This window comes from Pseudovibrio sp. W64 (genome assembly GCF_001623145.1).
GTDB lineage: Bacteria > Pseudomonadota > Alphaproteobacteria > Rhizobiales > Stappiaceae > Pseudovibrio.
In genome coordinates, this window is record NZ_LMCI01000038.1 from 1,131,485 (window position 1) to 1,245,157 (window position 113,673).

Here is a 113,673-nt window from a genome sequence, read left to right on the forward strand (position 1 = left end):
TCTTCTGCCCAACTATCAATGTTGGTCTTGCGCGTCACCTCAAACAGCTCATCCTTGTGATAGCCGGCAAACGTTCCAAATGTCGTGGGCGTATAAGGCGGACGGAACGTGGTCAGGCCAACCTTGGGAGTAGGGCGCCCAAGTTCATTCGCAGCGATCTTCAAACCATTCATGTTTGACATCTTGCCCTGATCGGTCGCCATGCCATTGGTCGTAAAGCGTTTTACGTGCTCGATGGAGAGCATACCTTCGCGCACAGCAAGGCGAATATCCTTGGCTGTCACATCGTTCTGAAAGTCCACAAAAGCCCGGCGTGCCAGCTTATCATCGTTGCTTGGCAGCTCTTCCATAACGATACCGGAACCAGCTCGATCCCCATCAACATCAACGGAAAGACCTGGTGCATTCTGTCCCAATGAAGTCAAAGCTTGCTGAGCTGCATGCACACCATCATCAAAAGCGGCCTGCTGGCTCCATAACCCACGCCCACCACCGGCGATATGACACCGTTCGGTTCGCTCACCAGGCAAGAAGACTTCGTTCTCTTCATCCCAATGCAAACTGCCTTTGGTGTGAGAGAACAGGTGAAGGGATGGCGTCCACCCACCACTCATCAAAACGGCATCGCAAGGGATGGAAATGATGTCAGTAACGTGTTGTTCGCCAGAAATCCTGCCGACTTTCACCCCGGAGACGCGCTTTGTCCCGCTTACTGACGTTACACTGTGGCCAACCTTCGCCGCTATGCCGCGTTTTTGGGCCTCCGATTGCAAGTAGTCATTCACAGTGGTGCGCACATCAACAATCGCGGGGATTTTCGCACCTGCATCAGCAAGGTCAAAGGCGGCGTACCAGGCTGAATCGTGTGAAGTAACCACAACAGCAGCATTGCCAACCTTCACGCCGTAGCGGTTGAGATAGGTCTGCGCCGCACCTGCCATCATCACACCGGGGCGATCATTGCCATCAAACACCAACGGGCGCTCAAGTGCACCTTGAGCAAGAATGACCTCCTGCGCTCGAATACGCCACATCCGTTCTCGTGGAGCATTTGCAGGCGGGTTTTCCATGTGATCTGTGAGCTTTTCAGCAACGCCCACCATGTTCTCATGGTAATAGCCAATAGCAGTCGCACGGGTCATGATACGAACGTTGTCGCAGGCTTCAAGCTCAGCAATAACTGCTGCAAGCCAGCTCTCGGTGTCTTTCCCATCAATGGCAGATGGAGCCTCCGAAAGCAGAGAGCCTCCAAGCTCCCGGTTCTCATCGACGAAAACCACATCAGTTCCATTGTGAGCCGCTGTTAAAGCAGCCGCAAGCCCTGCAGGCCCAGCACCAACAATCAGCAGTTCCGTATGCAGATAGCGCGAGGCATAAGTGTCAGCATCCGGTTCGGTTGGGGAGACGCCCAATCCGGCAGAAGCCCGGATAACAGGCTCATATACCTTGTCCCAGAAGCTCTTTGGCCACATGAAGGTCTTGTAGTAGAACCCGGCTGCAAACAGCTTGTGGAGCTTGTCGTTCACGGCTCCCACATCAAAGTTCAGGCTCGGCCACTTGTTTTGGCTAACAGTGGTCAGCCCTTCGTAAAGCTCCTGGACGGTAGCGCGGGTGTTTGGTTCAAAGCGACCTGCACCAGAGCGGGACGTTCCAATCAACGCGTTAGGTTCTTCTGATCCGGCTGTCACAGGACCACGCGGACGGTGATACTTAAACGAACGCCCCATAAGATGAACGCCGTTGGCAAGCAGGGCAGAGGCAACCGTATCGCCTTCATATCCTTGGTAGGAAACGCCATCAAAAGTGAAGCGAACACGCTTGTCGCGATTGATGCGGCCTTTGCCGTCAACTCTCCAGTTGTTCATTGTTCTCTTCACCTTCTGCGTGGCTAGTCGGGCAGGCCTGTCCAATCTCATAGGTGGCGATGAATTTGTCGCTCACAGTGTTCCGCAGAGCGTTGAAATAACGCCCACAACCATGTGAGTGTCGCCATTGCTCGGCATGATCTCCGCGTACATTGGAGCGAATAAACAGATAGTCGCGCCATTCAGCATCTGTTTGTTCAGCAGGGTTTTCTGGGCGCGCTATATGCGCTTGCCCGGCATATTCAAATTCCAGCTCAGGCAACTTTTCCTTGCAATAAGGACAGTGGATTAAGAGCATCAGGCTGCCTCCTTAGTGCGCCACGGCAGCAGCTGCTGCTTCGTCAATCAAACGACCTGTTTCAAAACGCGAGAGCGTGAACGGCGCATTGATAGGGTGAGGTTCATCTTTTGCAATTGTGTGCGCCAAAACGTGCGCAGAGCCCGGCGTTGCCTTGAAGCCGCCCGTACCCCAACCACAATTGAGGTAGAGGCCTTGCACAGGGGTCTTTCCAAGGATTGGAGAACGGTCAGGCGTCACATCAACCACACCGCCCCATTTGCGCAGCATGCGCATACGGCGGAAAATCGGGAACACTTCGCAGATGGCAGCAAGCGTATGCTCAATCAACGGCAAGCCACCACGTTGAGAGTAAGAAACGTACTGATCTGTTCCAGAACCAATCACCAGCTCGCCCTTGTCAGACTGGCTGATATAGGCGTGCACACTGTTGGACATCACCACTTGAGGAAAGATCGGCTTAACAGGTTCAGACACAAGCGCCTGAAGAGGATAGCTTTCTAGAGGAAGCTGCACACCGGCAGTATCCATCACCACAGAGGTTCCTCCAGCTGCAGAAACCGCGATCTTTTTAGCCTTCACAAAACCGCGTGCGGTTTGAAGGCCTGTGACAGATCCGTCTGGTCCTCGTTCGATTGATAGAACCGGACAGTTCTGAATAATATCAACGCCTCTTGCCGCCGCAGCGCGTGCATAACCCCAAGCCACTGCGTCATGCCGTGCTGTCCCGCCACGCTGCTGAAACGCGGCTCCCATCACAGGATAACGAGCATTGGCCGCGATGTTGAGGGGCGGGCACTTTTCTTTGGCCTGTTCAGGAGTGAGCCAGACATTATCAACGCCGTTCAAACGATTGGAGTGAATGTGACGCTTGAAGCTCTGCACATCATGAACGTTGTGCGCCAACATCATCACACCGCGCTGCGAGAACATGACATTGTAGTTCAGGTCCTGACTAAGCCCATCCCAAAGGTCGACGGCATGGTCGTAAAGGCGCGCACTTTCATCATAAAGGTAGTTTGAGCGAATGATGGTCGTGTTCCGGCCAGTGTTGCCGCCGCCAAGCCATCCCTTGTCAATCACCGCCACATTGGTGATGCCATGTTCTTTTGCCAGATAGTAGGCGGCCCCAAGGCCATGCCCACCGGCACCTACGATGATGACGTCATATTCGCTTTTTAGCTCAGCGTCAGACCATTGCGGCTCAACGTTTTTATAGCCTGTGAGCGCTCCTTTCAGGAGCGTCATTGCGGAAAATTTTGACAAGGCTACCTCCTTGGAATTCAAGAGAGATTGCCTGCTATGTAAAGATGTGTATGGTACCCTTGCGAATATTATGAGGTATTTTTGCGCAGGAGGTGCAGGTGGAGAACACAACACGGACCAAGCGGCAGCCCCGACCAGCGCTCAATGTTGGCTTCATTCTGGCCAACCGGTTCACATTGTCGGCCTTCGCCAGCTTTATTGATGTGCTGCGTCTTTCTGCCGATGAAGGAGACAGCAGCAGGCCAATTCTATGCAGCTGGAGCGTCATCGCACCTGATATGGAGCCCATCCGCGCCAGTTGCGGCGTGCGCATTCATCCTGATACCAATTTGATCGATCCAGCTCATTTTGATTACCTGGTGGTTGTTGGAGGGCTGATCGATCACATCGAACGCCTTGATCTTCGCTATGTGCACTATCTGAAATCTGCTGTGTCGAAGGACGTGCCCTTGATCGGCTTGTGTACTGGTAGCTTTATTCTGCACCGTGCCGGTTTGATGAACGGTTATAAATGCTGTGTGAGCTGGTTTCACCGGACGGACTTCCTTGAGCAATTTGATGGATTGGAGCCAGTCTCAGATCGCATTTTTGTAGTGGACCGGGACCGTATTTCCTGTTCAGGCGGAACAAGTGCGGTGCATGTTGCAGCCCATCTGGTAGAGCGTCATGTCGGCCTGCGGCAAGCCCGCAAGAGCCTTCATATTCTGATGGTGGATGAAGCTCAAGATGACAGCAAAGCCCAACCGTTCCTGCCAACGTCGCTTAAAGCCAAAGATAATCTGGTCCAAAGGGCAGTGCTGATGATGCAGCAGGAAACGGAAAATCTGCGCAGCATAGAGCAGCTTTGTAAGATGTTGGGCGTTGGACGACGCAGTCTTGAAATGAAATTTAAGTCTGACCTTGATAAATCCCCAGCCGAAGCACTCAGTCATATACGAGTAGAAGAAGCCAAACGCTTACTGGGAGAAACAGAGGCAACCATCACAGATGTTGCCATACGGTCCGGCTTCTTTGACGCATCTCACTTTAACAAAGTCTTCCAGAAACACACCGGCATGACCGCAAGTGGATATCGCAATTCCTTACCTGCTTAAGAAGGCTTCTTCTTAAGCAGCGAACCAACAAAGCCAAACAATCCTGCCCAAATAATTGAAGACAGCACTGTGAGGCAAATGCGCAGCAGGCCAGACATTTCTCCAAGAGGCACACCCAGCAGCCAACTGGCCGTAATGAAGGGAAACAGAAGAATATTCGCGAGTATTGGCGAAACCTGAAGGCCGATAAAAAACCCTAGAGGAACAGCAATCAATCCGAATGCGGCCCCAAAAATGATGAAGATGTAAATCATGGCCTCAATGAAGTATGCAGTTTGAACCTATCTCCAAGTTTTGTCAGCTCCACGTTTCTCTGTAAACCAGTATTATTGTGAAACTCGCTATTGAAACCTGTCATAAACTTTAGAACCGTAGTTGGATCAAGCTTTTACGCGCATCATTTTAGGATCATACAGAGGTGATAAGTGTACGTCACAGGGTACCAGTTCTGTTGCAACTTCCAGCTCATACTTGCCACCAAGAACAAACTCACGATCGACACCATCGGTATTGCGGACATAGCCCAAGCCGATGGATTTTTGCAACGTATGACCAAAGCCACCGGATGACAGCCAGCCGACCCTTACACCGTCGCGATAAATCGTTTCTCGGCCTGACAATATGATGTCACCATCAGTTACAAAAGTCGCCAGCATCTTTTTGACACCGTGTGTTCGTTGTTCTTCAATGGCACCACGGCCTTTGAAGGCTATATTCTTCTTGAGCTTCACTGCCCAGCCAAGGCCGGCTTCTTCTGGGGTGTGATCGGGACCTATGTCACTCCCCCAGGCCCTGTATCCTTTCTCCAAACGCAGCGTTTCAATAGCTCTGTATCCAGCGTTACGCAGCCCAAACTCCTGTCCGACTTCATGAAGCGCAGCATAGACGGTTGTCGCATACTCAACCGGCAAATGCAGTTCCCAGCCCAGCTCCCCAACATAGGTCACTCGAAGCGCATGAACAGGACAGCCTGCAATGCCGATTTTGTGAGCTTGGCCAAACCGAAAATGATCATTACTCACGTCATCACGGGTTACGCGTTTCAAGATCTCGCGAGAGTTGGGCCCCATAAGAGAAAGGACCACATAAGCCGAAGTGACATCTACCAGCTGAACATTCATGCCCTCTGGAATATTGCGGGAAATCCAATCGAAATCATGGATGGCAAAACCAGTTCCCGTGACAATGTAGTACTCATCTTCTGCCATTCGCACGCAGGTAAGATCGCATTCAATACCGCCATGATCGTTGAGCATTTGCGTGTAGATCAGTGAGCTGATCGGCTTATCTACGTCATTTGCTGCAATCCAGCTGAGTGCATCGACTGCATCAGGTCCCTTGAGTGTAAATTTTGCAAAGGACGTCTGGTCGAAGAGCACCGCAGAGGAGCGGGCTGCGTTATGTTCGCGGCCAACAGGTTCGTGCCAATTGGGCCTCGCAAAAGTATAGATGTCTTTTTGAGCTTCTCCATTATGAGTATCTGCATACCAGTTGGCGCGTTCCCATCCCAGTTTTTCGCCAAACACCGCGCCATCTGCTTTCAAAAACTCATAGAGCGGTGATTTGCGACAGGGACGACCGCTTTCATGTTCCTCACTCGGCCAAGCCATTGTGTAGTGTTTGGCATAGGCTTCTTTTGTCCGCGTACGTATCCAGTCACTATCAAAGTGCGGACGTCCAAAACGACGAATGTCGACAGGCCACAGGTCGAAGAGTGGTTCGCCTTTTGCGATCCATTCTGCCAGTGCCATTCCAGCGCCACCGCCAGCGGCGATGCCAAACGCATTAAAGCCTGCATTGACGTAAAAGTTTTTGAGTTCAGGAGCTTCACCCATGATGAAATTGCCATCCGGCGTAAAGCTCTCTGGTCCGTTGATGAGTTCTTTGATACCTGCAGTCTCCAAAGCCGGAACTCGGCCAAGAGAAAGCTCCATCAACGGTTCAAAGTGCCCAAAGTCGCTGTCGAGCAATGTGTAGTGGAAGTCTTTTGGAATGCCATCCTCGGCCCAGGAAAGGGGGTTGGCTTCATATCCGCCCATAACAAGGCCGCCGACCTCCTCCTTGTAATAGGTCAGTCGGTCCGGATCTCGAAGCGTTGGCAAATCTCTGGGTACGCCAGGTATCGGCTCGGTGACCATGTACTGATGCTGCATTGGTACCAAAGGCACATTCACACCAACATGCTTTGCAAAGTCTCGCGTCCATTGCCCGCAGCAGGCAACGACAACAGCGCAGTCAATCCGGCCTCGGCTGGTTTCAACGCCTCTGATTACCCCTTTGTCGACATCAACACACAGCACTTTCGTGTCTTCAAAAATCTGTGCGCCTGCCAAACGAGCCCCTTTGGCAAGAGACAGTGTAATATCTGAAGGGTTTGCCTGACCATCACTTGGCAGAAAAGCGGCGCCAATAACATCATCGACTTGCATCAAAGGCCAGAGATCCTGAGCTTCTTTAGGTGTCAGAAGCTGCATATCTAAACCAAAGGAATGCGCAGTCGTTGCCTGACGTTGCACTTCAGTCCATCTCTCATGATTACAGGCAAGGCGAAGACCGCCATTCATCTTCCAACCAGTTGCCTGTCCGGTCTCCTCTTCAAGGCGCTTATAAAGATCAACGGAATACCCAAGGAGTTGAGTGATATTGGCATTTGAACGCAACTGCCCAACCAACCCGGCAGCGTGAAAAGTCGTGCCGGACGTTAGTTTTTTACGTTCCAGCAAAACAACATCCCAGCCCAGTTTTGCAAGGTGATAAGCGGTCGAACACCCGACAATGCCGCCACCTACGATCACAGCCTTCGCCGTTTTTGGCAATTCTCTCATCTCAACCTCACTTCAACTGCAAATCAGCATATGCACGCTCAAACCGGAGCAAGTTTTCTCTGGTATAGCTGGCGTAATCGAACTGTATTTTGGATGTCTGCTCAGACACCATGCTCCACATACTCTCGCGCAGTAAGGATGCGCATTTCATGGCACTGTATTGGGCCCAAAGTGCATCGGAGACCGGCTCGTCAAAGTATGTTTCGAGCAGTATCTTTTGCAAGCCTTCAGACAGACTTGCATTTGTTGCCAAACCTCCCAGGTCGAACAACGGAGAGTTCAGGCCTGCGTACTCCCAGTCGACCAGCCAAAGCCGCTCATTCTCATTTAGGATGTTCGCTGGAAGAAGATCGTTATGGCAAAAAACCAACTGCACCTTCCCAACCGCACGCTCAAGCTTTTCAGCCTTGGCCATCAACGCATTGAGGCTCGGGAGATGATCCGAGTCCATAAGGCGAAGCGTTTCTGCATAATCGCGCAGGATGTGAAAGACCCAGAAAGCGAGGACAGGGCCACGTATCAGTTGCGTTGCTTCCCGGTGAACTTTGGTCAGGACACCGGCGATAGAGCGTAGCCTTTGCGGATCTTGGATATCGGCTTCGCTCAACGGTTCAGCGTCAACGTAATCCTGAACCAGCGCACCTTTTTGGAAGTAACGGACAGCAGGAGCGATGCCTGCGGCATGGGCAGCCCGGCAAGCTGAGAGTTCATTGAACCGCATAACCCCATGTTCTACGATGTCTTCTCCAAGGCGCACCACATAAGTGCGTCCTTCATCAGTGATCTTCACGTTGAAGTTCGTAATGCCACCGCCCAGAATTTCGGCATTCGTTGGTTTTTTCCAAAATGGCAGTTCAAGGGCTCTTGTTACGGCTAATTCCTTTGTCAGTGCTTCGCTCATGTTGCCAACCCCAATCTTGCTCGAGAGGATTTCGCAAGCGCGGACAAAATCCGATCCGCGATGATTGCAATAAAGGCTACAGCCAAGCCTGCGACTATGCCTTGGCCGGTATTTGCTTTCGTAAGTGCAATGTAAACTTCCTGACCCAGATCCCGCGTGCCAACGAGAGCGGTGATCACCAGCATAGACAATGCCAGCATAATCGTTTGGTTCAACCCCAACAGCAGTGAGGGAACAGCCAAAGGAAGTTTTATACGCCAGAGCAACTGCCAGCGTGTACATCCAGATACCTTGCCAGCCTCAATCACTTGCGGACTAATCTCACGGATCCCATGGGCGGCGTAGCGTAGAGCAGGAGCCATTGCATAAAGCACGATAGCAACCATGGCGGAAAACTCACCAACGCGGAAAAGCATGACGACAGGGATCAGATAGACAAAACTTGGGAGCGTCTGCAGAGTGTCAACCAGAGTGCTGAGGACTCTGTCTGCCCGCTCAGATTGTCCGGCCCACACGCCGAGCGGCATCCCAATCACCGCTGCTATTAGAACTGAAACACCGCAGAGGTAGACGGTGATCATTGCATCCCGCCACAATCCATTGGCAGCAACAAAACCTGCCAGTGTGGCGCATAAAAAACCTAGTCGCCACCCGCCAACGCGCCACCCAATAAGCCCGAGCGCTATGATGCCCCAAGCCCAGGGAATGCCTACGAAGAAACGTTTTATTGGAAGAAGAAGGTAGGTCAGCAACGCCGTCTTGATTGCTTCAAAAACCTCAAAGAAATTGATGTTGATCCACTTGATGGCCTCATCCCAGAAAGAGCCAGTGGTGAGAACCATGGCCTCAGGATAACTTTGAATTGCAGGGAACACCTTCCCAAGAAGCGCTAGTAAAACCGTGAGTGCCAATGCAATGACAGAGTACATCAGAGGCGTCATCTGAGTTACGGATGAACCTTGGGGCTGCGAGTGAGCATTCAGCGAAAAAGCCTGACTTAGCCGGTCCAGCGCAATTGCAATCACGACAATTGCCAAGCCAGCTTCAATGCCTCCACCAATGTCTAAACGACGCAGTGCAGCCAAAACATCGTACCCCAGTCCCCCAGCGCCAATGATGGAGGCGATGATCACCATGTTCAGCGAGAGCATGATGACCTGATTAACACCCACCATTAAGGTTGGCAGAGCAGAAGGCAGCAACACCTTCCACATCATCTGGCGCGACGTACAACCCGCCATGCGTCCGGCTTCATACAGCGGCTCTGGTACGGATTGTAATGCAACAAGCACCACACGAACCATGGGAGGCATGGCATAGATAATCGTGGCCACTAATGCAGAGACCGGCCCAAACCCGAACAGAAACAAGATTGGCACAAGATAAGCAAAGATCGGGACTGTCTGCATTAAATCGAGCAAAGGGCGCAGGAACCGCTCAAAGCACTCTGAACGATAAGCGAGAATGCCAAGCATTAATCCGCTAAGCACACCGAAAGGGACAGCAATAGCAATGGACGCCAAAGTCACCATCGCACTTTGCCATTGACCGAAAACAGCCAGATAGAGGAAACAACCACCCACCAAAGCTGCAAGTCTCCAGCCACCTGCTTGCAGTGCTAATAAGACCAGAAGAAGGGTTGCCGCGACCCAGCTCATGGAAGGGAAGATCTCAACGGCTTGTTGACCGAGACCAGAATGAAACCCATCCGCAAGAAAAGCACGCATTGTGTTGTATGGCGCTTCAATTATTGCCGAAAGAAACCGCGTCAACTGGCGAAAAGTGAAAAGACCAAATCCCGCATCTTCCACGAGCCAAGCCATGAAAGTGCTGATTCTTTCATCCAGTTGCCATTGCCAGGCACTTGGAAACTTAATAATCCATCGGGCACCGAGTGCCTTGTAAAGTGGAAAGGAATAGCTTGAGAGAAGCCAGGTTGAAGCAAAAAGCAAAAGCCAAAAGGAACGAGGGTTGCGCAAGCTGTCACGGAGATGGAAGTTCATTCCACCAGCTCCTGCCCAAGCACGACGCTGACAATCTTTTCACGATCGATAGTACCAACGGGTACACCGTCATCGCCCAACACCCGAAATGGGCGACTGGTTTTCCCAACCTCAGAAGCTACATCTGCAACCTTCATGCTATAGCTTAAATCGCCTGCATATGCCCCGGCAGGACAGCCCGTCGTCATAATCGTTTCAAGCTGAATGACTTTGGTTCTGGGAATATGGCGTGTAAATTCCTCGACGTAGTCAGTCGCGGGATTGCTCACCAATTGCTCTGGTGTCGCGATCTGAACAATTTCTCCGTCTTTCATCACGGCAATACGATCAGCCAGCCGAATAGCCTCTTCAAAGTCATGTGTGATGAAGATGATTGTCTTATGAAGTTTGTTTTGGAGTCGCAGGAACTCATTTTGCATTTCTCTGCGAATGAGAGGATCAAGCGCTGAAAAGGGCTCATCCAGAAACCACAGATGCGGATCTCCGACCAATGATCGTGCAATACCAACCCGCTGCTGTTGCCCACCTGAAAGCTCTCGCGGATACGCCGTTTCACGCCCATTAAGGCCAACAAGCTCAATCATCTCATGGGCACGCGCTTCGCGCTCCGGTCGTTGAACGCCCTGAACATCAAGAGGAAATGCAACATTTTGCAAAACAGTCAGATGCGGGAGCAACGCAAATTGTTGGAACACCATGCCCATCTTTTTACGGCGGACGTCAATCAACTCACGTTTAGACATTGCCAGAAGGTCTTGGCCTTCAAAGTGGATTGAACCGGCAGTTGCTTCTATGAGGCGTGATAGACAGCGCACCAGTGTGGACTTTCCTGAGCCAGACAGGCCCATAATAACAAAGATCTCACCTTTCATAATCTGAAGGTTTGCGTCACGAACCGCACCCGTCAGATTTGCCTGCTCTAAGGCTGAGGTGTCCGGAGAGCTGTCCCGATTTTGCAAAAAAGTGTCTGCGTTTGCCCCATAGATCTTCCAGAGGCCTTTACAATCTAAAAGCACTGGCTGGTCCATGAAACATCTCCGTAAAACGCTGATATTGGGCATAAAGCTGAGCTTGCACAGACAAGAAGGAACAGATCCTCGATCTGAAACTACTCATCTTGAACGCTCTATTTTATCCAGCTAACCCATCGATCTTTGTTGGCAGAAAGCCACCCTTCAACAACAACCTCGACGGATTGCCCTTCCAGATCGACTTTGGAGATCATGGCGCTCATCTCGGTATTGCTGACATTGAAGTTGGAAATCGCTTGAGCAGCACCTGGCCACTTTTGACTCAAACCTGCCCAGGCAACTTTCCAGATGGGGCCAGTAGGTTTGCCACAATCATAAGCCGCAGATGGATTTACACCGATTGTCGCGTCTTGATAGCAAGCAGCAGAGTAGGACGGAAATTCGATAAATTTGCCCTCATACTTGGCTGGTGCCCAATGAGGCTCATAAAGCCATAAGATGATTGGCGCTTTTCGTTGATAAGCCGATTCCAGTTCTGCAAACAAAGCCGCATCGGTACCAGCATGGACAACTTCAAAGTCAAGCTCAAGTGCCTCGACACGCTCTTCATCAAAACCGCCCCATGTTACCGGACCGCCAAGGTACCGTCCCAAAGGAGCCGTTTCTGCTGTTGAAAATACATCTGCACAGTCCTTGAGCGCTTCCCAGTTCGGTAGGCCGGGACAAGCCTCTTCCATGTAAGAGGGGTACCACCATTCCTCGATGGCAATCATGCCACTTTCACCAAGACTGACAACATTTCCAGTCTCAATGGCTTCATCCATTGCTTCCCGGCCAGTTGTCTCCCAGATCTCCATTGCAACGTGCAGATCACCAGTCTTTAGGCCCGCAAATTGAGCGATGTAATCCGCTTGAACATACTCGATGTTGTAACCAGCTTGCTTGAGAACCTCACCCATAATGGTGGTTGTGATGATTTGACCGGACCAGTCATGAGTGGTGATTTTGATTGGATCTAGTGACTCAACTTCAGCAATTGCTGAGCTAACTCCCCAAGTCATAACCAAAGCAATTGATGGAATTACTGAGTATTTCATTTGGTCCCCTCCCGCAGATGATCCAATTCATCCATCCGCTGCAAGAATTTGAACCCGACCCCAATCAACTCCAGCAACGACAACTTATCTTACGTTGGGGTATTTGCAGAAATCAACATAATGGCACAATAAAATCTACTAATACCGATTCAAAGTGTGTGAAAATGTGGCTTTATGAGGTGTTTTATGTTTTAGATTGGAGAGCTTAAGCCATGTCTATGCAGGATTAATACGGATTAGATTGAATGGAAAACATCAACAATCAGACACAACGTGAAATCCTGAACGCAATAAAAACAGCAGGTGGCACAAGCCGAATCGTCACACTTGCCAAGAAGCTGAAACTATCTGAAGAGACCATTCGAAGGAACATCAAACCCCTCGCGAAAGAAGGTCTGCTTGAGAAAGTCCATGGTGGTGTTCGCCTATTCGCTGAAGAGGACCAAGAGAGCAGTTTTCATGCGCGGATGCAGGAATGTCCGGAGGCAAAACGGAAAATTGCAGCAACTGTCGCCAGTATGATTGAAGACGGTAGTTCTCTGTTCCTTGATGTGGGAAGTACAACAGCTTTTATTGCCGAAGCGTTGCAAGACCATAAGCGCCTGATGGTTGTAACGAACTCGGTCGCAGTTGCCTATAAGCTTGCTACGCGAAACGACAATCGGGTTTTTATGGCGGGAGGTGAACTCCGGGCTCATGATGGCGGAGCATTCGGGGCAACCGTTACGAGCTTCTTTGATAACTTTGAAACAGATTACGCCATTCTGTCAGCAGCGGCGATAAACGCCAGCAAAGGGTTAATGCTGTTCGATCTGGAAGAAGCCCAGATTTCCCGCACAGTTATGAAGCATGCGAAATGTAAGATTGTGGCAGCTGATACCAGAAAATTCACCAGATCAGCACCCATCACTGTATGTGATCCAACGCTCATTGATGTGATTGTAAGCGAGAAAGAACCCGCACCAGAATTCCACCAAGCCGCAAAAATCTGGCAAGCAAAAATTGTTATCGCAGATTGAGAATGGCCAATACTTTTACAAGGAGCTTAAAGCGACACCAATTTGCTTGTTTCGGGAGTTTTTCTGGACCGTGCTTGACAAGTCAAATTTTCGCTGAGACGAAGGATTATTTTGTAGGATAAGAAAGTGCCCATGAATTGGGTGCTACGCTTTCAACTCTTGATGGCAGTTATCCTCGTTTTGTTGTGAATTCAATTGCTGTTTTAGCGAGGCGATGACTACCTGTTCGTGTTGATCAATAGACGTCAGATGTTGCTCTCTCTTTGAATCTCAGGATACTCATAGAAACTACCTGCGTGACTTTGACAGCGATGCTGGTTTACTGGCTGCAAACCAAGGCAGCGGATTGTGTATCCTCACTAGTTTGGTGTGGTGAGGGCATGTTTGCTGCAATCAGCTCGAACACACAGTCAGTTAAAATGATATTCCAAGTTTTTCCGTGGGTTGGATAACGTACTCTGGAAACTCTATTGGACTAAATCCATTCTTTTGTACTTGTTGTGCATTTTCCTAATACGTTATCAGACGACCAAACAGGCAACACATTGCTAGAGGTCTAACAAAGAGGGTACTCTTAGAAACTTACTGCATTTAGGATGGACTTAAATGGGGGCTCTTGCAAAACTCAATTCCACTACTAATACAATAAATGCGGAAATTGAGACAGTTTTTTCAATATGTGTAGGAGCGCCTAGCGGCCATGCATAAACTACATACTTAGATAGAACCTACACTATAATGATTGGTATGTTCTCTTTTATAAATATTTTTTCGATTATCGAAATTAATAGCGTTTCCCTCAATCACGGCTTGCTGGGCATAATACTAAATAAATGCCAGCTTAAGATTTGAGTTGCGGCGCTTCATTGGTAATTAGTTGATGATAATGGAACTATCTGATTATCGGAAAACTTGGATGATCAGTTTATAAAAATAGGTTGGCGCACGGATCGCAACTTCTGAGTTAAGTATAAGAATTACTTATATTGACATACATCTAATCGATTTGATTTCTGGATCTTATGCATTATGAAACGCCGGTATCAGAAAACAAGTATCCAAGTTTTTTTGACATAGATCTTTGATGGCGTTGGTTTTCTTAATATGGCATCGAGTTTTGTAAATTAGTGGTATTAGCAATATTGGCAGAAGAGACTTATATTTTGGACACGGTCCAGCTCAAATTGACTGCTGAACAAATTGGTCATCTGACAGATGTTCGGCAAACGCTGCATAAAGCGCCGGAAGCTTCTGGTGAAGAAGAACAAACTGGCCGCTTTATTGTTGAGCAACTCGAGCGGATTGGGGCTGATCGTATTGTTTCCGGGCTCGGTGGTTTTGGGGTGATTGCTGAGTATCGTGGTGCTGCAGATGGGCCAACTGTCATGATCCGCTGTGAGCTGGATGGGTTGCCGATTGAGGAGATCTCTGAGGTTCCTTATCGCTCACAAATCCCGGGTCGTGGTCATCTGTGTGGGCATGACGGGCACATGACGATGGTTCTTGGCGTAGCACATTTGCTGTCCGCGCGACGCCCGAAGCAAGGGCGTGTTGTGTTGATGTTCCAGCCAGCTGAAGAGACTGGAGCAGGGGCGGCGGCTGTGATTGAAGATCCGAACTTCGCAGAGTTCCGGCCTGATTTTGCGTTTTCACTGCACAATTTACCGGGACGCCCCATGGGAGAAGTCAGCATCTGCCGGGAGTATGCCAATTGCGCATCCCGCGGAATGCAGATCAACCTGCGCGGAAAGAGCTCTCATGCAGCTGCACCGGAAGATGGTTTTTCTCCGGCCTCGGCAATCTCTGTGTTGATGGAGCAGCTTGCGAAGCTGGGTGTCGGCGGGGAAATGAATGATCAATTTACACTCAGCACACTAACACATGCCCGTTTAGGGGAGCCAACGTTTGGAATTGCACCCGGGTTTGGAGAGCTGCGTGTCACACTGCGGTCCATCAGTGATGCATTGATGGAAGATATGATTGACCGGGCACAAGAAGCTGTCACGCAGGCAACACCTGATCTGGATGTTTCAATCACATGGCACGATATTTTCCTCGCCTGTGTCAATCATCCAGAAAGCCGTGACCAGATTATTCAGGCAGCGAAGCGGGTCGGCACCCCATTGAAGGAACTGGACTATCCGATGCGGTGGTCAGAAGATTTTGGCCGATTTGGATTGGATAGGACAAAGTCTGCCATGTTCTTTTTGGGCTCTGGAGAAGAGCAGCCACAGCTCCACAATCCTGACTATGACTTCCCGGATGAGCTGATCCCGATTGGGGCAGACCTGTTCGTTACGATCATTGATCAGCTTTTGGGTCTTGCTGATTAGAGCTCATCGACGAGCTTGTAGCCCCATCTCTCCCAGAGATGGGGCATTCGTTTTACCCCCAGTGGTCAGGCCTAATTCAGATAACTTCTGTCTTCCAAAGGCACTTTTTTGATTTCATCCCGCAAGATTTCAATAAACGCTGCCTCCGCTGCATTGTGCCGGGTCTTTGAGTTCGTAATGAGTGCAATGTCGTAGACCGGCAGGTCTGCAAAGTCGGTAATGCGCCATAAGCGCTTCGCCTCGACGTAAGGCCGGGCCACATGGACCGGAAATGGGCCGACGCCGACGCCAATCTCGATCAATCGGCGCAACTCTTCCAAATGATAGGACCGACCAACAGGGGAATGCTCAATGCCCAGCTTGTTGCGTGCCATGGCAAACTCACTCATTTCTCCGCCGGGTTCATCAGTGGGGAAAGTCACATAGGGCTCGTGGGCAAGCTCTTCCTTGCGAATATCATCACGCCCAAACAGCGGGCTGAGGCGACCACAATAAAGCGCAAATCTCTCACGGTAGATAACCTCATAGGTCAGGCCAGGTTGACGAGCCGTGGTGAGGCCTATTCCGCAAGACGCCGTTTTGCGCTTCACCTGCGTCACCACATCACCACTTGTTGCAACCTTGATTGAGAGCGTCGCCTTTGGGTGCGTCCTGTGAAAACGAACAAAAGCTGCATCAATCACAGGCGACTCTGCATGGGTTGCTGTTGCGATGGAAACGTGTCCGGTCACGTCCTCGCGCACGTCTTTCAGGACTGCTGCAATGCGCGACACACCGCTATAAATCTCAAGACATTCCTCATAGAGAAGCTGCCCCGCTTTGGTCAGAGTGAACTCACCTGCATTACGGTCTATCAGCATGCAATCAAACTGATTTTCCAATCGTTTCAAGGCATTGGTAATGGCTGGCTGTGTTAGCAAAAGCCGCTTTGCTGCTTTGGTAACCCCTTTCTCTTCAACAATAATGAGAAAGGTATAAAGCAAGTTCCAATCGAGGTTTCGACAGAAGCGTTCAAGAGAGGTTCGATTCATATGATATTACTCAAATTTATATCTACATTAAATATATGAACTTGCTTAATGCGTCTACTCTTGGTCCTATGAATTTATGCGTAGGTTGTTAGTTGCAGCAAAAAGGGGTAGCGCACACAACCAGCACTCGGCATACGCAAAAAACGATTTTCCGGAGGAGAGACACTTGACCAATTTCACAAAATTCGCAGTTGCAACTGCACTGACAATCGGACTGACAAGCGGCGTTTCTGCTGCAACCAACTTGAAGCTTGCCGGTGTTGTACCAGTGGAGCATTACGGCAACACACTGCTTGAGCAGATCAAGACTGATATTGAAGCTGCCAATGTTGATTTGAAAGTAACCGTGTTCCCGGCAGGCCAGCTCGGTGCGGGCGAAGAACTGTTTGAAGCTGCTGCACGTGGAAACGTAGATCTGGTGCATTCAGTGGTGTATGCGCACAGTGATCCGGTCCTTGAAATCAACTCTCTGCCATACCTTGTGAGCAGCTGGGATGAAGCCGAAAAAGTTTATCTGAACAAAGGTTCTGCCTTCAATAAGATCTTTGCGGAGCGTCTTGACGGCTTGGGTCTCAAGCTTCTGGCGAACGCACCAGAAGGGTTCATCGGTGTTGTAGCAAATGATGTGCCTGACAATGCAGGCAACACAGGCGACAAAGGCATGAACATTCGTGTCTGGAGCTCTCAGGTCATCAAAGCGACCGTTGAATCAATCGGGTTTAAAGCCACCACAATGAACTGGGGTGAAGTCTTTCCTGCCATTCAGGCGGGTACGGTTGATGGAGCGATCTGCTGTACAGCGCAGTTGGCTTACAGCGCATTTGCAACCTCTGATGTTGGCAAGGCCTTCATCCCGTATAACGCTGTAGTCGAAAACACCACCTACTACGCCTCCAGCCGCACGTGGGACAAACTCTCCCAAGAGCAGCAGTCAGCTGTCCAGTCAGCTTTTGACAAAGCCGCACGTGATTATGCCGCTTGGGGCCGAAACAACGAGGCACAATACGTCACAAAGCTTCAGGAAAGCGGTTATCAGGTTGTGACTATATCTGATGAAGACCGTGCTGCTATCGCTGAGAAAGTGCGTGCGGACGTATGGCCACAAATCTCTGAAATCGTTGGCAAAGACACCATCGATGCTCTGATGGCAGATAAATAAGCACAAAGACACCTATGCGAACGGGTGGTCTGTTGCTGCCCGTTCCTTTTCCTGAAGTTAAGCCAGAACTATGAGCATTCATGTCTGAACTCTCACAACACCTCTCACCAGGCTGGTCTCGATTTGTCGACCGTCTGGTAACGATCAAATCCTGGTTGCTTGCCATCGGCTGCATCATCATGGCTGGCACGTTCTTCCTCGTGGTGATCTTTCGCTATGGATTTGGCTCAGACCTGTTTGCCTATGAAGAATGGCTGCTGATTATCTGTTTCTGGATGTATTTCGCAGGCGCCGCAATGGGAACCTACGATGGCTCTCATGTGAATGCAGACTTGCTGACCTATGTGATCAAGGATCCACGCAAAGCACATGTACGGGCCGTCGTTATCGGCTCGATTGAGTTCATCATAGCGATGGCACTGGTTTACTGGTCCGCACTCATGATCATTGATGAGATCGACAGCTATCCCCGGTGGCGGGCAACAATTGCCCTTCGAATTCCGTTCTTTGTCCCACGCCTTGCCATGCTGGTCGGCTTTGCAACCATGGCCTTCTACAGCCTGCTGCATCTGATCGTGCTCGTCAAAACCGGCCCAGCCAAATCTGCGGCACAACCAAATGTGCAACAGCAAGATGATGTGTCGCTTCCACCGGTCATGCCAGAGACAACAAAAACAAAAGAGCCAGCACTATGATTATTCTGGGAAGCCTTATTCTTATCTGTCTCATGCTGGTGATTGGCGTCAGCGTCCCAATGTCCTTTGGCGCTGTCCTGCTATTTATCGCGCTCTTTGGCGGGCACGACGTCAGCGGCTTTATGCCAACAGGGCACTGGAAGGTGAGTTCACTGGTCCTGCTTGCAATCCCATTGTTCATCCTGGCTGGCGCAATCATGGAGCGAGGCCGCATCGCGGCGCCCTTGGTGTCTCTTGCCGAGTTAATGGTGGGCAACGTCCGTGGTGGGCTGAGTGCAGCTGCGGTTGTTGCAAGTGGTATCTTTGGAGCCATCTCTGGTTCTGCTGCTGCTACGCTGACCTGTATCGGCTCCATCATGATGCCGCATCTGCGCAAAGCCAACTATCCGGAAGGCATGGCAGCGGCGCTGATCGTGAGCGCTAGTCCCTTGGGCCTGCTTATTCCGCCAAGCTCCTCGCAAATTCTCTATGCCTGGACCACACAGCAATCCGTGCTCAAATGCTTTCTGGCAACCGTTATTCCAGGGGTCATCCTCATCGGGTTCCTCTGCATCGTGAACTTCGTGATGCTGCGGAATGTAAAGGACCTGAAGACCGAACGTGTGGGAGGCAAGTTCGCGTTTGAGCTGCGCACCAGAAGCTTCAAAGCTATGCCTGCGCTCTTGATGCCTGTGATCATTCTGGGTGGCATCTATGGTGGTGTTATGACGCCAACAGAAGCTGCCGGTGTCGCTGTGATCTACGCAATTCCGATCGGCTTCTTTATCTATCGTGGTCTTGATAGGGAGAACTTTTTCCCAACGCTGCGCTATGCCGGCACAACCATCGGCGTTGTTATGATGATGGTACTTATGGTGCTCATTGTCAGCCAGTTTCTGGTGTTTGAGAATATTCCGGCAATGGCAAAGGATCTGATTTACTCAGTTTCTGATAATCCGATCATTATCCTGCTGATGGTCAATCTGGTCATGATCCTCATTGGCATGCTGATGGATGATATCTCCGGCTTGCTGTTGTCCGCGCCGCTCTTGCTGCCAATCGTGCAAAGTGTAGGCATGGAACCGGTTCACTTTGCAGCGGTGCTTGGTGTCAATCTGGGCATGGCAAACATCACGCCTCCAACAGCACCATTGCTTTATCTTGGAGCTCGTGTGACGGACGCTCCGGTCAATAAGATGATGAAGCCGACGCTAATCATGATTGCATTCGCATGGCTGCCAACGCTGGTAATCACGACCTTTATCCCGCAGGTTGCGCTTTGGTTGCCAGAACTGGTGTTCGGCTGATCAGAGTTTGGCCTCAGCTCACTCTAATAAGCTGAGGCAGCTCTCTACTGTTACTTTCACATCGGCATATATGAAGATGGCAACACCAATGTATTCATCTTGGTGCGAGATTTCGTGCACCCAAATTGAAGCGAATTTAAAGATTGCGCTCGGGCTTTTGCCCGACAAAACCAAGTTCTGTGCAGTTGTCAAAGCAGATGCCTATGGACACGGTATCGCGAACGTCATGCCAATCATCCAGCGCAACAACGTTCGTTATGTCGGCATCACGTCAAACGCAGAAGCGCAGGCTGTTCGCGACACCGGTTACAAAGGTAACTTGCTCCGGTTGCGGGCAACAACGCGCGATGAGGCTGAAGCTGCTTTGCCTTTTCAGGTTCAGGAGCAAGTGGGCAGTCTAGAGGGCGCATTGGAACTTGCCAGTGTCCGCAGGAATGACAGCACACCTGCAAACTACCATCTCTCGTTAAATGCAGGCGGAATGTCGCGTGATGGCTTGGAGCTTTCCTCCCTAAAAGGCAAAGAGGTATGCCAGCGTATCGTAGATTTGCTGGGACCGCACATCATAGGCGTGAGCACTCATTTTCCCTCAAATCTACCTGCGGAACTTGAGGCGAGCATCGCGCGCTATCATAAGGACGTGGATTGGGTCGCTGCCAATACGTCTCTGCAGCGTGAGAACCTGCTGGTCCATGCAGGCAGTACGCTGACACTCGTCTCCTCATGCAACCCTTACACAGACATGATGCGCTGTGGTGCGGTGATGTACGGCATTGTAAAGCCAGAGCTTGGCTTTAAGACCACCATGACATTAAAGGCGAGAATAATAAGCCTTGGAGAATTCCCCGCTGGCAGCACGATTGGTTATGACCGTGCGACGGTGCTGAATGAAGACAAGCGACTTGCGACAGTATCATTGGGATACGCCAACGGGTATCTGCGACGCTTTGCAGGACTAAGCAGTGTGCTTGTTCAGGGCAGAAAACAGCCCGTTTTGGGGAAAATTTCCATGAACACCATTGTCGTGGATGTGTCAGATCTCACCAGCGTTGCATTGGGAGAGGAAGTGGTTGTGTTTGGTAGCCAGCAATCTGCTGAAATCACAACTCAAATGGCAGAGGCGTCCTCAGGCACCATCATGGCTGATCTTTATACAGATTGGGGTCAACGCAATCCGCGCGTCGTAAAACACACTCAGGATGTCACGAAGAAAGAAACGTTGCTCATCTGACTTCAGATAATCTCTACAATTGATACAAATACACCCGCCGGAGGGTCTCCGGCGGGCGTATCTCGTTTTGCGAGAATTAGTTGCGCGGGGACAGGTGAAGACCTGCAATTGTACAGCGTACAGAACCGCCAGCCAGCTCAAGCGTTGGGATGGCAAGCGGCACCAATGTTGCTGTCGCTGAGATCCTGTCGCGTTGCTCTTCTGTCAAAATATCATAGGCAGTTTGCGAAAGTGCGAGCAGGGGGCCATCCTTGCCCATCAGTTCGATTGCATTTCCGGCAAATCCTGAGATCTGAGCATTGCTCAGCTCAATCACATCCCGACCTGTGGCTTCAAGACGTGCCACAACTTCTGAGCGCCGCGCCGTATCCGTGATCATGTCTGTACCGATCAGCGCAAAGTTGGTTCCAACACACATCAGCACGTTGGTATGATAGATCGACGTGCCCTTATCGTCTTCAGCTGCAAACACCATCGGCTCAAAGTTGAAGTGCGTGCAAAAGCGTTCCAGCGCGATTGGGTTGGTTCTGTCGCTCTCCACCGCATAGGCAACACGATCAATATGATCGAGCACCATTGCGCCAGTTCCCTCAAGATAAAGCCCGTCCTGCTCAAGGCCGGAATAGTCGATGACATCCTGAACACGGTAATCGGATTTCAGCATTTCAAGGATGTCGTGACGACGCTCCAAACGGCGATTTTCTGCCTTCATCGGAAAAATCGCAACGTGTCCGCCAGCATGGGTGGAGAACCAGTTGTTCGGGAAAACACAATCTGGAAGTCCCGGAGTATCTCCCTCAAACACATGAACGCGCACACCGTGAGATTCAAGCTGCTCCACCATTGCAGTATGCTCATCATAAGCCTGCTTAGCGTGCTCTGAATCTGTTGTGATCTCAGCCTGAAAAGCGTTGTCAGCAGCAGTCTCCGCATTCACTGAAAAGTGGTGCGGGCGAACCATGACGACGGCGCCGGGCGCTTGAACGGATGTACGGTTCATGCAGCGCCTCCGCTTTCCGGTTCTGCACGCATTACCATGCCAAACAGGTCACGCGGATCATCAGGATCGGCCAGCATATCAAGATCATGGTACAAGCCTGTGCCCTTAAGCTGGTCACGAACGTAGCGAAGGGCGGAGAAGTCCTCAGTTGCAAAGCCTACACCGTCAAACAGCGTGATCTGACGCTCGTCTTTGCGGCCCTCTGCCTGACCCGTGATCACTTTCCAGATCTCAGTGACAGGGAAATCCTCAGGCATCTGCTGAATTTCGCCTTCGATGCGCGTCTGAGGTGGATACTCAACGAAGACATCCGAGCGGGTCAGGATGCCACTGGCAAGCTCAGTCTTGCCCGGGCAGTCGCCACCAATCGCGTTGATATGTACGCCAGTTCCAACCATATTGTCGGAAAGCACGGTGGCATTCTGCTTGTCGGCGGTGCAGGTGGTGATGATCTGTGCGCCAAGAGCCGCTTCTTCTGCGCTTTTGCAGGACTGCAAGGTCAAACCGCGACCTTCCAGATTGCGCATGAGTTTTTCGGTCGCTTTGGGATCAACATCATAAAGCCGCAGGGTTTTGATCCCGCAAATTTCCTTCATCGCCAAAGCCTGAAACTCCGACTGCGCACCGTTGCCGATCATCGCCATGGTATGAGCATCTTTAGGAGCAAGGTATTTTGCCACCACTGCTGAGGTCGCTGCTGTGCGAAGCGCTGTCAGCACGGTCATTTCAGTCACAAGGACAGGGTAACCGGTATAAACATCTGCCAGAAGACCAAACGCAGTAACAGTCTGCAGGCCTTCCTTAGTGTTCTTTGGATGCCCGTTGACGTATTTGAAGCCGTATGTCTCGCCATCCGAGGTCGGCATCAGCTCGATAACACCTTCTTTGGAGTGGGAAGCCACCCGGGGTGTCTTGTCAAACAGCTCCCACCGACGAAAATCTTCTTCGACGTAGTCGGCGATGCCCGAGAGCATTTTCTCAATGCCAATGTGATGGACCAGCTTCATCATATTGTCGACACTGACAAATGGAACGAACGCGAGTTCTGACGGGGCAGGGGCTGACATGAGCTTTCCTCAAGTAATTACAGTTTCCCTAGTATCAACTGTGCAAATTGCAAAAAACATATCAATCTTGCTAAGTATGAGAGATAGTTTTTGACAGATTGCTAGGTTAATTTTATATTATTGCTAAACTTATGGGTTGAGAGCACTTATGAAGCAAAACCATACGGCGAAACATATTTATGATGAACTCGACCGGCAATTAATCAGCCTTTTGCGTTTGGATGGCCGTGCTCCAGTCTCCAAACTTTCACAGATTATGGGCGTCTCACGCGCAACAGTACAAACACGCATGGACCGGCTGCTGGAAACAGGCGCTCTGCTTGGTTTTACGGCACGAGTGCGTGAAGATTATGACAGCGGCGAGATCCGTGCTGTCATGATGATTGAAGTGATGGGACGCAACACCACCCAGGTCATCCGCAAACTGCGCGGTCTGCCTGAACTGCAAGTCCTTCACACCACCAGCGGTAAATGGGATCTGGTCACAGACATCCGCGTCGAAAACCTCTCAGAATTCGACCGCGTCCTGCGTGAAGTCCGCCTTATCGAAGGCGTCATGAACAGCGAAACAAGCATCTTGCTGTCCAGTGTTTGACTGCTAGCAACTTGCCTTGTTTGGGTTCCTAATTGATCCGCAACAAGCGTTTAAGCTTAGTTTGGAATCCGCCGCGTTTCTCTTTTCGCGCTAATTCCTCTTCAGAGATGAGAAACGTTACTTGCACCACATAGCGTTCGCCTTTGAACGAAGGATGGCCATGCCAGCTTGTTTCTGAGCGTTTGAATGCGAACACGTTCCCAGCGAGTGGAGAGACTTCCTCTGCATAGTCGCCCATGTCAGTGTCTCCATTAAGGGCACGAATGGCACCGCCTGCGGCGTCATCCCAGTCTTCATTGAGATAGATGAGCATGGTGCATATCTTGGATTTGGAATCGTTGTGAATACGGCCATCACCGTGTTTGGACAAGCGTCGCACAGTGATCATCCGTGGCTTGTCCATAAGATCCAAACTGAGTTTTTCCGAAAGAATTTCAGCCAGTTCCGGTTTATAAAGATCATCTACAAGCTGCTTGAATGCGCCAGTCGCTTCAAGTTTTGACAAGGGCAGATACCCAGTTTGTTTGATGTCCGGATAATCACGACGAACATCAGCAGCTTGCTTCTTGGTCAGTACATTTTCCCCCACCAGATACTGGAAAGGAGTTGTACGAGTATTGGAGTCTCTGAGAGCATCGAAATTGATCATTTTCCAACTTCCCTGACGCAGCAAAAAACAAGTGGTAGCTGTAGCACAGGTTAGAAAAGCCAAAAATTCTCAGTTCTGAGTGCAGAAAATTTGAGACTGTAATTTAAATGGTAAAGGATCAAATCGACCAGAGAGATCTCTTGAGTTGATTTGGCTGTGAAATAATAACTCATTATAAAAAGTCTGTTCTATGCGCCAGATTTCTAAGATCTGGAGAACAAGTGCATAGGGAAATGCCATTTGAAAGAAATCCTCCAGTCAAATGGCATTGCAGTCTTTTTATAGATGCCATTCAGCGAGACCGATGCGTTCTGAGCTGTCTACCCGCAATGTGATGGGTTGGCTGTCCTTGTCGTGCATGAGGACCGTATCCGCCCCCACACATTCAGTGAGCATGATTACGATGTTTCCTCGTGACAAACTGTCTGTGTGAATTGTTCCACCCGGAAGCATTATTGCTTTGCCATCCGGAACTTTAATATTGGCCAGCGCAAACTGGTCGTCTTTGATCTGTTTGCCCACGGTAATAACGATCTCGTCCTGATCTGACGAAGCCATAAAGATATGAGGAAACTCATGTCTTTCGACGAAAAACCCATTGGCTTCTTCGAGAGAATATTGGTGGTTTGCTGGTGTAATTTGATATTCAACGACGTTGAGGTCACACTTATCGAACTTCACCGGAACGGTTTCGCCTTTATCAAAGACTTTCACGCCAAAGGCTTGTGTTACATCTTCGAATGCAGGCGATAATTCCGTTACCATCGGAATTTCCAGTAAGACATCTGCACAGCACAAACACCCAGATGCTCCAAACACGTTTCCAGGCGCGGCGATGCTGACTGTGTTTGCATCATGCCATGTCCCTTCTATGACAGAAAAGGCGCTATCGGGCAGTGAAGACAATGATGTTTTCGTCTCCAAGATACTCTGGTGAGTGCCCGCGACCGTTTGTGAAGGAGAAGCCGGTGTAATGTGAGGGGCACTTCGATTAATAACCACATCACTCCCCGGTGGGATGATACTATGAAGAGCGTTGGTTGTGACAGCAACTTCATTGTTGACCACACGGTGTATCGATACAGCCGTTAAAGAGCTCTCTACTTTCTGACTTGAGAGCTCTGCATTGTACTTGGCTGTGATTCCGACATCATTCAGGCGCCGTTCCTGATAATCTGGCAGCTTTATGCTCTTATCGGTAGAGCTTGAACTCACCGCATTCTGTAGGTTTGCTTGTACCTGCGGCGTTGATGTTGCAAGTGTGACTGGCATCCTGGTTTCTTCTCAGAAATTGCAGGACTGATGAGCCCTTTTCTTGAAAAAGGTACTCATCTTTGTCCTGACTTGATTGAAATGAACATGCTGCATCGTGCGGTCACGTCTGCATCAAACAGACTGTGACCGAGCAATCAGCGGTTTGATGAACTCAGGCGTTATTCAGAAAGCGCCTGCAACTCAGTTTCAAACTGCGTACGTTCTTCTGGTGTGAAACCGCGTAAGTGGTTGCCATCTGTGCGTTGCGCGATCACACTAGCGACGAACTCGTTGGCTTTGTCCGCAGGAATGTCCGGATAGTTTTGAGCCACATAAAGGGCAATGGTCTGCTGATCTTCGTTGAAGTTGATGCCACCTGGTGTCGTGATCTGTTGTGGTTTGAAGCTTTCAGTCTGTGCCGCAATGTTCAGCTGTGCTCCACCAATCAGGCGTGGATCTGCAACTGTTGCTGGCTGTGTGCGGCTCAAGCCTTGCGCCAACAGGTCTGACACGCGGATTGGTTTAGCCGTACCACCCAGATCGTTTGCCGCTTTGCTCCGTAAATCGAAGGTATGCAGCAGCTCATTAACGTCGCTCAGAGATTGCTCAACGTCGGTTGCTTTAAGTGCGCTTAACAGTGCAGCCTTCTGGTCCTCATATTCGCCCGGTTTTTTTAAACCGGAATCAGGCTTCAGAAGCTGTTCAAATGGCTTTGCATCCAACAGAGCTGGGAAATGTTCTGTAGCCAAAGAACGGAACTCAGGATTGTTCTCAAGGACAGCTTCAAGCTGTGAGCTGTAATCTGCATCAAGATAATTGTGTTGGATCCCACGGCTGGACTGCATCGCAGCAGCACCGACCACTTCCAGACCTTCAGTCTTGGTCGTACCTGCAACTTCCAGACCCACCACGTGCTGCCAGGCCCCACCGGAAGAAAGGTCACTGAAACGCTGGTTGACGTCGTAGACTGGCTGCAACTGTGAGGCCAGTTCTCTTTCAAGGATCGGGACTTTCTTAGCTGCGCCCTCAACCACTTCGGTTCTGCTGGTTCCGCCACCGCGCTGACCGACTGCATAGACCAGGTAGTCTGCTTCAAAGTCTCCACCATCTGTGCTGATGGTCAAGGGGCGATTTTCACCAGCAGAGACTTTGTTGATCTGCTGATAACGGAACACAGTGCCGCCATCAGAACGGTCATTACCCGCTTCCTGTGCCGTAAAGGTGGCCTCAATACCAACAGAGCGCACATCCCACGTCAGCGCTACGCCAGGCTTTTGATGAGGCTGCATCATCCAGAAGATGTTTTCCTTATCAACGCCGCGTGTTGAGAGCTCCATAATCGCATCTGTACCCGCATTCGGGCCCATTACCGCCACAACACGTCCGGTCAGGTCTCGTGTGCCTGCTTCGTTACGCTGGAACTGATCCAGATCCAGACAGTTGGCAGCATTGGGGTGACCAGACTTTCTGAAATCAGCCACTTCCGGCGGGACGTGATGGTACTCGTAGTCTGAGCGTTCAATGCCGGCGCCTGTGGCAAGGATGACCTTCTTGGCCAGAAGCGGCTCGCTATCTGCATCAGTCTGCACCTTATAAAGACCAGTCTCGTTGTCTCGGCTGATCTGACGGACCTCAGCATCTAGGATGTTCCCACCAGAAACCTGATCGATGCGTTGCGCATTGAGCTGAGACCACTCCTGTCTGTCAACCGGGTCCAGGCAAGAGGATGCAATTGGTTCATCACCAGGGTTCACCAGTTGCTGTGCCTGGTTGATGCATTGAGTGTAATGGCCTTTTTCATAACCTCGTGCGCCAGCCCATGGATCATTTTTGCCAACTACAAGCACGTTGTTCTTCGTACTGTCCGCAACAATAGAGCAATCACACCGTTTCAGACTGGTGAGGTAGGCTGCTGCCGATGTGCCTCGCCCGACACAAATCAGATCATATAATGATTTGTCAGCACCAGCGTTTCCTTGCGTCGTTGCGAGTTGATCTTTGACAGCGGACTGCGTTTCAACGGCTTTTTGTTGATGCGATTGCAGCGCCGGGTGAGGAGAACTCGGCGCCGGACTGCTTGTTGTGTCAGCCTGTGGTGGGATGTTGGCAGGTGCAATTGTTGGTGTCGTAGAAGTCGCTTGCGGGATGGTCATCGGCGAAGCCCTCGTTCTTATGGGGATCAGATTTTAAGGGAGTTTTGGGGAATTTCTGTTGCGAGCTCCTGTGTAAGGAGAACGCCAGCTTTCAAAAGCTCCCTCCAACCTTGCGCACGTTCTGCAAACTCAGAAAGGGCAGCAAAAAGGTCGTGACGAGCCAACCCATTCATCGGAATATCCCAGAGGAGGGTGATGGTCTTGTCTGTATCTGCCAACATTGCAAACCGCAGGCTACCGGTGCCCGCCCAAGACTGATTGACTTTTAAAAAGTACTCCAGCAGATCAACCCGGTTCTCTTCTGGTATTCCGCCCAACTCCGCACTGATGGCGAGGGCATGTCTGTCTTCTTCCAGCGTCGCAATCACGTCCAAACCTGACGTGAACTGAAACAGCCAACTGTCACGTGCCGGATCCGCAAACACGGATGCATCAACGAATAAGTCACTCACTTCCGTGACGAGTTTCGATACTTCACTCGTACCAACCATAGTTTTCCGCCCTATGTCTTGCCGCCGTCCACGGCCTTATGTCTGCGCAAAACATTAGAACAGGTAGCAAAAGGCGATTGTGCCGATAGGCATAGCTCACAGAGGTGTGATGGAGTTTGAGGGGCCGATGCAACCAATATATATTTGAAGTACATGTTGGTATTTTGCTGCAAATAGACAAGCGTATATTTATCTTCTAAGCATAGTAATATTCTATTTTTTGAGAATAGCTTTACTGTCGTTAATCTGTGTTTCGTGCCATAACATAGTTAATCCAATTAGATTAAAGGTGTTTGAGTGAAAAATTAAATAGAGATTTTAAAAGACTATGCCATTTGTGGGTTTTATACATATCGGGATTTATTTTTGATCAAATAGCACTTCAAGTGGATAAGTTGGATGGTAATGTCAGGTAGAATTTCGGAATAAATGAAAACATATCCGTCTAACGCTTGAAATTTAGTTCAAATCCTTCAACAACCGGCCATGTTTCCTCGTTTGCTTAATGACTTCTCCGAAGGTGTTGAAGCCGTGGGAGGATAGGAGGGGGAGGAGTTTGCAGAGGGCTTGGGCGGTGGCCTGGGCGTCGCCGAGGGCTGTGTGGCGCAAAGCTATGGGGATTTCTATGCCAAGGCGGGTGCAAAGGGCGTCGAGAGTGTGCACCTGATCTGCGCCGAAAACGACCGCAGACAAGAGGACCGTATCAAGGATCGGATGGTCCCAGGCATGGCCGGACAAGTGGCCGTATCGATGTAGGAATGCCATGTCGAACGGAGCATTGTGCGCGACAATGACGGAGTCTTTGGCGAAAGCATGGAACTTAGAAATTGCAGTGATCGGGTCTGGGGCATTTGCCACCATGTCATCTGTGATCCGGTGAACTCCGGTTGAGGCAGCCGGAATGGGTCTGCCTGGATTGACGAGTTGGTCCACTGTTTCACCGGGAATGACACGTCCGTTGACAACCCGCACGGCCCCAATCTGGACAATGTCGTCCTTGTTTGGCATGAGGCCAGTTGTTTCTGTATCGAAAACGACGAAGCTCAGATCACGTAGTGAGCGTTCCTCAATTTCCTTTTCAAAATGGTGCTGGGCCGCTTCAAAATCATAAATCAGAGGTCGCGGGGCCTCTGGTGCGATGCGGGCGGTCGCATCGTCAATCAGGATCATGTAGCCCGACATCCCTCTGAGTTTTTTAAGGCGCAATTGAAAATTGAGGTTGCCACGGGCTCCTTTCACATCAACAGCAATTTCTGTTTTCAATTCGATCAACTGATCGTAGGCAGCGCGCACCTCTTCCTCGATAAAATAATCAAAGATGGATGCACTCAAACGTGGAACATGAACCTGCCCAAGAATGTCTGCGGCTTGACCGTCATAAAGCATGATTTTGTGCGTAGAGCTGACGAGCACGATGGCGACGGGGATCTCAGTTAACAGCAAGGCCAGCTGCTCGCGCTCGCTCGCCAGCTGCGCCGTTGCATCAGAAACCAACTCATCAGTTTCTGCACTGTCATTGGTTAAACGCCAGGCAACCGCATGAGCCGCAGGCGCAAGGTCACCAAGGTATTTCGCTTCTTCAAAATCAATTGAGGCATCAACATTAGCATGAGCTGTCGTGCGGATGGCAGCGGAGAGACGTTGCACTGGTTTGGCAACATTTTCGTCAAACAGAAGCCAGATGCTGACTGAGATCGCAAGAAGACCGAAAATGGATAGAATACCGGCCAACAGGAAGCCTGAGGCCGGTGTTGTTTCTGCAATACGGGTGTATCCAAAATAAAGCGCAGCCCCGACAACGGCACAGCTTGCTGCGGCAACACCCGCGAACAAGAGGAAAATCCGAAATCGTAAACTGAGGCCTGTTAACATTACCCCGCTCCGCATATTGTTGAGGTGATCCTGTCATTTTCGGGCACTGACACCCACTGAGCCCCAGAGATGCTTCCACCTTCCTCAAAAATGATACCGTCAGCCAATGCTGCCCGTCGGCTGGTGGCGCAATCGGTAAGCACAGGAAGCTTGTTCACCGGAGACCAGCGGCCAAAGAAGTAAGCTTGCGCCAGTTTCATGCCCGGCTGCTCTGGATGTGTCTGGATCGTAGCAGTATCAATCGCGACAAATCTTTCCGTGAAGGGAAACAGATAGGTCCATGGACGATAGAAGGCTTTGCTTTCTACAGTTTCAGCAACCACTATGCCATCAGGGAGCGTATCTTTGGTGCGCGAAAACCAGCTGTACTCGCTGGAGATTGTTGCCAGCAACATGGCAGCACCGGCAGCAACCGGGGCAAACCAGCGCGGCAAACGCCCACCAAGAACATGATTGATCAACATCACAAGACCAGCTCCGGCAACGCCTGCAATGAAGGTCCCGATCAATTCAAGAAACATGTTATTCCTCCCAGGTGACTGTGGTCGCTTTTGTCTCGCCACAGCTTTGATTATTATTGGTCTAGAGCGGAGCGAATTCTTGTTGCTTGATTGAATCCAATCAAACAGAACGCCCTCTAGCTTAGCATTCCACGGCCATGCCCAACTGCTGACTGCATGGTTTTAACAACAACAAACGCATCCCGGACATGGGAGCGTTCAAAATCTGACAGGCTAGAAGGCTGCAGAAAATTATCGGGTTGAGCGCCTTGTTTAACCAGATCGGCCTGATGCTGGATTCGCGTCTCGGCGATCAGGTCATAAGCATCCAGAAGATCTCCTGCGCCTGATTTGCTCAGTTGGCCACTCTCACGAGCTTCTTCCAGCCGTGCGCGGGTATTAACCGCCCCGATCTGTCCTTGCAGCGCATAGATCCGAGCCAGATCAACCACTGGCACCACGCCGTTATGCTTCATGTCCAACGTGTTCTTATGCTCACCAGAGCGGATGGTTGCCAATCCGCGCAGCAGGCTGAGTGGCGGCGTATGCTTCAACGAGTTACTGACCATGTGCGCCACGAAAATCGAGTTACGGCTTGAAGCTTCCAGTGTTTGTGTTTGCAGGTCTTCAAAGAGCGAGACTTCGCCGCCAATCGGCCTGAGGTCAAACATGACAGAGCTGAGCATCTGCGCTTCTGGGTCCGGTTTGTTGATCCATCCTTCAAAATAGGTTTTCCAGACAGATAACGGCTGGCTCCAGCGCGGGTTCGTCGCCATCATGTCACCAGGGCAGTAGATGTAACCACTGGTGTTCAGGCCATCACACACAAACTTTGCCAAATCAGCAAAGTACCCAAGCCGTTGCTCGTCGGTAACGTGGTCATCCAAAAACAGACAATTATCCTGATCACTGACCCCGGTCTGTTCGCGGCGCCCTTGCGAGCCACAGGCAAGCCAAAGATACGGGACGGGTGGAGGGCCAAACTTTTCTTCTGCCAGTTTCAGCAAGCGGCGGGTTGCGGCATCAGCAATATCAGAGATCAACCGTGTGACAATTTCGTGCCGACTGCCACCAGCCACCAACTGCACCAGCAGGTTGGGTATCCGGGCCGTCACCCGTGCTATGTCATAGGCATCTTTGGCCCTGGCAACTTCGCTGACCAACTCAGCTGAACTGATGGCCTGAAACCGTGTCAAATCCGTTTGCGTCACCATGCCGACGAGGCGCTCACCCTCCACGATTGGGACATGACCAATACGCCGTTCCATCATCAAATGTAAAAGATCCGACCCAATGGCTGATGGGGCAAGCACGATGGGACTAGCCGTCATGACAGCTTCAACCGGTGTCTCAACTGATAAAGCAGGCGCCAAAACCTTAAAGGAGAGATCCCGCACCGTAATGATCCCGATCAGCCCACCTTTTGCATCTGTCACACACAGCGAAGAAACGCGTGCATCCCTCATCTGCTGAGCAGCATGTTGTACTGTGTCGTCAGGACGGCAGGTAATCGGGTTGGGCGCCATAAATGATTCAATTGGAATGGCGGCCAGATCGTTTTCGCGGGTCCGCGGCTTCTGTGTCCGGTCAAAGAAACGGGCAACGGGTTGATGCGCTGCGATCAGCTCTGTCAATAATGCAGGCGGGAGCACCAAAAGGACGGTTGGCTCACCGGCTTTTGCGGATGTAACCGCGCGTCCGTCCAGAAACAGACCGCGCTCCCCAAACGAATTGCGAATGCCAAGACGGCTTATGACGGCATCATTCTTATCCCGGATTTCGACGCCGCCCTCGTAGATGAGAAAGAGCCCTGGCAGCTGTTCTCCAAGCTCATAAATACCAGCACCGTGGACACGCTCCCACACTGTTATCTGATTGGACAACGCCTCTTGATCTGTTTCTGGAAGAACATCATAGGGATGCACGGATTTCAGAAACTGCAGGACTTGCTCTGATGTAAGAGGCATGGCTCCGCCTTCAGCTGGAAGAAATAAAGTCCTGCCCAGCATAGGCCGGGCAGGACAGGATCGAAAGACAGCGGGTTACTGAGGTTCAGCAACCCGCATGAGTTATCAATGATCCTGAGCTGCACCGGCTCCACGAGGGATGCGAACGCTTTCCACGAGGTCCTTGATCACCTGAGGTGTTTCCTTCGTCATGCCTGCAACAAAGTAGGCAACAGCGAAGTTCACAGCCGCACCAATCGCACCAAACGATGTGGACTTGATCGTACCAAGCAGTGGGTCAGCATCAGAGAAGCTGGCTGTGCCTGGAATAAAGAACCAGCCCTTGTGCAGGAAGATGTAAACAAGGGTCACAACCAGACCAGACAACATACCTGCAACAGCGCCGGTGTTGTTGATGCGGGTTGAGAAGATACCCATCATCAGCGCAGGGAAGATGGATGCCGCCGCAAGACCGAAGGCCAGTGCCACTGTTTGTGCCGCAAAGCCCGGAGGATTGAGCCCCAGATAGGTTGCCACAATAATCGCAACCGCCATGGCTACTCGGGCAGACATCAACTCACTCTTTTCTGAGATTGATGGCCTAATTGCCCCCTTGATCAAATCATGGCTAACCGCTGAGGAGATTGCGAGCAAGAGCCCTGCTGCTGTTGAAAGGGCCGCTGCTAAGCCGCCTGCAGCGACAAGACCAATCACCCAACCTGGAAGGTTTGCAATTTCCGGGTTCGCCAGCACGAGGATGTCGCGGTTGAACTTTGTCAACTCATTTCCAACCCAGCCTTTTTCGCCGGCAAGAGTTTGCATTTTTTCACTCTTGTCGTTGTAGTACTGGATTTTGCCGTCGCCGTTCTTGTCTTCCCAAGCCAGAAGTCCTGTCTTTTCCCAGGTGTGCATCCAGTCATATTTTGGGTCGTTCTTAATTTGTGCAACTTCAACAGCACCACCATTAATGCCGCCGTTTGGCCACATCATATCTGTGATGTTAAGACGTGCCATCGCGCCAACTGCAGGAGCGGTGATGTAAAGCAATGCAATGAACACCAGCGCCCAACCTGCGGACCAGCGTGCATCAGCCACTTTAGGCACGGTGAAGAAGCGCATGATCACGTGCGGCAGACCAGCAGTACCAATCATCAGAGACAGCGTGAACAGCACCATGTTGAAGGTGTCAGCATTGTTTGAGGTATATGAATTGAAGCCAAGCTCGGTCACCACCTGATCCAGTTTGGTCAGAAGCGGTTCACCACTTGCAACATCATTACCGAACAGCCCAAGACCTGGAATTGGGTTGCCAGTCAATTGCAGCGAGATGAAAACTGCTGGAATGGTGTAAGCGGTAATCAGCACCACATACTGAGCGACCTGCGTATAGGTAACGCCCTTCATGCCACCGAACACAGCGTAAGCAAACACAACACAGGCACCGATCAGCAGGCCTGTTGTGTTGTCAACTTCCAGAAAGCGGCCAAACGCGACGCCAACACCGGTCATCTGACCGATCACGTAGGTGGTTGACGCAACAATCAAGCAAACCACAGCAACAATACGAGCGGTCTGACTGTAGAAGCGATCACCGATAAACTCAGAGACGGTGAACTTGCCGAACTTGCGCAGATACGGAGCAAGAAGCAGTGCCAGTAGCACATAGCCACCGGTCCAGCCCATCAGGAAGGATGAGTTGTCATAGCCGGTAAACGCAATAAGGCCGGCCATGGAAATAAAAGAGGCTGCAGACATCCAGTCAGCTGCAGTTGCCATGCCATTGGTGACAGGATGGACGCCGCGGCCCGCAGCGTAAAATTCAGATGTGGAACCCGCACGGGCCCAGATCGCGATGCCGATGTAGAGCGCAAAGGAGCTACCCACAAATAGCAAGTTGATAGTAAACTGATCCATGATCTGAAAAGCCCCTATTCTTCTTCAACGCCGTGTTCACGGTCAAGACGGTTCATACGCCAGGCGTAGAAAAAGATGATCGCCAGGAAGACCAGAATGGAGCCCTGTTGTGCGAACCAAAACCCCAGATCAGTGCCGCCAACACGAATGCCGCTCAGCAGCGGGCGCAGCAAAATGCCAAACCCGAACGAGACCAGAGCCCATATAACGAGGCTTATTTTAATGATACGCATATTGGCAGCCCAATATGCGTTGTTGGATGAGTTATCTGACATGCTCTCCTCCCGTTTGGGCCGGATGAAATTCAACCGGACGGCATATGCCCCCAAATCTCAAACTGGATTTGCTGTTGATGACCAGTACCTCCCACTGGTCAGCTGGCTTGGAGAGTATTCGTTGATCTTGTTTGGCTTAACAAACCCCATCAAGAAAAGCCGCTCAGGTGACGAAGAATCCCATCAAAACATCACCATTTCCAGAAAGCTAAGCTTTACATTTGCGTAGAGTTTCGAGCTTGCAGACTTACACAGCTAGCCGCTTGCTCCCTTAAACCCGCCCCACTTCATCAAGAAAGCGTTGCGTCAGTTCCCAATGCCGGAACTGAGCTATCACAAGATCCTCCAACGACTCCCACACAAGCCACCTTCACCGCCTAGTTTGTTCCCCCAAAGTCAACTTGTACACGCCTACTTACGTAGAGAATACTTATGTATTACAACCAAAGACTTTGAAACTACTTACAGCTTGGTTTCCTTTTTAACTTGTCAAATTGTTGCGACATAAATATAGACACCATGAATTCTCAAGGAACCGAGAACGTTTCCATGAGTGTTGTCAAAACTGGAGTTTGTCCCAGTTTCCGGACAGTTTGATTAAAGTAGTTATGCCGCCATTTTCCGAGCCCTTTGTTCATATGCCTAACAATGTGAATTGTAGTTTATTGCCGAATGTTGGCGTCGGCGGCTGTGGAACAACCTCAATGTATTCAAAGATCGCTGCTTTTGCCTGCTACCTTGACTAGAATATCAAGCGCTGGATGAGACTTTCTTCATAGAGGCAAAAAAGCTCTCCATGAGAGCATTATCAAGTCACTTGCCCACGCTACACATGGATTGTCTGACGCCAGTTTCACGCCGCAGCTTGCGATACTCCTCGGAGCGAGATGGCGACTCGAGGTCGCTATGCTGAATAAGACCGATAGTCACTCTGCGCCTTGCCAGAGCTATGTTGCAGACATCACTGAGCAGGCTTGCCTTCATATACTTGTCCATAGCCCAGCCGACAATTTCCCGTGTTGCTATGTCCTTAATGTCGACCACAGACCGCCAACCTTCCTCGGTGACACAGTAGGTGATCTCAGCAAGTCAGATGGTGTTTGGTACAAAATAATCCAAGTTAGTATACTCAATTGTCCGGAATTCAGGGTGGATTCCAATTGTTGTGGCAACATAAAATAGATAAAGATAATATTAGTCATACTTTCGCTTTTGATGTCTAAAGCAGAGCGCAGGCATCATCGAGCACACTTTGACTATTATTTCTGATAGCACAGAGTTTCTGTGCTTTTTCAAACTTAGTTGTGCGAGTTCAAGATCTGTCAGTGCTGTTGTTTCTTCAGATAATACTATGTGTTTCTGTCTGCAGTGCAATCGGTGCAGGGGCAACGACTTCGCTGATTATCTGAGGCCGGGATGCATATGGCATGCTCTGAGGAAATACGGCTTCCGTCAACTCGGAGTTGTTAAGGCTCAGCCCAGCTTTCGCAATAACTTCCAAATTTAGGGTACATCTGATGTATCCCAGTCCGTCAATAAGGCTTGTGATAGCTGGCAAGGCAAAAAACATCGGGCAACGATCATCGTTCTCTCTATCTCGATTCATACTCGTCTTTATCGCGCGCCTGTTGCCGCTGCCAAGGTCTCATGAAGTGCGTCATCTCCTGTGTTGGGGAAGTAAGGTGATGCCGGTGTTGTGTGTTCCGTTTGCGGAACACACAACACTCTAAGATAGCTTCGAAAACTCAATGTACTTGGAGACATAGATGAGCCTCCAAGTATCAGTTGAGACACATTTTTGATTATAGCTATTTTTTTAAATGTGAACGTATCGATGATCGTTGCATAAACTCCTGCGGATAACCTAACAACCAACAATGGGATCAAAGCAACTCGGATTGTGACAAGTGGAGGTACTGCATGAAGCGTTCGTATTGTGTGACAACGTCCGCTATCAACTGTTCCTCGGTATAGCCGAGTACGTCGTACTCCTGACCGCCTTGGGCAAGGAACACCTCGACGCGGTAGTAATTGGTGCCTTCCTCTTCGGTCTCGTCCTCATTTTCATCTTCGTCAATGAGGTGACCTGGACCGATTGCCAATGCGGTTGTGAAGTAGCGCTTTCGCAGGCCATACACAAAGACCGTTTCTTCAGACTGTTCGATGGTCAATCGATAGTTCTTGGTACCGGTCAGTGTAGCTTTGAAACCGCGTGTCTCAAATTCCGCCTGCACCTTTTCCAGAGCAGGCTTGCCAATAGTACCCATAAAATGTCGTGCGTCTTTTAAGGTCGCGTTCTCAGTCAGCGTTCCGATGCGCTGCCGCCAATCCACAGTGCTTTTAGTGTACTGCACTGTGGTGTGGTGCATTTGCAGGTTTTTGGTGCGCAAAGCATCATCCTGCAAGGCTTTGTAAAGGCCAAAGCACATCAGCAACATAACAATGAGGAAGGGGAGCGCACTCGCAATTGTTGCAGTTTGTAAAGCTCCCAGCCCACCTGCCGATAACAACACAATCGCAACAGCACCTTGCAGCACAGCCCAAAATACACGCTGCCAGACAGGGGAGTTGATGTCGCCGCCAGAGGTCAAGCTGTCAATAACCAAAGACCCGGAGTCGGAGGAAGTTACAAAGAAGACGACCACCAGCACGACACCCAGCATGGAGAGTACAGATGAAAATGGCATATACTCAAAGAACTTGAAGAGAGCCAGAGACACATCAGTAGAAACGGCTTCAGCAAGGCTATCTGCCCCGCCATTGAGGATCAGATCAATACCTGTGTTCCCAAAGATCGTGAACCAGATCAGGCTGAAACCTGTTGGTACAAACAGTAGGCCAACGAGGAATTCACGGATGGAACGACCACGGGAAACGCGTGCGATAAAGGTACCTACAAAAGGTGACCACGAGATCCACCAGCCCCAATAAAGCAGAGTCCAACCGCCCAGCCAGTCATCTTTTCGGTCATAGGCATAAAGGTTGAAGGTCTTATGGATCAGGTCCCCCATATATGCGCCTGCATTTTGCACAACAGTCTGCAGCAAAGTCACAGTTGGCCCAACAATCAGAACCAGCACCATAATGCAAACAGCCAGAATGAGGTTCGTTTCAGAAAGGCGTTTCACACCTCGATCAAGGCCGGAAAAAACCGAAGCCGTTGCCATGCTGGAGATGAGCACGATCAGAATGATTTGTGAGGTTGTCGAAACAGGGACATCAAACAGATAGTTCAGGCCGGCATTCACCTGAAAAGCACCATAGCCAAGCGAGGTGGATACACCGAACAAAGTGCCCAGTACCGCAAATGTATCAACCGCATGGCCGATCGGACCGTAGATCTTCTCCCCAAACAGAGGATAGAGCGCAGACCGCGGCAACAAAGGCAATTGGTGGCGGTAGGTGAAATACGCCAATGAAAGAGCCACCACACCATAGATCGCCCAGGCATGCAGACCCCAGTGGAACATGGTGATCTTCATTGCCTCACGAGCAGCCTCAATGGTCTGCCCTTCCATGTCTGGTGGCGACATGAAATGCATGATCGGCTCTGCTACACCAAAGAAAACCAGTCCAATGCCCATACCTGCTGAAAACAGCATAGCGAACCAGCTTTTGTAGGCGTAATCGGGCTCAGCATGGTCAGGTCCCAGTTTGATATCACCAAACCGGCTCACCATGATGAAAAGGATGAACAGCAGAAAAATCGCAACTGCCAGAATATAGAGCCAACCAGTGTTTGTTTCGATCCAATCCTGAATGTTGCTGTAAAACCTCTGAGAGCCTTCCGGCCAGATGACTGCTGTAATCAGGAGCAGAAAAATCAGCGATATGGAGCTGATAAAAACAGGAGGATTAAACTTGTGCTTTATTCTCATCACGTGCTTCAACAAGCGCCGAAAAATGCAAAAAAAGGACGCACGAGTGACGAGGACTGCATTTTTCAAAGCAAAGCTATCTCAGTTGTGTAGACGGCCTCTTAAAACAATGTGTCCAACTCAGGATGGTTCTAAGCAAAACAAATATATATGCTTCGAATGACCAAAGCTGGGGCCGAGCATTTACTCCTGCCTTCACCAAGTGGCAATAGCTTTTATGTCGCACCTAAAAGTACGTATTCTTTTTTAATTTCAAAGGCTTGTAGATTGAAGTTAAGAATGCTCGTGCTGAGCTGTAGAGCAGCGCTGTCAAACTCAGCGGTTTCGCCTGAGAGCCCAGCTCAAAACAGCATAAAACGAGATATCTGATTACGAGTAGGCTTTGAAATGCTCGGTTCAACTCTGTAGGGAACATCAAAGCCGGATGACTGCCATTTTGTCTTGTGTCATGTCGTGCATGGTGTAGCCGATACCTCCGGTGTTGTAGCCGGACTGGCGACGACCCGCAAAGGGCATCCAGTCCACACGAAAGGCGGTATGGTCGTTGACCATGACAGCAGTGGCATCGAGATGTTGGACGGCTTGGAAGGCTGTTCCTAAGCTTTGAGTGAAAACAGCGGCCTGAAACGCAAAGGGCAGGCTGTTTGCAGTCTCAATAGCCTCTGCAATACTATCAATGCTGTAGACGCAAATCACCGGACCAAAAATTTCCTGTTGCGAAACGCGGACATTGGCGGGCGGATTCAGCAACACGGTGGGCGCATAGGTTGTAGGGCCCAGGCGTTTTCCGCCTGCCAACAACTCGGCTCCTCCACCGATAGCCTCATTCACCCATTCCTCAACCCGGTCCACCTCGCCAGGCCGGATCAACGGACCGCAATCCGTTGACGCATCAGTCGCATCACCCACTTTCAGCAGTTTGGCAGCCTCTGCCAGCTTTTGCGCAATCTCTTGCGCTTTAGAGGGAGGAGCAAATACGCGCTGGACAGAAACACAAACCTGACCAGAGTGATAAAAGCCTCCCTTGATTAAAAGAGGGATCATGTCGTCGATATGGGCATCTTCGCTGACAATAACTGGAGCCGCTCCGCCATGTTCCAAAGCGCAGCGCGCACCTGGTGTCAGTTTTGAGCGAAGCATCCAGCCAACACGTGCAGAACCAATAAACGAGAAGAACCCAACCCGCTGATCAGTGATCATCTGCTCAGCCACTTCGTTATTACAAACAACGGTACGGCACCAGTCCGCTGGCAATCCTGCTTCATGTAACATGCCTACAAAAGCCAGGCAGGACAGTGGTGTATCGGGAGCTGGTTTGATGATAACGGGACAACCTGTAGCCACCGCTGGTGCCACCTGATGGACAATCAGGTTGAGTGGGTGGTTGAAAGCGCTCGCAGCCACGACCACACCAATCGGCTCGCGCTGAGTGAACGCAATGCGACCTGATCCAGCCTCTGTCAAATCCATCGGAATTTCACGGCCAGTCATTTGGCCAACCTCGTGTACGCAAAGTTCCACACCATCAATGGCGCGCATCACTTCCACACGGGCATCAACCAGTGGCTTACCACCTTCGTTGGCGATCTGGAACGCCAACTCTTCAAAACGAGCCTCCATGAGCTGAGCTGTTTTCTTTAAGATGGCAATTCGTTGAAAGGCAAGAAGCCACTCATCACGCTGACGAAAGAGATTGTGTGCAGTCTCCAGAAATGCGTCGACCTGCTCCCATTCACTGGTCTCGACACTGCCGATGCATTTCAGGCTGTACGGGTTGACGACATCCAGTGTCTTGCTCATATCAGACACACCTTGGCTGCAAGCTCGTCAATCAAGACCCGCTGGTTTTCGCTGTAATCAACGGGAATATCAACCAGATGGACCCCGCCAGCAGTAAAGGCCGCTTCAAAGGTCGGCAGCAGGTCTTCTGTGCGGGTAATCCTGTGGCCAGTAGCACCGTAACTGTTCGCATACTCGACAAAGTTAGGGTTGCCAAACTGCAAGCCCCAGTCCTCAAACCCTGCATGAGCCTGCTTCCAGCGGATCATACCGTAAGAGCGATCATCCAAAACAGTGACCACCAAGTTGAGTTTCAACCGAACAGCCGTTTCCAGCTCCTGACTGTTCATCATAAAACCGCCATCACCGCAGATCGCCATGACACGGCGATCTGGATAAAGCTTGGCTGCCATCATAGCCGAAGGCAGGCCAGCGCCCATTGTCGCCAATGCGTTGTCTAAAAGCACCGTATTGGGTTGATGAGCCTTGTAGTTGCGGGCGTACCAGATCTTGTAGATCCCGTTGTCGAGCGCAATAATATCGAAATCACCCATCACCCTGCGTGTATCAGCGACCACCCGTTGTGGGATTACCGGAAAACGCGAAACATCACCACCTTCAGAGGTGTGCAGGTCTGTCTCTTTTTTGATGCGCTGGAAATAACTGCGATCAAAGTCCAGCGGACCGTCCAGGATATCGCCAAGCCGCGCAACGGAGCGGGCAAGATCTCCCACCACCTCAACCTGAGGGAAGTACACCTGATCAACCTGCGCAGCCTTGTAGTTCATATGGATCACTTTGGTGCCGCCATGTTCCATGAAAAACGGCGGTTTTTCGACAACGTCATGCCCCACATTGATGATCAGATCAGCCCGTGCAATTGCGCAGTGCAAATAGTCGCCATCAGAGAGCGCGGCAGTACCAAGGAACAGGTCCGAGCGCTCATCAATGACGCCTTTGCCCATCTGAGTGTTGAAAAACGGAATCTGGGTCTTTTCGGCGAAAGCCTTGAGTATGGAATGAGCGTCCTTACGGTTTGCTCCAGCTCCGAGCAACAGCAATGGCATTTTTGCGTTGCGGATCATCTCAGCTGCTTCATTCAGCACCGTATCATCTGCCACCGCATAGTAACGGGGATGAGGGTGCAAGACAGCTTCATCAGTTTCTTCAACAGCAATATCTTCAGGCAGCTCCAGCAAGACCGCGCCGGGGCGCTCCTCTTCCGCCACGCGGAAAGCCTCACGGATCAGGGCAGGGATGGTGTTACCATGTACAATCGCCTTGGACATCTTACAGATCGGCTCAAACAAACTGACAATATCAATGATCTGAAATTGCCCTTGCTTGGATTTCTTGATCGGCTTTTGCCCGGTGATCATGATCAAAGGCATACCGCCCAGAAAAGCGTAGGCCGCCGGGGTGGCAAAGTTGGTCGCGCCAGGGCCTAATGTCGCCATGCAGACGCCCGCTTTGCCAGTCAAACGCCCATAAGTGGCAGCCATAAAGGCCGCACCTTGCTCATGTCGGTTCAACACCAGTTCAATTGTGGAGGTACGAAGGGATTCAAGAACGTCAAGGTTTTCCTCACCAGGAACAGCAAAGACGTATTCAACACCTTCCGCTTCCAGTGCAGCTACAAGACGATCAGAAGCTTTCATCGGGGCATGAGAGTCAGGCATGGGATCTCCTGTTCAGTCAACGCTTTGCTTTAGAACTTCAGGCTTATGTTCTCTCTATGAGATCAGAAATTAGTAAAGGCAGTATGCTGATGTTTGAAGTTTCCGTGGGGATATCTTTTGGCGGTTGGTTCTCCGTCAAACAAAAGGACTACTAAGTAGCAGGATTTTGGTTCAGGTTCGGTGCATACACTTATGTTTGCTCCAATGTTTTATAATAAGTGAACCTTCAAGTTGAGCATTCTTGAGAGAATGCGTCAGCAGTCACATCAATCCGTAGCTAAAATCATTTGATTGGTATACCGATGAGTAACTATTTATTTTTAGATTATTGAGTGTTATTTAAGTTCTGCTTCTGTCAGCTTCAAGATTGGATACACTGCGAAGATCATTCGCAATATTGGATTAAGGTTATCAACGGACTTTACGGTTATTCGTTCGTAGGTTGCGACCATCTTACTGCGTAGCCTATTTAATGTAGCTTGTTTTCCTAAAGCATGTCTTTGGTGTCAATAGTTAACAGCTGTTTCATTCTGACGATCGTGGTAGGATAAGAGAGGCAAGTACGTCTGTTGCCCTACTTGTTCTCAACGTTTTGGTAAGAGATCCTCATGCGGGTGAAGCTCATGGAGATGTGGGCTTTTTGGATGAGGGAGACGGCTTTCAGGTCTCCCAGCTTTAACGCAGTCAGGATGTCGTCCATTTCCCGGTTGAAGATGATAACTTCGTCTGTCAAATCGATGACGGATGCAAATAGAGACTTGAGCCAGATGCGGGTTGTCTGCATGTAGAGCCTCTCCGAAATCTCGCGCAAAGGGCCGTTATCTGTGAGCTTGAGGATGGTGAGGAAGAAGTCCATGATCAGGATCGAGAACTCGCGGGCACTTGGGTTTGTCTGCAGTTCTTTGGCGCGGGCAGTCAAAGCCTCAAACTCAGACAGTATCTCCTCTGTGGGAGGTGCTGGCGACAATTTTCCGCTGAGTTCCGCCAGTTCCATGCGCAGCAGATAGGTTTGTTCCAGCTCCTTGATATCCACGTCCGTTACAAAGGTACCGACACCATGAACTGAGCGCAGCAGGCCTTCGCTTTCCAGACGAACCAGCACCCGGCGCAATGGTGTCCGGCTCACACCAAATTCTTCCGCCAGTTCTGTTTCAGAAAGTCGTTTTCCGGGCGCGTAATCCAACAGGCAGATACGATCCCTAATTTCATCATACATCCGGTCAAACCGGTCGCGTGCGCTATAGTCGATATTCGCCAGATCCAAGATGTTCACCGATCACTCTTTTCTCGTGTTCTCGTTGTATATACTCATAGTGCCAAGGGCAAAGCTATTGATCCCTTGGCACACTAGTTGTTTGGCCTGACGTGTTTATAAATCAGTCTTTTATGAAGAGTTTGCGCTCAACATTGCAAAGAGCTTGGGCCGGGCCTGCCTCAGTGATGAGGATTGTCTCTGTGGTCTCCAGCCCCCAGTCATCCAGCCAAAGGCCTGGCATGAAATGAAAGGTAGTTCCGGGTAATAATACTGTTTCATCCGTAGGTCGAAGCGAGAGAGTGCGCTCGCCCCAATCAGGTGGATAGCTCAGACCAATCGGGTAACCGCAACGTCCTCCACGATCAATGCCGACTTTGGCGAGTGCATTGTTGAGTGCATTGGCTATATCACAGGCACGGTTTCCTGCTCTGGCCGCCTCCAGGCCAGCTTCCAATCCTTCTGTCAGGGCCATCGAGGCGTCGACCATCGATTGTGGAGGTTTGCCAAGAAAGACTGAGCGGCACAATGGGGCGTGATAACGCCGGTAGCAACCGGAGAGTTCAAAGAAAGTAATCTCTCCAGTTCGCATTTGGTTGCCGTTCCAGGTCAGATGAGGTGCTGTCGCGTCCCTTCCTGATGGTGTCAGAGGCACAATGGCAGGATAGTCTCCCCAGTCATCTCCAACACCAGTAATCCCGGCGTGGCTTATATCCGCAACCAGCTCATTCTTCCTCATCCCAGGTTCAGCTTTATCAAGTGCAATCCTGATAATTTTGTCCGAGATGACTGCTGCTTTTCGAATGAAAACAAGTTCTTCTTCTGATTTAACACCGCGCTGCCAGTTAACCAGCGCCGTTGCATCAACAGGCACTGCATTGGGGAGCTCTGAAAACAAAACCGCATGTGCTTTGGCGGAGTAATAATAGTTTTCCATTTCCACGCCGATACGGGATGTGGAGTAGCCTCTTGCTTCAAGGTGTGATGCCAGATCCTCCATAGGATGGCAGGTTGTTGACTGGATGTAGCGATCTGCATAGCCAAGCACATGGTCGTCATCCATCCAAACAGTTCGCAGCGCCCCATTTGCATCCTGAATCCGGCCCCACCACAACGGATCTCCCTCCAGTGGCAGGATTACGCCTTGATGCACGTAAAATGACCAGCCGTCATAGCCCGTCAACCAAGCCTGGTTCGATGGATCAGTCACAAACAAGACCTCAATCCCGGCCTGCATCATGGCACTGCGGGTCTGAGCAATGCGCCGATCGTATTCTGTTTTGCTGAATGGAGCATTTTCTAGGCCCATGTCGCCCTCCCTTGTCAAAAATATAATTGTACACAACAGCAACTAACGCCAATAAGATCAATCAAAAAAAACAAATTTACCAGCATTAAAATTAGCAAAATATAGCTATTTGGGTAATTTAATTATTGACTATGCCGAAATATCGATCATGTTGTGTACATCAAGTATTTGCACGTAGGTTTGCGGTTGCATAGCAAACCTGCCGACGTGGCAGTTCCTATGAGCAGTCACAGGCATTCACTGGAAACGGCGCGCAAGATGCCGAGTAAAACAGATATTCATCATGATGATTTTGGGGGAGGAATTAATGACAGGTATCTTTAAACGGGCGTTACAATCTTGCGCAGCGGTGGGATTGGTTCTCGCTGCAACCGGAGCGGTGCAGGCTGATACATGGCGATATGCTTTTGAAGAAGCCATGACCGATGTTCAGGGCGTGTATGCTCAAAAGTTCAAAGCAGAAATTGAAGCAAACTCTGATCATGAAATGCAGCTGTTCCCTTATGGAACGCTTGGCGAGTCTGCTGATATCATGGAACAGACGCAAGATGGCATCTTGCAGTTTGTTGATCAGTCTCCAGGCTTCACCGGCGCTTTGATACCGGAAGCACAAGTGTTCTTTGTGCCTTATCTCCTTCCTACAGATCAAAAGCATCTCGCTCGCTTCTACCGGGAAAGCAAGGCGATCAATGACATGTTCAAGCCGCTCTATGCTGAAAAAGGCCTTGAACTGCTGAACATGTTCCCTGAGGGCGAGGTGGCGATGACCACCAAGAAGCCAGTGAAAACATGTGCTGATCTGAATGAAGTCAAGTTTCGCGTAATGACCAACCCACTGCTGGTTGAGAGCTATCGTGCGTTTGGTGCGAGCCCGACACCACTGCCATGGGGCGAGGTTTATGGTGGGTTGCAAACCAACCTTATTCAGGGGCAGGAGAACCCGACTTTCTTCCTCTATTCGACCAAGATCTATGAGGTCACCGATTACATCACGTATGCGGGGCACAACAATTTCACCACCGCGGTGATGGCAAACAAAGATTTCTTTGATGGCTTAAGCGCAGAAGATAAGGACTTGGTGGAAAAGGCAGCAGCTGCTGCGTACGACCATACTGTCGTCTATCAGCAACAAGCCGCTGAAACTGAGCTTGCTAAGATCATGGAAGCCAAGCCTGAGATGAAAGTCACTGTTCTGACCGAAGATGAGCGTGGATGTTTCAAGGCAGCCGCGGCTGAGGTTGAAAAGACCTTCATTGAGATGACAGGTGATAGCGGTGCTGCAATCATTGCACAAATGAAAGCCGATCTGGCCGCGACTGCAGACTAACAGTCAGTTGTTATCGCGCAAGATATGTAGGGCGAGCACTCCTCGCCTTACATGCCTCATGTAATGCAGGACGGTGGAATGAGTGATCAGACACAATCAAACTTGCCAGGCTTTTTGGGTGTTATCGACCAAGCGATCAGTCGGATTGAATCCGCCTTGCTTGCAGTCGGCGTTCTTTTGATGGCAGCAAACACGATCGCCAATGTAATCGGGCGTTTTGTGCTTGGAAATTCCATCTTCTTTTCCGAGGAACTGAATCGTATCTTGATTATTCTGATCACGTTCGCTGGTATCAGTTATGCAGCACGGCATGGGCGCCACATCCGCATGAGCGCTATTTATGACGGCTTGTCTCCTGGCTACCGTAAAATTCTGATGGTCCTGATCTCGCTGGTGACCGCAATTTTTCTGTTCCTGCTTTGTTATTACTCAATCAACTACATTGAGACACAGGCCTCTCGTGGCCGGGTGTTACCTGCACTGCAAATTCCTGTTTGGGTGATATTGGTTTGGGTGCCCGTCGGTTTTTTCATGACGGGAACACAGTACCTGCTCACTGCCATCAAGAACTTGACTGCTCCCGATATCTATCTCTCGACCCACATGCTTGAGGGTTATGAAGAAGATGAAATCGAGGTCTGAAAGATAGTATTATGGCAGCAACAATATTCCTTTCGATGATTACTCTTCTTCTTCTTGGGTTTCCTATGATGATCCCTTTGATCGTCGGGAGCTTCATTGGTTTTTTGATGATGTTCGGTGATTTCGGGCAAATGGAAACCATGATCCAGCAAATGGTTGCAGGTATTCGGCCTGCATCTCTCATTGCTGTGCCTATGTTCATTTTTGCAGCAGATATCATGACACGGGGACAGTCCGCTGGCCGCCTGATTGATTTGGTCATGGCCTTCACGGGCCACGTGCGCGGCGGTCTTGCCATCTCGACAGCAATGGCCTGCACAATGTTTGGCGCAGTCTCAGGGTCCACACAGGCAACCGTTGTGGCTATTGGATCGCCCTTGCGTCCACGTATGCTTAAGGCCGGTTACAAAGACAGCTTCATTCTGGCGCTCATCGTCAATGCCAGTGACATTGCTTTTCTGATCCCACCATCAATTGGAATGATCATTTACGGCGTTGTTTCAAATACATCTATTGCAGAATTGTTTATCGCAGGCATCGGGCCGGGACTGCTCATCCTCGTTCTGTTTTCAATCTACAGCTACATTTACGCCGTCCGAAACCAAGTCCCAACTGAACCAAAAGCCAGCTGGCGCGAACGGTTGACCGCAGTCCGGCAGGCGCTGTGGCCGCTAGGTTTTCCGGTAATCATTATTGGTGGCATTTATGGCGGCATCTTCAGCCCTACAGAAGCCGCCGCAGTGTGTGTGCTTTACGCTTTGGTTCTGGAAGTCTTTGTGTTCCGCTCCATGACTTTGACTGATGTTTACAAGACAGCTCAATCAACCGGTTTAATCACCGCAGTGGTGTTCATTCTGGTCGGCGCAGGCGCAGCATTTTCCTGGATCATTTCTTTCGCTCAGGTCCCGCAGGAAATCCTGACTGCGATTGGCATTTCTGACATGGGCGCAATGGGTATCCTGTTTGTCATCTCAGCGGCATTTTTTGTTGGCTGTATGTTTGTCGACCCAATCGTCGTTATTCTGGTGCTGGTACCCATTTTTGCGCCAGTTGTTAAGGCTGTTGGTTTGGATCCGGTGTTGGTTGGCACGATCATCACATTGCAGGTCGCCATAGGCTCAGCAACGCCGCCATTTGGATGTGACATTTTCACGGCCATCGCAGTGTTCAAGCGACCGTATGCTGAGGTTATCCGCGGGACGCCACCGTTTATCCTGATGTTGGTTGGAGTCGCCATTGCTCTGATCTTTTTCCCACAAATTGCGCTCTTTCTGCGCGACTTAGCTTTTGCCAAGTAACAAGGAGTACCCGATGTTCAAATCTATCCTTGTTCCATTTGATGGGTCTAAAGGGGCGGAGCGAGCACTGCTCAAGGCCGTTGAATTGGCGACTGTTTGCGGCAACATCCCGCTCTCTCTTCTGACCGTTTACAAACATCATTCAATGTTGGAAGCATCCTTCGCAATCGTGCGCCCGGATGAAAATGAGAGCGTGGATGATGTGATGCGCAATCACGCTTGTGAAGTGGCAGAGCAGGGGAAGCAACTTGCCCTGAATGCCGGGTGTGCAAACATCCGCGCTTTTGCCAAATCCGGCCCAACAGCCCGCACGATTGTGGGCTTTGCAAGAGAACACCAAAACGATGTGATTGTTTTGGGGAGCAGAGGGTTGGGTTCAATCGAAGGATATTTGCTTGGCAGTGTCTCTCACAAGGTAACAGGCCTGGCGGAATGCCCGGTCCTTGTTGTTTAGGAGGGCACATGGTTTTTGATTGTCGTCCTAAGGCCTCTCTGGTTGAAGCCAACTTTGACGCCCGTTCAGTCAATAAACGGATAGGTCTGATTGTTTTGGCAACAGATCACACCAGCGAAGGGGATTTCGCACGCATGTGCGATCCTGATCAGATCGGCATTTACGCAAACCGGATCACCTATCAAAACCCAGGTACACGAGCGAATTTGCTGGCAACAGGTCCACGCCTGACAGAAGCTGCTTCGCAGATATTACCTGGAGATGCGTTGGACGTAATCGCTTACAGCTGTACGGCTGCTTCAGTTGTTTTGGGAAACGCAGTTGTTGGGGATTACTTGAAAGCTGGCAAACCTGATACCCCATTTGTGACGCCCAGCTCTGCAGCATTTGATGCGCTCGAAGCTTTAGATGCAAAGCGGATCAGCGTGTTAACTCCATACTCTGCCAGTATTTCGCAGGAAGTGTTTCAGTACTTCGCCGATAATGGCCTTCAAATCGCCAGTGCAAACTATCTCGGTGTCGATGATGACCGTGAGATTGCGCGGCTTTCCGAGTCTACGATTATTGAGGCTGCCTGTGCAGCTATGGAGCCGAGTGCAGATGCATTGTTCATCTCGTGTACCGGGTTGAGGGCCGCAGTGTGCATTCAGAGGATTGAAGATCGGATTGGCAAGCCAGTGGTGACTTCAAATCAGGCAATGATCTGGCGTTGCCTCCAGCATCTGGGCTCCGAGCAAGTCATACATGGTTTTGGCCATCTGTTCCAACACCCAATCAAAGATCGGATGAGCGCATAATGATGCAAAAAATAACCGTTCATGACAGTTTTTCTGCACGCCAAAAGATAATGGGGCACGTTAGAACGACTCCCTTGGTCAGCTCACCCGGCTTGAGCCAGATCTGCTCTGCAGAAGTGTTGTTGAAGCTTGAGCAAACGCAGATCACGGGAAGCTTTAAACTGCGCGGTGCGACAAATGCAATTTTGTCACTCAACGCAGCTCAAAAAGAAGCTGGTGTCGTCGGTGTCTCAACTGGAAACCATGGTCGCGGTCTGGCTTATGCTGCCTCAAAAGCAGGGGTGCGTTGCATCATCTGTATGTCAAAACTTGTTCCGCAGAACAAGGTAGAGGCAATTCAATCGCTGGGTGCTGAAGTTCGAATAACCGGAAGTTCTCAGGACGATGCTCAAGCTGAAGTAGATCGGTTGGTAGAAGACGGAATGACGATGATCCCGCCATTCGACCACCGGGATATCATTGCAGGGCAAAGCACTGTTGCACTGGAAATTCTGGAGCAAACGCCTGATCTGGATACGGTACTCGTACCAGTCTCGGGCGGTGGCTTAATTTCTGGAGTGGCTTTGGTGATGAAAACCATCAGTCCCTCAATTCGTGTTGTTGGCGTTTCAATGGAGCGCGGTGCTGCCATGTATAGCTGCCAGCGTGCAGGCAAACCGATCCTTGTTGAAGAAGTGCCAACACTCGCAGATTCATTGGGTGGTGGGATTGGGCTGAACAATGCCTATACCTTCGAGATGACACGGGATCTGGTAGATGACTTGATCTTGGTCAGCGAAGAAGAAATCGCAGAAGCCATTCGACACGCTTACTGGCAGGAACGTCTGGTGATTGAAGGCTCAGGCAGTGTCGGTATTGCTGCCTTACTCGCTGGAAAGATCAAAACACCCGGAAAGTGTGCGAGCCTCATCAGCGGACAAAATATTGATATGGCGCTGCATAAACGATTGATCGACGGCGAGAACGTCGATGTTGCTGCGCCGACCTCTGTGAATGGAAGCCTTTATGCCTGAGATTAATATCCTGACGGAGGCAGATCTGCGCTCTGCTGTTTCTTTGGATCTGGATGCTGTTGCATGTGTAGAAAATGCATTTCGATTGCTTGCAACAAAAGACGTTGAAATGCCGCCTATACTGAGCTTCCATGTACCTGAGCACAATGGGGAAGTGGATGTGAAGACTGCCTATGTTCCCGGCATAGACAGTTTTGCGATCAAGATGAGCCCGGGTTTCTTCGACAATCCCAAACTGGGTCTGCCAAGCCTGAACGGATTGATGGTGTTGTTTGATGCAAAGACCGGCATCGTCAAGGCGTTACTGCTCGATAACGGGTATCTGACCGATGTGCGCACAGCTGCCGCTGGAGCCGTCGCAGCCAAGCATCTGTCACGAGAGAGCAGCAAGATTGCCGGTATTCTTGGAAGTGGCATTCAGGCCCGCCTCCAACTGCAAGCATTGACGCTTGTTCGTAATATTGAACGAGCTGTTATCTGGGGGCGCAACAGAGAAAAAGCTGCTGCTTGTGCTCGGGAGTGTTCAACTCAATTGGGAATTGAAGTCGTTGCTGGCAGCATCGCTGAGGTTATGGCTCAATCCGATATCGTCGTAACAACAACCCCCTCCAAAGAGCCCTTGATCAAGGCGGATATGATGCGACCTGGGCAGCATATCACCGCCATGGGATCAGATGCCGACTATAAATCGGAACTCGCGCCCTGCGTTATTCCAGGCGCCTCTGTTTTCGTTTGTGACCGCTTATCTCAATCCATCAAACAAGGCGAACTCCATGCAGCGATAGCAGCTGGCACGATCAACAGTACTGAGATGTACGCGGAACTTGGACAAGTAATTTCTGGCCAAAAGCCCGGGCGGCAGTCGGACAAAGACATTACGGTTTGCGATCTGACAGGAACTGGGGTGCAAGACACCGCCATTGCCACCTTGGCCGGAGCCCGAGCTGAAGCCGTAAAAGCAGGCACAGCGATCAATAGTTGATCCGTGTGTATTAGGACGAAAATTATGCAGGCAAATCCCATCACGCCCACAATCCCATTGGATCAGGACGGCATTCATCATGGGTTTTTACGGTTACCCTATAGCCGTGATGACAGTGCGTGGGGCTCTGTTATGATCCCCATTACGGTCATCAAAAACGGGGAAGGGCCGACAGCGCTCTTAACAGGCGCAAATCACGGCGATGAATACGAAGGGCCAGTTGTCCTCCAGGAACTGACAGTTGCGTTGAAACCAGAGGACGTAACTGGTCGAATTATCATAGTTCCGGCCTTCAACTTTCCGGCATTTATGGCGGGAACGCGGACGTCACCCATTGATAGGGGAAACCTGAACCGTTCATTTCCCGGTCGTCCTGACGGAACACCAACCGAGAAAATTGCCGACTATTTTCAACGTTACCTGCTTCCTCTGACAGATGTCGCTGTCGACTTCCATAGCGGAGGTAAGACCCTTGATTTCGTGCCGTTCGCAGCAGCTCATATTCTGGAAGATAAGAGCAATGAGAAGGCCTGCTTTGAAGCAATGGCTGCGTTTAACGCACCTTATTCTGTTCAGCTCCTCGAAATCGATAATATAGGCATGTACGACACAGCAGTCGAAAGCATGGGCAAGGTTCTTGTGACAACAGAACTGGGCGGTGGTGGAACTGCGACGGCAAAAACCATCGGAATCGCACGCAAAGGATTGCGTAACGTCTTGATCCAGTTCGGTATCCTGCAAGGAGAAAAACAACTGGAGTCCTCCGTAAATTTGGGGATGCCAGGCGCAGATTGCTTTACATTTTGCGAGCAGGGCGGGCTATACGAACCTATGGTCGATCTGGGAGATCCCGTTGGAGAAGGTGACATTGTTGCCCGTGTTTGGCCAATGGACAGAACCGGTGTTGAACCAACCAGATACCACGCAAAGCGCAGCGGCATCCTCATCAGTCGTCATTTCCCCGGGCTGATCAAATCCGGTGATTGTGCGGCGGTGATTGGCGTTCCTGAAGTGTGAGAGATATCAAAAGATGAGCATGCAACTTGATCAGCGTGATCTGGATATCCTGCGAATACTCTCAAATGAGGGCCGCATCACCAAAGCCGCTTTGGCGGACCGCATCGGATTGTCTCCAACACCTTGCTGGGACCGGCTGAAGAAGCTGGAGAAATCTGGTCTGATCGAAAGTTATGGTGCAAGGATTAATCTCAAAAAACTGGGGCCTCACGTCACTGTTTTCGTCGCTGCTGAACTGGTGGACCACACGGCTGCGAGCTTTTACGCCTTTGAAACAGCCATGCAGAACTACGAGGAAGTCGTGGCTTGCTGGGCATTAGGGGGCGGATTTGACTATCTGATACAGATCGTGACCAGAGACGTAGACGCTTATCAGAGGCTGATCGACACCATGCTGGATGCACGCATCGGGTTATCCCGCTACTTCACGTACATTGTGACAAAGCCTGTAAAGGGAAATGCGGCACCTCCGTTGAATCTTCTTTTCGCGGCCGATTAGCAGACGATTATTCTGTAACGAACACTTCATTCGGTTACATCCTCCGCCAAAAACAGGCAAATTCTGTTGTAGAGCAAGGAGGATGCGCCATGTCAGAAACAGCCTTGTCTGCACGGACGGACATTCAAGACAAAGCGCTAGTGCGTTCCTTTTCCTACATAAATGGAAAGTGGTGTGCTGCAAGAACAGATGAGACATTTGCGGTTATTGATCCAGCAAACGGGGATTACCTAGGGGATGTTGCAGGCCTTTCATCAGATGAATCGTCTGCTGCGGTAACTGCAGCTTCAGATGCCTTTCCCAAATGGTCGGGATTACTACCGCAAGAACGAGCGTCTATTTTGCGACGCTGGTTTGAGCTTCAGCTTACGCACAAAGAAGATCTCGCACGGATCATGGTTCTGGAACAGGGCAAACCCTTGTCAGAAGCCCGTGGTGAAATAGAGTATGGTGCAGCGTTTGTTGAGTTCTATGCCGAGGAAGCCAAGCGTCCCAACATTGAAGGTGTCACCAGTCATCTAGCAGATGCAGAAGTGGAGCTTTGGCGAGAACCCGTTGGGGTTGCTGCCCTGATCACACCCTGGAACTTTCCAAGTGCGATGTTAACACGGAAAGCTGCCGCTGCCTTGGCTGCAGGTTGTACGATCGTTGCCCACCCATCAGCAGAAACGCCCTACAGCGCACTTGCCCTAGCGGAATTGGCTGAGCGAGCTGGAGTGCCCGAAGGTGTGTTTAATGTGGTGACTGGCTCAGCTCCAGAAATTGTCGAGCCCTGGACCAGCGATAGCCGCGTGCGGGCGCTGTCCTTTACGGGGTCTACCCCTGTCGGCAAACTGCTTTATAGCCAATCCGCCTCCACCATAAAACGCCTTATCCTGGAACTTGGCGGACATGCTCCGGTTATTGTTTTTAAAGGGGCAGATCTGAAGAACGCGGTTGCTGAGGCCATAAAATCCAAGTTCGCAACATCCGGTCAGGATTGTCTGGGGGCGAACCGAATATTTGTTGAGCGTCCGATCTACGAAGAGTTCTGCAGGAATTTTACCAAAGCCGCTCAATCTCTTTCCATAGGCCCTGGATTGGATGATCCGGACATTGGTCCGTTGATGAACGAAAAAGCTGTTCTGAAACAAGAAGAACATGTCGCCGATGCGGTTGCCAAAGGCGCAAAGATTGCCTGTGGAGGCACCCGACATTCATTGGGACCACTGTTTTTTAAACCGACGGTGCTCATTGATGTGCCCGCAGAGGCTCTCATTATGCGTGAAGAGACCTTTGGGCCAGTTGCTGCGATAGCTCCTTTTGACAGTGAAGAGGAAGTCATCGCCCGCGCCAATGACAGTGAATATGGGCTGGTTGCTTATCTGCACAGCGATGATCCGCGCAGGATTTATAGGGTTAGCCGTGCTCTTCAATTCGGAATGGTTGCAGTCAATCGCACAAAGGTAACTGGCGCACCCATTCCATTTGGAGGCACCAAACAATCTGGTCTGGGCCGGGAAGGCGCACGACTGGGCATGGAAGAGTTTACTGAAGTTAAATACGTTTGCCGCGACTGGGCATAAGGGAGGAAAGTTATGTTACGAAACGATCAGCTGGCACAATGGGATCGGGAGAATTTCTTCCACCCTTCAACTCATCTGGCTCAGCACGCCCGAGGTGAAACGTCTACTCGAGTGATCAAGACCGCCTCAGGTTCTTACATAGAGGACCGTGAAGGGCGCCGAATGCTGGATGCGTTCGCCGGATTGTACTGTGTTAATGTAGGATATGGCCGTCAGGAAATTGCTGAGGCAATCGCCGAACAGGCCAAAGAGTTGGCCTATTATCACTCCTATGTCGGACATGGCACAGAAGCCTCGATCACACTTTCCAAGATGATTTTGGATCGTGCGCCGAGTAATATGTCTAAGGTTTACTTCGGGTTGAGCGGCTCAGATGCCAATGAAACCAACATCAAACTGATCTGGTATTACAACAATATTTTAGGTCGGCCGGAGAAAAAGCGAATTATCTCCCGCTGGCGTGGCTACCACGGTTCGGGTCTGGTTACTGGTTCGCTGACAGGCCTTGAGCTGTTTCATAAGAAGTTTGATCTGCCCGTCGAACAGGTCATTCATACAGAGGCTCCCTATTATTTCCGCCGTGACAATTTGGAGCAAAGTGAAGAGCAATTTGTCGCCCATTGTGTTGCTGAGTTGGAGGCTCTGATTGAGCGAGAAGGGGCCGACACGATTGCAGCGTTTATTGGCGAGCCGGTACTGGGAACCGGCGGGATCGTCCCACCACCAGCTGGTTATTGGGCGGCCATTCAAGCCGTTTTGAAAAAACACGATATTCTGCTGATTGCTGATGAAGTGGTGACGGGTTTTGGGCGCCTCGGATCCATGTTTGGTTCTGATCATTATGGATTGGAAGCCGACATCATCACCATTGCCAAAGGCCTGACATCCGCCTACGCACCGCTCTCCGGTTCTATTGTCTCAGACAAGGTCTGGAAGGTTCTTGAACAGGGTACTGATGAAAATGGGCCAATAGGCCATGGCTGGACGTATTCAGCTCATCCCATTGGCGCCGCAGCCGGTGTCGCAAACCTCAAATTGCTTGACGATCTGAACCTTGTTGAGAAGGCCGGTACCACTGGTGCATATCTCAACAAATCCATGAAGGAAGCTTTGGGGGATCATGCGAATGTGGGAGATGTGCGCGGCGAAGGATTACTCTGCGCCGTAGAGTTTGTCAAAGACCGCGACGACCGTAGTTTCTTCGAGGCATCCGACAAAATCGGGGCTCAAATCTCCGCAGCCTTGCTATCTCAGGACGCAGTCATCGCACGCGCAATGCCCCAAGGCGACATCCTCGGCTTCGCCCCCCCATTCTGCTTAACACACGAAGAAGCAGACACAGTCGTTGCCGCAACAGTAAGAGCGGTGAAAGCTGTATTAGGTTGATACTGATTTAGTGTAGGCTGGTGTCTCAATCAGCTTGCTCTAGCAATGTGCCATTCATTCTTTTCTAAAACGAAAACAGGCCCCAAAGCTTTGCTTTGGGGCCTGTTTTTATAAGCTTTTAATGAGTAATCAGCTGCAGCCGCTGGTGGAGCCGCAGGTGTCGCATTTTAGGCAGGTGCCGTTGCGGACCATGGTGAAGTTGCCGCATTCTGCGCAGCTTTCACCTTCATACCCCTTCATGCGGGCCTGAGCGACCTGACTGGCGACAGATGGCTGTGCAGCTGCAGGTGTTGCAGTGCCAACACTCGCTGTTGCCGTCGCTTCACCACCGCGCTGGAAGGCTGTTGCAATCGCATCAGACTGAGCTGTAATCGCACCGGCCAGCTGAACAGCTGGATCACCACCTGGGACCAGACGGAACTTTTCGGTCTGACCGCGAACAAGGCCGTGAGAAACAATCGCAGGGCTGCTCTCTTCTTCCTGTCCTTCAGCGGAAGAACGGGAGGTAGACGTCGTGCTGTCCAATGCTTCCGGTGGCACGTGTGCCAGATCGTTACGACCGAGATAGGACACAGCCAGCTCACGGAAGATGTAGTCAAGAATGGATGTCGCATTCTTGATTGCGTCATTGCCCATCACCATGCCAGCAGGCTCAAATCGGGTGAACGTGAACGCGTCAACATATTCCTCAAGCGGAACGCCGTATTGCAGACCAAGAGAGATCGCAATCGCGAAGTTGTTCATCAATGAGCGGAAGGCAGCGCCTTCTTTGTGCATGTCGATGAAGATTTCGCCGATACGGCCATCCTGATATTCACCGGTTGTCAGGTACACTTTGTGGCCGCCAACGGAAGCTTTCTGAGTGTAACCTTTGCGGCGGTTAGGCAGCTTTTCACGGTTGCGAACAGTACGCTCGATGATTCGTTCAACAACACGCTCTGCAACAGCTTCAGCGCGAGCTGCCTGTGGCTGTGCAAGGATGTCATCAACTGTGTCTTCTGCATCATCGTCTTCATCTTCCAGCAGCTGAGCGTTCAGCGGCTGAGACAGCTTGGAGCCATCACGATAAAGAGCGTTTGCTTTCAGACCCAGCTTCCAGGAGAGCATGTAAGCTTCTTTACAGTCCTCAACACTGGCAGTGTTTGCCATGTTGATGGTCTTGGAAATCGCACCGGAGATAAAAGGCTGCGCAGCGGCCATCATCTTGATGTGACTGTCAACGGACAGGAAGCGCTCACCAATGCGGCCACAAGGGTTCGCACAGTCAAATACCGGGTAATGCTCTTCTTTCAGGTGCGGTGCACCTTCCAAAGTCATAGCACCACACACATGGGTGTTCGCAGCTTCAATCTCTGCCTTGCTGAAGCCCATGTGGCTCAGAAGGTCAAAGTCCATGTCTTCCAGCTGCTCTGCAGAAACGCCAAGCTTACTGGTCAGCAGCTCATCACCAAGGGTCCAGCGGTTGAAGACAAACTTGATGTCGAACGCAGACCCAAGTGCTCCGGCTAGTTTCTCAAGCGCAGCATCATCAAAGCCTTTGGCTGTCAGGCTGGCACTGTTGATCGCAGGGGACTGAGAGATAGAACCATGACCAACCGCATAAGCTTCGATTTCGGCAATTTCAGCTTCTGAGTATCCAAGCGTACGCAGCGCTTCAGGAACAGCACGGTTGATGATCTTGAAGTAACCGCCACCTGCGAGCTTCTTGAACTTCACCAGCGCAAAGTCAGGCTCAATACCGGTTGTGTCACAATCCATAACCAGACCAATGGTGCCGGTTGGTGCAATTACAGTGGTCTGGGCGTTGCGGTAACCGTGTGCCTCTCCAAGCTCCAGAGCTTTATCCCATGCAAGACGGGCACGCTCAACAAGCTCAGCCTGTGGGCAGTTGGAAGCATCCAGAGGAACGGGCAGGGTGCTGAGGTTCTCATAACCCTTGCTCTCGCTGTGGGCAGCACGGCGATGGTTGCGGATCACGCGCAGCATGTCCTTGGCGTTTTCCTCATAGCGAGGGAAAGTGCCAAGCTCACCAGCCATCTCAGCAGATGTAGCGTAACAAACACCGGTCATGATCGCGGTGATCGCACCACAAAGCGCACGGCCTTCGTCACTGTCATAAGCAATACCGGAGATCATCAGCAGGCCGCCAATGTTGGCATAGCCCAGACCAGTGGTGCGGTATTCGTAGGATAGTTTTGCAATCTGCTTGGATGGGAACTGCGCCATCATGACGGAGATCTCAAGCACGATCTGCCAGAGGCGCGTCGCATGCTCAAACTTGTCAAAGTCGAACTGCTGGTCTTCCTTGCGGAATTGCAGCAGGTTTAAAGAGGCCAGGTTACACGCGGTGTCATCCAGGAACATGTATTCTGAACATGGGTTGGATGCGCGGATCTCGCCGCCCTGCGGGCAGGTGTGCCATTCATTGATGGTGGTGTGGTATTGCAGGCCCGGATCAGCAGACGCCCAGGCCGCATAACCAATCTGTTCCCAAAGCTCAGCTGCTTTGATGGTCTTCTTGGTACCACCATCGATACGGCCAATCAGATCCCAGTCTCCATCTGCAGCAACAGCTTTCAGGAAGCCATCAGTCACACGAACGGAGTTATTGGAGTTCTGGCCGGAAACAGTCAGGTAAGCCTCAGAATCCCAGTCTGTGTTGTAGATTGGGAACTCAATGGTCTTGTAGCCCTGACGTGCGAACTGAACCACACGCTGAATGTAGTTATCAGGAACCATAGCCTTCTTGGCAGCGCGCATTTCGCGCTTGAGGGCAGGGTTCTTTTTAGGATCAAAGCAATCGTCGCCGCTGCCTTCGCAGTTGACGCAAGCTTTCATCACAGCCTGAAGATGCTTCTGACACACTTTGGAACCGGTTACGATGGCCGCAACCTTCTGTTCTTCATGCACCTTCCAGGTCACGAATTCTTCGATATCCGGATGGTCGATATCAACCACAACCATCTTAGCTGCACGGCGTGTTGTGCCGCCGGACTTGATTGCACCAGCTGCACGGTCACCAATCTTCAGGAAGCTCATGAGGCCAGAGGACTTACCACCGCCTGCCAGACGCTCACCGCTTGCACGCAGCGAGGAGAAGTTGGTGCCGGTGCCGGAGCCGTATTTGAACAGACGCGCTTCACGAACCCACAGGTCCATGATGCCGTTTTCATTCACCAGATCATCGTCAACAGACTGAATGAAGCAAGCATGCGGCTGCGGATGCTCATAAGCAGTCGCAGAGCGGGTCAGCTCGCCAGTTTCAAAGTCTACGTAATGATGACCCTGGCTTGGGCCATCAATGCCATACGCCCAATGCAGGCCGGTGTTGAACCACTGTGGGGAGTTCGGAGCAACCTTCTGGGTCGCGAGCATGTACCGCAGTTCGTCATAAAACGCTTGCGCATCAGCTTCGCTGTCGAAGTATCCGCCTTTCCAGCCCCAGTACGTCCATGTACCTGCCAGACGATCAAACACCTGTCGGCTGTCGATCTCGGAGCCAAAGCGCTTGTCTTTCGCCATCTTGGAAAGAGCTTTGTCGTCTGGAGCTTTGCGCCACAGCCAGGATGGAACGGTGTTTTCTTCTACCGCTTTCAGCTTGGCCGGAACGCCCGCTTTGCGGAAGTATTTCTGTGCCAGAATATCAGAGGCAACCTGAGAGAATTGCTTAGGAACCTGAATGTTCTCCAAGCGAAACACAACGGAACCGTCTGGGTTACGGATCTCGCTCGTTGCGTTGCAAAACTCAATATCTGCGTAGGGGGATTGTCCTTCCGCAGTATATCGCCGCTCAATTCTCATGTTTAGCCCCTTATCGCACCCGGTGACGGTCACCGCGGTGCATCTCGGTTTTAAGAGTGCCGATAGCTAAGGTTTTAACCAAAAGTCCGCCGCCGGTTTTGATTAATCCGCTAACTGGCATTTATCCTAGTAAACGCAGGTAAAGTGGCACGCAATTCGATGCTATCACAATATCTAGTGTGCTGATAATATATTAACACAATATTTAGGCTGCAATTGGCAAAAAAAAGCGACCGCTGGAAGTGAATGTTAATCCAACTCCTAGCACTCGAAGCTACTTAAATGTGGTGAACTCCCGGCCGAGGCCGCACTATCCTGAACACGTCTTGATTTCGACCTCAAATTAGATTGAATCGGAAAGCATCGTCAAGCGCGATCTGTCCACTGGTTGTGTGCATAAGAGGGATCGGAACACCAAATATTGTAATCTGTGTGGATTGTGGGGAGACCCAGACCTGTTCCAAACCGGGCACAGGCAGCAGAACCCCGCCATTTCCGCAAAGCCAAGCGAAAATGCAAATTCAAGCTCATTTTTTCTGGGGGATATTTTTAGGAAAAATTATTCAGTGGATCAGAAAATTTCACGGGTAAAAAAGTCTGTGTACCCCACGCAATTTTACGCAGTAGTTGTAGGGAGAGATCATATATAGTTTCTCAATTACCTTCGGTATCTGGTTAGGTTAAATTAGCGAGCAGATATGCATCACACCTCCTTCGGCAAGGACATTTCTCAGTTAGATGTGGTTCTTGTGGAACAGTCAAAACCCACCCAAGCAATCCTAAGGGGTATCTTAGGCACCCTGAAGCTTGGGCGCGTGCGTGTCTATGATAGTCCCAAAGATGCATTACCAATGCTCATCTCGGACCCACCAGATCTGGTGTTATCCGGTTGGGAGATGAAACCCGTCAGCGGTTTCCAGCTCTTAAAGCTTATGCGTTCAGGCCGAATCCCCGAGCTTATCAATGTTCCACTCGTCTTTATTACGGCCTATGGCACCCGTGCTTTGGTGACGCGCGCCTTGGAAGCAGGGGCCCATCATTTGCTGGTGACGCCGATTTCATCCTCTGTTTTGAAGAAATCGCTAGAATCAATCAGCAAGGATCGCCGTCAGTTCGTTCGCAACAACGACGGTGGTTTCATTATTGATGGAACGGCAAAGCGGCTGGAACAGAATCAGGCCAAGTTCGCGGCGCTCAACAAAGCGCGCGAATACCAGAAGGACGAGAACGCACCATCACCCGAATCTGAAATGGTGCCAAGGCCGCGCAGATCGTCGAAAAGAGATGAGAACGAACCTCTCTCACTCAAAGATCTGGAGGTTGGCAATGTTTCACCAGCAGACAAGTTCAGTCAAAACCCGTACTTGTCGCGCCGTGCCAAGAAATAACGCATAAAATAGGCGTCAGAATTGTGAAAATAATAACTGACCCTAGGATATTTAAAGCGACTTCCGGTGAATAGTTGAAACTACGGTACTCTAAGACTGGACAGGCACCCAAACACTCGTCATATTCTGGGAAAATTTACAAAGCCACCGATCTGGAAAGGCCAGACACATGAAACACCTTCTGCTTACGTTCTTCACATGGTGGAACAGTGACACGTGGGGCACTCGCTTCTTCACATGGAGAAAGGGTGAGTTCGTCGGGACCGATGACTTTGGTAACAAGTATTATAAAGAGCGCGACGGCAAGCGTCGTTGGGTGATTTATAAAAACCTTGCTGAAGCCTCCCAGATCCCTGCCGGTTGGCACGGTTGGATGCATTACCGCACAGACACTCCGCCAACAGAGAGTGGTTATGTCGCCCGTGAGTGGGAAATCGCTCACTCTCCAAACCTGACAGGCACACCAAATGCATATCGTCCAAAAGGGTCCATCCTGACACCGGAAAAACGTCCGGAAGTGACTGGAGACTACCACGCCTGGACACCTGGCGAATAAGCCAGACACGAGTTACGAAAAAAGCCCGGTCAATCGACCGGGCTTTTTTAATGCAAAAATCATCGCTGATTAACCAGCATCTTCTCCGATCAGGCCAAGACGGCGATCGAGATAGTTAGCACAATTACCAATCAGACCATCTACATGGTTTTCAAAGAAGTGGTTTGCACCTGGCATTTCCTGATGGTCGATAATGATACCCTTTTGGGTTTTCAGCTTATCAACCAGAGCCTGAACATCCTTCTGTGGAACTACTTTGTCCTGCTCACCATGAATGATCAGGCCAGAAGACGGGCAGGGTGCCAGGAAGGAGAAGTCATGCAAGTTGGCTGGTGGGGCGATAGAGATAAAGCCCTCAACTTCAGGACGACGCATCAAGAGCTGCATGCCAATCCATGCACCAAATGAGAAGCCCGCAATCCAGCAAGCACGTGCATCCGGATGGATGGTTTGTACCCAGTCCAACGCCGCAGCAGCATCTGAAAGCTCACCTTGACCATGGTCGAACTGACCCTGGGAACGACCCACGCCGCGGAAGTTGAAACGCAAAACTGCGAAGCCGCGTTTCGCAAACATGTAATAGGTCTGATAGATAATCTGGTTGTTCATCGTGCCGCCAAACTGCGGGTGCAAATGAAGAACCAGTGCTATCGGAGCATTACGTTTTTTTGCTGGATGGAAACGGCCTTCTAGCCGCCCTGCAGGGCCATTGAAGATCACCTCAGGCATATACTGCAAAATCCTCTTGTTTTAGTCGGCAGCAACTGTCTGCCGGCTTTTTGGTATACCGGATCATTGTCGATTAAACTTGACTGCGAGACGCAAGTTTATTAGAACCAGTTTAGAATTATTCTACGATGAACCTCAAGGGCTACACTGAAAATCGGCCTCTATTGGAGAAAGGTATATCCAACTCGGCGCATGCACGTTATAGACCTCAACGAACTCAAAGGGAACTCTTTACCCCTTATCGTAAGCACCGTGGAAAATATCAAGGTTTCCATTTCCATAGAGACCCAATTAGGGCACTAAAGAACCCCATTTTCTGTGTTAAACTATGACAATAAACCGCGAACTGACATATTTAGACTATAACGCCAGCGCTCCACTGAGGGAAGAATCTCTTTTAGCTCTTCAGGAAGCCTATAAAGCAGCTGGCAATGCGTCCTCTATTCACAGCAGCGGTCGGCGCGCTCGATCCATCATCGAAGATGCAAGGCACAAAATTGCAGATCTGGTAGATGGCAACCCGGCGAATATCATTTTTACGAGTGGAGCGTCAGAGGCAAACGTCACAGCATTATCGCCCACTTGGCTAAAAAATGGCGAGCCCTATATTCTGACCCAGGTTTTTGTGAGCGCAATCGAACACCCATCCATTATAGCTGGTGGTCGGTTTGCAGCCCAAAATGTTCAAAGCATTCCCGTTGATGAAGACGGGCGCGTGGTAGTGAGTGAACTGCGCAGATTGCTTGAGAAGCTGGGAGAAGATGAAACCGCGTTGGTATCTGTTATGGCTGCCAATAGTGAGACCGGTGTTTTGCAGCCCCTGCAGGAAATCGGTGTTCTCACAGAAGATTTAGGTCATCTCTACCATGTGGATGCAGTCCAGATGGCAGGGAAAGAGCCACTTTCAATGGCCATGATTGGCTGCAACTCCATGTCGATCTCCTCCCATAAAATCGGAGGTCCGCAAGGGGTTGGTGCTCTTATCCTCGGGAAAGGCGATTTTCGCCCCATTCCGCTGCTGACAGGTGGCGGACAAGAATCGTGGAGAAGAGCGGGAACAGAGAATACGGCAGGCATTGCAGGATTTGCGGTTGCGGCAGCGCAATCAACTAATCCTGATGAACATGCTAGGATTTCGCGCCTGCGAGACCATATGGAAGAGAGACTGAATGAACTCTCTTCAGATGCGATTATCTTCGGTAAAGATGTCGCGCGTCTTGGCAACACGACGTGTTTCGCAGTTGAAGGGATTTCAGCTGAAACCGCACTGATCAACTTTGACTTGTTTGGTGTCGCTGTTTCATCTGGGTCTGCTTGTTCATCCGGCAAAGTAGGTGCATCCCATGTGCTTCTTGCAATGGGAGTATCGGAATCATTGGCGCGTGGCGCAATCCGGGTCAGTCTCGGTTGGGCGACAACCCATGAAGATGTTGAGCGTTTTTTAGGCGCTTGGACGAAAATTTATAAACGAATGAAGCCCACATAGAAGGGGTGAACGCCGTATATAAAAATAAACGAGGACAAACCCTCGTATAAATAAGGATGCACTGTGTTGCGACAGAGCATCTGTTAAGTAAGGGCAAACGGGTCCAATAATCGTACCCAATGCGGCTTTGAACCGCGTATGGAGACAAAGCATGGCGGCAGTCCAGGAAACAATTGATCAGGTCAAAGCAATTGATGTTGATCAGTATAAATATGGCTTCGTAACCGATATCGAAAGTGAGCTTGCTCCCAAAGGGCTCAATGAAGATATCGTTGCATACATTTCGGCTAAAAAAGACGAACCGGAATGGATGCTCAATTGGCGCTTGGAAGCGTTCCGTCGTTGGAAGACGATGGAAGAGCCAACATGGGCGCGAGTTGATTACCCGAAGATCGACTTCGAAGACCTTCATTATTATGCAGCACCTAAAAAACGTGAGGGACCCAAGTCTCTTGACGAGGTGGATCCAGAGATTCTGGAAACCTACAAGAAGCTGGGCATTCCATTGTCCGAGCAGGAAATCTTGGCAGGTGTTGCACCAGAAAACCGCGTCGCAGTTGATGCTGTTTTCGATAGTGTTTCAGTAGCAACAACCTTTAAGGAAGAACTGGCCAAGGCAGGCGTTATTTTCTGCCCGATCTCCGAAGCAATTCGTGAGCATCCAGAGCTGGTTCAAAAGTACCTTGGGTCTGTTGTTCCGGTCTCCGACAACTTCTACGCAACATTGAACTCAGCTGTGTTCTCTGATGGGTCGTTTGTGTACATTCCACCAGGCGTACGTTGCCCAATGGAACTGTCCACCTACTTCCGCATCAACGAGCCGAACACAGGCCAGTTTGAGCGTACGCTGATCATCGCAGATAAAGGCTCTTATGTGTCTTATCTGGAAGGGTGTACTGCCCCTCAGCGCGATGAAAACCAGCTGCACGCTGCTGTGGTTGAGCTTGTTGCTCTGGAAGATGCACAGATCAAGTATTCTACCGTTCAGAACTGGTACCCAGGCGACTCTGAAGGCAAAGGCGGTATCTACAACTTCGTGACCAAGCGTGGCGACTGCCGCGAAAAGAACTCCAAAATCTCTTGGACACAGGTTGAAACCGGTTCTGCCATCACTTGGAAATACCCAAGCTGCATTCTGCGCGGAGATAACTCACAAGGTGAGTTTTACTCCATTGCGATCTCTAATGGTCACCAGCAGATCGACAGCGGCACCAAGATGATCCATCTGGGCAAAAATACTGCCAGCCGGATTATCTCCAAGGGTATCTCCGCAGGTGTCTCTCAAAACACCTATCGCGGGCAGGTTTCCGCGCATCGCAAGGCATCTAACGCACGTAACTTCACCCAGTGTGACTCGCTTCTCATTGGCGATAAGTGCGGTGCCCACACCGTCCCTTACATCGAAAGCAAGAACTCCTCAGCGGTGTTCGAGCACGAGGCGACAACCTCCAAGATCTCCGACGACCAGATGTTCTACTGTCAGGCCCGTGGCCTTGATGAGGAAGAAGCTGTCGCATTGATCGTGAATGGTTTTGTCCGGGACGTAATCCAGCAACTGCCGATGGAATTCGCAGTTGAGGCACAAAAACTGATTTCGATCAGCCTTGAAGGAAGTGTGGGCTAAAACGCGGATCACCGCGTTTGCCTCGTACCTGTTGAAGAATTGAAAAGACGAGAACGATAGATGCTTGAGATCAAAAACCTGCACGCCGAAGTTGATGGCAACAAAATCCTTCGCGGCATCGACCTGACCGTTCGCCCGGGCGAAGTCCACGCGATCATGGGACCAAACGGGTCTGGTAAGTCCACCCTGTCATACGTATTGGCAGGCAAAGACGATTACGAGATCACCGAGGGCTCCATCTCCTACAATGGCGTTGACTGGGCTGAGCTTGGCGCCGATGAGCGCGCAACTGCCGGCATGTTCCTTGCGTTCCAGTACCCGATCGAAATCCCGGGTGTTGCAACCATGACCTTCCTGAAGACAGCGTTGAATGCACAGCGCAAAGCACGCGGTGAAGATGAAATCTCCACCCCTGACTTCATGAAGCTCGTACGTGAGAAGTCCAAAGAGTTGAAAGTGACGCCAGACATGCTCAAGCGTCCACTCAACGTTGGTTTCTCCGGCGGTGAAAAGAAGCGCGCTGAGATCCTGCAGATGTCTCTGTTGGAACCAACTCTGTGCGTTTTGGATGAAACAGATTCAGGTCTGGACATCGATGCACTGCGCGTTGTTTCTGAAGGCGTCAACCAGCTTCGCTCCCCTGAGCGCTCCATGATCGTGATCACGCACTACCAGCGTCTGCTGGACCACATTGTACCGGACGTCGTGCACGTTCTGTCCAAAGGTAAGATCGTGAAAACCGGTGGCAAAGAGCTTGCTCTTGAACTGGAGAAAAACGGTTACGCTGATTACGTCGGCGAAGAAGCTGCTTGAGCTGGAGGGTAACCGATGAATGCTCCGGCAAAGATTCAAGAGACTAAAGCAGAGCAGAGCCTGAACGCTCAGTTCGACGCAATTTTCGCGCAAACAACGCAGGAAAACGCAAATCAACGCAAACAGGCGTGGGATGCTTTCAAAGCGAAAGGTATTCCACATCGCCGCGTTGAAGAGTGGCACTACACAGACCTGCGCACCAAGATGAACGATGCATTTGCATTGGCTTCAAAAACCGCTCCCAAAGCTGAGGCTTTGAAGGGTGCTGGTGACCTGAAGACCCATCGCATTGCTATCGTCAACGGCCGCTACGCGCCAGAACTGTCGTCAGATCAGGATGTTGCAGGCTTGAGCATCGCTCAGACCAACGGCTTCCTGGCAGCACAGCTCGGCACCGATGATGCTATGGCGCACCTCAATCAGGCTCTTGTTCAGGGCGGCATCAGCATTAAGATCGATGCAACTGCAAAGATTGAGCTGCCGATTGAAATCGTTCGTTACACCGACGGTTCCCAGGTCAGCTCCTATGCAGGCACCACGGTTGAGATCGGTTCGGGCGCAAAAGCGCTCATTATCGAGAGCTATGAAGGCGATGCCGACGCTGCTTACCAGTCCAACGCCCTCACAGAGGTCAAGGTTGGCGATAAAGCAGATGTGCACTGGCTGAAGCTTCAGGTGGAAAGCGCAAAAGCGCAGCATATCGAAACGCTTAGCATTGAGCTGGGTGCGGAAACTAATTTCCAGCACTTCATCTACAATGAAGGCGCATCGCTGTCTCGTGCCCAACTCTTCCTTGAGTTCAAGGGCGAGGGCACCCATGCTGGCCTGCGCGGAACATCTCTGCTCAAAGACAACCAACATGCTGATATCACACTGTTTGTGAAGCATGCCGTTCCAGGATGTGAAAGCCGCGAATACTACCGCTCTGTCGTCGACGACAAAGCCCGCGCAGTGTTCCAGGGCAAGATCATTGTGGAACAAGCTGCTCAGAAGACTGATGGTCAGATGATGATCAAAACGCTTCTGCTGAGCGATACCGCTGAAATCAATGCCAAACCTGAGTTGGAAATCTTTGCGGACGACGTTCAGTGCGCCCATGGTTCCACTACCGGCGACATTGATGAAGACCTGCTATTCTACCTCATGGCACGCGGTATTCCAGAAGCTCAGGCACGCAAAATCCTCGTTCTCGCATTCCTTTCTGAAGCTATTGAGGAATTTGAAGAGGAACAGTGTATAGAATTGCTGGAAGCAATGACACGCAGTTGGCTTCATGCCGATGATATGGTGAGCGAATGACCAAGGTCGACAACACGGCTTTCACAGCTCCATACGATGTTGAGAAGGTTCGGAAAGATTTTCCGATCCTTTCAACTCAGGTCTATGGCAAGCCGTTGGTCTACCTGGATAATGGTGCGTCAGCCCAAAAGCCGACAGCGGTGATTGATGCTATCACCAAAGCCTACACCCAGGAATATGCCAATGTGCACCGTGGCTTACACTATCTGTCGAACACAGCCACCGAAAACTTTGAAGCGGCACGCGAAACCGTGCGCCGCTTCCTGAATGCTCCAAGCGTTGACGAAATTGTTTTCACAAAATCAACGACTGAAGCAATCAACCTTGTGTCCTACGGCTTGGAAGATGACATCCAGGAAGGCGATGAAATCATCATCTCCATCATGGAGCACCATTCCAACATCGTGCCTTGGAACTTCCTTCGGGAGCGCAAAGGCGCTGTCATCAAATGGGCACCCATTGCAGAAGATGGTACGTTTCTGCTGGATGAGTTTGAAAAACTCCTGACAGATCGCACCAAAATCGTCGCAATGACCCATATGTCCAACGTCACCGGAACTGTGGTTCCAGTGAAAGAAGTCACGCGCCTTGCACACGAACGTGGTGCAAAAGTGCTGATCGACGGCTCGCAAAGTGCAGTGCACATGCCTGTCGACGTTCAGGATATTGGCTGTGACTTCTATGCGATCACCGGGCATAAGCTCTACGGTCCAAGTGGCATCGGCGTGCTCTACGGCAAGAAAGAGATTCTCAACAAGATGCGCCCATTTCAGGGTGGTGGTGAGATGATCAAGGACGTGACCGAGTGTCTCGTCACCTATGCTGAAGCTCCGCATCGTTTCGAGGCCGGCACCCCGCCAATCGTTCAGGCTATTGGATTAGGGGCCGCCCTTGACTATATGGAGAGTCTGGGGCGCGAAAACATCGCATTGCATGAAGCGTCCCTACGTGATTATGCAGAGCAGCGCTTAAAGGAAGTCAATTCCCTGAAGATCTTTGGCAACGCCAAGGATAAGGGATCGATCTTCTCCTTTGAGATTGAGGGGGTTCACGCCCACGATATCTCGATGGTGATTGACAGAGCGGGCGTTGCAGTTCGGGCCGGTACGCATTGCGCGCAACCTTTGCTGGCGCGCTACGGCGTGACCAGTACATGCCGTGCAAGTTTTGGCCTGTACAACACCCATGATGAAGTCGACCGCCTGGTAGAAGCCTTGCGTAAAGCGCAGATGATGTTTGGTTAGGACCTATGACAGACAACACACAAACAAGCGAGTTCTCTGACGGACCTTTGACAACTCCGGAAATCAACCAGAGCTCCGCAATCCCTGCGGAAGAGCTGGAGCGTTTGACCGGCGATATCATTGCTGCGATGAAAACCGTATTCGACCCAGAAATTCCGGTCGATATCTACGAGCTTGGCTTGATCTACAAGGTTGATATCGAAGACGACCGCGCGGTCAAAATCGACATGACTTTGACCGCTCCAGGCTGCCCGGTTGCTGGCGAAATGCCAATTTGGGTAGAAAACGCAGTAAGCTCTGTACCAGGCGTTGGCACCGTGCAAGTGGATATGACCTTTGATCCTCCATGGGATCCTAGCCGCATGTCTGACGAAGCTCGCGTTGCGTTGAACTTCTTCTAAGGTTCGAATAGCGCTTACAATGTATGGCACCTCGACAGTGTTGAGGTGCCCATGGAGGGTGCAAAATGGCCTCAGGATTTCAGGTACTATCGCTGACGGACGAAGCAGCTGATTACATTCGTACTTTGCTTGAAGCAAGTGATGCCGATCCACTCGGTTTGCGTGTCGCCATAAAAACAGGTGGCTGTGCGGGCATGGAGTACGAACTGGATTTGGTAACAGAAGCAAAGTCCGGCGATGATGTTGTTGAAGATAAAGGCGTAAAAGTCTTTGTTGATCCAGCAGCTACGCTTTATCTGCTTGGAACGGAAATGGGTTTTGAAACGACGAAATTCCGCTCTGGTTTTACGTTCAAAAATCCAAATGAAGTCTCTGCATGCGGTTGCGGTGAATCCGTAGAGCTGCTGCCAGCTGATCTTTCAAAGTTCGCTCAGAAAAACTAGTAGCGCTCAAGTCTGAGCAGCTACGGCAATAGGTGGGATGCCGTGTCTCTTTTTAATTCATTGAAAAACGATAATCTCGAGACGTGGCATTCCTACACCAAACATGAATTTGTCCAGGGCCTTGGCGATGGAACTCTGCCAATTGCAGCGTTTAAGAAGTACCTCGTCCAAGACTATCTCTTCCTGATTGAGTTCGCCCGCGCCTATGCGCTTGGCATGTACAAGTCCACTGACCTTGCTCAGATGCGAAAATGTCTTTCCTCCGCAAAGGGCATCCTTGAAGTAGAGATGAGCCTTCATATCCGCCTTTGCGAAAGTTGGGGCCTGTCTGAAAACGAGATTGTCGCAACTCCGGAAGAGCCAGCAAATCTTGCATACACTCGGTATGTTCTCGACACCGCAATGAAGGGCGATATGCTCGACCTGAAAGTTGCACTCGCACCTTGCGCTATTGGTTATGGTGAAATTGGTGCCGAGCTGGCAAAGCAAGATGGGGCACTCGATCCAAGCAATCCATATGCAGAATGGATCAAAGAATACTCCAGTGATGAGTATCAGGAACTCGCCGCTGATGCGGTGAAGGAAATCGATGATCTCGGCGCGCTCTATGCGACTGACGCACGCTACGCCAAATTGTCTAGAATATTTAGAGAGGCCACTAGACTTGAGGCCAATTTCTGGCAGATGGGTCTCGAGCTATAATCATTCAAAAGAACACATCACATTTCTGTGAGTGGATGAAACAGGCAATAATCTTGTCGATCTTCGACTGAATATTGCAAGCTTTCAATATATTTATATCTTTTGGTGATTGCTTATGTCTTTATCCTCATTCTTTCTATCTGATAAACGCCCGGTATTCCTGAAGAATATCCGTTGCCGCCCCATGTTTGGTGGTCACGGATATTATATGAATGGCAAAATGTTTGCCCTCGTTCGTGAAAAGTCACTCTATCTCAAAGCGGGATCCAATAACGTGGCCGACTTTTTGCTGACTGGGCAGCTGCCTTACATTCATCAGTGTTTCGGAGAGTATTTCCCGACGAACTTCTATTCGGTTCCGCTGAATATTGTCGAGGATGAAGTCCAGCTGACACGATGGATTGCAAAGGCAATACGCCAACTTGCTCAAGCCAAGGAGAGTGCGAAAGCCTCTTCGGCCTTGGATAGCCGACAAAAAAAGACGGCAATCATACGATCTGCCGTCTCGAATACGTTTCTATTTTAAAAATTAGCGCTGCTTAAGCAACCTGTGTCACGCTGGGAATCTTCTTCTCTTCCTCAGCTTTCACGAGGTTGCGGCCAGCTTTCTTGGCAGCATAAAGCGCAAGGTCCGCACGAGACACCATGCTTTCTGCACTGTCGCCAGGCCGGAAAGTTGAAATGCCAATAGAGATTGTGATGCGACCAAGGTTTTCACCGGTAGAACGCTTCACGAGTTCTTTCGCCACAACGTTCTTACGGATCTTCTCCGCAATCACCTTTGCATCTTCAATGGTGGTTCTTGGTAGAATGATGCCAAACTCTTCACCACCATAACGACACGCAATATCGTTGTTCTTGACATTCTGCTTCACCGCCAGCGCCACAAGACGAAGAACCTGGTCGCCGGTCTGGTGTCCGTAGTTGTCATTGAACTGCTTGAAGTGGTCGATATCTGAAATCAACAAGGAGAGGGGAGCATGGCTCTCTTCTGTCTCCTTAACCGCACGCACAAGACTCTGATCGAAATGCTTGCGATTGTTCAGTGTGGTCAGTTCATCGGTGAGCGATTCATAACGGATCGCCTCCAATCCTTCCTGCAAGACGCCGATCTGACGGCGAGAATCAACCAGCTGCTCGCGAAGCTCTTGATTGCTTTCAGCGGTTTCAGTGGTCAGTTTTGCAAGATGAATGACAAGTTGGGAAAGCTGAGAACGATCACTGACGTTCTCAAGAGCGCTCAACGTACGGGCCAGCTCTTCACCGTATTCGGTGGTTTTGAGTGTTCCTTTATCAAGCGCAGAAATCAATTCCCGAACTTCCTCGGAGATCTTGTCGCCAACTTCGTCAATGCGCTCACCCAAACGGTTCGGCGACAAAAAGCGGTTATAGATCTTCTGAGTCTCTTCAGGAGAAATTTTGCCATCACGGGCAAGAATCTTATTGATGGTCCGGTTCAGGGCACGGTTAAACCCGGAAGCGTAAGAATACCACAGCTCATAGTTGCGTGGAAACGCTGGAAGCTTATTCGTCTTGATGTAATCGAGCGCACTGTCTGCATAAACAATCGTACGCTTGAACTCGTCTTCTTGACTCATGATTGCATCACCGCGTCACGGAAAGGGCTACCCCATAATTAATAAGCTAATTTAACATTAGCTTATTTAATGGGATATACCTAACCAGTGGTTAACCTCAGGAAAATGGGCTATCGGCTTTGAACTTTGGAACGAGTTTCCCGCAGCAGGAAGGCCGGAACGTGGCTTGCATTACGGAAAATCGCATCATCTTTAGGTTGATTAGCGCGACGACCGCCTCTTGGACGAGGTGGAGCAGCACGACGCTCAGCGTGCATTGGAACCACAGGTTGCTCTTCAAGGCCAGCTGGTACAGATTCGGTTTCCTGTACGGCTGCTTCTTGAACTTCAGCCTTAGGCTTACGTGAGCGGCCTTTTTCTTTTGGAGTGCGGGTAGAACGGCGGCGAGACTTTTTGTCATCGGCAGGCTTGGAGAAATCAACCGGCTCTCCGACCCACTCGAGCTCTTTACCAATCACGTCGTTAATCGCTTGCAATGCTTTCTGGTCCTTGCCCGTCACAATAGAAATCGCAGTGCCTTCACGGCCCGCACGCCCGGTACGTCCAATACGGTGGACGTAATCTTCTGCATGAATAGGAAGATCAAAGTTAAAGACGTGGCTCACAGTTGGAATGTCAAGACCACGTGCAGCAACATCACTGGCCACCAGAACCTTGATGTGACCCTTTTTGAAGTTGTCCAGCATGGTCATGCGAGAGCGCTGGTCCATGTCACCGTGAAGTGCACCGACAGAAAACTCATGACGCACAAGCGAACGGAAGAGGGTAGCTACATCGCGTTTGCGGTTACAGAACACGATCGCATTCTGCAGATCTTCAGCACCTTCGATCAGCTCGCGCAATTTCGCGCGCTTCTCGTAGTCTTCCGCATCAGCCGCCGCAATGCGCTGCGTCACAGTATCCGCTGTTGTCGAAGCTTTCGCCACTTCCACCTTTGCTGGGTTCTGCAAGAATGTGTCAGTCAAACGCTGAATCTCAGTCGGCATAGTTGCAGAGAAGAACAGGGTCTGACGCGTAAACGGGATAAGCTTGCAGATGCGCTCGATGTCTGGAATGAAGCCCATGTCTAGCATGCGGTCAGCTTCATCGATCACGAGGATATCAACGCCCTGCAACAGCAGCTTACCGCGCTCGAAATGATCAAGCAGGCGGCCAGGTGTTGCAATCAGAACATCAGCGCCACGCTCAAGCTTGCGGTCTTGCTCAGCAAAGGAAACGCCGCCGATCAGCAGTGCGACGTTCAGCTTGTGATTGACGCCATATCGATTGAAGTTGTCTTCCACCTGCGCTGCAAGCTCACGGGTCGGCTCAAGAATAAGAGTTCTTGGCATCCGGGCGCGCGCACGGCCTTTTTCCAGAAGAGTAATCATCGGCAGCGTAAAGCTTGCCGTTTTCCCGGTTCCAGTTTGAGCAATCCCGAGGACATCTCTACGTTCGAGAACGTAAGGGATGGCGCCTGCCTGAATGGCAGTCGGTTCTGTATAGCCAGAGGCTTCTACAGCGGCGAGAACTTTCTCACTAAGTCCGAGAGTGGAAAACGACATATTTCATGTTCTTTACGATAATTGAGGAGAGAAGCTGGAAGCCGTATGAGTTACAGGTTTCTCCAACCAGTTTGGCGGAACACTACATTTCTAAGCAGCGTTGTCAATAAATTCTGCGGTATAACCGATATATTCCTTCAAGTTATGCCAAGGTTGCCGAGTTATAACCTACGCAAAACTCAGCAACTATTCAGAATTAAGGGTCTTTTAAATATCCAGATCAGTCGCGAACTCTGCTCGCTCCTGAATAAAGTTGAAGCGTGCCTCAGGTTTATTGCCCATCAGCTGCTCAACCGCATTGCGGGTTTCACTCACTTCATCCTCGCCAACAACCACTTTAAGCAGCGTCCGGCGTTTCGGATCCATGGTGGTTTCCTTCAGCTGAGCTGGCAACATCTCACCAAGGCCCTTAAAGCGGCCAATTTCGATCTTGCCATTCTTCTTGAAGCTGGTTTTCAAAAGCTGCTCACGATGCTCGTCATCCCGGGCATAAAGCGTCTTACCACCCTGACTGATCCGGTACAGCGGAGGAACAGCAAGGTAGAGGTGACCGTTATTGACCAGATCCGGCATCTCTTTATAAAAGAATGTGATGAGAAGGGCTGCGATATGCGCCCCATCAACGTCCGCATCAGTCATAATGACAATGCGCTCATAGCGCAGATCTTTGTCATCGTAGTTAGATCGCGTCCCACACCCAAGGGCTTGAATGAGATCAGACAGCAGCTGGTTTGCGACCAGCTTATCCCGGCCAGCGTTCGCAACGTTCAAGATCTTACCACGCAATGGCAAAACGGCCTGTGTTGCACGATTACGAGCTTGTTTTGCTGAGCCACCCGCAGAATCACCCTCCACGATAAACAGTTCAGTGCCATCAGATTTGCTTGTTGAGCAATCTGCGAGCTTGCCCGGCAGACGAAGGCGACGAACTGCAGTTTTACGCGCGACGTCCTTCTCCTGGCGACGCTTCAAGCGCTCTTCAGCACGATCAACCACCCACTCAAGCAGTTTGTTTGCCTGATTAGGAGAAGCGGTCAGCCAGTGGTCAAACGCATCGCGGACGGCGTTTTCAGCAATACGGGTTGCTTCATTCGTGGCCAGCTTGTCTTTTGTCTGACCAACAAACTCAGGCTCGCGCACGAACACAGAAAGCATACCAGCTGCTGACGTTAAAACGTCGTCACCGGTAATAATGGAAGCCTTCTTGTTGCCAATCAGCTCGCCATAGGCCTTCAGGCCGCGGAGCAGGGCGTAGCGCAGGCCCGTTTCATGCGTGCCACCTTCAGGTGTCGGAACAGTGTTACAGTAAGAGTTGACAAACCCGTCGCCAGCAAACCAGGCAACAGCCCATTCAACTGAGCCATGCTTACCTGTCGCCTGTGTCCGGCCTGCAAAAACTTCGTCAGTAACACGGCGCTCTTTACCAAGAGCCTCTTCCAGGTAATCCTTCAGGCCGCCAGGGAAATGGAAAGTCGCAGTCTCAGGCACTCCATTGGCTTCATCAGCAAGAGCCTTGGCACAGCGCCAACGAATCTCCACACCGCCAAACAGGTAGGCCTTAGAACGCGCCATCTTCATCAAACGGGCAGGTTTAAACTTGAGCGTCTTGCCGAATATTTCCGCATCCGGCTTAAACCGCACCATGGTGCCACGGCGGTTGTGAACATCACCAACCAGCTCAAGGCCGCCATCAGCAAGGCCACGACGGAACGTCTGGCGATACAGCTTGCGGTTACGCGCAACCTCAACAACCAGCTCCTCAGAAAGCGCGTTGACAACGGAAATCCCCACACCATGCAGACCACCAGAGGTCTCATAGACTTTACTGTCAAACTTACCGCCGGCATGCAGGGTCGTCATAATGACTTCCAGCGCGGACTTGTCTTTATATTTAGGATGCGGATCAATCGGGATACCGCGGCCATTATCAGTAATGGTCAGGTAGCCATCATCGCCCAGAGAGACATCAATCCAGCTGGCGTGGCCTGCAACGGCCTCATCCATGGAGTTGTCAATCACTTCAGCGAACAGGTGGTGCAGCGCCTTTTCATCCGTGCCGCCAATATACATTCCCGGGCGGCGACGCACAGGCTCCAGACCTTCAAGCACTTCAATGTCAGCTGCTGTGTAATCACCCTCAGCGCCGATAGGAGCGGCCTTGCCTGCGGATGATGGCTTTGCAGGTGAGGACGGTGCGCTTGCGGCTGGTGCTTGTTTCTTCTCAGTGCTGCCAGAAGAGGATGTCAGCTCATCCATGCTTTTGGTAACATCTGCAAACAGATCATCAGGCGTGCTCATCGTACCTCTTTGGTCTTGCGCTTAAATAGTCTCGAATCAAACGGCAGTCTTGCAGGACTGAGAGAAAAGGGCAAAGATCTGCCGGAGTTCTACTCTTGTTCCTTGTGGGTAAGCGCCAGACATACGCCTTTTCGCTTACCTGAATGTGCCGAACCCCACCAAAAGCGGGCATCTGATGCCATATGCGCCATTCGCGGCGAAAATACAAATAGCATTTGTGATTGCCCCAAGGCCTGTGATCAAAACTTTACACCGGACATACACACGGCAGTTACGTCATCTGCTGCAGATTGTTGCGAGCATGCAACAGCATTTTGCGCTGACCCGAATGGTGGAAACTGACACTGGTTCATCAATGGCAAATTGGATAGTTTGCCTTGTCCATGTTTGAGAGATGGTCGAACTGTGTAGGATTTTTGTCAATCAGATAGAAAGCTAGGCATTTGTAAGATCATTTGTGACAATTTGAAGGTATGTCACCTTTGGAAACAAAATTGACATTTTTTCCTTTCATAGCCTGATCACACAGCGACGGTATGAAAAGATAAGAAGTCAGAACCACTGACAAGTAGGCAGTGGTCAAGTGAGGCACTTTGATAAAAGCTCTGTTTAAAGATGAAATGGGAACGCACCACAATGCGTTGACGCGTCTTGTAACAAGCTTGAGCTTCGCCTCGGTTCTTACTCTTCTCGCACTCAACAGTGCACATGCTCTGGATACCAACAAAAGTGCAAGTGCAATGGCTGCCGTCAATCAGATGGCAAATGTCACACCTCAGCAAGCCTTGAGGGAAGGGGCCCGCGCTTACTATTCCGGTGAAAAAGACAAGGCACTCTCTCCACTTCGCTACGCTGCTGAAAACGGACAGGCTATGGCAGCCTGGAAGCTCGGCAGGATGTACGCGCAAGGAGACGGTGTGCCAGAAGATGATCTTCAGGCGTTCCAGTATTTTTCCCAGGTCGTGCGCGAATATTCTTCCGATGGCCCCAAAGCACGCTCAGCCCCATTTGTCGCAAGCGCTCTTGTTGAACTGGGCCGCTACTTCCTGACAGGTATTGGCGACAGCCCGGTTAAACAGAACACGCACAAAGCACGTGAGGTGTTCACCTACGCTGCCTCCTACTTTGGCGATGCGGATGCGCAGTACAATCTCGGCATCATGTATCTCAACGATAAGCTGCCAGATTATGACCGCCGATTGGCTGCCCGTTGGTTGAAGCTCGCAGCCGTAAAAGGCCATGTCGGAGCGCAGGCCAAATTTGGTGAACTGCTGTACTTTACAGAAGAACTGACAACCGCACGCATGACAGGCCTCAAATGGATGACCCTGGCACGCCGGCAAGTGGTTGGCGGTGATAATGATGCATGGATCGTCTCTCTCCACGAGAAGGCATTTTCTCTCGCCTCAGAAAAAGAGCGTCGCAATTCTGCTGAATGGGCAGATGCATGGCTGGTTAAGCGCGGCCACGTGATTGCTTCAAGCAACTAATCCACTCTCTTCTGATTTTCTTTTAAAATATGACTTGACCGCTCAGGTTATTTCTGCGATTTAAAACATGAGTTCAATATTCAAGTTTTGTTATTGACCTCTGTTTGGCGATTGTAGACCCCGATTGCGGGTCTCTGGAATGTACTTGGGGTGAGCCTTTTGCGCTCACCCTCTTTTTTTGCCTGCATGTCGCAGAAAAGCTAAAATTTTCACAGTCTTCACGCACATTGTTTAAGCCTCTGAAATTTCAGTCTTTTCAACAGCAGGATGCAGTTTTTGAAATTTTCTCGCATGATTTGGGAAAAACTATAAAACACGCTTGCCAAGCTTTAAAACTCTGCCTATATACCTGCCTCAACAAGACGCCGCGGGGCGTCACGTTGATGAGATCGGAGCATAGCGCAGCCTGGTAGCGCATCTGGTTTGGGACCAGAGGGTCGCAGGTTCGAATCCTGCTGCTCCGACCATTCATCAACACGAAGATAGATCGGAGCATAGCGCAGCCTGGTAGCGCATCTGGTTTGGGACCAGAGGGTCGCAGGTTCGAATCCTGCTGCTCCGACCATCTTCCCTTCTTCTTCCCCTAAATTTCATAATTTAAGTAGTCAGCATCGCAGCCTTTTATGCTTTTGTGCCCTCAAATCTGCACAAAGTAGCGCTCCATTTGCATCTACTGTCGCACGTCTCATTCAGCAGCACCGCTCTTTGATTAAAACGAGCAAGGAAGGTTGCTGACAGCGCTCCTCATTCAATCTCGACATAGGCCACCCTAAGTGCAAGCTAGCGCTCTACGACCCCTTTAAAATGCTCTACTGAGACGCTGCAATCCTCACCATAAAACTACAGCCAATGCGCACATAGAAAAAGCCCGAAGGCGAGGGCCTCCGGGCTTCTTAAATCGTACAACTGTGAAACCTGCTTAGAACACGAAGAGATCCAGCACGTAGAACAGAGCGGCTGACAGGATTGCGGCCAAGGGAACCGTAATTACCCAAGCCGCAATGATGGTCATGAAGTGCGAGCGACGCACCAGCATGCGGCGCTTTTCGTCTTCTTTCACAGTGTTTTGCTTATAGCTTTCCATGCCGGTGCTTTCTTTCACGAAAGCAATACGACGCTTGGACTTCATTGTGTACCACTCACGGAAGAAGCCAACGCCGAAGATTGCGCCAACGGCAATGTGAGTAGAGCTCACCGGTAGTCCCAGCCAGCTCGCGAAGATCACTGTGATCGCAGCAGAAAGGGAGACGCAGTAAGCGCGCATCGGGTTCAGCTTAGTAATCTTCTCTCCGACCATACGGATCAGCTTAGGACCAAACAGCATCAGACCGAAAGAAATACCAAACGCACCGATCAGCATAACCCAGAGAGGAATTGTCACAGCTTTCGCAATGCCACCTTCCTGAACGGTGTGCACGATCGCAGCAAGAGGACCAATCGCATTCGCAACATCGTTCGCACCGTGGGCGAAGGAAAGAAGCGCTGCGGAGAAAATCAAAGGCCAGCGGAACAGGATACGCAGGGACTGGTTCCGGTTTTCCATACCTTCAGACTGCTTGCGGATTAACGGACGACAAATAGCCAGTGCAGCAACAAAGGCAATTGCGCCAAGCAGCAGAGCGACCTCAATGTCGATCTTTACGATCTTCTTCAGGCCCTTCATTGCCAGATAAGTAGCAAACGCAGCGGCCATAATCGCGATCAACAGCGGCACCCAGCGACGGGCAGCAGCAATCTTGTCTTGTTGGTAGATAATAAAGGATTTGATGAAGGCCAGGAACAGGGACGCAATAATACCGCCAAGAACCGGGGAGATGACCCAGCTTGCTGCAATGCCCGACATGGTCCCCCAGCTGACAGAGCCAAAGCCAGCAGCAGCAATACCGCCGCCCATCACGCCACCAACGATAGAGTGGGTGGTGGAGACGGGAGCGCCGATCCATGTTGCAAGGTTCAGCCAGACAGCCGCAGAGATCAGCGCCGCGAGCATCAGCTTCACAAAGTCTGTGTAATCTGTCACTTGCGTTGCGTCGATAATGCCCTTGGAGACCGTCTTTACGACGTCACCACCGGCAATCAAAGCGCCAGCGCTCTCAAAAATGGCAGCAAGCAGCAAGGCGCCGCCAATGGTAAGAGCTTTAGAGCCAACAGATGGGCCCACATTGTTGGCTACATCATTTGCACCGATATTGATCGCCAGATAGGCACCAATACCTGCAGCAGCAACAATAATAATAGCGTTTGGATGGTCAGAGACATAAAAACCAGCCATCGCCATAGCGAACATTAGAAAAACAAATGCGACCGCAGGAGCAACCAATGGACGTGCCATTGCGTTGCCGGCCAGCTCTAGCCTGGAAAACTTATCTAAGTCTTTGTCTAGAGTAGGCTTTTTTCTAAGGTTAGACATGCTGTATACTTTTTTCGCCGCGTCTTCTTCGCGTAGTTTCTCATGCACCTGGCAGCAGGCATAACACCTGACTACAATTTTGCACCCACCCTTCATCACAGGACAAAGGCAGGCGAGCGCACATCATTGAATGTGGCAGTGTTGCCCTCAAATGAGCGGGCACCAGAAAAGCACTCGAGGAACTTTGTGTATTAAAGCTACCTTCAAGCGCTTTTATTTCCAGTGAACGCTCAGTTCGCGCGCAAACTAGTTTTGTCTCCGGTATATTTCAAGTTAAAATTACCTATAAACTTTGGAGAAGTAACTAGTCACAGAAATATCACGAAAGCTTCGCAATTTCTTAATTAAAAATCGCCCAACGTCAAGTCCGGTAATACTGGAAATAAAACCGCAATTATTGCACCGGTTAGCGCAATTATTGCACTTAAGGCCGCAATGAGTGCATCTATAGCTATTTACTAAGAGAAATCGGTATAGCTTGACCAAGTGCATTGACACCAATGGCATAATTGGAGAAGAAACAGGAAAACTGGTATATCGCGTTGGAGAGAGTGTTTCCGAATCCAATGCGAAAAAGAGAGGTTACATGGTAGCTCGCATTTACAATCCAGCCAAAACTGCAATGCAGTCCGGAACAGCCAAAACCAACAACTGGGTGCTGGAGTTCGATCCACAGTCCCCAAAATCCATTGATCCGCTGATGGGCTATACGTCATCAGGTGATATGAAGCAGCAGGTAAAGCTGAAGTTCCCGACCAAGGAAGAAGCGGTCGCCTACGCAACACGCAACAATGTTGCTTACCGTGTTGATGAAGAGAGCAAACGCAAGCACCGCCGCGCATCCTATTCAGATAATTTCCGTTTTGACAGATTATCTCCGTGGACACATTAAGTTTCAGCATTGAGATTATTCTCTAACGGCCTTATGAAACATCCCACGCAACGGGCGATCCACTCGCCCTTGCAAAAGCGGTCCCTTAGCTCAGCTGGATAGAGCACCGGCCTTCTAAGCCGACGGTCGCAGGTTCGAATCCTGCAGGGATCGCCACTTTTTCTCCCCGAAAATCGCAAAACAGAAATCAACGCTCTCAAAAGCGAACGGTTTTCCTGCATTCTCGCCCCTTTTGAGCAAATTTATCTCATCATTTGAGTGGTGCAGCTTTTTATTCCAATGTGACATAACCAAATAAATTCTGCAGTTTTAAAATGCTCAAAATCCCGGCAAAACTGAAGGGTTATAAGGTGTTCAATCAGCGGCAGTTTTAATAAATTCCTCTAATAGATCATTGTGCACGCCACATTTTTACTGTAATTGACGGCAAAACACGCCCTAGGGGAAATCAACGAGTTGAACTGCGTGCAAAAATCATCTGACATCCGTACGGACTGGACGCGTGAAGAGGCTGAGTCTCTTTACAACCTGCCGTTTAATGACCTGCTGTTTAAAGCTCACTGCGTTCATCGCGAGCATTTTGACCCCAATGAGGTCCAGCAAAGCCAGCTCTTAAGCATCAAGACAGGCGGTTGCCCGGAAGATTGTGCTTACTGCAGCCAGTCCGCTCGCAACAACACCGAGCTGTCCGCCTCAAAGCTTCTTGAAGTCCAAATGGTGCTGGAAGAAGCCAAAAAGGCGAAGGAAGGCGGCGCAACCCGGTATTGCATGGGCGCAGCCTGGCGCTCTCCTAAAGATCGCGACATGCGCGCCATTGAAATGATGGTGGAAGGCGTCAAAGAGCTCGGCATGGAAAGCTGCATGACGCTTGGCATGCTGACACCTGAGCAAATTTTGCGCCTCAAAGATGCTGGGTTGGATTATTACAATCACAACATCGACACTTCAGAGCGCTACTACAGCGAGGTTATTACAACCCGCAAGTTCTCTGATCGTATCGACACCCTGAATCTGGTCAAGGAATCCGGTATCAAAGTCTGTTCTGGCGGCATCGTCGGCATGGGCGAAAAAGATATGGACCGCCTCGACATGCTGGTTTCTCTGGCGACACTGGAAGAGCATCCGGACAGCGTGCCGATCAACATGCTTATCCCAATTGAAGGCACGCCGCTTCAGGATGCTGAACCGGTTGATCCGATTGACTTCGTTCGTCTGATTGCCGTTGCACGCATCATGATGCCGAAATCTCATGTTCGCCTGTCAGCAGGCCGGACAGAAATGTCTGATGAGACGCAGGCAATGTGTTTCTTTGCTGGAGCAAACTCCATCTTCAAAGGCGAAACACTGCTCACCACAGACAACCCGGAAGACTCCAAGGACGCAGCTTTGTTCAAACGCCTTGGTATCCGCCCTATGGGGCTGAAAAGCTGTGCGGCTGAGCATGAGCCTGCTGAATAAGCACCAAGGAGCGCTCGAGCGTCTGGCAGAGCGGGGCAGATCCCGTTCATTGCTCAAAGCGCATGGCTGCGATTTTTCGTCCAATGACTATCTGGCGCTGACAACAGCGCCAGAATTGCGTTTAGCGGCAGAAAACGCTCTTGCCCGTGGTGTCAGTCTCGGCGCAGGCGGCTCGCGCCTCTTGCGCGGCAATGATCCTGAGCATGAAGCGCTTGAGCTTGAAGCAGCAAACCTGTTCAACACAGAGCGATCCCTTTTCTTTGGTGGGGGATACAACGCCAACATGGCGCTGTTCTCAACCCTGCCGCAGCAGGGCGACCTTGTCCTGCATGACAGCCTCATCCACGCCAGTGCACATGACGGCATGAAGTTGGGTGCAGCCCAGTCCATGGCCTTTAAGCACAATCAGGTTGAGGATGCGCAAGTACGCATTGCCCAGTGGCGCCAACAAGGCGAAACCGGGCGGATCTGGATCGCTTGCGAAAGCCTTTACAGCATGGACGGAGATCAGGCACCGATCAGGGACCTGATAGAACTCGCTGATACGCACGATGCGTTTTTACTGGTCGATGAAGCCCACGCAACAGGCGTGCTGGGTGAGGGCGGCAAAGGCCTGGCAGCGGAGTTTGAAGGCCGGGAGAACGTTATTTCGCTCCATACTTGTGGCAAAGCTCTTGGAGCCTCCGGCGCACTTGTCTGCGGGCCAGCTGTTCTGATCGACTACCTCATCAACCGCGCGCGCGGGTTCATCTACGCGACCGCGCCATCACCTCTGGTCGCAGCCATCGTGCGCGCTTCGCTAAAACTGGTACAGGATCAACCGGAACGACGGGACCAGCTTGCTGACCTTGTAAAACATGCAAATGCTGAGATGAACCGTCTGTGCGGACAAAAGGGCAGCGGAACGCATATTCTTCCGTTCCTCATTGGCGATGACAAGCGCACCATGTTGATTGCAAAAGCACTGCAGGAACGCGGCTATGACATCCGCGGCATTCGCCCACCAACCGTTCCACGGGGCACATCCCGCCTGCGCATTGCGTTGACCTTGCATGCCAGCAAGTCCGATGTATCCAACATGTTTGAAGTGCTTGCAGAAGAAGTGGGGCTGGTTCGCTCATGACAAAACCAATCGTAGTTACAGGCACCGACACCGGTATTGGCAAAACAATTTTCTCTGCAGCGCTGACGCAAGCTTTAGCTGCCACCTACTGGAAGCCTGTTCAATCTGGACTGGAAGAAGAAACCGACACACAAGCAGTAATACGTCTGACAGGTTGTAAAACACTGCCAGAGACTTACCGTTTGCAGGTTCCCGCATCTCCGCATTTCTCAGCGGAAGCAGAAGATGTCCTGATCGATACGGAGAGCCTGGCATTACCTCAGGTCGATGGACCGCTGGTCGTTGAAGGGGCAGGTGGCGTCATGGTTCCGCTCACGCGTGAGACGCTTTACATCGACCTCTTCAAAAAGTGGCAGGCACCGATTGTGCTGTGCGCCCGCACCGGCCTTGGCACCATCAATCACAGCCTGCTTTCCATTGAAGCACTGCGTACCCGTGGCTGCAATCTGCTCGGCATTGTATTTGTCGGTGAGGAAGTGGCAGATTCAGAACGCACGATCGCAGAGTACGCAGGTGTCAAGAAGCTTGGTCGCTTGCCACTGCTGCAACAAATCACCCCAGAAACAATAAGAACAGCGTTTGCAGAGAATTTCCGTCTGGAAGACTTCTGCCTGCAAACCGGGGAGAACGCATAATGTCTAAGCACTCACCAATCTGGCATCCATTCACCCAGCACGCTGTGCTGACGGAAATGACCAAGATTACGGGCGGTTCTGGCGCATACCTGACAAAGGATGACGGCGACAAACTGCTTGATGCCATTGCTTCCTGGTGGGTCGTAACCCACGGCCACTGCCATCCGCACGTCATCGGCGCAATCAAGGAGCAGGCGGAAAAGCTGGATCAGGTGATCTTTGCAGGTCACACCCATGAGCCTGCAGAGCGACTTGCGCAGCAGCTGCTCAAATGCACGCCTGATGGACTGGATTATGTCTTCTTTTCAGACAGTGGTTCCACCAGTGTGGAAGTGGCGCTCAAGATGGCGCTCGGCTATTGGCATCATCTGGGCGAGAAACGCCAGCGCATTGTCGTTATGGAAAACAGCTATCACGGCGACACAATCGGCACCATGTCCGTTGGCGAGCGTTGCGTCTTCAACCAGCCTTACAATCCGCTGTTGTTTGATGTGGCCAAAGTGCCGTTCCCAACCGCTGCCAATGAGCAGAACACGTTAGATGAACTGGATAAGCTCTGCGCCCAAGGCGATGTAGCAGCGTTTATCGTAGAACCGCTCGTTCTGGGTGCTGGTGGCATGCTCATGTATTCCGCTGAAACACTGCGGGCGCTCCATGAGATCTGCCAGAAGCACAATGTACTGTTCATCGCTGATGAGGTGATGACGGGCTGGGGCCGTACAGGCAAGATGTTCGCCTGTGAACATGCACAGATTACGCCGGATATCGCATGCTATTCCAAAGGCCTGACTGGTGGTTCTTTGCCGCTTGCCGTCACCATGTGCTCTTCGGCAATTTATGATGAGCATTATTCCATGGACAGAAGCAAAACCTTCTTCCATTCCAGCTCTTACACAGCAAACCCAATCGCCTGCGCCACTGCAGTCGCCAATCTGGAAATTTGGGAGAATGAGCCGGTCTATGACCGCATAGCAAAGCTCATGCAAATGCAATCCGCTGGCCTTGCGCGTTTCAAAGACGATGATCGTTTCACCAACATCCGTCAGACGGGCACAATCGCGGCCATGGATATCAACGTGAAGGATCACGGATATCTGTCTGACGTTGGCCCGCGCCTCTATGAGTTCTTCAAGTCAAAGAACCTGCTGCTGCGCCCACTGGGCAACACGCTCTATTCTATGCCGCCATACTGCGTCACTCAGGGCGATATTGACCAGATCTACGATGCGATAGCTGAGGCTGCTGATGAACTCCTCTAAGGACCGTGGCGGGCTGATCGGCTTCGGACATTACGCACCAGAACGCCGCGTGCTCAATGCGGAGATTGAACAGGATCTGGGACTGGAAGAGGGCTGGATCGAACGCCGCACCGGCATTCGGGAGCGCCGCTATGTCTCCTCTGATCAGGCTCTCACAGACATCGCACTGCCAGCAGCTCAAATGGCGATTGAGGACGCTGGTATCGATCCGGCTAAAATCGGCCTGACACTGCTGGCAACCAGCACACCTGACCACCTGTTACCGCCCTCAGCACCTCTGCTGGTGCACAAACTTGGCCTGCCAAACTCCGGCGGCATCGATATGGCAGGAGCGTGCGCAGGGTTCCTTTACGCACTGGCCATGGCCGATGCCTATGCCAAAGCGCAAGGCATTGCAGTTCTCGTCGTCGCAGCCAATATCCTGAGCCGCCGTATCAACCCGGCAGAACGCGCCAGCCGCGTGCTATTTGCCGATGCTGCAGGTGCCGTTGTGGTTCTGCCACCAGCACATAAAGAGCAGGGCATCCTTGCTGCTGATCTGGCATCTGATGGTGCTTATTACGACCTCATCAAAATCCCTGGAGGTGGCAGTCGCAATCCGTACAGACCGGATATGGACCCCAATGAGTACCTGATGAGCCTGCAAGGTGGGCAGACGGTCTTCGCCAAAGCGGTCAACACGCTCACGGACTCAGCAATGAAAATTCTGGGGCAAGCCGACATCAAACCGTCAGAGGTGGACCACTGGGCACCCCATCAGGCCAACTCCAGGATCATTCAGGCTGTCGGAACCAATCTTGGAATAAACGCCGATAAGACACTGATGACACTGGGGGAATACGGCAACAGTTCAGCAACCACCATCCCATTCAGCCTCTCCAAGTGTCGGGAAAACCGAAGCTATAAGGCGGGTGACAAAATTCTATTGTCTGCCATAGGCGCGGGCTTCGTCAGCGGGTCCTTGTTGATCGGCATGTAGCAAAAGCGCCCACTCGTGGTGGAAAGACGAGCGGGCGCGTGCGCATCAAACCGCAGTTATTTTGATGCGCTGTCCAGATAAGCCAGCAGGTTCTCGATATCTGCTGGCTTCTTCAAACCGGCAAATGCCATACGGTTTTTTGGCAAGAATTTCTTCGGCTTAGTGAGAAACTCTGTCAGAGATTCTGTATCCCAGGCCACATCAGCGTTTGCCATGACCTTGGAATATTTGAAGCCCTCAACAGCAGCGGCCTGACGGCCAATCACACCGTGCAAGCTTGGGCCAACTTTGTTCTGCCCTTCCTTCACGCTGTGGCATGCCTTGCACTTCTTAAAAACCTTCTTGCCCGCCTTCACATCACCCGCAAACGCCACCTGAACCGGTGCCGGAGCCGGTTGAGCCGCTGCCTGCTTCCCATCTGTTGTCAGCACAAGGCGAAGAGTAACCGGTACCGTCCGTGTAATCCCGTTCAGCTTGGCAAGTGTTTTCAGCTGATCCACGCCCGCGTTCACGCCCGCTTCCTCAGTTCCTAAAAACACCATGTCATTGGTCGTCGCCAAAACTTTGCTGTCGGAAATGCGCGCCACAAAAACTTCCGTTTCCACCGGGATCTCAGTGCCCAGCAAATTGAGCGTGGCTTCCAGATCAACAACAGTGGTTGCGCCAACCGCAAGCTGGCTCAGCTCAGCAGCGTCCAGCTGTGCAGTCAGATCAGCAGACCCGATGCTTTGGAACACGATCTGGCGCATACGCTCATTGCGAATATCGATGTTGGTCTCAACAGAACCCAGATCAATTGTCAGCTGCAGCTTGCCATCTTCCGAGACAGAGCCGGAGAGTTTCTCAAAGCTGTTCACTTCCCCCACGGAGTTTTTCTTGATGGTGCCATATGAAAGGCGTGAGCTGTCGCTGTCCACGCTCCAGGTTTGTGCAAGGGCACTGCCAGACAACAGTAAAAGCATCGCAGAGGTGCGGAAAAGGGTTTTTACCATAGGTATGTCGCCTTCGTGATTTGATGTGATTGACGATTTTTGGTTGCTATCAATTGAGGAACACACGACAGCTGGCTTTTATTCGATGTATTTTGGAAAAAAATATCAGAAACGTTTTCAAAGTGACCTAATCACCATCATGCCCCGGCTCTGGCGCTTTGCACTTTCGCTTGCAGGGCAAAAGGATCTGGCGGACGATTTGGTGCAGGCCACATGTCTGCGGGCATTGGAACGGGAAAGCCAGTTTCAGGCAGGTTCAAACTTTGCCGCCTGGACCATGACCATTTGTCGGTCCATCTGGTTAAACGAGATGCGCAGCCAGCACCTGAGGAAAACCGGCCAGCTCGACACCGCCATCGAATCCAGCCTCATCGACCCGTCTCCATCTCCTGAAACGAATATTTTCGCCGCTGAAGTGTTTAAACAAGTGATGCGACTGCCAGAAGGTCAGCGCTCTGTGGTGGAACTTGTCTTTGTTGAGCAATTCACCTATCGCGAAGCAGCCGCAATTTTAGGTATTCCTATTGGAACGGTCATGAGCCGTTTATCTGCAGCCCGTAAAACGCTTGCGCCTTTACAACAGGAACAAGCCAACCAGATGAAGAAGGGAGAGCTGGCATGACGTACACCGACGAACACCTACGGTCTTATCTGGCTGGCTCTCTGGACCCTGAAACGGCGCAGCAAATAGAAGCGGATCTGGAGAGCGATCCGATCCTGGAACAACGCCTGCTGGCACTTGAAGGCCTGCTCCCCGTCGTTCAGCAAGGCTTTGCAGAGTTCCCTGACGCAGATCACCTCAAACAGCTGGAAGACAAGATCTTCGCACAACCAACCCCTGCAAACGATCATGCAACCGCCCCAACCCTTGTCCGCACATGGAGCACCCGCGCAGCAACGCTTGTGATTGGCTTGGCCATCGGAACAAGCCTCATGTACTGGACAGATGACGCAACTGACTGGCGGCAGGAAGTTGCAAGCTATCAGGCGCTATACGTCAAAGAGACAATCGCATCCCTGAACAGGTCCGAGGATGAGCTGAAACAAGAGCTGGCTGAAGCCTCAACCGCCGTAGGCCAGCAGCTGAACCTTTCAGACCTCAATGATCTGGAAGGCTTGAAACTACTGCGAACCCAGGTTCTGGGCCATGAAGGCGCACCACTCATCCAGATAGTCTTTGCAGACCCCAACGGTGCCCCGGTTGCATTCTGCATCCTCAAAGACACAGATGCCGCCGGAACTATCATGCAATCCACCAGCCTCAAAGGCATGGCCTCCGCAGACTGGACCGGCAACGGCTATCGTTACCTCGTTATTGGAGGCCAAAACCAAAGCCGCATCGACACCGTCGCCGAGCAAATCCACTCCCGCGTTTTGTAGGCAAGGAGAGCCTTACGCAAATCTTTCTGTCAGTATCTGTCAGAGTGAGCGCCGCAGGGAGGATCAGTATGCTAGGTCTGTCGGATTGCTGACTGGGACTTTGCGTTGATGAAAACATACGACGAGATTGAAACGGAGACTGAAGATAAGCTTGCAAGCCGTGTCTGGTTTCACCTGATGCGGGCCCACCGCTATCTTTACCCACGCTTTGAGCGCAGTTTGCGAACGCATGGCATTGATAACCCGGTCTGGTATGAAATTCTGCTGGAGGTTGAACGTGCCGGAGAGCAGGGGGCAAAGGCCTCTGACTTGCAAGACCATCTGCATATGGCGCAGTTCAGCATGTCACGCCACATCGCCCGTATGGAAAAGAAGGGGCTGATTGAGCGTCGTCCAGATAAAGAGGACGGACGCGCCCAGCTGATCTTCCTGACACCTCAAGCGGCCCATGCCCACGAGGAAATTTGGCCGCATTATTTCAAGATCATCCAGCAGGAAGTCGGAGAACGTCTCACCAAGAAAGAGGCGTTTGAGCTTTTCAAACTGCTGACCAAGCTCTACGAATAAAAAAGGGCCGCTAAACAGCGACCCTCACGTTTCCTAGAACCGGTAGTTTGCCGTAAGGCTAAAGGAACGGCCCGGTTCCTTCAGGGTGCCAATAACGTTGTAATCGCCCCCATAGGTTCCCCGGTCTGAGTAGTCCTCATCAAAAATGTTGTTCGCTTCAACACGAAGTTTCAAACCATTAATCTGCTCTGGTTCATATTCCGCAAACAGCCCGACAACTGCATAGCCTTCCAGTGTTCGATCTGAATCTCCAGATCCGGTGCTATAGTCAAATGCTCCTTGCACATCTCCGCCGATTATCAGACCGTAGTCTTCCAATTCATGAGAAACGTTGAAAGCAATGACTTGTCCCAGTGGGGCAGCAAAGTCCTGAGCAACATAGGAATCGGCGGCATCACCATCAACTTCCACACGCGTGTTGGAATAGGTGATTTTTGCCGAACCTGAGGTCCACTTGTAGCCCGCAGCCAAGTTGAAGCCTTCGGTAAGAACATCCACATTTGCGTCACGCGAGCGAGCATCGCTAATGTCAGTTCTGAAGATTTCACCGGAGAGCAAAAAGCCGGAACGTTCAAACTCGAGCCCAGCAGTCACGTTGTGAGAACGAGATGACTTGATATCGGAGTAATCCCATGAGGAGCTGAAGGTATAATTGTCCTCAAGCGCAATCCCACCAAAAACAGTAGCATAACCGGCTTTAAGTTTGAGGCCTTCCAAGACCTCATAGGATGCCGAGCTGTTGCCACTCAGACCAGTGACAGAAGTATCGAAATCTCCAAGACCTTCAAAGCGCTGATGATCAAGGCGTAAGCCCGCGGACAGTTTCAACGTTGACGATGGTGTCCAACGTACCTGTCCAAAACCGCCGAAGTTATGAGCAACCTCTTCCAAATCAGAGGATGGGTCATCGTAGTTTGCGGTCTTCCTGTAAAAATCAAATCCGGTAGTGAAGCCAATATTCTCAGTTAACCGGAAAGTGTTTGCAACTTTGCCGTTCAAGGTATTGGAAGTCCCGTTACTTCCATATGGCACAGGCACGTCAATATTGTTTTCGCTGAAGCCGAGCACCACTTCAGGATCAAAAAGATCTGTTGGCTCGAGGTGCTCATAGCGGAATGAGAAGCTCTTTCGCAGGGTATCATACAGCCGCGTTGTATCATTTGGTTTTGAGGTCAATGAACCAATGTTAGCACGATAAGGCCGCTCTTCTTTATCCTTCAGCATCATGCCCGAAACCTCAAAGCGATGTCCGGTCTCAGATGTGTAACCCGCTTTGAGTAGGCCGGTCTGCAAGTTTGCTCCGGTTCCCGGGATTTCCCAATCGCCGCCAGAGGTGTAGTCCTGCCCCTTGGCGTTTTTGGTGAAGGCCAGAATATCAAAGCCATTATGCTCGGCAAAACCAGTCAGAGCTTGGGAGAATGTATTGCCGTTTGTATCAAAGCTCAGTGTTGCTTTGCCGCCCATGGTCTCGCCATCTTCCAGCAGGTCCAGAGCATCAATCAGCTGAAAGGCGATCGAACCGCCCAGAGCGTTCGGGCCGGAATCAGCTGCTGCAACACCCGCATCCACACGCACCGCACGCAACAATGCTGGATCAATGGCATTGGCTGTTACATGGTGGAACGCACGGTTGTTCTGCATCGCGCCTTCAATAGTCATGTTCAGGTTGAGAGCATCCACACCATTGACGAAGATTTTCTGGGCAATTGGGATGCCGCCACCAACCGTTACTGAGGCATCTTCAGCAAACACATCACGAAGATCACCCATCTCAGCGGCTTCAATCGCTTGAGTTGAAACGTAGATTGAGGTGTTTCTGTCAGCAGCCACTGCAAAGCGGTCATTGTTGAAACTATAAACAACAACAGGGTCCAGCTCCTCGCTGGCATCCATACTATCCTGCGCTGCAGCCCCGGTAGAAAAATAAGCTCCGTTTAAAACACAAACGGAAACAAGCAAGCGCCACCGAAGTTTCTTCATTAGGATCCCCACCCACATATTGGCCGTATTACCTACGGCGAATCAAATATGAGATAATTACTCATGTTTATGTGCGAGGGTATATGAGAGTGTAATTATAGATGCAAGTGCATCTATATACATAAACGTGTGCGACACGATCAATGAATTGAAATCACCATAAAATGCAATGCGTTATGTGATTTTTATCAAAATCTGATCTGTGTGTATCTGCTGAATTTGACAGGAAGTGTTCAAAGATCACCGGGCGCAAAACAAAAAAAGCCCCCGCTAAAAGCATAGCGGGGGCTTTACAATAACAAGAGATTTAAGCTTGGCGCTGGCCCATCTGATCATCAAGTGTCAGCAGGTGCCAACGGTCATCACCAGCAGCTTTCACTTGGTCCAGAACACGGCGGAACAGGTCTTCTTCTTCAATCTGCTCTTCCAGGAACCAGTGCAGCATGTTCTGCGTCCCATATTCCTTTTCATCATGGGCGAGATCAAACAAAGCATGGATTTGTGACGTGACCTTCACTTCCATCTTCATGGCCAGTTCAATAGCTTCCTGTGCTGAATCAAATTCAACAGTAGGAGCAGATATGCCTTCCAGAGTAACGCGGGAGTCCCGCTTCACGATGAAGTCATAAATACGCATTGCATGGTCAGTCTCTTCTTTTGAATGAAGACGGAACCACTTTGCAAAACCTGGCAGCTCAATGGAATCAAAGTAGGCAGCCACAGCGAGATAAACGTAAGAGGCACTCAGCTCAGCATTGATTTGCTGGTTAAGAGCTTCTGCGACTTTGGTGTTGAGCTTCATCGGATTCTCCAATCAGTAATTTTGTGGAGACAGATTTGAAGAGCTACAAACTATTCGCTTTGACCAAAGTCAATTTGAGAATAATTATCTTAGCAATTGCAAGTGATTAGCAGTTTCACAAATGACCATTTTGCGAGCTAAGATGCTATGTTCGCCAGGTCTTTGGTGCCGATCCGTAGATCCGCTTAAAGGCATTGCTAAAGCTGGACGGGCTGTTATATCCCGCCATATAGGCAGCTTCAGAAACAGTAATGCCACCTTTGTTGATGGCTTGTCGTGCCTTCTCCAAACGCTGTTTACGAATGAAATCAGAGACAGTCAGATTGTACTTTTCCTTGAAGTGGCGCTGAATGCTTCGTTTGCTAAGGCCTGTTTCTTTAGAGATCCGCTCGATGGAAAGGTCTTCCTCCAGATGCTCCAGCAGAAATTCCCGCACCTTCAATCCTTTGATCCGTAACTGACTGTCCGCTTCCCGCTTCTCGGCCTGGACGGCCCCTTGCAAGTGAGCACAGCTCTGAGACATCAGGCTTAACGCCTCAGCTTGACGTTGAAGGCCACCGATTTCATCAGCCCCATCATTGGTCATAGCCAAAATCCGCGCAGCGCAATCTACCATGCGTTCATCCGGCTGCCAGATGAAGTAATTCAGGTGGCCATTCATAAAACTCCGCACTTCCGCAGAAAGAGCAGAGGCCTGAAACCCAATTGCACCGTACCAGTCCGGTTGAGCTGCAATGCCAACCTTGCGCAGCGAGTGCCCGGCCTCACTCGGCTTCAGGCGCAAATTGGCAGGTTTTCGCAGGTTGAACAGCAGAGCCTGAGGCTTAGGTGCTTCGCGATCCCCGGCATCCAGATCAAAATAAACATCATCAATGTAAAACTGCTGCTGACCTTCCAGATAAATGAAAATTTGGAAAATAGGGGAGAGCTCCACCAAACTTTCATTTTCATGATGGCCCATCGTCTCATCCAGGACTTTGACTCGGATCTGCTGCTCAATCTGCACAAAAAGTGCTCCCTGACTTTTCACTGGCGCGAATGGATATGTTTTTGGCGCACACGCCAATGCATTTCCAATCGACGAACGCCCCCTCATAAATATATTATGAGTTTTGAAGTCAAGTTTAAAACTTCGTATAAATGAAGTAAGTCCAGCGCGACCTTCCAGCTCACGAACATCTCGGTAAAGAGGTGCCCAAAGTGCTCGCCACACACTGCGAGCGCTCATGGTGCTGTGCTGTCGTGCGGATACGATTGGAGAATGTTTCGATGTCTAGCCGCGACGTTGATAGAGCACTTAAGAACGCCCGTTTCACGCAAAAAACGCAAATGAACGCACTAAACCTCTTATTGGTTTCAACCGCGCTGACTTGCGCATCAGCGGCGTCCGCTCAGGAGAATAAACTGCTGGATGAAGTGGTCGTCACAGCCTCAGCTTCTGAAGTGACCTACAAGAACGCGCCTGCAAGTATCTCCGTTATCATCGCAGAAGACTTGGAAAATCAGGGGGCTCGCGACGTTCGTTCCCTTCTGGAAAGTGTAGAAGGCCTCACGTTCAACAGAGCTGGTAATCAAAGCAAAGTGCAAATCCGCGGCCTGAACGAGAATTACACGTTGTTCCTGATAGACGGAAAACGCGTCACCTCCGCTCCAAACGCCTTCCGCGGAAACGACTACGATTCCGGTTGGGTTCCTCTTGAAGCCGTCGAACGTATTGAAATCGTTCGCGGTCCCATGTCCTCACTCTACGGTTCAGATGCAATTGGCGGTGTTGTCAACATCATCACCAAGAAGGAAACCGAAGAGTGGCACGGCTCACTTACCAACGAATATACCCTTCAGGAAAACCGCAAATCCGGTGATTATGGCCGTACGGGTTTCAATCTTTCAGGTCCAATCCTCAAAGACAAACTCTTCATGCGAACCTACGGCAGTTGGGATTTTCGCCGCAAAGATTCAAGCACTCTGAACCCCGACAGCGCAAGCGGGCGCGCCAATGCAGGCTTTGCCAAGAGTGATAACAAGCACGTTGATACGACTGTGACCTGGGATGTGAACCAAGAAAATTCTGTCGATTTCAACGCAGGTTACAGTAAGCGCACGCACGATAAGACAACATTGGACAGATACTCAGCGGGCATAACTCATCACGGCTCCTACGAGTTTGGTGAGACTGAGCTGCGTGTCTTTGGTGACAGTATCGACAACTCCTACGGCCACGGAAACGCCGCTGGCGATGACATGCCGAACACAGCCTATAACTTCAATGGCGATGGCAAAGTCAGCTTTGACGCAGATCTTCTGGTCCCGAACTTCATCACCGTCGGCGCGACTTACCAACATCAATCCCTCGAAGACAAGTATGTGCTTGTCGGCGAGGGCGGATCAGATAGTTCCCTCTGGCAAGCCGCAGCCTTCATTGAGGACCGCCTTGAAATCACAGAGGATTTCGAGGTCACACTCGGAGGCCGTCTGGACAAACACGAAAAATTCGGCTGGAACGCCAGCCCCCGCGTTTACGGCGTTTATCACCTCACGCAAGCCCTGACATTCAAAGGCGGCTGGTCCTCATCCTTCAAAGCCCCAACACTTCTGCAGCTGTCCCCCAATTGGAAACAGGTCTCATGCGGAGGGGATTGTTTCTTAGAAGGCGCTGAAGATTTGAACCCGGAACTGGGCAGTAGCTTTGAGGTTGGCTTCAAATATGACGAAGCAAAATGGAGTGTTGGGCTAACCAGTTTCCATAATACGATCAAAGACATGATCCAGTTTCCACCCGCCAGAACAGCTGATGTTGCGGTTGCTCAGACCTATTCCAACTATGTTGGTCTCACTGCAGATGGCAAACCGATCTTCAAGTTTGAAAACATTGAAGAAGCTCGCACAATGGGGATAGAAGCCAACCTGACCTTGCGTCCAACAGATGAGCTGACTGTCTCTGCCAACTACACCTATCTGGATGCAAAAAACACAAGCGCCAACGATGCACCGCTTGCCTTCCAGCCAGAGCATACTGCAAACGTTAAACTGGATTACAATTTCAGTGAAAAACTCAGTTTCGCGTTATCTGCCAACTACGTAGGCGAACAATACACCTCTGTTCCCGCCAACGGAGACATGGCCTTTGCCCGCAAAGTAGACGGTTACATCACAGCAGATTTCACAGGTCGCTATGACGTCAATGAGAACTTCACGTTGCGCGCTGGCGTTCTAAACATTGCGGACAATCAGATCCTGAAAACGGATTGGGATGAGTTCAATGTTGACGGTCGCCGCTACTTCATCTCAGGCACCACTCGTTTCTGATCTCTAATAATGAAGGAGCAAGGAGGTGGGCCCACGCTCACCTTCAATGCGTAGAGGTGTATCACTATGTTTTCATTTAAGAAAACGATAATCAGCTTAGTGGTTTTTATGATGTCTCAAACTGTGTCTTCAGGGTCAGCACTCGACCTTTCAAAAACGGAAAGTACGACTGAAACACGGTTTCTTCAGCAAGGCCGGGAGGAAGTCTTTGAGCTGCGGGCGGAAACCGGAGACTACATAGAACTTGGCTGGCAAGTGAATTCTGGCCGTTTTAACCTGGACAGCATCAACCGATTGACTGGTGCTCACATCCGCAGGTTTGTTTCTTCAAACGCTGGCCGTTCACCATTCTTACTCGTCGTAGAGGATGCACCAATCAATCTTAAAGTCTCTGCAATTGAAACCGGGCACTACACGCTGTCTACCATCAAGCAAGTTGGCGCTGAGCATCAGAATATCAAACAAACCGAATACCTTAGCCCGCGTATTGCCAACCTTGCAAATCACCTGAAATTAGGCAACTCAACAGATGTCTTCTGGACTGAGATTGAACAAAAAGGCACGCCGCTCATTGAAGACAACGGGAACAACAAGAGCGTCCTGACATTTCTTGCCAGAGGCGCCAGAACTGGTGTCCGCCTCCTTGGTGCCCCAACAAGCAATCATGAAGAGCTTGAGCAGCTTGCAGGCAGTGACGTCTGGTTTAAATCATTTATCGTTCCCAACACCACGCGGCTTTCTTATCAACTTGCTGTTGATGTGCCGGTGATTTCTGGCACTTGGATGGAACGCCGGAGAGCGATTCTGGCAACTCTGGCAGCAGATCCGCTCAACAAGCACCCTTGGCCAGCAAACGCAATTGATCCTTACAATCAACACTCTACGGTGCTTTTGCCAGCGGCTGAAGCAGGCCATTTTCTCAGCAATCAGACAGTCGCAAAAGGTCAGGTCACACATTCTGAGATTGAGAGCAAAGGCCTTGGGAACAAACGCGATATCTGGCTATACCGTTCCGCCGGCTATGAAGCATCAAAAGCAACCGCTCCGCTGCTCATCATGTTTGATGCAGAACACTATAAAGGCCGTATCTCGGTTCCGGACATTCTGGATAACATGGTCGCAGACGGCGCAATTCCGCCATTAGCAGCCGTATTTATATCTCATATAGATTCAAAAACACGAACTCAGGAGCTGCCTAACAACGCTCGGTTCGCTGCGTTTGTGGCGGAAGAACTATTGCCATTTGCAGAGGCAGAGTTTGGCATATCCGCGACACCAGAAAGAACCATTTTGGCAGGCTCCAGCTTTGGTGGCCTTGCGTCCAGCACCATCGCTCTGCGCTATCCGCAACACTTCGGAAATGTGCTCTCCATCTCCGGATCCTACTGGTACTCAGAGGAGAATGACGAGAATTACGTCGCGAACCTCATTGCAAATACTCCCCGTCAAGATATCCGTTTTTTCCTCAGCGCGGGGCTCTTTGAAAAGAGTGTAGGTGGCGGAGATCGCGGGATACTACAGTCCAATCAGCACCTTAGAGATGTTCTGATTGCCAGGAATTATGAGGTAAAGCTGGAAGCCTATGCCGCAGGTCACGACTTATTCTCATGGCAAACCATTCTTAGTGATGGCCTTGTTTTTTTGATCGGGAAGGGTGCTACATGACGGGTTGAAATCCCGTTTAGATGCAATTGCATAAAAATCTGAGTGTAAACTTCAGGTATTATTGGACATCCTTATTTTTTGATTTTAGATAGAAACAAAGCTCAACAGCCAGGCTCTGATGCCAAGCCATGAGACATCTATCCAACGGAGTTAGAAATGTTTCATCGTGTAACGAGATCGGTTGCCGCTTTCGCCTGCCTCGCCCTCGCAGCTTCTCCAGCCCTTTCAGATCAGGTCGAAATCAACACCGCCAATGGCAAAGCCAGCGTCGTTGTTGAGCCCAAAAATCTGATTGTGTTTGACATCGGAGCGGTCGACAACCTGAATGCACTTGGTGTTCAACCAGCAGGCGTCGTCAACAAAATGTATGTCGATTACCTTGATGGCGTTCAGTCTGAGGCAGACGTCATCGGAACTCTGTTTGAGCCCGATTTCGAGGCAATCAATGCGCTTGAGCCAGAACTGATCATCGTTGGAGGTCGTTCCAGTAAACAGGCAAAGCCATTGTCTGAACTCGCGCCAACCATCGATATGACGCCAAGTTCTTCAGAGATTTCAGCAACGTTGCTCGCGCATCTGGAAGCCTACGGAAAGGTCTTTAATAAGCAAAATGAAGCAGCGCAACTTACTAGCAATTACAACAGGTTGCTAGAGCAAGTGAAAGCTTCAGTTAAGGGCAAGGGCAAGGCGCTTTTCGTTCTCACCAACGGCCCCAAAGTCTCCGTATTCGGCCCGGGCTCACGGTTCGGCTGGTTCCATGATGAACTGAAAATTGAACCGGCAATGGCTGAGGTTGCCGTTGCATCTCATGGAGAAGCGGTGTCCTTCGAATACATTCAGAAGGCCAATCCTGACTGGCTTCTTGTGATGGATCGCGCAACAGCAATCGGCAGTGATGCTGAAAATGCCCGTCAGGTTCTGGACAATGAACTGGTAGCCAGCACGACTGCGTGGAAGAAGGGGCAGGTGATCTATCTTGATCCGGCTGCAACTTACATTGCCCAAGGTGGCTATCAGGCAACCACACGCATCTTCAAACAGCTGATTGAAGCCTTCAATAAACAATAGTTCTCGCCAAGAGCTGGGCACGTGCTGCTCAGCTCTAGCCATTTCCTTGGTGTCCCATGAAAAACATCGGCGTTGCTATCGTCGCTCTGTTCGCGCTTTCCTGCTTCAGCTTATTCGTTGGTGTCAAAGAGATCTCCATCTCTGACTGGTGGCAAACCCCTCAGAACATTGACCTCTTTTTTATCAGTAGAATCCCGCGCACATTGGCAGTTGTTTTGACAGGTGCATCCCTTGCTGTTTCAGGTGCTGTCATGCAAATGCTCGCCCGAAACAGCTTTGTGGAGCCTTCCAGCGTTGGCACAGCCCAAAGTGCAGCACTGGGTATTTTGCTTGTGACACTGCTTTATCCGGGTAGCCCATTGATTGTGAAGATGATTGTCGCGTCCATAACAGCGATGATCGGTATGGCTGTCTTCCTGGCTATGATCTCCAAATTGCCCGTAACATCTCCATTGCTCGTGCCACTCGTTGGTTTGATCTTCAGCGGCATCGTGGAAGCCTTGACCATCTTCATCGCTTTTCAAACAGAAATGCTGCAGTTTCAGGGAACATGGATGAGCGGAGAGTTCTCCGGCATCTTACGTGGCCGCTATGAGCTCTTGTGGCTTTGTGGCGTACTGGCAATCCTCACCTATGTTGTGGCTGATCAGTTCACCATCATTGGCATGGGCAAAGATGCCAGCATCAATCTGGGCCTCAATTACAAGCAAGTCGTGATTGTCGGCCTGTTTATATTGGCACTTTCAACGTCTTTGGTTGTTGTCACAGTGGGCATGATCCCGTTTGTAGGTCTGGTCGTGCCAAATATAGCCCGCAGATTGATGGGGGATAACCTGCGGGCCAGCTTGCCGTGGGTCGCAGTGCTCGGCGCGCTTCTGGTGCTTGTATGCGATCTTATCGGGCGTCTGGTTCATTTCCCCTATGAGATACCCGTTGGTACGGTACTCGGCGTCATCGGATCTTTCGTTTTCCTCTATCTGTTGTATGCGAGACCAGCTCATGCACGCTAAAAAGCTCATTATCCTGAGCGTTTTGCTGGCACTTGCTTGCATTGCTTTCATGACTCTTGGCGCTAAAGGCAGCTGGAGTTTCCTGCTTGTTTTCCGGGGGACAAAACTACTCGCACTTTTGCTGGTGTCAGTCTCAATTTCTGTTGCAACACTTCTGTTCCAAACCATCAGCGGGAACCGCATCTTAACGCCCTCCATCATGGGCTTTGATGCCTTGTACCTGCTGGTTCAAACGCTGCTGGTGTTTATGCTCGGAGGGTTCACCTACGTCGCTCTTGATGGACAAATCAAGTTTCTCGCAGAAGTAGGTGTTATGTTGCTTGCAGCCGTATTGCTCTTCTCAACAGTGATGGGAAAAGGCAGGCAGGACCTTCATCGTATGGTTCTGGTGGGTATCATTTTCGGGGTATTGTTTCGAAGTCTGACAGGCTTCTTGCAAAGGATTATAGATCCAAACGACTTCGCCATTTTGCAAGGTGCAAGTTTCGCTCAATTTTCCAGCGTAGACAAAGACCTGCTCGGCCTCAGCATCCTGCTCGTTTCAGCGTGTTGCCTTATCATTTGGCGGCTTAGATACAGCCTCGATGTTATCGCACTGGGACGCAGCAATGCGATCAATTTGGGCGTAAACTATGAGAGGGCAAGCTTCGCTGTTCTGGTCCTCGTCGCCACTCTGGTTTCTGTCTCAACAGCGCTGGTCGGTCCTGTCGCTTTCTTTGGCTTATTGGTGACTAGTCTTGCCCATTTTATCATGAACACCCACCGTCACAGCATTTTGCTGCCGGCCTCTATTCTGATCGCAGCACTCATTCTCGTCAGCGGCCAGACGGTCTTTGAGCGCATTTTAAAAAGCCAGTCTACCCTGAGTGTTACCGTAGAATTCTTCGGCGGACTTCTCTTCCTGCTGCTTCTCTTTCGAGGAAAAATGAGATGATTGAAATTAATGGTGTTTCTCATAGTTACGGGAAGAGCAAAATCCTTCAAAACATCTCGCTTTCCATAAAAGAAAGCGGAATCACAGCCTTGATCGGGCCAAACGGGGCAGGGAAGTCCACGCTCTTGTCCCTCATGGCCCGCTTGCAGCCACTCCAGACAGGTTCCATCTCGTTTGATGGCAAGTCAGTGTCTCAAACACCCACCAGAGAACTCGCAAAGACCCTTGCTATCTTAAGACAAGATAATGCACTCAGCAGTCGTATGTCTCTGCGGGATCTTGTTGGATTTGGCCGCTACCCGCACCACAAAGGTCGCCCAACAGCCAAAGATCATAGAGCGGTAGATGAAGCTTTAGATTATTTTGATCTGCAAACTATGTCTGACCGGTTCATTGATGAAGTCTCTGGCGGCCAAAAACAACGAGCACTGGTCGCAATGGCATTTTGTCAGGAGACAAAGTACCTCCTACTGGATGAACCTCTTAACAATCTTGATATGTACTACGCTCGCAGCCTCATGAAGCGCCTGCGCGAGATAGCAGACACAGGCAAACGCTCCTTTGTCATCGTCCTCCACGACATCAACTACGCCGGCGCCTACGCCAACGAAATCATCGCCCTAAAAGACGGCACCCTCGCCATCCACGGAACACCGCAGGATGTCCTAGAAACAAAAGCCCTGCAGTCCCTCTACTCAATGGAAATCAAAGTAACCCAACACCAGGGACAACTCGTGGCCTTACATCATTTGTAGGCAGTACTCTTTAGGACTTAACGAATTGTTTCGGCTTTGAGAATGGTGAAATACACAGTTGGCTGGGATATGTAATGTAGTCATAAATCCATATAACATATTGATTTTTTGAATAATTATAAAACATGAATATTTAAATCATATTTGACTTTTGTCATTTGCGAAAGATGTTCTGTTTTCTATTTCTCGGATTGCAAATCATTCTCAATTGCGAGAAGGCGCCAGTTTTGCCCTGGTGATCCTATTGCATTGGAGGGGGATAGGGGAAGTTTGCTCATGTTGGGCTATCCCCTCAAAAGAGATTCCGAGTTTAAGCATGTTGAATAAAACGGCACTTCTATCATTCGTATCAGCAGTGGCAATCAGCTCTACAGCTCTTGCAGGTTCTACTGAAGTTAAAGTCGAGGTTTTAGACAAAACTTTTGATCCAGCGGGTGGTTTCCTAGCTTACACAGAGTTTGAGCTTTCTGGCGAACCTTTAGCGGAAGGTCTGGGGCTGGATCTGGATGTTCTGGACCCAAACCTCGTCAATCAGCCAACCGCTTTTGATTACGCAGCCGGCATTGAGAGTTATGAGTACTCTGAGGAGGCTATGTATGCGGTCAATTATCAGTCCAAGATGGGCCCGCATATCGTAAACGGTCCACTAAACAAAGCACGTGGCGGTTCACTTGAAAGCCTTGGTAAGCGCGTGATTGAACTGGCCGGATCTGTTGCCTTCCCAGTGGAAGAAATTCCGCTCAATATGTACCCGATCACCTTCCCATACATCTCAGCGCTTCCTGAATTTGGTCAGGCAATTGACAGTTCTGTCGTCTCCAGCAATGAGGCGGATATTCTGACCGCTCACGGAAAATCTAAAACCGTTAAGGTCGATATTCCGGCGTATTTCCGCGATTATGCTTCGCTCTCCTGGAAAGAGGAAGGCATGGACAAGTCTTTCAATCCGGGAGCTGCGGCAGGCATCATGCTGAAGGATGTCATGTGGGCACAGGATTTCCTCGGCGGTATGCACACAATAGCAGAGGATCTGGAAGTTGAGGCTGAAAATTCTGTCATGGATCAGGATGGCGTACACGCGCTCGGGGTATCCACGGCAGATGGTTTCAACGGCGTTATTCTAACTGAAATGCTCAATGACCGTCTGATAACACTACGTGATCAGTTTGGTTATGACGGTAAGATGCTTGGCGCAAAGCTGACCGCGTCTTATGATCCTGCACAGGGCCCGATCTGGTTCCCGCGCAAGGTCGCTGTGACTGAAAAGACCGAGAACACCGTGAAAGCCATCCGGTCTTTAGAAGTCATTGACGGAGCATCCACTCTGCGTGACACATGGTTGTTGCTATGGCCACTTTCAGAGATTTATGCATATAGCGACCAACGTACTGCAAACACAAACCAGAACCCGGCTTTTATCGCCGTGTTTGACGGTGCACCATTTGCTGCAGCTGCTGACCTGAACAAAGACAATGATCTGGTGAATGACATTGCTTCTGATGATGTCTTCTCCGCTGCAAGTGTTCTCACAAACGCTACTTTCAAAAACCTTGATGCGCTGCACTTCAACAAAGAAGCGGGCACTCTGGTTGATCGTTATGATGGCAAGCAGGGCTCCAAAGTTACCACTTATGATGCAGCCTATGCTCTTCAGGCACTAAACATTTTCCAACGCTCTCAGGATGCGCTGGCAGTTGGTTATGCCTCTGCTGATGCGGGTGAAAGTCTGGAAACTGCACGCGGCAAGCGGGCGCTTGAGCTGATTAAAGCGCAAGCAGACTTTATTCTGAAGAACTTGATTGCTGAGAACGGTCTTGCGGTCGATGGGTTTGATATTGCTAAGGGGGCAAACGCGGAGCAAAGCCTTGGTACGCAGTTCGCTGTTGTCCATGGATTGACCTCGGCATTCCTTGCAACAAAGGATGAGAGCTACAAAGAAGCCGCGCGCATGCTGTTTCTGACTATTGAAGCGAAGATGTATGACAAGGCGATTGGCACCTACGCCGCTGTGCCAGGTCAACCAACTGAGCACACACCATATACCGCCGCTGCAATCAGTGCTGGACTGCGCAGTGCGATGCTTATTCTGCGCAACAGTGAAGGCGAGAATGAACCTTTGTTGGATATGGTAAGCCTGACACAGCGATATGAAAGCTGGTTCCGTACTGTCATTAATGGCCGCAATGTGAATGAAGGCATGCAGCTTGCTGAATGGCTGGGCGACAGTGGTGAGAATGTTGTTGTTGGCAGCGAAGATTTCGACACAGATGCAGATGGCGTGCCACAGATCACACATGCAGGCATAGCTATGGTGATGGCCGGTAAGGTCAAAGTGTTTGCCGCAAAATAAGTAGTTTGCCGCACTTGAAACAGCCGGGGTGTAAAACATCCCGGCTTCTTCTGCTTGTTAACCTAAGTCAAATGCGAGGCATTCGCATTTAGCTATAGAGACAACAATCATAATAATCTGACCAAGAATCGATCCGCACTCATGGATGATGCAAGCAAGAATAGCGTACCAGTCAATGGACCTAAGCCAGCACAACCCAGCGCAATAGAAATGTTCTGGAAGCGTCTTGGTTACAAGAGCAAGCATGCTGAGTTTGTGCTCTACTTCCTCACGATCAGCGGATTGATGCTGTGGGATGTTGTCGGGCTTCCCTGGCAACTCATCCAACCTTCGCTTGCCATACACTTCGTCGTCTCACTAATTCTTTTTCCCTTGTTCGTTCTTCCATTCTGGCTTTCTCATCGTGATCTGATCAAGAAGAACGGTCGTCCGTTCCTGCGCAGAACGGGTCAGATGATTGAGATTGCGCTGGTACTGCTGGTTCTCAGTGGCATTTATCTCGCGTTTTTTGGCAATCGCGGCAACATGATGGGGCTGGTGGCATATTGGCTTCATTTGGTTCCAGCATTACCGGTTTCGGTATTGGTATTCCACCATGCCAAACGCTATTCGATGGTTAAAGTTGCAGCCTGGATCTTCCCATTTCTTCTGGCACTAGTGGCACTCATGGTGCCAGCCTATGCTGCCGTTGAAAGTGGCTCCCTTGTTCTCAATGATGAGGGCACAAAACTTATCTCAGCAAATTTTGATGCAGGTAGTGTCACGATTGTTGACCGCGGCTCGAACAAAGTGCTGCAAGAGATCAAGATTGGTGGAGAGGCACGCCGCATCGCATTGGATGAAAACCAGAATATCCTAGGTGTAACGGACTACACGGGTGACCGCGTGGTTTTCATTGATCTGAACACAAACAAAGTTCTCTCTGAGTTCAAGACTAACTATCGTCCATTTGGCATTATCTATGACAAGATCAACAACCTGTTCTGGGTTTCATTGTTTGAAGCGCACAAGATCATTGCAGTTAATCCGAGACAAGGCATCACTCAGGAAATCGACAGCGAAGAAACCCCGCGTGGTCTTGCTTTGCTCAGTGATGGTCGTCTGATCGTAACGCATGCCATGGTTGGCAAGGTCTCCATTTGGGATACCTCAGGGGCTAAGCTTACATTTCTGAAGATGATCAGTTTGGCTGAAACTCAGGACAACGACGAAACTGTTTCGCAGGGTGTCCCGCGCATTCTGGATGATATTGCAGTAAGCCCAGATGAGAGCGAGGCCTGGTTGCCACACGTTCTTTGGAACTTTGATCATCCTTTCCAGTTTCAATCCACCGTGTTTCCGAGTGTCTCATTGTTGAGGCTTGAACAAGGGCAAGAGAAAGAAGTTGCTGAGCGCCGCAAGCACCTCTTCAAGCAAATCAATATTATCGATACCAACAATCGCACTCGCATTGTTTCAAACCCTCATGATGCAGAATTCTCCGAGGACGGTAAAAAAGTTTACGTTACATTGGCTGGAAGCGAAGACTTGATGGTCTTTGATCTGACTCGCAGAACAGCCCTGACCAGCAAGAAGAAGCGCCGAGCGCGCCGCAAGGGCAAACTGAACCAAGGTGGGGCAAAGGTCATGCAGATCTTTCGCCACATTCCGGGCAACAATCCGCGTGGGTTGGTCGTTTCCGGGCAGGACATCTTCGTGCAAAACGCAATGACACTTGATTTCGTAGCGCTGAAGAGAGGTGGGGACGGCCCGTTTGCGCGCGTGACTCTGAGTGGGCAAGCTCCAGCTCCACTAGTGCAGAGCGATCCGGTTGAGGCCAAGCTACGCCGAGGTAAAACCCTTTTCAACAGCGGCAACAAGGATGATTCCAAACTAACGCCGACCACTGGTGACTTTTGGATGAGCTGTCAGAGTTGCCACGTGGATGGCTTCAACTTCACCAATGGCTATCTTTACCGATCCACACCAACCAAGAAGTTTGACCGTGCCACAATTGGCCACGACAATTTAAACAATATGATCTCCGGTAACTTCATTGGTGACTACTTGCGCATCATGCAGAAGACGCAAGGTGGTATGGGCCATGATGACCGTGATGGAGCCTTGCAGATTAATCCGGATGAACCGTCAGAACCGGTCAAACGCGATATGGAGGCTCTGCAAGCTTTCATCACATCACGTGGAAACCTACCGCTGAATGCAAGTTGGATACGCCTTGATGATGATCGTAAGGTTCTACATGAGAAGGATTGGGTGAACTCAGCCGCCTGTGCGTCCTGCCATTCTGACATGTTTGAGCAATGGGCAGATTCAAACCATCGTCTGATGGGAGAATCTAACCCATACTTCATGGTCGTGAAGTCCGTTGCAGAACAGACGGAAGGTAAGGACTTCGGCAAATGGTGCCTTGGCTGTCATGAGCCGCAAGAACAGTTCACCGAGCCAAAGGCGGTTCCGCAAGAAGGACATATGTTTGAGAAAGGCGGCGCCAGTCTCTTTGAAGCCCTTGAGACGGGCGTACCGGATTCAGATGAAGGCACGGGCTGCTTATTCTGCCATCGTATCACTCGTATTGAAGCAGCCATGGGGCAGACAGCAGGTACCAACGCCAGCTTTACCGTCAATGTGAAAGATAGAGAAAAGTATATCTTTGAAGACAACGACAATGCACTGCTGCACTGGGTGGGTAACCGTCAGATCAACGCCAAGCCCGAAGTGCATGCAAAGTCGTACTCTCAGCCATTTTACAAGGATTCTGCTTTGTGTAGCACCTGCCATAATGAGGTGGCTCCAGGTACAGGTAGTGTCATCGTGAACACCTACGGTGAGTGGAAAAAATCCTCCTACAACAATCCAGCAGATCCCTCCAAGAACCGCACTTGTATCAGCTGTCACATGATGGCTGACGTGCGAAAGATCGGTGAGAATGTCCCGGGCATTTCTACAGATGGAGGCAAGGTGAAAGAGAATGTGGTGACACACCAGTTCACGGGTGCCAATCACCATCTTGTCGGCCTGCGCAATAAGAAGCTCTCAGACATGAGCATTGAGCTTTTGCGAACTGCTGCTGAGTTGGAAAGCTACATCGACGAAAACGGAAAACTGATCGTTCGTGTCAAAAATGTTGGAGCAGGGCATGCCTTGCCAACCGGCGTTGCTGACTTCCGTCAGCTTTGGCTGGATGTGACCGTAAAAGACGCAAGTGGCAAGGTTATCCTGGAAGATGGCAAGATGGATGATAAGGGCGTCGTACCAACCGATGCTCGTATGTTCCAAAAGGTCTTTGGCGACAAGGATGGTAAGCCTGTCGGCCTGCTCTTCTGGCGTTATGAAAAAATGCTGAAAGATACCAAGATCCCAGCGAATGGTTATCGGGATGAAGCCTTTGCATTGCCAAAGGAAGTTACTTATCCGCTCAGCGTTGATGTGAAGATGATGTTCCGCATCTATCCGCAGTGGGTGACCGATGCAGTACTCCAATCCTACCCAGATCTACCAAATCCAGAAGCTGTTGTTATGGCTGAACTTACTCAAACACTGGAGCGGCCATAATGTTTGCCAGTTTTCTGATCACATTTCGCGAAGGGCTGGAAGCCTTTCTGTTGGTTGGCATCATCCTGTCTTACATGCACAAACTTGGCGTGCGGCATTTCAACAAATACGTCTATCTTGGTGTTGTACTTGGGTTGATCGTATCACTGGCATTGGCCTTTGTTTTCCAGGTGGTGATTGACCAATTTTCCAACCAACACTATCAGCACCTGCTTATGATCTTCATTCTGCTCTTTGCAACGCTGGTACTGAGCTACATGGCGATCTGGATGCACAAGCAGGCCAAGGCGCAGGTCGACAATGTCAAAAAGAAGCTGGAGTTCCACATCTCCTCGGGCAACCTGTGGGGTATGGTGTTCCTTGCATTCATTGCGGTATTGCGAGAAGGGTTTGAGACCGTACTGTTTTTCTCTGCTCTCATGTATTCAGGGCAGGGCGTGACATTGGAGAATGGTCTGATTGGGGCAACTATCGGTCTTGTTGCATCCACCCTGCTGGTGTGGATCATGATGCGCGGTACCCGAGAAGTTCCGATTGCTCCATTCTTTAAGTACACCAGCTTGCTGATCATTATCATCGCAGCCGGATTGTTCTCCTCTGCCATCAATATGCTGCAGGCGATTGATGTTGTTCCGATTTTGATGGAGCAGATCTTCAACATCTCGTTTATTTTGGATGATCAGGGCACCTTTGGCACTTTCATGCGGGCGCTGTTTGGTTACAACGCGTCGCCAACGCTGATGCAGTTTACGAGCTGGGTACTTTATCTTGGACTATTCCTGAGTTTCTGGAGCCGCGGCTATGCTCAAAAAGCCTGAACATGTTTTGGTGTTGGGGGCGGGGCCTGCTGGTCTGACAGCAGCAATCCGCTTGCTGGAAGCTGGTATTCAGGTCACCGTGCTTGAAAAGGCTTCAAAAGAGGGGGGCCAAAGCGGTACAACAACGTTTGAAGGTCGCCATGGGACCTATCGCTTTGACTACGGCGGCCACCGCTTTATCACTCACAACGCGCAATTGCTAAAACTGGTTGAAGAGCTGGTTGGCGATGACCTGTTGACCAGCCAACGCAAAAGCGTCATTCGCTTTCAGGATCGTACCTACGATTATCCATTAGCCATGGGCAACATCCTGAAAACGGCGCCAGCCTCATTATTGGTTGGTGCGGTAAAAGATTTGGCACTTCTGCCATTCGGTAAGCCCAATGACGATAACTTCGCAACTTGGATTACCAGTCGGTTTGGAAAGACGCTCTACAAAAATTTCTTTGAAGGATACACAGCTAAACTCTGGGGTATTGATCCGGTCAACCTATCCGCAGACTGGGCTGGTCAGCGCATAAGTCTGTTGGACTTGAAAGATGTTGCCAAACGCCTTTTGCCAATCGGGAGCGACACTCCGCGCACTTACGCCAGAAACTATCGCTACCCTAAGCATGGATTTGGTACCATTTTTGAGCGCATGGCCCAAAAGGTTGAAGCGCTTGGGGGCGAGATTGTCTTTGATGCAGCTGTCGATGGTTTTGACTTCGCGGCAAATAGAATTAGTGCCGTGAAAGCAGGGGGCTCTTCCTACCCGGCAGATGCTGTGCTCTCTACGCTCTCTTTGCCTTACATGGTGAACATGACAGGTGGCGAGAGTGCGTTAGCATTCAGAGGATTGCGGTTCTTTAATATGCCTCTTGAAATGGACAACCTCTCAGAGTGCACATGGCAGTATCTGTCAGATCCCGACATAATAGCAACGCGATTGCAGGAGCCAAAACGACGCTCACCGTTCATGGCTCCCAAGGGGCACACCTCTGCAATGTTAGAGATCCCATGCGACTCGGGGAGCGAACTGTGGGAGATGGACAACCAGCAGATGTTTGCTCAAGCGTGTGGTGTCTTGAATAAGCTTGGCATCAATAGCGCAGCAGCCACAGGTGAATACTTCTCTACTTATCAGCGGCAGGCCTATCCGCTGATGACAGTGGGATATGAGAAGAACCGTGCTAACGCAATTGCCCATCTCAATCAGTTTGAAAATCTGATCCAGTGTGGGCGGCAAGGTACCTTCCGCTACATCTTCACAGACACCTCTATGGAGATGGGGCAGATGGCTGCTGATGCGTTGATTAGCGAAAGGGATCAGCGCTCTACCATCTATGAGCATCGTAGTGAAAGAACCGTTATTGAAACGGAAAGTGTGGCTTAGGAGACCAGTCGTGGTGAGAATATTTTATGCATTGCTTATGTCTTTGCTTATTACTGGTCAGGCGCATGCTTACTCTTATGCTGCTGCTGGCAAGGAGCCACTGATAGATGCGCGGGAAGCCATCTATAAAGCAGTAAACGCCGGAGACTTTGAAGCTGCGAAGTTAGCTGCCAACGAGATCTCCGAGGAACTTGCCTATTTGACGACTGATTATGACAGCGGGCTCACTGAAGCATTTGAAAAGGCCTTAGCCTCTCAAGATACAGCGACAATCGCAGCTGCTATCAATCGCGTTTTTGTTGCGGAGATTACTCGTCGTTTGCAAGCAGGTTCCGAAAACTTGAAAGACTATCAGACCGCTAAAGTTCTTGTTGTCAAATCAAAACGCTTCTTCGATGCCATGGCCGGGGAGTTACCAGGCAAGCGACGTCAAGCTGTAGATGAAAGCCTTCGCCAAGCACTTGAAGCCATTGGGAATCCTGGCGTGTTTGGAGTTGGTAAACGAGAGGCAGATCCTGCCGCTTACAATGCAGCTGTTGAGGACGTCTTAAAGGCGTTGGCAAACTAGTATGTTGCGACTTGGCTGGGGCGCAGCTCTCTTTTGCTACGTGACTTTATCTACTTGGTTGCTTCGCCACACACCAAGCATCCCAAGTGATGATGCCTATTTCTTTGTTAATGGCACAATTCGCTTCAGTGTGCTTGAGTTCAGACCGCATTTTCCGGGGTATCCGGGATTTATAGTGCTGAGCAAACTGCTTGTTTTGATGGGCTTGAGTGCGAAGCAAGCAGTCTTCTACCTGAGCCTATTTTCTGCACTGTCTTTACCTCCTCTTGCAGCATGGACTACCCAAGCCTGGGGAGCATCTCATAGAGGTGTGCTGCTGGCCTTTTTCGCAGTTTTGACGCAGCCTTTCCTTCCGCTTGTCGCATTAAGTATGATGAGTGATGCAACAGGTATTGCATTCTTTCTTGCAGCCTTGGCTTTTATGGGTAGAGGCAAACCCATCAGGGCAGGGTGCTTTGCAGGGTTTGCCCTAGCCTGCCGGCCATCTTTCATTGTTCCAGTTGCTCTGGCCTTAATCACTGAGTGGTATTTGAAAAAAGAGGCTCGCACAAAACTCTTTATCGCAAGTGCCGGCACGCTGCTCGTGTTCTTCGGAGGAGTATTCCTGCTGGAAGGCGAGGCTTACCTGATTGAAGCGCTGCGGTTCACCGAAGGTCATTTCACCGTCTGGGGTAACACGTCGTTTGAGCCAACCTTCGAACGTGAAGGCTGGTTGGATGCCTTTGAAAAAGAACCCATAACTCTTACAAGCTTGCTCTCTCTTCTCCTCATAGCTGCCCTTGCTTTCCTAACCCGCCCCAAGCTCACCCCCTTGCTGATAGCAGCAGCTGCTGCCGTACTCTGGACACTACTTGCCCAAAACCCCGAAAACCTCCGCCACGTGCTCCTACCTGCAATTCTGTTGGTGATTTGGTTGGTGTATTCTTCTGGCAAGTGGGCAAAACCTGCTTTGGTTCTTGTCATCGTTTTGCAGCTTGGCATCTGGCCGCAATTTCTAATAAAACCTGTAATCAACTCACCTCTCAAGCAAGCCGCAGACTTTCTAGGACAACAACCAACCGGAACTCTCGTTACAAATAGAGGCGTTTTCTATCTTAGGGCCTCATTGCCACAACATAAGATTCATGATGCATTCTTTTCTGACAGTGTGGAAGCTGGTTTGCAAAGCCAAAGGCATAGACCAATCTGGAAATTGGTCGGGTCTAAGGCTATGAGCAATGTGTGGTGCAACTCAGAAACGATGTTTGCGGCAAGAGTGCCCGGTGAGAAAGTTTTTAGTTTACAAACGCAGTGCCGTTGATGTCGCATGAACTTTCGAAAGCAGCTCTAGTACGTATCTGTCGACATGATTGGTGACGTCAGTCAGATCTTCTCCAGAATCAATTGGAAGATATGGCTTGGAACAAGCAAGGTCAGAACTTGTTTTCAAATGCTCACATAGTGCTGACACGATGCCTAAATGCAAAAGCTCCCAAATGGGAGCTTTGTTTAACCTCTTTATATACCATGAGGTTAAATGGTGAGCCCACACGGGCTCAAACCGTGGACCTACGGATTAAGAAGCGCTTCAGAGGGATGCGCTCTTTTGCGTTGAAGATCGATTCATTACTATGAATCAAAGAGTTGTCGAAAAATATTTGCGCCTGCCTACCTTGCTTTTCACGCTCAATCTCATACATTTGCTTACATAGTGCTGACACAGAACGGTAAGCAGATAGGTTTTGACCGATAACGATTTAGATTCTGTTTTACACAGGTCCTAAAAGAAAACCTTAAAGGTCGTCAGAAACAGCGACAATCGGGAACGTACTTCAACTGATATTTTTGTATGTTTGGTGGCTCCTGTCAGGAGCCGTCAGCGGGAGAGGTTTGTCTATGCCGAACATAACGAAGCGAACGGTGGATGCGGTAAGGCCGACAAGCAAAAAGCAAATCTTCTAGGACAGCAAACTCAAAGGCTTTGACCTTCAAGTGATGCAGAGCGGTGCAAAAACACTCCTTGTGCAATATCGCACAGATGAAGGCCGCTCTCGTCGTATGAGTCTTGGCAGATATGGTGAGCTAACACCGGATCAAGCCAGGGACTTGGCGACCGACGTGCTAGCAACGGTCCGTAACGGAGATGATCCTCTCTTAAAGCGGGAGAACAAACGAGCTGCTCCCACAGTGAATGTGCTTCTTGATGTTTACATGAGCAAACATGTGCGGGTTCAAAACAAACCCAAGACAATGAGCGTCTCCTTAAACGGTGTGTTCGCTCACGATTGGGATACATGAAACTCAGCTCTGTCAGACAACAAGATATTGCAAAGCTGAATCACTCGTTGAGAGCAACACCACGTCAAGCCAATCAAGTTCTGGCGGTCTTATCAAAGGCGTTCAATCTTGCTGAAGTATGGGGCCTAAGGCCAGAGCACGGCAACCCGGTTCGGTTGGTCAAGACTTGGTGCGACCTCTTGTCTGTCATGAGAGCGTGTGGCATGCTCCAACGCCTGAAAATTTATAAAGCGAACTTTTGTCGCGACACGCTTGCAAAAGGATATCAAGATTATCGCCATTCCCGTCTAAAGCCCGCTCCAAATAGTCTCAGAGCTAAGCACTATTCCCCGCGCCGACAGAAGATCTTCAACATCGCGCTGACTTATGGCGAACCGATGATAGACCCAAACTGCTTAGCGAATGATACTGCGTGGGAAACGATAGCCTTTGAGACGAGGAAAAGTGTCAAAATCGAGCATAGTTATCAACTACCCGAGGCAGTTAGAAGCAAAAAGTTGGCAGTGCCTAGCATGAATCTGAAGGGTAAGCTTCGGCATTCATCAAGCTCACCACCTAACGGCCTTGCACTTTTGAGTGTTCTTCAGGTTAAGCGTCTTTGTTGGGTTTGGAACTACAACGTATGACCGCCATCAACAGGTTCCAACAGTTCGATCATGTTTCCAAATGGGTCATGGACCTTCTTGCGGTAATGACCGAAGAGGATTGTGTCATCCGTTACCGTGACAGACGCTGCCCATAGCTTCTTCGCCAAAGCTGCGAGATCATCGACAACAAGTTGCAATTTGCAACTCACGTCCACTTACACTCTACTACGATTCAGTACTATGATTCAATGAGTTGTAGAAAATTATTTGCTCCTGCCTGCCTTGCATTTCGCTGCGAAACTCGTACATTTGCTTACAATATGCTGACAAGAAACGGTAGGCATAGCGCAAGCGATCTGTAAGGGGATGAGGCCGTGTTTTGCACAGGGCCATTAGAGAAGCCCAAAAGGTCGTCACAAGCTGTCAGGCCGTCAGAAACAGCAGCATTCGGGGAATACTTTTAACTTCTATTTTCGCATGTGGGGCGGCTCTTGTCATGGGCCGTCAGCGGGAGAGTTTTGTCTGATGCCCAATGTCACGAAACGGACGGTCGATGCAGCCAAGCCAACAGCGAAGAAGTACTTCGTCTGGGACGGTAAGCTCTCAGGATTTGGGCTGCAGGTGGCGCCAACCGGGCGTAAAACCTTCATTGTCCAATATCGCACACTAGAAGGGCGCTCCCGCCGTCTGACACTCGGGAAATACGGAGAGCTGACACCAGATCAGGCACGAGGACTGGCAGTCGATGTTCTGGCCAAGGTGCGGAATGGGGAAGACCCAACCGTTAACCGCAAGATCATCCGCAATGCACCGACGGTTGACGATTTACTGGATATGTATCTGAGTGAACATGTGGAGGTGCACAACAAGCCAAAGTCTCTTATCGAGATACGGCGTATTCTTGAACGGTGTGTGCGTAAGCCTTTAGGCAAAGCGAAACTAGCCTCTGTTACACGGCAGGATATCTCCAAGCTTCATCGTTCTATGCGTAGGACACCACGACAAGCCAACCATGTGTTGGCGATCATCTCTAAAGCGTTCAATCTGGCTGAAGTGTGGGGTTTGAGACCTGAGCACAGCAACCCGGTGAGATTGGTGATGAGTTACAGCGCTTGGGTAAGACGCTGGAGCTTGCAGAGAAAGAGGGGCTTCCATGGATCATCAAGGCTAGCCCAGAGAACCGCAAGCACTTGTGCCACGATATTGAAAAGCGCCGGACACCTGTGAACCCCATGGCGCTTTTTTGTCTCAAATTGCTGCTCTATACGGGGGCACGGCTAATGGAGATCGCTTCTCTTGAATGGAAGCATGTAGACTTTGAAGAAGGGGCTATTGCCTTGCCTTCAAAGAAAGGGGATGGCCGCAAGCCTCATCCGGTCAGTGGGAATGTGCTCGACATCCTCTCCGATATACCGCGCTTGGATGGCTCGCCTTATGTGCTTGCCCGCATCAATGATCCCACTCGGCATATTACCAAGGAGCTGGTGGAGAACGCATGGCAACGCGTGCGCCATCATGCCGACATCCCAGATGTGCGCATCCACGATCTGCGCCATACGGTTGGCACCTTCGCCGCGCAATCGGGAAGCAACGCTTTCCTCATCAGCCACCTTCTACGCCATCGCAACGTGACCATCACCAACCGCTATGTGAACCACGATGCACATCCTATACGGGTGTTGTCAGAGACGGTTGGGGAGAGGATTGAGGCGGGGTTGAAAGGAGGGGGGTAAGAACTGACGGCATGAATGTGGAGGTATTGGCTTGAATATTCGCGAACACCGTATGTCGTAGTGTGACGGTGGATTCAACTGGTCGCGGCAACACACTGTGAGAACTTCTCAGCTG

General features: G+C 50.5%; 94 protein-coding genes, 3 tRNA genes and 1 pseudogene (1 of these 98 running past the window's edge). 59 read left to right on the forward strand and 39 right to left on the reverse strand.

Annotated features, from left to right (window positions below; genetic code table 11):
* The 3 genes in view from PsW64_RS21565 to PsW64_RS21575 are tightly spaced (at most 12 nt apart) and all read right to left on the reverse strand, a layout consistent with a single transcriptional unit that may run on beyond the window.
* Positions 1 to 1,865, reverse strand: partial view of a sarcosine oxidase subunit alpha gene (locus PsW64_RS21565; protein ID WP_063304898.1) — the 5' portion only. 1,138 nt of this gene lie to the left of the window's left edge; 1,865 of the gene's 3,003 nt are visible here — the first part of the coding sequence; it begins with the start codon at positions 1,863 to 1,865; its stop codon lies beyond the left edge, outside the window.
* A complete protein-coding gene (locus PsW64_RS21570; protein ID WP_057465189.1) occupies positions 1,846 to 2,163 on the reverse strand; it encodes a sarcosine oxidase subunit delta in 318 nt (105 codons plus the stop codon). Before PsW64_RS21570 ends, PsW64_RS21565 begins: the two co-directional genes overlap by 20 nt.
* 12 nt (positions 2,164 to 2,175) lie before the next feature.
* On the reverse strand, positions 2,176 to 3,411 hold the full coding sequence (locus tag PsW64_RS21575) for a sarcosine oxidase subunit beta family protein (RefSeq protein WP_446737473.1): 1,236 nt from the start codon (positions 3,409 to 3,411) through the stop codon (positions 2,176 to 2,178).
* 116 nt (positions 3,412 to 3,527) lie between these two features.
* On the opposite strand from PsW64_RS21575, the gene PsW64_RS21580 reads away from it, so the two are divergent.
* A complete protein-coding gene (locus PsW64_RS21580; RefSeq protein WP_153040749.1) occupies positions 3,528 to 4,523 on the forward strand; it encodes a GlxA family transcriptional regulator in 996 nt (331 codons plus the stop codon).
* On the opposite strand, the gene PsW64_RS21585 is transcribed toward PsW64_RS21580, so the two are convergent.
* The 6 genes from PsW64_RS21585 to PsW64_RS21610 all read right to left on the reverse strand — a co-directional run bounded on the left by PsW64_RS21585 (position 4,520) and on the right by PsW64_RS21610 (position 12,320).
* Positions 4,520 to 4,777 (reverse strand): hypothetical protein, encoded by a 258-nt coding sequence (locus PsW64_RS21585; RefSeq protein WP_063304900.1) that lies wholly within the window; start codon positions 4,775 to 4,777, stop codon positions 4,520 to 4,522. The genes PsW64_RS21580 and PsW64_RS21585 overlap by 4 nt on opposite strands.
* A gap of 126 nt (positions 4,778 to 4,903) precedes the next feature.
* Positions 4,904 to 7,348: a GcvT family protein gene (locus PsW64_RS21590; protein WP_063304901.1), complete on the reverse strand. Its 2,445-nt coding sequence runs from the start codon at positions 7,346 to 7,348 to the stop codon at positions 4,904 to 4,906.
* Between the two features lie 7 nt (positions 7,349 to 7,355).
* The gene (locus PsW64_RS21595; RefSeq protein WP_063304902.1) at positions 7,356 to 8,249 is read right to left on the reverse strand and encodes a phosphotransferase; all 894 of its coding nucleotides are present in this window, start codon (positions 8,247 to 8,249) and stop codon (positions 7,356 to 7,358) included.
* Positions 8,246 to 10,252, reverse strand: a complete 2,007-nt coding sequence (locus PsW64_RS21600; protein WP_063304903.1) for an ABC transporter permease — start codon at positions 10,250 to 10,252, stop codon at positions 8,246 to 8,248. Before PsW64_RS21600 ends, PsW64_RS21595 begins: the two co-directional genes overlap by 4 nt.
* Positions 10,249 to 11,280, reverse strand: coding sequence for a quaternary amine ABC transporter ATP-binding protein (locus PsW64_RS21605; protein WP_063304904.1), 1,032 nt, complete (start codon positions 11,278 to 11,280; stop codon positions 10,249 to 10,251). The genes PsW64_RS21600 and PsW64_RS21605 overlap by 4 nt, the downstream gene beginning before the upstream one ends.
* Positions 11,281 to 11,378: 98 nt before the next feature.
* On the reverse strand, positions 11,379 to 12,320 hold the full coding sequence (locus tag PsW64_RS21610) for an ABC transporter substrate-binding protein (protein ID WP_063304905.1): 942 nt from the start codon (positions 12,318 to 12,320) through the stop codon (positions 11,379 to 11,381).
* 245 nt (positions 12,321 to 12,565) lie between these two features.
* Between PsW64_RS21610 and PsW64_RS21615 the strand changes: the two genes are divergently transcribed.
* Positions 12,566 to 13,339 (forward strand): DeoR/GlpR family DNA-binding transcription regulator, encoded by a 774-nt coding sequence (locus PsW64_RS21615; protein WP_063304906.1) that lies wholly within the window; start codon positions 12,566 to 12,568, stop codon positions 13,337 to 13,339.
* Between the two features lie 1,163 nt (positions 13,340 to 14,502).
* Positions 14,503 to 15,672, forward strand: a complete 1,170-nt coding sequence (locus PsW64_RS21620) for an amidohydrolase (protein WP_244277322.1) — start codon at positions 14,503 to 14,505, stop codon at positions 15,670 to 15,672.
* A 71-nt stretch (positions 15,673 to 15,743) separates the two neighbouring features.
* Here PsW64_RS21620 and PsW64_RS21625 read toward each other — a convergent pair whose 3' ends face one another.
* Positions 15,744 to 16,703, reverse strand: coding sequence for a LysR family transcriptional regulator (locus PsW64_RS21625; protein WP_063304907.1), 960 nt, complete (start codon positions 16,701 to 16,703; stop codon positions 15,744 to 15,746).
* A 166-nt stretch (positions 16,704 to 16,869) separates the two neighbouring features.
* Between PsW64_RS21625 and dctP the strand changes: the two genes are divergently transcribed.
* The 4 genes from dctP (at position 16,870) to alr (ending at position 21,074) form a co-directional block, all read left to right on the forward strand.
* The gene (gene dctP / locus PsW64_RS21630; RefSeq protein ID WP_063304908.1) at positions 16,870 to 17,862 is read left to right on the forward strand and encodes a TRAP transporter substrate-binding protein DctP; all 993 of its coding nucleotides are present in this window, start codon (positions 16,870 to 16,872) and stop codon (positions 17,860 to 17,862) included.
* A gap of 80 nt (positions 17,863 to 17,942) precedes the next feature.
* On the forward strand, positions 17,943 to 18,557 hold the full coding sequence (locus PsW64_RS21635; protein WP_063292004.1) for a TRAP transporter small permease: 615 nt from the start codon (positions 17,943 to 17,945) through the stop codon (positions 18,555 to 18,557).
* Positions 18,554 to 19,843: a TRAP transporter large permease gene (locus tag PsW64_RS21640; RefSeq protein WP_057465183.1), complete on the forward strand. Its 1,290-nt coding sequence runs from the start codon at positions 18,554 to 18,556 to the stop codon at positions 19,841 to 19,843. The genes PsW64_RS21635 and PsW64_RS21640 overlap by 4 nt, the downstream gene beginning before the upstream one ends.
* An 88-nt stretch (positions 19,844 to 19,931) precedes the next feature.
* A complete protein-coding gene (gene alr / locus PsW64_RS21645; RefSeq protein WP_208980918.1) occupies positions 19,932 to 21,074 on the forward strand; it encodes an alanine racemase in 1,143 nt (380 codons plus the stop codon).
* Between the two features lie 76 nt (positions 21,075 to 21,150).
* Here the strand turns inward: alr and ctlX are convergent, their stop codons facing one another.
* Entirely contained in the window at positions 21,151 to 22,074 is a 924-nt protein-coding gene (gene ctlX, locus PsW64_RS21650; RefSeq protein WP_063292007.1) for a citrulline utilization hydrolase CtlX, read from the reverse strand.
* The gene (locus tag PsW64_RS21655) at positions 22,071 to 23,141 is read right to left on the reverse strand and encodes an ornithine cyclodeaminase (protein ID WP_063304910.1); all 1,071 of its coding nucleotides are present in this window, start codon (positions 23,139 to 23,141) and stop codon (positions 22,071 to 22,073) included. The genes ctlX and PsW64_RS21655 overlap by 4 nt, the downstream gene beginning before the upstream one ends.
* Positions 23,142 to 23,289: 148 nt before the next feature.
* Between PsW64_RS21655 and PsW64_RS21660 the strand changes: the two genes are divergently transcribed.
* Positions 23,290 to 23,736, forward strand: a complete 447-nt coding sequence (locus PsW64_RS21660) for an Lrp/AsnC family transcriptional regulator (RefSeq protein WP_057465180.1) — start codon at positions 23,290 to 23,292, stop codon at positions 23,734 to 23,736.
* A gap of 28 nt (positions 23,737 to 23,764) precedes the next feature.
* On the opposite strand, the gene PsW64_RS21665 is transcribed toward PsW64_RS21660, so the two are convergent.
* From PsW64_RS21665 to PsW64_RS21705, 9 genes are all read right to left on the reverse strand, one after another.
* A complete protein-coding gene (locus PsW64_RS21665) occupies positions 23,765 to 24,385 on the reverse strand; it encodes a 2OG-Fe(II) oxygenase (RefSeq protein ID WP_208980919.1) in 621 nt (206 codons plus the stop codon).
* 279 nt (positions 24,386 to 24,664) lie between these two features.
* Positions 24,665 to 25,657, reverse strand: a complete 993-nt coding sequence (locus PsW64_RS21670; RefSeq protein WP_063304911.1) for a hypothetical protein — start codon at positions 25,655 to 25,657, stop codon at positions 24,665 to 24,667.
* A gap of 161 nt (positions 25,658 to 25,818) precedes the next feature.
* The gene (locus tag PsW64_RS21675; protein WP_063304912.1) at positions 25,819 to 27,792 is read right to left on the reverse strand and encodes a hypothetical protein; all 1,974 of its coding nucleotides are present in this window, start codon (positions 27,790 to 27,792) and stop codon (positions 25,819 to 25,821) included.
* 26 nt (positions 27,793 to 27,818) lie between these two features.
* Positions 27,819 to 28,283: a type III secretion system chaperone gene (locus PsW64_RS21680; RefSeq protein WP_063304913.1), complete on the reverse strand. Its 465-nt coding sequence runs from the start codon at positions 28,281 to 28,283 to the stop codon at positions 27,819 to 27,821.
* Between the two features lie 459 nt (positions 28,284 to 28,742).
* A complete protein-coding gene (locus PsW64_RS21685) occupies positions 28,743 to 30,155 on the reverse strand; it encodes a 3'-5' exonuclease (RefSeq protein WP_063304914.1) in 1,413 nt (470 codons plus the stop codon).
* Positions 30,155 to 30,676, reverse strand: a complete 522-nt coding sequence (locus PsW64_RS21690) for a hypothetical protein (protein WP_057462084.1) — start codon at positions 30,674 to 30,676, stop codon at positions 30,155 to 30,157. Before PsW64_RS21690 ends, PsW64_RS21685 begins: the two co-directional genes overlap by 1 nt.
* Before the next feature lie 116 nt (positions 30,677 to 30,792).
* Positions 30,793 to 32,622 (reverse strand): DUF294 nucleotidyltransferase-like domain-containing protein, encoded by a 1,830-nt coding sequence (locus tag PsW64_RS21695; protein WP_063304915.1) that lies wholly within the window; start codon positions 32,620 to 32,622, stop codon positions 30,793 to 30,795.
* A 105-nt stretch (positions 32,623 to 32,727) separates the two neighbouring features.
* A complete protein-coding gene (locus tag PsW64_RS21700; protein WP_063292108.1) occupies positions 32,728 to 34,515 on the reverse strand; it encodes a sodium:solute symporter family protein in 1,788 nt (595 codons plus the stop codon).
* Between the two features lie 14 nt (positions 34,516 to 34,529).
* The gene (locus PsW64_RS21705) at positions 34,530 to 34,790 is read right to left on the reverse strand and encodes a DUF4212 domain-containing protein (protein WP_057462081.1); all 261 of its coding nucleotides are present in this window, start codon (positions 34,788 to 34,790) and stop codon (positions 34,530 to 34,532) included.
* Here PsW64_RS21705 and PsW64_RS21710 point away from each other — a divergent pair.
* Complete coding sequence (locus PsW64_RS21710) at positions 34,789 to 35,019, forward strand: hypothetical protein (RefSeq protein WP_063304916.1); 231 nt, start codon at positions 34,789 to 34,791, stop codon at positions 35,017 to 35,019. The two genes, PsW64_RS21705 and PsW64_RS21710, sit on opposite strands and share 2 nt — an antisense overlap.
* 584 nt (positions 35,020 to 35,603) lie before the next feature.
* Here PsW64_RS21710 and PsW64_RS28480 read toward each other — a convergent pair.
* The 6 genes from PsW64_RS28480 to PsW64_RS21745 form a co-directional block, all read right to left on the reverse strand.
* Entirely contained in the window at positions 35,604 to 35,870 is a 267-nt protein-coding gene (locus PsW64_RS28480; RefSeq protein ID WP_153042411.1) for a DDE-type integrase/transposase/recombinase, read from the reverse strand.
* An 803-nt stretch (positions 35,871 to 36,673) separates the two neighbouring features.
* Positions 36,674 to 38,668 (reverse strand): BCCT family transporter, encoded by a 1,995-nt coding sequence (locus PsW64_RS21725; RefSeq protein WP_063288630.1) that lies wholly within the window; start codon positions 38,666 to 38,668, stop codon positions 36,674 to 36,676.
* Between the two features lie 414 nt (positions 38,669 to 39,082).
* Entirely contained in the window at positions 39,083 to 40,468 is a 1,386-nt protein-coding gene (locus PsW64_RS21730; RefSeq protein ID WP_063304919.1) for an aldehyde dehydrogenase family protein, read from the reverse strand.
* Positions 40,465 to 42,126, reverse strand: coding sequence for an acetolactate synthase large subunit (locus tag PsW64_RS21735; protein ID WP_063292034.1), 1,662 nt, complete (start codon positions 42,124 to 42,126; stop codon positions 40,465 to 40,467). Before PsW64_RS21735 ends, PsW64_RS21730 begins: the two co-directional genes overlap by 4 nt.
* Before the next feature lie 574 nt (positions 42,127 to 42,700).
* Positions 42,701 to 43,399 (reverse strand): GntR family transcriptional regulator, encoded by a 699-nt coding sequence (locus tag PsW64_RS21740; RefSeq protein WP_244277324.1) that lies wholly within the window; start codon positions 43,397 to 43,399, stop codon positions 42,701 to 42,703.
* A gap of 103 nt (positions 43,400 to 43,502) precedes the next feature.
* Positions 43,503 to 44,687 carry a M24 family metallopeptidase gene (locus PsW64_RS21745; protein ID WP_063304920.1) on the reverse strand — a complete coding sequence of 395 codons (1,185 nt, stop codon included), beginning with the start codon at positions 44,685 to 44,687 and terminating at the stop codon, positions 43,503 to 43,505.
* Positions 44,688 to 44,994: 307 nt separating this feature from the next.
* Here PsW64_RS21745 and PsW64_RS21750 point away from each other — a divergent pair, with 307 nt between their 5' ends.
* From PsW64_RS21750 to PsW64_RS21800, 11 genes are all read left to right on the forward strand, one after another.
* Positions 44,995 to 46,014 (forward strand): TRAP transporter substrate-binding protein, encoded by a 1,020-nt coding sequence (locus tag PsW64_RS21750; protein WP_063304921.1) that lies wholly within the window; start codon positions 44,995 to 44,997, stop codon positions 46,012 to 46,014.
* A gap of 78 nt (positions 46,015 to 46,092) precedes the next feature.
* Positions 46,093 to 46,656 (forward strand): TRAP transporter small permease, encoded by a 564-nt coding sequence (locus PsW64_RS21755; protein WP_057464135.1) that lies wholly within the window; start codon positions 46,093 to 46,095, stop codon positions 46,654 to 46,656.
* Between the two features lie 11 nt (positions 46,657 to 46,667).
* Positions 46,668 to 47,954 (forward strand): TRAP transporter large permease, encoded by a 1,287-nt coding sequence (locus PsW64_RS21760; RefSeq protein WP_063289781.1) that lies wholly within the window; start codon positions 46,668 to 46,670, stop codon positions 47,952 to 47,954.
* Positions 47,955 to 47,967: 13 nt separating this feature from the next.
* A complete protein-coding gene (locus PsW64_RS21765) occupies positions 47,968 to 48,408 on the forward strand; it encodes a universal stress protein (RefSeq protein WP_057464133.1) in 441 nt (146 codons plus the stop codon).
* Between the two features lie 8 nt (positions 48,409 to 48,416).
* Positions 48,417 to 49,205 (forward strand): ectoine utilization protein EutA, encoded by a 789-nt coding sequence (gene eutA / locus PsW64_RS21770; protein WP_063304922.1) that lies wholly within the window; start codon positions 48,417 to 48,419, stop codon positions 49,203 to 49,205.
* 2 nt (positions 49,206 to 49,207) lie between these two features.
* Positions 49,208 to 50,218 carry a hydroxyectoine utilization dehydratase EutB gene (gene eutB, locus PsW64_RS21775; protein WP_208980955.1) on the forward strand — a complete coding sequence of 337 codons (1,011 nt, stop codon included), beginning with the start codon at positions 49,208 to 49,210 and terminating at the stop codon, positions 50,216 to 50,218.
* Positions 50,211 to 51,200, forward strand: a complete 990-nt coding sequence (locus tag PsW64_RS21780) for a cyclodeaminase (RefSeq protein WP_063304924.1) — start codon at positions 50,211 to 50,213, stop codon at positions 51,198 to 51,200. The genes eutB and PsW64_RS21780 overlap by 8 nt, the downstream gene beginning before the upstream one ends.
* A 9-nt stretch (positions 51,201 to 51,209) precedes the next feature.
* Positions 51,210 to 52,217 (forward strand): N(2)-acetyl-L-2,4-diaminobutanoate deacetylase DoeB, encoded by a 1,008-nt coding sequence (doeB, locus tag PsW64_RS21785; RefSeq protein WP_208980956.1) that lies wholly within the window; start codon positions 51,210 to 51,212, stop codon positions 52,215 to 52,217.
* 13 nt (positions 52,218 to 52,230) lie between these two features.
* Positions 52,231 to 52,716 carry an Lrp/AsnC family transcriptional regulator gene (locus PsW64_RS21790; protein WP_244271778.1) on the forward strand — a complete coding sequence of 162 codons (486 nt, stop codon included), beginning with the start codon at positions 52,231 to 52,233 and terminating at the stop codon, positions 52,714 to 52,716.
* Between the two features lie 89 nt (positions 52,717 to 52,805).
* Positions 52,806 to 54,281, forward strand: coding sequence for an NAD-dependent succinate-semialdehyde dehydrogenase (locus tag PsW64_RS21795; RefSeq protein ID WP_063304925.1), 1,476 nt, complete (start codon positions 52,806 to 52,808; stop codon positions 54,279 to 54,281).
* Positions 54,282 to 54,293: 12 nt separating this feature from the next.
* Positions 54,294 to 55,667, forward strand: coding sequence for an aspartate aminotransferase family protein (locus PsW64_RS21800; RefSeq protein ID WP_063304926.1), 1,374 nt, complete (start codon positions 54,294 to 54,296; stop codon positions 55,665 to 55,667).
* Between the two features lie 129 nt (positions 55,668 to 55,796).
* Here the strand turns inward: PsW64_RS21800 and PsW64_RS21805 are convergent, their stop codons facing one another.
* Positions 55,797 to 59,468, reverse strand: coding sequence for a vitamin B12-dependent ribonucleotide reductase (locus tag PsW64_RS21805; RefSeq protein WP_063304927.1), 3,672 nt, complete (start codon positions 59,466 to 59,468; stop codon positions 55,797 to 55,799).
* A 698-nt stretch (positions 59,469 to 60,166) separates the two neighbouring features.
* Between PsW64_RS21805 and PsW64_RS21810 the strand changes: the two genes are divergently transcribed.
* The gene (locus PsW64_RS21810; protein WP_063304928.1) at positions 60,167 to 60,856 is read left to right on the forward strand and encodes a response regulator; all 690 of its coding nucleotides are present in this window, start codon (positions 60,167 to 60,169) and stop codon (positions 60,854 to 60,856) included.
* 169 nt (positions 60,857 to 61,025) lie between these two features.
* Positions 61,026 to 61,412 (forward strand): NADH:ubiquinone oxidoreductase subunit NDUFA12, encoded by a 387-nt coding sequence (locus PsW64_RS21815; protein ID WP_063288635.1) that lies wholly within the window; start codon positions 61,026 to 61,028, stop codon positions 61,410 to 61,412.
* Between the two features lie 69 nt (positions 61,413 to 61,481).
* Here the strand turns inward: PsW64_RS21815 and PsW64_RS21820 are convergent, their stop codons facing one another.
* On the reverse strand, positions 61,482 to 62,141 hold the full coding sequence (locus PsW64_RS21820; RefSeq protein ID WP_063288636.1) for an alpha/beta hydrolase: 660 nt from the start codon (positions 62,139 to 62,141) through the stop codon (positions 61,482 to 61,484).
* A 328-nt stretch (positions 62,142 to 62,469) separates the two neighbouring features.
* On the opposite strand from PsW64_RS21820, the gene PsW64_RS21825 reads away from it, so the two are divergent.
* From PsW64_RS21825 to PsW64_RS21865, 9 genes are all read left to right on the forward strand, one after another.
* Positions 62,470 to 63,627 (forward strand): cysteine desulfurase family protein, encoded by a 1,158-nt coding sequence (locus PsW64_RS21825; RefSeq protein ID WP_063304929.1) that lies wholly within the window; start codon positions 62,470 to 62,472, stop codon positions 63,625 to 63,627.
* Between the two features lie 151 nt (positions 63,628 to 63,778).
* Positions 63,779 to 65,251 (forward strand): Fe-S cluster assembly protein SufB, encoded by a 1,473-nt coding sequence (gene sufB / locus PsW64_RS21830; RefSeq protein WP_057465165.1) that lies wholly within the window; start codon positions 63,779 to 63,781, stop codon positions 65,249 to 65,251.
* A gap of 60 nt (positions 65,252 to 65,311) precedes the next feature.
* Complete coding sequence (sufC, locus tag PsW64_RS21835; protein WP_063304930.1) at positions 65,312 to 66,064, forward strand: Fe-S cluster assembly ATPase SufC; 753 nt, start codon at positions 65,312 to 65,314, stop codon at positions 66,062 to 66,064.
* Between the two features lie 15 nt (positions 66,065 to 66,079).
* Positions 66,080 to 67,363, forward strand: a complete 1,284-nt coding sequence (gene sufD / locus PsW64_RS21840) for a Fe-S cluster assembly protein SufD (RefSeq protein WP_063304931.1) — start codon at positions 66,080 to 66,082, stop codon at positions 67,361 to 67,363.
* Positions 67,360 to 68,607 carry a cysteine desulfurase gene (locus tag PsW64_RS21845; RefSeq protein ID WP_063288639.1) on the forward strand — a complete coding sequence of 416 codons (1,248 nt, stop codon included), beginning with the start codon at positions 67,360 to 67,362 and terminating at the stop codon, positions 68,605 to 68,607. Before sufD ends, PsW64_RS21845 begins: the two co-directional genes overlap by 4 nt.
* A gap of 5 nt (positions 68,608 to 68,612) precedes the next feature.
* A complete protein-coding gene (locus PsW64_RS21850; protein WP_063288640.1) occupies positions 68,613 to 69,008 on the forward strand; it encodes an SUF system Fe-S cluster assembly protein in 396 nt (131 codons plus the stop codon).
* Between the two features lie 65 nt (positions 69,009 to 69,073).
* Positions 69,074 to 69,451 (forward strand): HesB/IscA family protein, encoded by a 378-nt coding sequence (locus PsW64_RS21855; protein ID WP_057465160.1) that lies wholly within the window; start codon positions 69,074 to 69,076, stop codon positions 69,449 to 69,451.
* A gap of 42 nt (positions 69,452 to 69,493) precedes the next feature.
* Positions 69,494 to 70,153: a thiaminase II gene (gene tenA, locus PsW64_RS21860; RefSeq protein WP_063304932.1), complete on the forward strand. Its 660-nt coding sequence runs from the start codon at positions 69,494 to 69,496 to the stop codon at positions 70,151 to 70,153.
* Between the two features lie 115 nt (positions 70,154 to 70,268).
* Positions 70,269 to 70,679, forward strand: a complete 411-nt coding sequence (locus PsW64_RS21865; protein WP_082831175.1) for a TfoX/Sxy family protein — start codon at positions 70,269 to 70,271, stop codon at positions 70,677 to 70,679.
* 13 nt (positions 70,680 to 70,692) lie between these two features.
* On the opposite strand, the gene PsW64_RS21870 is transcribed toward PsW64_RS21865, so the two are convergent.
* The 3 genes from PsW64_RS21870 to parE form a co-directional block, all read right to left on the reverse strand.
* Positions 70,693 to 71,751 carry a GGDEF domain-containing protein gene (locus PsW64_RS21870; RefSeq protein WP_063288643.1) on the reverse strand — a complete coding sequence of 353 codons (1,059 nt, stop codon included), beginning with the start codon at positions 71,749 to 71,751 and terminating at the stop codon, positions 70,693 to 70,695.
* A 110-nt stretch (positions 71,752 to 71,861) separates the two neighbouring features.
* Positions 71,862 to 73,295, reverse strand: coding sequence for a DEAD/DEAH box helicase (locus PsW64_RS21875; protein WP_063304934.1), 1,434 nt, complete (start codon positions 73,293 to 73,295; stop codon positions 71,862 to 71,864).
* 207 nt (positions 73,296 to 73,502) lie between these two features.
* Positions 73,503 to 75,593, reverse strand: coding sequence for a DNA topoisomerase IV subunit B (gene parE, locus PsW64_RS21880; RefSeq protein WP_063304935.1), 2,091 nt, complete (start codon positions 75,591 to 75,593; stop codon positions 73,503 to 73,505).
* A 593-nt stretch (positions 75,594 to 76,186) separates the two neighbouring features.
* Here parE and PsW64_RS21885 point away from each other — a divergent pair.
* From PsW64_RS21885 to PsW64_RS21895, 3 genes are all read left to right on the forward strand, one after another.
* Positions 76,187 to 77,083, forward strand: a complete 897-nt coding sequence (locus PsW64_RS21885) for a tetratricopeptide repeat protein (RefSeq protein ID WP_208980920.1) — start codon at positions 76,187 to 76,189, stop codon at positions 77,081 to 77,083.
* Positions 77,084 to 77,473: 390 nt separating this feature from the next.
* Positions 77,474 to 77,550: transfer RNA gene (locus PsW64_RS21890), tRNA-Pro, on the forward strand.
* Positions 77,551 to 77,571: 21 nt separating this feature from the next.
* A tRNA-Pro gene (locus PsW64_RS21895) sits at positions 77,572 to 77,648 on the forward strand.
* Between the two features lie 354 nt (positions 77,649 to 78,002).
* Here PsW64_RS21895 and PsW64_RS21900 read toward each other — a convergent pair.
* On the reverse strand, positions 78,003 to 79,493 hold the full coding sequence (locus PsW64_RS21900; RefSeq protein WP_193757835.1) for an inorganic phosphate transporter: 1,491 nt from the start codon (positions 79,491 to 79,493) through the stop codon (positions 78,003 to 78,005).
* 586 nt (positions 79,494 to 80,079) lie between these two features.
* Between PsW64_RS21900 and PsW64_RS21905 the strand changes: the two genes are divergently transcribed.
* The 7 genes from PsW64_RS21905 to PsW64_RS21935 all read left to right on the forward strand — a co-directional run bounded on the left by PsW64_RS21905 (position 80,080) and on the right by PsW64_RS21935 (position 85,839).
* The gene (locus PsW64_RS21905; protein WP_057465385.1) at positions 80,080 to 80,385 is read left to right on the forward strand and encodes an ETC complex I subunit; all 306 of its coding nucleotides are present in this window, start codon (positions 80,080 to 80,082) and stop codon (positions 80,383 to 80,385) included.
* Positions 80,386 to 80,464: 79 nt separating this feature from the next.
* Positions 80,465 to 80,541: transfer RNA gene (locus PsW64_RS21910), tRNA-Arg, on the forward strand.
* A gap of 309 nt (positions 80,542 to 80,850) precedes the next feature.
* Positions 80,851 to 81,843, forward strand: a complete 993-nt coding sequence (bioB, locus tag PsW64_RS21915; RefSeq protein WP_063304937.1) for a biotin synthase BioB — start codon at positions 80,851 to 80,853, stop codon at positions 81,841 to 81,843.
* The gene (locus PsW64_RS21920) at positions 81,827 to 82,966 is read left to right on the forward strand and encodes an 8-amino-7-oxononanoate synthase (RefSeq protein ID WP_063292096.1); all 1,140 of its coding nucleotides are present in this window, start codon (positions 81,827 to 81,829) and stop codon (positions 82,964 to 82,966) included. Before bioB ends, PsW64_RS21920 begins: the two co-directional genes overlap by 17 nt.
* A complete protein-coding gene (bioD, locus tag PsW64_RS21925) occupies positions 82,963 to 83,601 on the forward strand; it encodes a dethiobiotin synthase (protein ID WP_063304938.1) in 639 nt (212 codons plus the stop codon). Before PsW64_RS21920 ends, bioD begins: the two co-directional genes overlap by 4 nt.
* Positions 83,601 to 84,860, forward strand: a complete 1,260-nt coding sequence (locus PsW64_RS21930; protein WP_063304939.1) for an adenosylmethionine--8-amino-7-oxononanoate transaminase — start codon at positions 83,601 to 83,603, stop codon at positions 84,858 to 84,860. Before bioD ends, PsW64_RS21930 begins: the two co-directional genes overlap by 1 nt.
* Positions 84,847 to 85,839 (forward strand): beta-ketoacyl-ACP synthase III, encoded by a 993-nt coding sequence (locus PsW64_RS21935; protein ID WP_063302246.1) that lies wholly within the window; start codon positions 84,847 to 84,849, stop codon positions 85,837 to 85,839. The genes PsW64_RS21930 and PsW64_RS21935 overlap by 14 nt, the downstream gene beginning before the upstream one ends.
* Positions 85,840 to 85,895: 56 nt before the next feature.
* Here PsW64_RS21935 and PsW64_RS21940 read toward each other — a convergent pair whose 3' ends face one another.
* Positions 85,896 to 86,831, reverse strand: coding sequence for a c-type cytochrome (locus PsW64_RS21940; RefSeq protein ID WP_063304940.1), 936 nt, complete (start codon positions 86,829 to 86,831; stop codon positions 85,896 to 85,898).
* 25 nt (positions 86,832 to 86,856) lie between these two features.
* Between PsW64_RS21940 and PsW64_RS21945 the strand changes: the two genes are divergently transcribed.
* From PsW64_RS21945 to PsW64_RS21955, 3 genes are all read left to right on the forward strand, one after another.
* Complete coding sequence (locus PsW64_RS21945; RefSeq protein ID WP_244271755.1) at positions 86,857 to 87,453, forward strand: RNA polymerase sigma factor; 597 nt, start codon at positions 86,857 to 86,859, stop codon at positions 87,451 to 87,453.
* Positions 87,450 to 88,211 carry a hypothetical protein gene (locus PsW64_RS21950; protein WP_063288703.1) on the forward strand — a complete coding sequence of 254 codons (762 nt, stop codon included), beginning with the start codon at positions 87,450 to 87,452 and terminating at the stop codon, positions 88,209 to 88,211. Before PsW64_RS21945 ends, PsW64_RS21950 begins: the two co-directional genes overlap by 4 nt.
* A gap of 108 nt (positions 88,212 to 88,319) precedes the next feature.
* Entirely contained in the window at positions 88,320 to 88,778 is a 459-nt protein-coding gene (locus tag PsW64_RS21955; protein WP_063302242.1) for a MarR family winged helix-turn-helix transcriptional regulator, read from the forward strand.
* Between the two features lie 33 nt (positions 88,779 to 88,811).
* Here the strand turns inward: PsW64_RS21955 and PsW64_RS21960 are convergent, their stop codons facing one another.
* From PsW64_RS21960 to PsW64_RS21970, 3 genes are all read right to left on the reverse strand, one after another.
* Positions 88,812 to 90,758, reverse strand: a complete 1,947-nt coding sequence (locus PsW64_RS21960; RefSeq protein WP_063304941.1) for a TonB-dependent receptor plug domain-containing protein — start codon at positions 90,756 to 90,758, stop codon at positions 88,812 to 88,814.
* Between the two features lie 307 nt (positions 90,759 to 91,065).
* The gene (locus tag PsW64_RS21965) at positions 91,066 to 91,560 is read right to left on the reverse strand and encodes a ferritin (protein WP_057465144.1); all 495 of its coding nucleotides are present in this window, start codon (positions 91,558 to 91,560) and stop codon (positions 91,066 to 91,068) included.
* Between the two features lie 145 nt (positions 91,561 to 91,705).
* Positions 91,706 to 92,566: a helix-turn-helix domain-containing protein gene (locus PsW64_RS21970; protein ID WP_208980921.1), complete on the reverse strand. Its 861-nt coding sequence runs from the start codon at positions 92,564 to 92,566 to the stop codon at positions 91,706 to 91,708.
* 263 nt (positions 92,567 to 92,829) lie between these two features.
* Here PsW64_RS21970 and PsW64_RS21975 point away from each other — a divergent pair, with 263 nt between their 5' ends.
* From PsW64_RS21975 to PsW64_RS28015, 13 genes are all read left to right on the forward strand, one after another.
* Positions 92,830 to 94,866, forward strand: a complete 2,037-nt coding sequence (locus PsW64_RS21975; RefSeq protein WP_063304942.1) for a TonB-dependent receptor domain-containing protein — start codon at positions 92,830 to 92,832, stop codon at positions 94,864 to 94,866.
* Positions 94,867 to 94,974: 108 nt separating this feature from the next.
* On the forward strand, positions 94,975 to 96,531 hold the full coding sequence (locus tag PsW64_RS21980; RefSeq protein ID WP_208980922.1) for an alpha/beta hydrolase-fold protein: 1,557 nt from the start codon (positions 94,975 to 94,977) through the stop codon (positions 96,529 to 96,531).
* 156 nt (positions 96,532 to 96,687) lie between these two features.
* Complete coding sequence (locus PsW64_RS21985) at positions 96,688 to 97,599, forward strand: siderophore ABC transporter substrate-binding protein (protein ID WP_063304944.1); 912 nt, start codon at positions 96,688 to 96,690, stop codon at positions 97,597 to 97,599.
* Between the two features lie 56 nt (positions 97,600 to 97,655).
* A complete protein-coding gene (locus tag PsW64_RS21990) occupies positions 97,656 to 98,609 on the forward strand; it encodes an ABC transporter permease (RefSeq protein WP_063304945.1) in 954 nt (317 codons plus the stop codon).
* A complete protein-coding gene (locus PsW64_RS21995) occupies positions 98,584 to 99,543 on the forward strand; it encodes an iron chelate uptake ABC transporter family permease subunit (protein ID WP_063304946.1) in 960 nt (319 codons plus the stop codon). The genes PsW64_RS21990 and PsW64_RS21995 overlap by 26 nt, the downstream gene beginning before the upstream one ends.
* Positions 99,540 to 100,298 (forward strand): iron ABC transporter ATP-binding protein, encoded by a 759-nt coding sequence (locus PsW64_RS22000; protein ID WP_063304947.1) that lies wholly within the window; start codon positions 99,540 to 99,542, stop codon positions 100,296 to 100,298. The genes PsW64_RS21995 and PsW64_RS22000 overlap by 4 nt, the downstream gene beginning before the upstream one ends.
* A gap of 316 nt (positions 100,299 to 100,614) precedes the next feature.
* Positions 100,615 to 102,648: a hypothetical protein gene (locus tag PsW64_RS22005; protein ID WP_063304948.1), complete on the forward strand. Its 2,034-nt coding sequence runs from the start codon at positions 100,615 to 100,617 to the stop codon at positions 102,646 to 102,648.
* 141 nt (positions 102,649 to 102,789) lie between these two features.
* Positions 102,790 to 106,200, forward strand: coding sequence for a multiheme c-type cytochrome (locus tag PsW64_RS22010; protein ID WP_082831176.1), 3,411 nt, complete (start codon positions 102,790 to 102,792; stop codon positions 106,198 to 106,200).
* Positions 106,200 to 107,018: an FTR1 family iron permease gene (locus PsW64_RS22015; RefSeq protein WP_063304949.1), complete on the forward strand. Its 819-nt coding sequence runs from the start codon at positions 106,200 to 106,202 to the stop codon at positions 107,016 to 107,018. The genes PsW64_RS22010 and PsW64_RS22015 overlap by 1 nt, the downstream gene beginning before the upstream one ends.
* On the forward strand, positions 107,002 to 108,393 hold the full coding sequence (locus PsW64_RS22020; RefSeq protein ID WP_063304950.1) for an FAD-dependent oxidoreductase: 1,392 nt from the start codon (positions 107,002 to 107,004) through the stop codon (positions 108,391 to 108,393). The genes PsW64_RS22015 and PsW64_RS22020 overlap by 17 nt, the downstream gene beginning before the upstream one ends.
* A gap of 10 nt (positions 108,394 to 108,403) precedes the next feature.
* The gene (locus PsW64_RS22025) at positions 108,404 to 108,961 is read left to right on the forward strand and encodes a hypothetical protein (RefSeq protein WP_063304951.1); all 558 of its coding nucleotides are present in this window, start codon (positions 108,404 to 108,406) and stop codon (positions 108,959 to 108,961) included.
* A gap of 199 nt (positions 108,962 to 109,160) precedes the next feature.
* Positions 109,161 to 110,261 (forward strand): hypothetical protein, encoded by a 1,101-nt coding sequence (locus PsW64_RS22030; RefSeq protein WP_244277340.1) that lies wholly within the window; start codon positions 109,161 to 109,163, stop codon positions 110,259 to 110,261.
* Positions 110,262 to 110,935: 674 nt separating this feature from the next.
* Positions 110,936 to 111,238, forward strand: coding sequence for an Arm DNA-binding domain-containing protein (locus PsW64_RS28015; protein WP_244277342.1), 303 nt, complete (start codon positions 110,936 to 110,938; stop codon positions 111,236 to 111,238).
* 302 nt (positions 111,239 to 111,540) lie between these two features.
* Here the strand turns inward: PsW64_RS28015 and PsW64_RS28265 are convergent.
* Positions 111,541 to 111,699, reverse strand: a pseudogene (locus PsW64_RS28265) (IS6 family transposase); the annotation flags it as partial.
* 152 nt (positions 111,700 to 111,851) lie between these two features.
* On the reverse strand, positions 111,852 to 112,022 hold the full coding sequence (locus PsW64_RS27685; RefSeq protein WP_193757836.1) for a hypothetical protein: 171 nt from the start codon (positions 112,020 to 112,022) through the stop codon (positions 111,852 to 111,854).
* A 328-nt stretch (positions 112,023 to 112,350) separates the two neighbouring features.
* Here PsW64_RS27685 and PsW64_RS28020 point away from each other — a divergent pair, with 328 nt between their 5' ends.
* Together PsW64_RS28020 and PsW64_RS28025 are read left to right on the forward strand one after the other, a co-directional pair.
* On the forward strand, positions 112,351 to 113,052 hold the full coding sequence (locus PsW64_RS28020) for an Arm DNA-binding domain-containing protein (RefSeq protein WP_208980926.1): 702 nt from the start codon (positions 112,351 to 112,353) through the stop codon (positions 113,050 to 113,052).
* A 53-nt stretch (positions 113,053 to 113,105) separates the two neighbouring features.
* Entirely contained in the window at positions 113,106 to 113,558 is a 453-nt protein-coding gene (locus PsW64_RS28025) for a site-specific integrase (protein WP_244277326.1), read from the forward strand.
* Positions 113,559 to 113,673 lie beyond the last annotated feature (115 nt).

Coding starts and splice junctions, on each gene's coding strand:
- PsW64_RS21570 (WP_057465189.1), bottom strand. CDS start 2,163: ATGCTCTTAATCCACTGTCCTTATTGCAAGGAAAAGTTGCCTGAGCTG.
- PsW64_RS21575 (WP_446737473.1), bottom strand. CDS start 3,411: ATGACGCTCCTGAAAGGAGCGCTCACAGGCTATAAAAACGTTGAGCCG.
- PsW64_RS21585 (WP_063304900.1), bottom strand. CDS start 4,777: ATGATTTACATCTTCATCATTTTTGGGGCCGCATTCGGATTGATTGCT.
- PsW64_RS21590 (WP_063304901.1), bottom strand. CDS start 7,348: ATGAGAGAATTGCCAAAAACGGCGAAGGCTGTGATCGTAGGTGGCGGC.
- PsW64_RS21595 (WP_063304902.1), bottom strand. CDS start 8,249: ATGAGCGAAGCACTGACAAAGGAATTAGCCGTAACAAGAGCCCTTGAA.
- PsW64_RS21600 (WP_063304903.1), bottom strand. CDS start 10,252: ATGAACTTCCATCTCCGTGACAGCTTGCGCAACCCTCGTTCCTTTTGG.
- PsW64_RS21605 (WP_063304904.1), bottom strand. CDS start 11,280: ATGGACCAGCCAGTGCTTTTAGATTGTAAAGGCCTCTGGAAGATCTAT.
- PsW64_RS21610 (WP_063304905.1), bottom strand. CDS start 12,320: ATGAAATACTCAGTAATTCCATCAATTGCTTTGGTTATGACTTGGGGA.
- PsW64_RS21615 (WP_063304906.1), top strand. CDS start 12,566: ATGGAAAACATCAACAATCAGACACAACGTGAAATCCTGAACGCAATA.
- PsW64_RS21625 (WP_063304907.1), bottom strand. CDS start 16,703: ATGAATCGAACCTCTCTTGAACGCTTCTGTCGAAACCTCGATTGGAAC.
- PsW64_RS21635 (WP_063292004.1), top strand. CDS start 17,943: ATGTCTGAACTCTCACAACACCTCTCACCAGGCTGGTCTCGATTTGTC.
- PsW64_RS21640 (WP_057465183.1), top strand. CDS start 18,554: ATGATTATTCTGGGAAGCCTTATTCTTATCTGTCTCATGCTGGTGATT.
- alr (WP_208980918.1), top strand. CDS start 19,932: ATGTATTCATCTTGGTGCGAGATTTCGTGCACCCAAATTGAAGCGAAT.
- ctlX (WP_063292007.1), bottom strand. CDS start 22,074: ATGAACCGTACATCCGTTCAAGCGCCCGGCGCCGTCGTCATGGTTCGC.
- PsW64_RS21655 (WP_063304910.1), bottom strand. CDS start 23,141: ATGTCAGCCCCTGCCCCGTCAGAACTCGCGTTCGTTCCATTTGTCAGT.
- PsW64_RS21660 (WP_057465180.1), top strand. CDS start 23,290: ATGAAGCAAAACCATACGGCGAAACATATTTATGATGAACTCGACCGG.
- PsW64_RS21665 (WP_208980919.1), bottom strand. CDS start 24,385: ATGATCAATTTCGATGCTCTCAGAGACTCCAATACTCGTACAACTCCT.
- PsW64_RS21670 (WP_063304911.1), bottom strand. CDS start 25,657: ATGCCAGTCACACTTGCAACATCAACGCCGCAGGTACAAGCAAACCTA.
- PsW64_RS21675 (WP_063304912.1), bottom strand. CDS start 27,792: ATGACCATCCCGCAAGCGACTTCTACGACACCAACAATTGCACCTGCC.
- PsW64_RS21680 (WP_063304913.1), bottom strand. CDS start 28,283: ATGGTTGGTACGAGTGAAGTATCGAAACTCGTCACGGAAGTGAGTGAC.
- PsW64_RS21685 (WP_063304914.1), bottom strand. CDS start 30,155: ATGTTAACAGGCCTCAGTTTACGATTTCGGATTTTCCTCTTGTTCGCG.
- PsW64_RS21690 (WP_057462084.1), bottom strand. CDS start 30,676: ATGTTTCTTGAATTGATCGGGACCTTCATTGCAGGCGTTGCCGGAGCT.
- PsW64_RS21695 (WP_063304915.1), bottom strand. CDS start 32,622: ATGCCTCTTACATCAGAGCAAGTCCTGCAGTTTCTGAAATCCGTGCAT.
- PsW64_RS21700 (WP_063292108.1), bottom strand. CDS start 34,515: ATGGATCAGTTTACTATCAACTTGCTATTTGTGGGTAGCTCCTTTGCG.
- PsW64_RS21710 (WP_063304916.1), top strand. CDS start 34,789: ATGCTCTCCTCCCGTTTGGGCCGGATGAAATTCAACCGGACGGCATAT.
- PsW64_RS21705 (WP_057462081.1), bottom strand. CDS start 34,790: ATGTCAGATAACTCATCCAACAACGCATATTGGGCTGCCAATATGCGT.
- PsW64_RS21725 (WP_063288630.1), bottom strand. CDS start 38,668: ATGAGAATAAAGCACAAGTTTAATCCTCCTGTTTTTATCAGCTCCATA.
- PsW64_RS21730 (WP_063304919.1), bottom strand. CDS start 40,468: ATGAGCAAGACACTGGATGTCGTCAACCCGTACAGCCTGAAATGCATC.
- PsW64_RS21735 (WP_063292034.1), bottom strand. CDS start 42,126: ATGCCTGACTCTCATGCCCCGATGAAAGCTTCTGATCGTCTTGTAGCT.
- PsW64_RS21745 (WP_063304920.1), bottom strand. CDS start 44,687: ATGGGCCTAGAAAATGCTCCATTCAGCAAAACAGAATACGATCGGCGC.
- PsW64_RS21750 (WP_063304921.1), top strand. CDS start 44,995: ATGACAGGTATCTTTAAACGGGCGTTACAATCTTGCGCAGCGGTGGGA.
- PsW64_RS21755 (WP_057464135.1), top strand. CDS start 46,093: ATGAGTGATCAGACACAATCAAACTTGCCAGGCTTTTTGGGTGTTATC.
- PsW64_RS21760 (WP_063289781.1), top strand. CDS start 46,668: ATGGCAGCAACAATATTCCTTTCGATGATTACTCTTCTTCTTCTTGGG.
- PsW64_RS21765 (WP_057464133.1), top strand. CDS start 47,968: ATGTTCAAATCTATCCTTGTTCCATTTGATGGGTCTAAAGGGGCGGAG.
- eutA (WP_063304922.1), top strand. CDS start 48,417: ATGGTTTTTGATTGTCGTCCTAAGGCCTCTCTGGTTGAAGCCAACTTT.
- eutB (WP_208980955.1), top strand. CDS start 49,208: ATGCAAAAAATAACCGTTCATGACAGTTTTTCTGCACGCCAAAAGATA.
- PsW64_RS21780 (WP_063304924.1), top strand. CDS start 50,211: ATGCCTGAGATTAATATCCTGACGGAGGCAGATCTGCGCTCTGCTGTT.
- PsW64_RS21790 (WP_244271778.1), top strand. CDS start 52,231: ATGAGCATGCAACTTGATCAGCGTGATCTGGATATCCTGCGAATACTC.
- PsW64_RS21795 (WP_063304925.1), top strand. CDS start 52,806: ATGTCAGAAACAGCCTTGTCTGCACGGACGGACATTCAAGACAAAGCG.
- PsW64_RS21800 (WP_063304926.1), top strand. CDS start 54,294: ATGTTACGAAACGATCAGCTGGCACAATGGGATCGGGAGAATTTCTTC.
- PsW64_RS21805 (WP_063304927.1), bottom strand. CDS start 59,468: ATGAGAATTGAGCGGCGATATACTGCGGAAGGACAATCCCCCTACGCA.
- PsW64_RS21810 (WP_063304928.1), top strand. CDS start 60,167: ATGCATCACACCTCCTTCGGCAAGGACATTTCTCAGTTAGATGTGGTT.
- PsW64_RS21815 (WP_063288635.1), top strand. CDS start 61,026: ATGAAACACCTTCTGCTTACGTTCTTCACATGGTGGAACAGTGACACG.
- PsW64_RS21820 (WP_063288636.1), bottom strand. CDS start 62,141: ATGCCTGAGGTGATCTTCAATGGCCCTGCAGGGCGGCTAGAAGGCCGT.
- PsW64_RS21825 (WP_063304929.1), top strand. CDS start 62,470: ATGACAATAAACCGCGAACTGACATATTTAGACTATAACGCCAGCGCT.
- sufB (WP_057465165.1), top strand. CDS start 63,779: ATGGCGGCAGTCCAGGAAACAATTGATCAGGTCAAAGCAATTGATGTT.
- sufC (WP_063304930.1), top strand. CDS start 65,312: ATGCTTGAGATCAAAAACCTGCACGCCGAAGTTGATGGCAACAAAATC.
- sufD (WP_063304931.1), top strand. CDS start 66,080: ATGAATGCTCCGGCAAAGATTCAAGAGACTAAAGCAGAGCAGAGCCTG.
- PsW64_RS21845 (WP_063288639.1), top strand. CDS start 67,360: ATGACCAAGGTCGACAACACGGCTTTCACAGCTCCATACGATGTTGAG.
- PsW64_RS21850 (WP_063288640.1), top strand. CDS start 68,613: ATGACAGACAACACACAAACAAGCGAGTTCTCTGACGGACCTTTGACA.
- PsW64_RS21855 (WP_057465160.1), top strand. CDS start 69,074: ATGGCCTCAGGATTTCAGGTACTATCGCTGACGGACGAAGCAGCTGAT.
- PsW64_RS21865 (WP_082831175.1), top strand. CDS start 70,269: ATGTCTTTATCCTCATTCTTTCTATCTGATAAACGCCCGGTATTCCTG.
- PsW64_RS21870 (WP_063288643.1), bottom strand. CDS start 71,751: ATGAGTCAAGAAGACGAGTTCAAGCGTACGATTGTTTATGCAGACAGT.
- PsW64_RS21875 (WP_063304934.1), bottom strand. CDS start 73,295: ATGTCGTTTTCCACTCTCGGACTTAGTGAGAAAGTTCTCGCCGCTGTA.
- parE (WP_063304935.1), bottom strand. CDS start 75,593: ATGAGCACGCCTGATGATCTGTTTGCAGATGTTACCAAAAGCATGGAT.
- PsW64_RS21900 (WP_193757835.1), bottom strand. CDS start 79,493: ATGTCTAACCTTAGAAAAAAGCCTACTCTAGACAAAGACTTAGATAAG.
- PsW64_RS21905 (WP_057465385.1), top strand. CDS start 80,080: ATGGTAGCTCGCATTTACAATCCAGCCAAAACTGCAATGCAGTCCGGA.
- PsW64_RS21920 (WP_063292096.1), top strand. CDS start 81,827: ATGAGCCTGCTGAATAAGCACCAAGGAGCGCTCGAGCGTCTGGCAGAG.
- bioD (WP_063304938.1), top strand. CDS start 82,963: ATGACAAAACCAATCGTAGTTACAGGCACCGACACCGGTATTGGCAAA.
- PsW64_RS21930 (WP_063304939.1), top strand. CDS start 83,601: ATGTCTAAGCACTCACCAATCTGGCATCCATTCACCCAGCACGCTGTG.
- PsW64_RS21935 (WP_063302246.1), top strand. CDS start 84,847: ATGAACTCCTCTAAGGACCGTGGCGGGCTGATCGGCTTCGGACATTAC.
- PsW64_RS21940 (WP_063304940.1), bottom strand. CDS start 86,831: ATGGTAAAAACCCTTTTCCGCACCTCTGCGATGCTTTTACTGTTGTCT.
- PsW64_RS21950 (WP_063288703.1), top strand. CDS start 87,450: ATGACGTACACCGACGAACACCTACGGTCTTATCTGGCTGGCTCTCTG.
- PsW64_RS21955 (WP_063302242.1), top strand. CDS start 88,320: ATGAAAACATACGACGAGATTGAAACGGAGACTGAAGATAAGCTTGCA.
- PsW64_RS21960 (WP_063304941.1), bottom strand. CDS start 90,758: ATGAAGAAACTTCGGTGGCGCTTGCTTGTTTCCGTTTGTGTTTTAAAC.
- PsW64_RS21965 (WP_057465144.1), bottom strand. CDS start 91,560: ATGAAGCTCAACACCAAAGTCGCAGAAGCTCTTAACCAGCAAATCAAT.
- PsW64_RS21975 (WP_063304942.1), top strand. CDS start 92,830: ATGTCTAGCCGCGACGTTGATAGAGCACTTAAGAACGCCCGTTTCACG.
- PsW64_RS21980 (WP_208980922.1), top strand. CDS start 94,975: ATGATGTCTCAAACTGTGTCTTCAGGGTCAGCACTCGACCTTTCAAAA.
- PsW64_RS21985 (WP_063304944.1), top strand. CDS start 96,688: ATGTTTCATCGTGTAACGAGATCGGTTGCCGCTTTCGCCTGCCTCGCC.
- PsW64_RS21990 (WP_063304945.1), top strand. CDS start 97,656: ATGAAAAACATCGGCGTTGCTATCGTCGCTCTGTTCGCGCTTTCCTGC.
- PsW64_RS21995 (WP_063304946.1), top strand. CDS start 98,584: ATGCGAGACCAGCTCATGCACGCTAAAAAGCTCATTATCCTGAGCGTT.
- PsW64_RS22000 (WP_063304947.1), top strand. CDS start 99,540: ATGATTGAAATTAATGGTGTTTCTCATAGTTACGGGAAGAGCAAAATC.
- PsW64_RS22005 (WP_063304948.1), top strand. CDS start 100,615: ATGTTGAATAAAACGGCACTTCTATCATTCGTATCAGCAGTGGCAATC.
- PsW64_RS22010 (WP_082831176.1), top strand. CDS start 102,790: ATGGATGATGCAAGCAAGAATAGCGTACCAGTCAATGGACCTAAGCCA.
- PsW64_RS22015 (WP_063304949.1), top strand. CDS start 106,200: ATGTTTGCCAGTTTTCTGATCACATTTCGCGAAGGGCTGGAAGCCTTT.
- PsW64_RS22020 (WP_063304950.1), top strand. CDS start 107,002: ATGCTCAAAAAGCCTGAACATGTTTTGGTGTTGGGGGCGGGGCCTGCT.
- PsW64_RS22030 (WP_244277340.1), top strand. CDS start 109,161: ATGGGCTTGAGTGCGAAGCAAGCAGTCTTCTACCTGAGCCTATTTTCT.
- PsW64_RS28015 (WP_244277342.1), top strand. CDS start 110,936: ATGCAGAGCGGTGCAAAAACACTCCTTGTGCAATATCGCACAGATGAA.
- PsW64_RS28020 (WP_208980926.1), top strand. CDS start 112,351: ATGCCCAATGTCACGAAACGGACGGTCGATGCAGCCAAGCCAACAGCG.
- PsW64_RS28025 (WP_244277326.1), top strand. CDS start 113,106: ATGGAGATCGCTTCTCTTGAATGGAAGCATGTAGACTTTGAAGAAGGG.